Annotated in this window: 109 protein-coding genes, 10 tRNA genes and 2 other annotated features; of the genes, 100 read left to right on the forward strand and 19 right to left on the reverse strand. The window is 41.6% G+C overall.

Translation table 11 applies throughout. The features are described from left to right. Positions 1 to 49: 49 nt before the first annotated feature. From KBU52_RS00005 to KBU52_RS00065, 13 genes are all read left to right on the forward strand, one after another. Positions 50 to 123 (forward strand) — tRNA-Arg (locus KBU52_RS00005). A gap of 14 nt (positions 124 to 137) precedes the next feature. Further along, positions 138 to 211: transfer RNA gene (locus tag KBU52_RS00010), tRNA-Pro, on the forward strand. A gap of 5 nt (positions 212 to 216) precedes the next feature. Next, positions 217 to 290 (forward strand) — tRNA-Met (locus KBU52_RS00015). Between the two features lie 13 nt (positions 291 to 303). Then, positions 304 to 377, forward strand: a tRNA-Ile gene (locus KBU52_RS00020). A gap of 10 nt (positions 378 to 387) precedes the next feature. Continuing rightward, positions 388 to 477, forward strand: a tRNA-Ser gene (locus KBU52_RS00025). A 14-nt stretch (positions 478 to 491) separates the two neighbouring features. After that, positions 492 to 565, forward strand: a tRNA-Met gene (locus tag KBU52_RS00030). Positions 566 to 570: 5 nt separating this feature from the next. Continuing rightward, positions 571 to 643 (forward strand) — tRNA-Phe (locus KBU52_RS00035). A gap of 19 nt (positions 644 to 662) precedes the next feature. Then, positions 663 to 733: transfer RNA gene (locus tag KBU52_RS00040), tRNA-Gly, on the forward strand. A gap of 32 nt (positions 734 to 765) precedes the next feature. Further along, positions 766 to 839, forward strand: a tRNA-Ile gene (locus KBU52_RS00045). A gap of 6 nt (positions 840 to 845) precedes the next feature. Continuing rightward, positions 846 to 933 (forward strand) — tRNA-Ser (locus KBU52_RS00050). A 129-nt stretch (positions 934 to 1,062) separates the two neighbouring features. Further along, entirely contained in the window at positions 1,063 to 2,214 is a 1,152-nt protein-coding gene (locus KBU52_RS00055; protein WP_254723903.1) for a DUF4767 domain-containing protein, read from the forward strand. Positions 2,215 to 2,385: 171 nt separating this feature from the next. Next, positions 2,386 to 3,114, forward strand: a complete 729-nt coding sequence (locus tag KBU52_RS00060) for an ABC transporter ATP-binding protein (RefSeq protein WP_254723904.1) — start codon at positions 2,386 to 2,388, stop codon at positions 3,112 to 3,114. After that, complete coding sequence (locus KBU52_RS00065) at positions 3,107 to 4,627, forward strand: ABC transporter permease/substrate-binding protein (RefSeq protein ID WP_254723905.1); 1,521 nt, start codon at positions 3,107 to 3,109, stop codon at positions 4,625 to 4,627. Before KBU52_RS00060 ends, KBU52_RS00065 begins: the two co-directional genes overlap by 8 nt. A gap of 145 nt (positions 4,628 to 4,772) precedes the next feature. On the opposite strand, the gene KBU52_RS00070 is transcribed toward KBU52_RS00065, so the two are convergent. Next, positions 4,773 to 5,324, reverse strand: a complete 552-nt coding sequence (locus tag KBU52_RS00070; protein ID WP_254723906.1) for a TetR/AcrR family transcriptional regulator — start codon at positions 5,322 to 5,324, stop codon at positions 4,773 to 4,775. A gap of 133 nt (positions 5,325 to 5,457) precedes the next feature. Between KBU52_RS00070 and KBU52_RS00075 the strand changes: the two genes are divergently transcribed. Both KBU52_RS00075 and KBU52_RS00080 read left to right on the forward strand, forming a co-directional pair. Next, a complete protein-coding gene (locus KBU52_RS00075) occupies positions 5,458 to 6,354 on the forward strand; it encodes a cation diffusion facilitator family transporter (RefSeq protein ID WP_254723907.1) in 897 nt (298 codons plus the stop codon). 79 nt (positions 6,355 to 6,433) lie between these two features. After that, on the forward strand, positions 6,434 to 7,471 hold the full coding sequence (locus KBU52_RS00080) for a zinc-binding dehydrogenase (protein ID WP_254724598.1): 1,038 nt from the start codon (positions 6,434 to 6,436) through the stop codon (positions 7,469 to 7,471). A 66-nt stretch (positions 7,472 to 7,537) separates the two neighbouring features. Here KBU52_RS00080 and KBU52_RS00085 read toward each other — a convergent pair whose 3' ends face one another. Further along, positions 7,538 to 8,539, reverse strand: coding sequence for a LacI family DNA-binding transcriptional regulator (locus KBU52_RS00085; protein WP_254723908.1), 1,002 nt, complete (start codon positions 8,537 to 8,539; stop codon positions 7,538 to 7,540). 168 nt (positions 8,540 to 8,707) lie between these two features. Here KBU52_RS00085 and KBU52_RS00090 point away from each other — a divergent pair, with 168 nt between their 5' ends. From KBU52_RS00090 to KBU52_RS00100, 3 genes are all read left to right on the forward strand, one after another. Continuing rightward, complete coding sequence (locus KBU52_RS00090; RefSeq protein ID WP_254723909.1) at positions 8,708 to 9,886, forward strand: galactokinase; 1,179 nt, start codon at positions 8,708 to 8,710, stop codon at positions 9,884 to 9,886. A gap of 18 nt (positions 9,887 to 9,904) precedes the next feature. Next, positions 9,905 to 11,386 (forward strand): UDP-glucose--hexose-1-phosphate uridylyltransferase, encoded by a 1,482-nt coding sequence (locus KBU52_RS00095; RefSeq protein WP_254723910.1) that lies wholly within the window; start codon positions 9,905 to 9,907, stop codon positions 11,384 to 11,386. A 69-nt stretch (positions 11,387 to 11,455) separates the two neighbouring features. Continuing rightward, entirely contained in the window at positions 11,456 to 11,860 is a 405-nt protein-coding gene (locus KBU52_RS00100; RefSeq protein WP_006152721.1) for a PaaI family thioesterase, read from the forward strand. A gap of 57 nt (positions 11,861 to 11,917) precedes the next feature. Here KBU52_RS00100 and KBU52_RS00105 read toward each other — a convergent pair whose 3' ends face one another. Beyond that, positions 11,918 to 13,183, reverse strand: coding sequence for a DNA cytosine methyltransferase (locus KBU52_RS00105; RefSeq protein ID WP_254723911.1), 1,266 nt, complete (start codon positions 13,181 to 13,183; stop codon positions 11,918 to 11,920). 116 nt (positions 13,184 to 13,299) lie between these two features. On the opposite strand from KBU52_RS00105, the gene KBU52_RS00110 reads away from it, so the two are divergent. Continuing rightward, positions 13,300 to 14,790: a Sau3AI family type II restriction endonuclease gene (locus KBU52_RS00110; protein WP_254723912.1), complete on the forward strand. Its 1,491-nt coding sequence runs from the start codon at positions 13,300 to 13,302 to the stop codon at positions 14,788 to 14,790. A gap of 73 nt (positions 14,791 to 14,863) precedes the next feature. On the opposite strand, the gene KBU52_RS00115 is transcribed toward KBU52_RS00110, so the two are convergent. Continuing rightward, positions 14,864 to 15,250 carry a VOC family protein gene (locus KBU52_RS00115; protein WP_254723913.1) on the reverse strand — a complete coding sequence of 129 codons (387 nt, stop codon included), beginning with the start codon at positions 15,248 to 15,250 and terminating at the stop codon, positions 14,864 to 14,866. 11 nt (positions 15,251 to 15,261) lie between these two features. Further along, positions 15,262 to 16,089 (reverse strand): exodeoxyribonuclease III, encoded by an 828-nt coding sequence (locus KBU52_RS00120; protein WP_254723914.1) that lies wholly within the window; start codon positions 16,087 to 16,089, stop codon positions 15,262 to 15,264. A 262-nt stretch (positions 16,090 to 16,351) separates the two neighbouring features. On the opposite strand from KBU52_RS00120, the gene KBU52_RS00125 reads away from it, so the two are divergent. From KBU52_RS00125 to trpA, 12 genes are all read left to right on the forward strand, one after another. Continuing rightward, a complete protein-coding gene (locus KBU52_RS00125) occupies positions 16,352 to 18,097 on the forward strand; it encodes an ABC transporter ATP-binding protein (RefSeq protein ID WP_254723915.1) in 1,746 nt (581 codons plus the stop codon). Then, a complete protein-coding gene (locus KBU52_RS00130) occupies positions 18,087 to 19,829 on the forward strand; it encodes an ABC transporter ATP-binding protein (protein WP_254723916.1) in 1,743 nt (580 codons plus the stop codon). Before KBU52_RS00125 ends, KBU52_RS00130 begins: the two co-directional genes overlap by 11 nt. 105 nt (positions 19,830 to 19,934) lie before the next feature. Then, entirely contained in the window at positions 19,935 to 20,627 is a 693-nt protein-coding gene (locus KBU52_RS00135; protein WP_254723917.1) for a sugar transferase, read from the forward strand. Positions 20,628 to 20,666: 39 nt separating this feature from the next. Then, on the forward strand, positions 20,667 to 21,893 hold the full coding sequence (locus tag KBU52_RS00140; protein WP_254723918.1) for a DegT/DnrJ/EryC1/StrS aminotransferase family protein: 1,227 nt from the start codon (positions 20,667 to 20,669) through the stop codon (positions 21,891 to 21,893). A gap of 59 nt (positions 21,894 to 21,952) precedes the next feature. Beyond that, positions 21,953 to 22,184, forward strand: a binding site (T-box leader). A gap of 159 nt (positions 22,185 to 22,343) precedes the next feature. Beyond that, positions 22,344 to 23,522, forward strand: coding sequence for a tryptophan synthase subunit beta (gene trpB / locus KBU52_RS00145; RefSeq protein ID WP_254723919.1), 1,179 nt, complete (start codon positions 22,344 to 22,346; stop codon positions 23,520 to 23,522). Further along, positions 23,513 to 23,744 (forward strand) — a binding site (T-box leader). It overlaps the preceding gene by 10 nt. A 388-nt stretch (positions 23,745 to 24,132) precedes the next feature. After that, a complete protein-coding gene (gene trpE / locus KBU52_RS00150; protein ID WP_254723920.1) occupies positions 24,133 to 25,494 on the forward strand; it encodes an anthranilate synthase component I in 1,362 nt (453 codons plus the stop codon). Continuing rightward, positions 25,491 to 26,057 carry an aminodeoxychorismate/anthranilate synthase component II gene (locus KBU52_RS00155; RefSeq protein ID WP_254723921.1) on the forward strand — a complete coding sequence of 189 codons (567 nt, stop codon included), beginning with the start codon at positions 25,491 to 25,493 and terminating at the stop codon, positions 26,055 to 26,057. The genes trpE and KBU52_RS00155 overlap by 4 nt, the downstream gene beginning before the upstream one ends. A 10-nt stretch (positions 26,058 to 26,067) precedes the next feature. Further along, positions 26,068 to 27,072 (forward strand): anthranilate phosphoribosyltransferase, encoded by a 1,005-nt coding sequence (gene trpD, locus KBU52_RS00160; protein WP_254723922.1) that lies wholly within the window; start codon positions 26,068 to 26,070, stop codon positions 27,070 to 27,072. Further along, the gene (gene trpC, locus KBU52_RS00165; RefSeq protein WP_254723923.1) at positions 27,069 to 27,836 is read left to right on the forward strand and encodes an indole-3-glycerol phosphate synthase TrpC; all 768 of its coding nucleotides are present in this window, start codon (positions 27,069 to 27,071) and stop codon (positions 27,834 to 27,836) included. The genes trpD and trpC overlap by 4 nt, the downstream gene beginning before the upstream one ends. Then, positions 27,823 to 28,422 (forward strand): phosphoribosylanthranilate isomerase, encoded by a 600-nt coding sequence (locus KBU52_RS00170; protein WP_254723924.1) that lies wholly within the window; start codon positions 27,823 to 27,825, stop codon positions 28,420 to 28,422. Before trpC ends, KBU52_RS00170 begins: the two co-directional genes overlap by 14 nt. Continuing rightward, positions 28,400 to 29,623 (forward strand): tryptophan synthase subunit beta, encoded by a 1,224-nt coding sequence (gene trpB / locus KBU52_RS00175; protein ID WP_254723925.1) that lies wholly within the window; start codon positions 28,400 to 28,402, stop codon positions 29,621 to 29,623. Before KBU52_RS00170 ends, trpB (KBU52_RS00175) begins: the two co-directional genes overlap by 23 nt. Beyond that, a complete protein-coding gene (gene trpA / locus KBU52_RS00180) occupies positions 29,616 to 30,398 on the forward strand; it encodes a tryptophan synthase subunit alpha (RefSeq protein ID WP_254723926.1) in 783 nt (260 codons plus the stop codon). The genes trpB (KBU52_RS00175) and trpA overlap by 8 nt, the downstream gene beginning before the upstream one ends. Here trpA and KBU52_RS00185 read toward each other — a convergent pair. Then, positions 30,367 to 31,029, reverse strand: a complete 663-nt coding sequence (locus KBU52_RS00185; RefSeq protein WP_254723927.1) for an A24 family peptidase — start codon at positions 31,027 to 31,029, stop codon at positions 30,367 to 30,369. The genes trpA and KBU52_RS00185 overlap by 32 nt on opposite strands. 70 nt (positions 31,030 to 31,099) lie before the next feature. Between KBU52_RS00185 and KBU52_RS00190 the strand changes: the two genes are divergently transcribed. From KBU52_RS00190 to KBU52_RS00225, 8 genes are all read left to right on the forward strand, one after another. Then, positions 31,100 to 31,555 carry a GNAT family N-acetyltransferase gene (locus KBU52_RS00190; protein ID WP_006152739.1) on the forward strand — a complete coding sequence of 152 codons (456 nt, stop codon included), beginning with the start codon at positions 31,100 to 31,102 and terminating at the stop codon, positions 31,553 to 31,555. 85 nt (positions 31,556 to 31,640) lie between these two features. Then, positions 31,641 to 32,390 carry a tRNA pseudouridine(38-40) synthase TruA gene (truA, locus tag KBU52_RS00195; RefSeq protein ID WP_006148963.1) on the forward strand — a complete coding sequence of 250 codons (750 nt, stop codon included), beginning with the start codon at positions 31,641 to 31,643 and terminating at the stop codon, positions 32,388 to 32,390. Then, positions 32,380 to 33,153 (forward strand): bifunctional hydroxymethylpyrimidine kinase/phosphomethylpyrimidine kinase, encoded by a 774-nt coding sequence (locus KBU52_RS00200; protein WP_254723928.1) that lies wholly within the window; start codon positions 32,380 to 32,382, stop codon positions 33,151 to 33,153. The genes truA and KBU52_RS00200 overlap by 11 nt, the downstream gene beginning before the upstream one ends. Further along, positions 33,131 to 33,592, forward strand: a complete 462-nt coding sequence (locus KBU52_RS00205) for an ECF transporter S component (RefSeq protein ID WP_254723929.1) — start codon at positions 33,131 to 33,133, stop codon at positions 33,590 to 33,592. The genes KBU52_RS00200 and KBU52_RS00205 overlap by 23 nt, the downstream gene beginning before the upstream one ends. A 58-nt stretch (positions 33,593 to 33,650) precedes the next feature. After that, positions 33,651 to 33,875 (forward strand): YqgQ family protein, encoded by a 225-nt coding sequence (locus KBU52_RS00210; protein ID WP_024053574.1) that lies wholly within the window; start codon positions 33,651 to 33,653, stop codon positions 33,873 to 33,875. Positions 33,876 to 33,880: 5 nt separating this feature from the next. After that, complete coding sequence (locus KBU52_RS00215) at positions 33,881 to 34,261, forward strand: rhodanese-like domain-containing protein (protein WP_254723930.1); 381 nt, start codon at positions 33,881 to 33,883, stop codon at positions 34,259 to 34,261. A gap of 85 nt (positions 34,262 to 34,346) precedes the next feature. Continuing rightward, on the forward strand, positions 34,347 to 34,574 hold the full coding sequence (locus tag KBU52_RS00220; RefSeq protein WP_254723931.1) for a DUF4190 domain-containing protein: 228 nt from the start codon (positions 34,347 to 34,349) through the stop codon (positions 34,572 to 34,574). Between the two features lie 195 nt (positions 34,575 to 34,769). Continuing rightward, positions 34,770 to 35,015: a DUF4190 domain-containing protein gene (locus KBU52_RS00225; RefSeq protein ID WP_254723932.1), complete on the forward strand. Its 246-nt coding sequence runs from the start codon at positions 34,770 to 34,772 to the stop codon at positions 35,013 to 35,015. A gap of 29 nt (positions 35,016 to 35,044) precedes the next feature. Here KBU52_RS00225 and KBU52_RS00230 read toward each other — a convergent pair whose 3' ends face one another. Continuing rightward, on the reverse strand, positions 35,045 to 35,770 hold the full coding sequence (locus KBU52_RS00230; protein WP_254723933.1) for a 16S rRNA pseudouridine(516) synthase: 726 nt from the start codon (positions 35,768 to 35,770) through the stop codon (positions 35,045 to 35,047). A gap of 159 nt (positions 35,771 to 35,929) precedes the next feature. On the opposite strand from KBU52_RS00230, the gene typA reads away from it, so the two are divergent. Both typA and KBU52_RS00240 read left to right on the forward strand, forming a co-directional pair. After that, positions 35,930 to 37,771 carry a translational GTPase TypA gene (typA, locus tag KBU52_RS00235; protein ID WP_004251427.1) on the forward strand — a complete coding sequence of 614 codons (1,842 nt, stop codon included), beginning with the start codon at positions 35,930 to 35,932 and terminating at the stop codon, positions 37,769 to 37,771. Positions 37,772 to 37,790: 19 nt separating this feature from the next. Then, positions 37,791 to 38,045, forward strand: a complete 255-nt coding sequence (locus KBU52_RS00240; protein ID WP_004251425.1) for a DUF3165 family protein — start codon at positions 37,791 to 37,793, stop codon at positions 38,043 to 38,045. Positions 38,046 to 38,098: 53 nt separating this feature from the next. On the opposite strand, the gene KBU52_RS00245 is transcribed toward KBU52_RS00240, so the two are convergent. Then, complete coding sequence (locus KBU52_RS00245) at positions 38,099 to 39,067, reverse strand: aromatic acid exporter family protein (protein WP_254723934.1); 969 nt, start codon at positions 39,065 to 39,067, stop codon at positions 38,099 to 38,101. Between the two features lie 229 nt (positions 39,068 to 39,296). Here KBU52_RS00245 and KBU52_RS00250 point away from each other — a divergent pair, with 229 nt between their 5' ends. The 24 genes from KBU52_RS00250 to KBU52_RS00365 all read left to right on the forward strand — a co-directional run bounded on the left by KBU52_RS00250 (position 39,297) and on the right by KBU52_RS00365 (position 61,599). Beyond that, positions 39,297 to 39,863 carry a mechanosensitive ion channel family protein gene (locus KBU52_RS00250; protein WP_006152683.1) on the forward strand — a complete coding sequence of 189 codons (567 nt, stop codon included), beginning with the start codon at positions 39,297 to 39,299 and terminating at the stop codon, positions 39,861 to 39,863. 51 nt (positions 39,864 to 39,914) lie between these two features. Beyond that, a complete protein-coding gene (locus KBU52_RS00255) occupies positions 39,915 to 40,820 on the forward strand; it encodes a magnesium transporter CorA family protein (protein WP_004251417.1) in 906 nt (301 codons plus the stop codon). Between the two features lie 16 nt (positions 40,821 to 40,836). Then, positions 40,837 to 41,364 (forward strand): YqeG family HAD IIIA-type phosphatase, encoded by a 528-nt coding sequence (locus KBU52_RS00260; RefSeq protein ID WP_254723935.1) that lies wholly within the window; start codon positions 40,837 to 40,839, stop codon positions 41,362 to 41,364. Positions 41,365 to 41,366: 2 nt separating this feature from the next. Then, positions 41,367 to 42,473, forward strand: coding sequence for a ribosome biogenesis GTPase YqeH (gene yqeH / locus KBU52_RS00265; RefSeq protein WP_254723936.1), 1,107 nt, complete (start codon positions 41,367 to 41,369; stop codon positions 42,471 to 42,473). A gap of 208 nt (positions 42,474 to 42,681) precedes the next feature. After that, positions 42,682 to 42,993 carry a ribosome assembly RNA-binding protein YhbY gene (gene yhbY / locus KBU52_RS00270; protein WP_000060171.1) on the forward strand — a complete coding sequence of 104 codons (312 nt, stop codon included), beginning with the start codon at positions 42,682 to 42,684 and terminating at the stop codon, positions 42,991 to 42,993. A gap of 48 nt (positions 42,994 to 43,041) precedes the next feature. Next, a complete protein-coding gene (locus KBU52_RS00275; protein ID WP_248035257.1) occupies positions 43,042 to 43,671 on the forward strand; it encodes a nicotinate-nucleotide adenylyltransferase in 630 nt (209 codons plus the stop codon). Beyond that, positions 43,671 to 44,264, forward strand: a complete 594-nt coding sequence (yqeK, locus tag KBU52_RS00280; protein WP_254723937.1) for a bis(5'-nucleosyl)-tetraphosphatase (symmetrical) YqeK — start codon at positions 43,671 to 43,673, stop codon at positions 44,262 to 44,264. The genes KBU52_RS00275 and yqeK overlap by 1 nt, the downstream gene beginning before the upstream one ends. Further along, positions 44,265 to 44,618: a ribosome silencing factor gene (rsfS, locus tag KBU52_RS00285; RefSeq protein WP_254723938.1), complete on the forward strand. Its 354-nt coding sequence runs from the start codon at positions 44,265 to 44,267 to the stop codon at positions 44,616 to 44,618. Between the two features lie 287 nt (positions 44,619 to 44,905). After that, entirely contained in the window at positions 44,906 to 45,646 is a 741-nt protein-coding gene (locus KBU52_RS00290) for a class I SAM-dependent methyltransferase (RefSeq protein ID WP_254723939.1), read from the forward strand. Positions 45,647 to 45,655: 9 nt separating this feature from the next. Then, the gene (locus KBU52_RS00295; RefSeq protein WP_254723940.1) at positions 45,656 to 46,753 is read left to right on the forward strand and encodes a nucleotidyltransferase; all 1,098 of its coding nucleotides are present in this window, start codon (positions 45,656 to 45,658) and stop codon (positions 46,751 to 46,753) included. Between the two features lie 134 nt (positions 46,754 to 46,887). Next, positions 46,888 to 47,142, forward strand: coding sequence for a type II toxin-antitoxin system Phd/YefM family antitoxin (locus KBU52_RS00300; protein ID WP_254723941.1), 255 nt, complete (start codon positions 46,888 to 46,890; stop codon positions 47,140 to 47,142). Between the two features lie 3 nt (positions 47,143 to 47,145). Then, positions 47,146 to 47,400, forward strand: coding sequence for a Txe/YoeB family addiction module toxin (locus tag KBU52_RS00305; protein ID WP_250307520.1), 255 nt, complete (start codon positions 47,146 to 47,148; stop codon positions 47,398 to 47,400). Between the two features lie 215 nt (positions 47,401 to 47,615). Continuing rightward, the gene (locus KBU52_RS00310) at positions 47,616 to 49,229 is read left to right on the forward strand and encodes a ribonuclease Y (RefSeq protein ID WP_004251393.1); all 1,614 of its coding nucleotides are present in this window, start codon (positions 47,616 to 47,618) and stop codon (positions 49,227 to 49,229) included. A gap of 136 nt (positions 49,230 to 49,365) precedes the next feature. Further along, positions 49,366 to 49,992: a guanylate kinase gene (gene gmk / locus KBU52_RS00315; protein ID WP_000775049.1), complete on the forward strand. Its 627-nt coding sequence runs from the start codon at positions 49,366 to 49,368 to the stop codon at positions 49,990 to 49,992. Between the two features lie 24 nt (positions 49,993 to 50,016). After that, on the forward strand, positions 50,017 to 50,331 hold the full coding sequence (gene rpoZ / locus KBU52_RS00320; protein WP_004251389.1) for a DNA-directed RNA polymerase subunit omega: 315 nt from the start codon (positions 50,017 to 50,019) through the stop codon (positions 50,329 to 50,331). A gap of 84 nt (positions 50,332 to 50,415) precedes the next feature. Further along, positions 50,416 to 52,806, forward strand: a complete 2,391-nt coding sequence (locus tag KBU52_RS00325; RefSeq protein WP_254723942.1) for a primosomal protein N' — start codon at positions 50,416 to 50,418, stop codon at positions 52,804 to 52,806. Positions 52,807 to 52,817: 11 nt separating this feature from the next. Further along, positions 52,818 to 53,753 carry a methionyl-tRNA formyltransferase gene (gene fmt, locus KBU52_RS00330; RefSeq protein WP_254723943.1) on the forward strand — a complete coding sequence of 312 codons (936 nt, stop codon included), beginning with the start codon at positions 52,818 to 52,820 and terminating at the stop codon, positions 53,751 to 53,753. After that, positions 53,746 to 55,059 (forward strand): 16S rRNA (cytosine(967)-C(5))-methyltransferase RsmB, encoded by a 1,314-nt coding sequence (gene rsmB, locus KBU52_RS00335; RefSeq protein WP_036759345.1) that lies wholly within the window; start codon positions 53,746 to 53,748, stop codon positions 55,057 to 55,059. Before fmt ends, rsmB begins: the two co-directional genes overlap by 8 nt. 15 nt (positions 55,060 to 55,074) lie before the next feature. Then, entirely contained in the window at positions 55,075 to 55,812 is a 738-nt protein-coding gene (locus tag KBU52_RS00340; RefSeq protein WP_036759242.1) for a Stp1/IreP family PP2C-type Ser/Thr phosphatase, read from the forward strand. Continuing rightward, positions 55,809 to 57,695 carry a Stk1 family PASTA domain-containing Ser/Thr kinase gene (gene pknB / locus KBU52_RS00345; RefSeq protein ID WP_036759240.1) on the forward strand — a complete coding sequence of 629 codons (1,887 nt, stop codon included), beginning with the start codon at positions 55,809 to 55,811 and terminating at the stop codon, positions 57,693 to 57,695. The genes KBU52_RS00340 and pknB overlap by 4 nt, the downstream gene beginning before the upstream one ends. Before the next feature lie 85 nt (positions 57,696 to 57,780). Then, entirely contained in the window at positions 57,781 to 58,539 is a 759-nt protein-coding gene (locus tag KBU52_RS00350; RefSeq protein ID WP_036759238.1) for a threonine/serine exporter family protein, read from the forward strand. A gap of 1 nt (position 58,540) precedes the next feature. Next, positions 58,541 to 58,990 carry a threonine/serine exporter family protein gene (locus KBU52_RS00355; protein ID WP_254723944.1) on the forward strand — a complete coding sequence of 150 codons (450 nt, stop codon included), beginning with the start codon at positions 58,541 to 58,543 and terminating at the stop codon, positions 58,988 to 58,990. 162 nt (positions 58,991 to 59,152) lie between these two features. Beyond that, complete coding sequence (locus KBU52_RS00360; protein ID WP_254723945.1) at positions 59,153 to 60,325, forward strand: hydroxymethylglutaryl-CoA synthase; 1,173 nt, start codon at positions 59,153 to 59,155, stop codon at positions 60,323 to 60,325. After that, on the forward strand, positions 60,325 to 61,599 hold the full coding sequence (locus KBU52_RS00365) for a hydroxymethylglutaryl-CoA reductase, degradative (protein ID WP_254723946.1): 1,275 nt from the start codon (positions 60,325 to 60,327) through the stop codon (positions 61,597 to 61,599). The genes KBU52_RS00360 and KBU52_RS00365 overlap by 1 nt, the downstream gene beginning before the upstream one ends. A gap of 35 nt (positions 61,600 to 61,634) precedes the next feature. Here the strand turns inward: KBU52_RS00365 and KBU52_RS00370 are convergent, their stop codons facing one another. Together KBU52_RS00370 and KBU52_RS00375 are read right to left on the reverse strand one after the other, a co-directional pair. Then, a complete protein-coding gene (locus KBU52_RS00370; RefSeq protein ID WP_006153865.1) occupies positions 61,635 to 62,600 on the reverse strand; it encodes a LacI family DNA-binding transcriptional regulator in 966 nt (321 codons plus the stop codon). Then, positions 62,581 to 64,035 carry a sucrose-6-phosphate hydrolase gene (locus tag KBU52_RS00375; protein ID WP_254723947.1) on the reverse strand — a complete coding sequence of 485 codons (1,455 nt, stop codon included), beginning with the start codon at positions 64,033 to 64,035 and terminating at the stop codon, positions 62,581 to 62,583. The genes KBU52_RS00370 and KBU52_RS00375 overlap by 20 nt, the downstream gene beginning before the upstream one ends. 365 nt (positions 64,036 to 64,400) lie before the next feature. Between KBU52_RS00375 and KBU52_RS00380 the strand changes: the two genes are divergently transcribed. Beyond that, entirely contained in the window at positions 64,401 to 66,296 is a 1,896-nt protein-coding gene (locus tag KBU52_RS00380) for a sucrose-specific PTS transporter subunit IIBC (protein WP_254723948.1), read from the forward strand. A 140-nt stretch (positions 66,297 to 66,436) separates the two neighbouring features. Continuing rightward, positions 66,437 to 67,324, forward strand: coding sequence for a fructokinase ScrK (gene scrK, locus KBU52_RS00385; RefSeq protein WP_006148929.1), 888 nt, complete (start codon positions 66,437 to 66,439; stop codon positions 67,322 to 67,324). A gap of 43 nt (positions 67,325 to 67,367) precedes the next feature. Here scrK and KBU52_RS00390 read toward each other — a convergent pair whose 3' ends face one another. Then, the gene (locus KBU52_RS00390) at positions 67,368 to 68,558 is read right to left on the reverse strand and encodes a cation diffusion facilitator family transporter (RefSeq protein ID WP_045615335.1); all 1,191 of its coding nucleotides are present in this window, start codon (positions 68,556 to 68,558) and stop codon (positions 67,368 to 67,370) included. A gap of 269 nt (positions 68,559 to 68,827) precedes the next feature. On the opposite strand from KBU52_RS00390, the gene KBU52_RS00395 reads away from it, so the two are divergent. The 12 genes from KBU52_RS00395 (at position 68,828) to KBU52_RS00450 (ending at position 82,603) form a co-directional block, all read left to right on the forward strand. Beyond that, positions 68,828 to 71,512: a cation-translocating P-type ATPase gene (locus KBU52_RS00395; RefSeq protein ID WP_254723949.1), complete on the forward strand. Its 2,685-nt coding sequence runs from the start codon at positions 68,828 to 68,830 to the stop codon at positions 71,510 to 71,512. A 104-nt stretch (positions 71,513 to 71,616) separates the two neighbouring features. Next, a complete protein-coding gene (locus tag KBU52_RS00400; protein ID WP_016465522.1) occupies positions 71,617 to 72,027 on the forward strand; it encodes a peptide deformylase in 411 nt (136 codons plus the stop codon). A 119-nt stretch (positions 72,028 to 72,146) separates the two neighbouring features. Further along, on the forward strand, positions 72,147 to 72,311 hold the full coding sequence (locus tag KBU52_RS00405; protein WP_006155852.1) for a hypothetical protein: 165 nt from the start codon (positions 72,147 to 72,149) through the stop codon (positions 72,309 to 72,311). Positions 72,312 to 72,545: 234 nt separating this feature from the next. Beyond that, positions 72,546 to 73,268 (forward strand): peroxide stress protein YaaA, encoded by a 723-nt coding sequence (gene yaaA, locus KBU52_RS00410; protein ID WP_016465523.1) that lies wholly within the window; start codon positions 72,546 to 72,548, stop codon positions 73,266 to 73,268. A gap of 288 nt (positions 73,269 to 73,556) precedes the next feature. Continuing rightward, entirely contained in the window at positions 73,557 to 74,843 is a 1,287-nt protein-coding gene (locus KBU52_RS00415; protein ID WP_254723950.1) for a homoserine dehydrogenase, read from the forward strand. A 1-nt stretch (position 74,844) separates the two neighbouring features. Beyond that, a complete protein-coding gene (gene thrB / locus KBU52_RS00420) occupies positions 74,845 to 75,714 on the forward strand; it encodes a homoserine kinase (RefSeq protein WP_254723951.1) in 870 nt (289 codons plus the stop codon). A 122-nt stretch (positions 75,715 to 75,836) separates the two neighbouring features. Continuing rightward, a complete protein-coding gene (gene msrB, locus KBU52_RS00425) occupies positions 75,837 to 76,775 on the forward strand; it encodes a peptide-methionine (R)-S-oxide reductase MsrB (RefSeq protein WP_036753000.1) in 939 nt (312 codons plus the stop codon). Positions 76,776 to 77,107: 332 nt separating this feature from the next. Next, complete coding sequence (locus KBU52_RS00430) at positions 77,108 to 78,367, forward strand: TRZ/ATZ family protein (RefSeq protein ID WP_254723952.1); 1,260 nt, start codon at positions 77,108 to 77,110, stop codon at positions 78,365 to 78,367. A 179-nt stretch (positions 78,368 to 78,546) separates the two neighbouring features. Continuing rightward, a protein-coding gene (gene prfB, locus KBU52_RS00435) for a peptide chain release factor 2 (protein WP_115253954.1) occupies positions 78,547 to 79,642 on the forward strand; the annotation gives its coding sequence in 2 pieces (ribosomal slippage) (positions 78,547 to 78,618 and positions 78,620 to 79,642; 1,095 coding nt in all). 15 nt (positions 79,643 to 79,657) lie between these two features. Beyond that, complete coding sequence (ftsE, locus tag KBU52_RS00440; RefSeq protein WP_004251332.1) at positions 79,658 to 80,350, forward strand: cell division ATP-binding protein FtsE; 693 nt, start codon at positions 79,658 to 79,660, stop codon at positions 80,348 to 80,350. Then, the gene (ftsX, locus tag KBU52_RS00445) at positions 80,343 to 81,269 is read left to right on the forward strand and encodes a permease-like cell division protein FtsX (RefSeq protein ID WP_004251331.1); all 927 of its coding nucleotides are present in this window, start codon (positions 80,343 to 80,345) and stop codon (positions 81,267 to 81,269) included. Before ftsE ends, ftsX begins: the two co-directional genes overlap by 8 nt. A 179-nt stretch (positions 81,270 to 81,448) precedes the next feature. Continuing rightward, positions 81,449 to 82,603: an MFS transporter gene (locus tag KBU52_RS00450; RefSeq protein WP_254723953.1), complete on the forward strand. Its 1,155-nt coding sequence runs from the start codon at positions 81,449 to 81,451 to the stop codon at positions 82,601 to 82,603. 41 nt (positions 82,604 to 82,644) lie between these two features. Here the strand turns inward: KBU52_RS00450 and KBU52_RS00455 are convergent, their stop codons facing one another. Further along, on the reverse strand, positions 82,645 to 83,265 hold the full coding sequence (locus KBU52_RS00455; RefSeq protein ID WP_254723954.1) for a TVP38/TMEM64 family protein: 621 nt from the start codon (positions 83,263 to 83,265) through the stop codon (positions 82,645 to 82,647). Positions 83,266 to 83,401: 136 nt separating this feature from the next. On the opposite strand from KBU52_RS00455, the gene KBU52_RS00460 reads away from it, so the two are divergent. The 16 genes from KBU52_RS00460 (at position 83,402) to dtd (ending at position 102,031) form a co-directional block, all read left to right on the forward strand. Beyond that, positions 83,402 to 86,047, forward strand: coding sequence for a DEAD/DEAH box helicase family protein (locus KBU52_RS00460; protein ID WP_254723955.1), 2,646 nt, complete (start codon positions 83,402 to 83,404; stop codon positions 86,045 to 86,047). Between the two features lie 40 nt (positions 86,048 to 86,087). After that, positions 86,088 to 86,492 (forward strand): YbgA family protein, encoded by a 405-nt coding sequence (locus KBU52_RS00465; protein ID WP_254723956.1) that lies wholly within the window; start codon positions 86,088 to 86,090, stop codon positions 86,490 to 86,492. After that, on the forward strand, positions 86,476 to 86,841 hold the full coding sequence (locus KBU52_RS00470; protein WP_254723957.1) for a TIGR02328 family protein: 366 nt from the start codon (positions 86,476 to 86,478) through the stop codon (positions 86,839 to 86,841). Before KBU52_RS00465 ends, KBU52_RS00470 begins: the two co-directional genes overlap by 17 nt. Before the next feature lie 155 nt (positions 86,842 to 86,996). Then, complete coding sequence (locus tag KBU52_RS00475) at positions 86,997 to 87,362, forward strand: type II toxin-antitoxin system RelE/ParE family toxin (RefSeq protein ID WP_254723958.1); 366 nt, start codon at positions 86,997 to 86,999, stop codon at positions 87,360 to 87,362. Continuing rightward, positions 87,352 to 87,645, forward strand: coding sequence for a helix-turn-helix domain-containing protein (locus tag KBU52_RS00480; RefSeq protein ID WP_000797747.1), 294 nt, complete (start codon positions 87,352 to 87,354; stop codon positions 87,643 to 87,645). The genes KBU52_RS00475 and KBU52_RS00480 overlap by 11 nt, the downstream gene beginning before the upstream one ends. A gap of 352 nt (positions 87,646 to 87,997) precedes the next feature. After that, on the forward strand, positions 87,998 to 90,247 hold the full coding sequence (gene metE / locus KBU52_RS00485) for a 5-methyltetrahydropteroyltriglutamate--homocysteine S-methyltransferase (RefSeq protein ID WP_254723959.1): 2,250 nt from the start codon (positions 87,998 to 88,000) through the stop codon (positions 90,245 to 90,247). Positions 90,248 to 90,309: 62 nt separating this feature from the next. Then, entirely contained in the window at positions 90,310 to 91,170 is an 861-nt protein-coding gene (gene metF, locus KBU52_RS00490) for a methylenetetrahydrofolate reductase [NAD(P)H] (protein ID WP_247912957.1), read from the forward strand. Positions 91,171 to 91,665: 495 nt separating this feature from the next. Next, positions 91,666 to 93,888, forward strand: a complete 2,223-nt coding sequence (gene pnp, locus KBU52_RS00495) for a polyribonucleotide nucleotidyltransferase (protein ID WP_254723960.1) — start codon at positions 91,666 to 91,668, stop codon at positions 93,886 to 93,888. 14 nt (positions 93,889 to 93,902) lie between these two features. Then, positions 93,903 to 94,520, forward strand: coding sequence for a serine O-acetyltransferase (gene cysE, locus KBU52_RS00500; protein ID WP_004251281.1), 618 nt, complete (start codon positions 93,903 to 93,905; stop codon positions 94,518 to 94,520). Positions 94,521 to 94,554: 34 nt separating this feature from the next. Next, on the forward strand, positions 94,555 to 95,316 hold the full coding sequence (locus KBU52_RS00505; RefSeq protein WP_254723961.1) for a nucleoside phosphorylase: 762 nt from the start codon (positions 94,555 to 94,557) through the stop codon (positions 95,314 to 95,316). Positions 95,317 to 95,359: 43 nt separating this feature from the next. Then, positions 95,360 to 96,703: a cysteine--tRNA ligase gene (gene cysS, locus KBU52_RS00510; protein WP_254723962.1), complete on the forward strand. Its 1,344-nt coding sequence runs from the start codon at positions 95,360 to 95,362 to the stop codon at positions 96,701 to 96,703. Next, positions 96,696 to 97,082, forward strand: coding sequence for a Mini-ribonuclease 3 (locus KBU52_RS00515; protein WP_004251273.1), 387 nt, complete (start codon positions 96,696 to 96,698; stop codon positions 97,080 to 97,082). Before cysS ends, KBU52_RS00515 begins: the two co-directional genes overlap by 8 nt. Before the next feature lie 2 nt (positions 97,083 to 97,084). Then, positions 97,085 to 97,954, forward strand: coding sequence for a helix-turn-helix domain-containing protein (locus KBU52_RS00520; RefSeq protein ID WP_254723963.1), 870 nt, complete (start codon positions 97,085 to 97,087; stop codon positions 97,952 to 97,954). Between the two features lie 111 nt (positions 97,955 to 98,065). Beyond that, positions 98,066 to 99,196, forward strand: a complete 1,131-nt coding sequence (locus tag KBU52_RS00525; protein ID WP_004251267.1) for an ABC transporter ATP-binding protein — start codon at positions 98,066 to 98,068, stop codon at positions 99,194 to 99,196. Between the two features lie 144 nt (positions 99,197 to 99,340). Next, on the forward strand, positions 99,341 to 101,557 hold the full coding sequence (locus KBU52_RS00530; protein WP_004251252.1) for a bifunctional (p)ppGpp synthetase/guanosine-3',5'-bis(diphosphate) 3'-pyrophosphohydrolase: 2,217 nt from the start codon (positions 99,341 to 99,343) through the stop codon (positions 101,555 to 101,557). 30 nt (positions 101,558 to 101,587) lie between these two features. After that, positions 101,588 to 102,031 (forward strand): D-aminoacyl-tRNA deacylase, encoded by a 444-nt coding sequence (gene dtd / locus KBU52_RS00535; protein WP_254723964.1) that lies wholly within the window; start codon positions 101,588 to 101,590, stop codon positions 102,029 to 102,031. A 40-nt stretch (positions 102,032 to 102,071) separates the two neighbouring features. Here dtd and KBU52_RS00540 read toward each other — a convergent pair whose 3' ends face one another. The 5 genes from KBU52_RS00540 to KBU52_RS00560 form a co-directional block, all read right to left on the reverse strand. Next, complete coding sequence (locus KBU52_RS00540) at positions 102,072 to 102,722, reverse strand: metal-dependent transcriptional regulator (protein WP_254723965.1); 651 nt, start codon at positions 102,720 to 102,722, stop codon at positions 102,072 to 102,074. Between the two features lie 238 nt (positions 102,723 to 102,960). Next, on the reverse strand, positions 102,961 to 103,455 hold the full coding sequence (tpx, locus tag KBU52_RS00545) for a thiol peroxidase (protein WP_000206542.1): 495 nt from the start codon (positions 103,453 to 103,455) through the stop codon (positions 102,961 to 102,963). Positions 103,456 to 103,575: 120 nt separating this feature from the next. Next, a complete protein-coding gene (locus KBU52_RS00550) occupies positions 103,576 to 104,508 on the reverse strand; it encodes a metal ABC transporter substrate-binding protein (protein WP_036754875.1) in 933 nt (310 codons plus the stop codon). Positions 104,509 to 104,534: 26 nt separating this feature from the next. Beyond that, entirely contained in the window at positions 104,535 to 105,383 is an 849-nt protein-coding gene (locus tag KBU52_RS00555; RefSeq protein WP_004251242.1) for a metal ABC transporter permease, read from the reverse strand. After that, complete coding sequence (locus tag KBU52_RS00560) at positions 105,380 to 106,102, reverse strand: metal ABC transporter ATP-binding protein (protein WP_254723966.1); 723 nt, start codon at positions 106,100 to 106,102, stop codon at positions 105,380 to 105,382. Before KBU52_RS00560 ends, KBU52_RS00555 begins: the two co-directional genes overlap by 4 nt. Positions 106,103 to 106,281: 179 nt before the next feature. Between KBU52_RS00560 and KBU52_RS00565 the strand changes: the two genes are divergently transcribed. Then, the gene (locus KBU52_RS00565) at positions 106,282 to 108,174 is read left to right on the forward strand and encodes a M13 family metallopeptidase (protein WP_254723967.1); all 1,893 of its coding nucleotides are present in this window, start codon (positions 106,282 to 106,284) and stop codon (positions 108,172 to 108,174) included. A gap of 38 nt (positions 108,175 to 108,212) precedes the next feature. Here KBU52_RS00565 and KBU52_RS00570 read toward each other — a convergent pair whose 3' ends face one another. After that, a complete protein-coding gene (locus KBU52_RS00570; RefSeq protein WP_254723968.1) occupies positions 108,213 to 108,842 on the reverse strand; it encodes an MBL fold metallo-hydrolase in 630 nt (209 codons plus the stop codon). Positions 108,843 to 108,946: 104 nt separating this feature from the next. Beyond that, positions 108,947 to 110,023, reverse strand: a complete 1,077-nt coding sequence (locus KBU52_RS00575) for a DUF2974 domain-containing protein (RefSeq protein ID WP_223333176.1) — start codon at positions 110,021 to 110,023, stop codon at positions 108,947 to 108,949. Between the two features lie 95 nt (positions 110,024 to 110,118). Here KBU52_RS00575 and KBU52_RS00580 point away from each other — a divergent pair, with 95 nt between their 5' ends. From KBU52_RS00580 to KBU52_RS00595, 4 genes are all read left to right on the forward strand, one after another. Next, entirely contained in the window at positions 110,119 to 110,796 is a 678-nt protein-coding gene (locus KBU52_RS00580) for a response regulator transcription factor (protein WP_000548968.1), read from the forward strand. Continuing rightward, positions 110,789 to 111,763, forward strand: coding sequence for a sensor histidine kinase (locus tag KBU52_RS00585; RefSeq protein WP_254723969.1), 975 nt, complete (start codon positions 110,789 to 110,791; stop codon positions 111,761 to 111,763). The genes KBU52_RS00580 and KBU52_RS00585 overlap by 8 nt, the downstream gene beginning before the upstream one ends. A 433-nt stretch (positions 111,764 to 112,196) precedes the next feature. Then, positions 112,197 to 112,955, forward strand: coding sequence for an ABC transporter ATP-binding protein (locus KBU52_RS00590; RefSeq protein ID WP_006152604.1), 759 nt, complete (start codon positions 112,197 to 112,199; stop codon positions 112,953 to 112,955). Position 112,956: 1 nt separating this feature from the next. Then, the gene (locus KBU52_RS00595) at positions 112,957 to 114,948 is read left to right on the forward strand and encodes an ABC transporter permease (protein ID WP_004251233.1); all 1,992 of its coding nucleotides are present in this window, start codon (positions 112,957 to 112,959) and stop codon (positions 114,946 to 114,948) included. The last annotated feature ends 395 nt before the right edge of the window (positions 114,949 to 115,343 follow it).

Here is a 115,343-nt window from a genome sequence, read left to right on the forward strand (position 1 = left end):
TGGTAACGATCGTACCGGTTCGATTCCGGTCCTCGGCATATATTGAAGAGCACCCTTAGCTCAACTGGATAGAGTACCTGACTACGAATCAGGCGGTTAGAGGTTCGACTCCTCTAGGGTGCATTAACAATTTAATTCGGGAAGTAGCTCAGCTTGGTAGAGTACTTGGTTTGGGACCAAGGTGTCGCAGGTTCGAATCCTGTCTTCCCGATTGATGGCGGTGTAGCTCAGCTGGCTAGAGCGTCCGGTTCATACCCGGGAGGTCGGGGGTTCGATCCCCTTCGCCGCTATAATGATCTTGTTGGACCTTTAGCTCAGCTGGTTAGAGCTCTCGGCTCATAACCGAGTGGTCGTAGGTTCAAGTCCTACAAGGTCCATTGGAATGATGGAGGATTACCCAAGTCCGGCTGAAGGGAACGGTCTTGAAAACCGTCAGGCGTGTAAAAGCGTGCGTGGGTTCGAATCCCACATCCTCCTTTATTTATTATTAACGCGGGATGGAGCAGCTCGGTAGCTCGTCGGGCTCATAACCCGAAGGTCGTAGGTTCAAATCCTGCTCCCGCAATATTTGGCTCGGTAGCTCAGTTGGTAGAGCAATGGATTGAAGCTCCATGTGTCGGCGGTTCGATTCCGTCTCGCGCCATTTTTTAATATGATACTATGCGGGTGTAGTTTAGTGGTAAAACTACAGCCTTCCAAGCTGTTGTCGCGAGTTCGATTCTCGTCACCCGCTTTGAACTTTGTTCAAGTACCAAGTTTTTACTTGGGCGCGTAGCTCAGGTGGTTAGAGCGCACGCCTGATAAGCGTGAGGTCGGTGGTTCGAGTCCACTCGTGCCCATTAATAGGAGAATTACTCAAGAGGCTGAAGAGGACGGTTTGCTAAATCGTTAGGTCGGGTAACTGGCGCAAGGGTTCGAATCCCTTATTCTCCGTAATTAAAGAGCTTTATAGCTCTTTTTTTATTGCCTTAGTCTTATATTATTCTTTTTATAACTCTTAAACATTTGATATAATGTAAGTGAAAACACTACAATAATTAGATAACGATAAAGGAGTTTGTTATGGAAGAAAAAGGTATTTTAGGAGTCTTTCTAGTTCTATTCATGAGTATTTTTATGTTTGGCTGTAGTAATCATAGCTCTGAAAATTCTAATCAGGGGCTTAGTTTATCAACAACTGTTAGTCAATCAAATACTAATGAACAAACTTCCGTAGAGTCTAAGAAAAATGTTAAAGAATTCTACAAGCCAGTTTTTGATAATTATCAAAAAATACTTTCCACACCGAAGGACGTCAATGCAATCGGTGATCTCTATAAGAGTTTACAAGGCACTGAACGCCCTATCAATAGTTGGTCTCTTGAAAATGCGGTTTTTCAATCAGATAAGATACGTTTTGCCTATGCGGATCTTAATCAAGATGGTGTAGAGGAATTATTAATAGGCGTTGAGCAATCTAATGGTGATTATTTTATTTTGGGTCTTTATTATCTTGTAAATGAGAAACCGATACTTTTAGCAGAAGGCTTTGTAGCCGGCCATGGTGGTGCTAGAAATTCTATGAATATTTATAAGGGTGGTGATATCCTGGAATTAAGTTGGTCTTCTGGAACAGGAGAAGGTAGAGGAGTACTCTATCATCTGAATTTAAACCAGCAGGCTGCAAGTAAACTACAAGAACAGGATATTCGACTTCCTGGGAATAAAACTTTGCACTCTGACTTTGGTAAGACAGAAGCCGAATTAATGGACTTCAAGCAACTAGATTGGCAGAAATTTGAAAGCTCTACTAGTAGCAAGACTATTTCGAGTGAAGAACAAAAAGCTCCTTGGAATGCTAGCAAGTCTGCTAAATTAGAAGCCTTCATAAAAGGGTGGGGAGAACGACTGGGACAACCCAATTACCAAAAGGGAATCGCAGGAGGTGATGTGGGGGCTGACCACCTCTATACACTTAGGGATGATGGACCAAGTGAGAAAATGAATGCTGAGTATACGGATACAGGTCTAGGAAATGCCCAGTACCGAATTGTAGAGCGTTATAGTAATTGGGATAAATACCCAGATGTGCATAGTTACTTCTTTGCGATAACTAATACAGGAGAAACGATTGTTTTTCATTCACCAACGACAAATGGTGGAATCATGTACTTAAAACCGACAGAAAATACAGAGATCCAAGCAGAGTTTAAACGTTTGGTAGAAGAAGAATAATCAATCATAATGGAGAGTTTGGCCTTAGCCAAACTCTTTTTCTTATATATGATTTCAAGTCAAAATTGTTGACAGATGTAATTTCTAGCATTACAATATTATATTAATGATTACACTCTTATAAAAAGTGAGATAAGGATCTTAGCTTTTAAGGAGATGGTGAGGAAGAATATGATTGAATACAAACATGTAGCCTTGCGCTACACGGATAAGGACATTTTAAAAGATGTCAATCTCCGCATTGAAAATGGAGAATTCATGGTGCTAGTGGGTCCTTCAGGATCTGGAAAGACCACCATGATCAAGATGGTGAACCGTCTCTTGGAGCCTACTGATGGCAATATCTACATGGATGGAAAACGGATCAAGGACTATGATGAACGGGAGTTACGTCTTTCTACTGGTTATGTTTTGCAGGCCATTGCTCTCTTTCCAAATCTAACTGTCGCTGAGAATATTGCACTGATTCCTGAGATGAAGGGCTGGAGTAAGGAACAAATAGCCTCTAAAACAGAAGAACTCTTAGACAAGGTAGGTCTGCCCGCTACAGATTATGCTCATCGTTTACCAAGCGAGTTATCTGGTGGGGAGCAACAACGGATTGGGATTGTACGAGCCATCATTGGGGAACCAAAAATCTTGCTGATGGATGAGCCTTTTTCAGCCTTGGATGCCATCTCTCGCAAGCAGTTGCAGGCTCTTACAAAAGAATTGCACAAGGAGTTCGGTATGACGACCATCTTCGTAACACATGATACGGACGAGGCCTTAAAATTAGGGGATCGAATTGCAGTTTTGCAGGATGGAGAAATTCGCCAGGTGGCAGACCCTGAAACCATTTTACAAGCGCCTGCGACAGACTTTGTAGCAAACTTGTTTGGAGGTAGCCTTCATGTCTAATTTGATTTCAACATTTCAAGAGCGTTTTGGGGAATGGGTAACAGCTCTAGGACAACACTTACAATTGTCTCTTTTGACCTTATTGGTTGCTATTTTTCTGACCATCCCACTTGCGGTTTATCTAAATAGCCATAAAAAAGCGGCGAACTGGGTGCTACAAGTTGCGGGTATCTTCCAGACCATTCCCTCAATGGCTTTGTTGGGGCTCTTTATTCCTTTCATGGGAATTGGAACCTTACCAGCCCTCACAGCCCTTGTCATTTACGCTATTTTCCCGATTTTGGAAAATACGATTACAGCCTTGAACGGCATTGATCCTAGTCTTGAGGAGGCAGGGATTGCTTTTGGAATGACCAAGTGGGAGCGACTCAAGAAGTTTGAAATTCCACTGGCCATGCCAGTCATTGTATCGGGGGTTCGTACAGCAACTGTTATGATCATTGGGACAGCGACTTTAGCCGCTCTTGTTGGAGCTGGAGGATTGGGCTCCTTTATCCTTTTGGGAATTGATCGTCGGAATGCTAGTCTGATTTTAATCGGTGCAATCTCATCAGCCATTTTGGCCATTCTCTTTAATGTTGTTCTCAAATGGTTGGAAAAGGCAAAGTTGCGTACAATTGTTGCAGCCTTTGCTGTCATGGTCCTTGGTTTGGGAGTTAGTTATGTTCCAAGCATCATTCCACATAATGAGAAAGACAATCTCGTCATTGCTGGGAAGTTAGGACCTGAACCTGAGATTCTCATGAATATGTATAAACTTCTCATCGAAGAAAATACGGATATGACGGTGACGGTTAAACCCAATTTTGGGAAGACAGACTTTCTTTACCAAGCGCTGAAAAAAGGGGACATTGATATCTATCCAGAATTTTCTGGAACAGTGACAGAGAGTCTCCTCCAATCATCTCCAAAAATTGGGCATGACCCGGAAAAGGTTTACGAGGTGGCTCGTGACGGCATTGCCAAACAGGATCAACTAGCCTTCCTTAAACCCATGGCTTATCAAAATACTTATGCTATAGCAGTTCCTAAAAAAATTGCGCAAGAATATGGGCTTAAGACGATTTCAGACTTGAAAAAAGTGGAAGGACAACTCAAGGCAGGATTCACTCTGGAGTTTAATGACCGTGAGGATGGAAACAAGGGCTTGCAGTCTGTTTATGGATTGAATCTCAATGTGGCAACCATGGAGCCAGCTCTTCGCTACCAAGCTATCCAATCAGGAGATATTCAAATTACAGATGCTTACTCAACAGATGCTGAAATTGCTCGCTATGATTTAGTGGTTTTGGAGGATGATAAACAACTCTTCCCTCCATACCAGGGCGCTCCACTCATGAAAGCTAAATTACTCGAAAAACATCCTGAGTTGGAAGCAGTCCTCAATAAACTAGCTGGTAAAATCACTGAGAGCCAGATGAGTCAGATGAACTATCAGGTTGGTGTGGAAGGCCAATCAGCTGAAGAAGTGGCGCGTGATTTTCTAGTCCAGGAAGGATTGCTGAAGAAGTAAAGTCTAGTTAGCTTTAGCTACGAACTTGTTCAAATAAATTTGAATGATAAACCCATCTTGCTTTTGTGCAGGATGGGTTTTTGTGTAAGTTTAAGTCAAGAAATAAATACAATTAGCTAATCTAATAGAATTAAAAGTGTAAGAACTAGAGTAGTTTTTTTTCAGACTTCATTTCGATGACATCTAAGTAAAATCTCACTACTTGATCTTCCTTATAAGATTTCCCCTTTTTCAGCCACCAAGTCAATGTTTCGATAAAGTTAGTTACAACAAAGTGCTTGAGGTAGGAAGCAGGAATACTAGGATAGGAAACTTGCAAGTCTTTTGCGACCATGGGATAAACATGGTGTTCTAATTCTTTCTGCAATTGACGGAGGAAGTAGTCATTTTTAGAGAAAAGGAGGCTGGTGACGTGGTCCTGGTTTTTCTTGAAATGTGAAAAGATATGGGACAAATAAGCTTCTGTAGTTATATTTTCCTCGCGCTCAAAAAGATGATGAAAGAGATAGCGGCAAAGCTCATCTAGGAGTAATTCTTTACTTTCATAATGGCTATAAAAGGTGGAACGACCAACATCTGCTAGGTCTATTATCTCCTGAACGGTGATTGTTTCAAAGTTTTTTTGATTTAGTAATTGCAAAAAAGCAGCATAGATGGCTTTTCGAGTCTTGGTAATGCGACGATCTTGAGTACTCATATGAACAATTCGAACAAACTGTTCACTAACGTACAGAGTAAACAGTTTGCCCCTATCCTTTCTTTTTGGAGTGAGAGATAATACTAGTAAAGATAATAATTATACTACTATTATACCAAAGGAGAATAAAAAAATGACAACAAATCGTGCTGTTTGGCTGGCTTTTTTCTTAAATCTAAGCTTTGCCATTGTTGAATTTATCGCAGGTGGAGTATTTGGTTCGAGTGCTGTTCTTGCTGACTCTGTTCATGACTTGGGAGATGCAATCGCAATTGGGCTATCAGCCTTTCTAGAAACAATCTCCAATCGTGAAGAGGATAGTCATTACACCTTGGGCTACAAACGATTTAGCCTCCTAGGAGCTTTGATAACGGCTGTGATTCTTATGACAGGATCTGTACTTGTCATTTTGGAAAATATCACAAAAATGTTTCATCCACAACCTGTTAATGATAAGGGCATCCTCTGGCTTGGAATCATTGCGGTTACTATAAATGTGTTAGCAAGTTTAGTGGTTCGTAAAGGAAAAACAAAGAATGAATCTATTCTTAGCCTGCATTTTCTAGAAGATACTCTGGGCTGGCTGGCTGTTATCCTGATGGCAATTATTCTCCGATTTACAGACTGGTATATTTTAGATCCGCTCTTATCTCTTGTCATTTCTTTCTTTATTCTATCAAAAGCCATTCCACGTTTTTGGTCTACTCTCAAGATTTTCTTGGATGCTGTGCCAGAAGGAGTAGATATCAAGCAGGTCAAGAGTCGCTTAGAGCAATTGGACTATGTTGCTAGTGTCAATCAGCTCAATCTCTGGACTATGGATGGTTTGGAGAAAAATGCCATTATCCATGTTTGTCTCGAGGATGTCAAACATATGGACGTTTGTAAAGAATCCATTCGAGACTTACTCAAAGACTGTGGTTTTCAAAATATTAGCATTGAGGTAGATGCAGACTTAGCAAGTCACCAAACCCATAAGCGCAATATGGCAGACCTAAAAGAAAGCCATGATCACGATCATCATCATTGATGAGGCGTAGTATAAGTGAGCGAAAGCTTCATAAAAAGTGTATACTTGAAATAAGTTAGATACAGAGAGGTAAATGTTTATGAAATCAGCAGTCTATAAAAAAGCAGGTCAGGTTGGTATTGAAGAGGTTACACGTCCAAGCATTCAAGAAGCGGATGATGTGATTATCCGTGTGGTTCGTGCTTGCGTATGTGGTTCAGACCTATGGAGTTACCGAAATCCAGATATTAAAGCGGGACATAAAAATAGTGGACACGAAGCGATCGGAATCGTTGAAGAAACTGGAGAAGCTATTACAACGGTCAAGCCTGGTGATTTTGTGATTGTGCCATTTACTCATGGTTGTGGGGAGTGTGATGCCTGTCGTGCTGGATTTGATGGTTCCTGTGACAATCATATCGGAAATAACCTAGGAGGGAATTTCCAAGCTGAATATCTCCGCTTCCACTATGCCAATTGGGCACTTGTTAAAATCCCTGGACAACCGTCCGATTATACAGAAGGGATGCTTAAATCCCTCTTGACTCTGGCTGATGTCATGCCGACTGGCTATCATGCAGCGCGTGTGGCAGATGTGAAACCAGGTGATAAAGTTGTCGTTATTGGTGATGGAGCTGTTGGCCAATGTGCTGTCATAGCAGCTAAGATGCGTGGAGCTTCACAAATTATTCTTATGAGTCGTCACGAAGATCGACAACAAATGGCCTTGGAGTCAGGAGCAACAGCTGTTGTGGCCGAACGTGGTGAAGAAGGAATTGCCAAGGTGCGTGAAATTCTTGGCGGTGGAGCAGATGCAGCACTTGAGTGTGTTGGTACTGAGGCGGCTGTTGAGCAAGCACTGGGTGTTCTTCATAATGGCGGTCGCATGGGATTTGTAGGAGTTCCACATTATAAGAATCGTGCTCTTGGTTCAACCTTTATGCAAAATATATCTGTTGCAGGTGGAGCAGCTTCTGCAACAACATACGATAAGCAATTCTTGCTCAAAGCTGTTCTTGATGGTGATATCAATCCAGGTCGTGTCTTTACTTCAAGCTATAAACTGAAAGATATCGACCAAGCTTATAAGGCTATGGATGAACGCAAGACTATTAAGTCTATGATTGTGATGGATTAAAAAAAAAGAAAAACCTAATAGGATTTGAGAATCTCTATTAGGTTTTTTTATGTTCAACTGGTGTGCTTAATGCAAGGTGCTTTCTCTTAACGTCAGTTTGGTTCCAAGCATAGTGAGACTTGGAATTTTACGCCCATGAAGGACCTCTCTGTTAAGAATATCCATTCCTGTACGTCCCATTTCCTCGGTGTAGACTGAGATACTGGAAAGGGGTGGGAACACTTGCTTGGTTAGAATAGTATCATTAAAGGAAATAATGCTGACGCGCTCTGGGATGCTGATGCTGGCTTCTTGAAGGGCGCGAAGAGCACCGATTGCCAAACTATCACTAGCTGCAAAAAAGGCTTGTGGAAGTTTATCTCCTAATTTTTCGATAGCCTCTTTCATCAAGTCGTATCCAGATTGGGCAGTAAATAGTCCTTGGAAAATGAATTTCTCGTTATAGATTCCCTTTTCTTGCGTATAGGATTTAAAGTAACCTAAGCGTTTATCTGCGATGACTTCTTCTTGGTCAGTAGTAGTTTCAAGACCGGATAGGATACCAACCTTTTTAAGCCCATGATCTGTAAAGTAATCAACCACCTGTCTAACCGCATTATAGAAATCCGTAATGACACAGGTATGACCAAGGGCAATCGTATCACTGTCAAGGAAAACTAGAGGTTTGTGATATTCTTCAAACGAGGCAATCTGTGCTTGGCTAAATTTCCCGATACAAAGAATCCCAATGACTTCTTCGCTAAGCGTAAAAGGCTGGTCATTAAAATAGCGCAAGATGTCGTAATCTAATTCTTGAGCTCTATTTTCAATTCCTAGGCGAATCTGGTAGTAGTAGAGATCTTCTAACTCTCCCTGTTCACTGACCCACTGGATGATAGCGATTTTCTGTTTGAGTTTATGTGATTCACCTGTTTTGAGATGTTTGGTGTAGCCTAGTTCTTCGGCAACGGTTAAAATACGATGTCTGGTTTCTTCTGTCACAGATAGACTCTGATCTCGATTGAGGACACGGGATACAGTTGCGATCGAGACAGAGGCTAGCTGAGCAATATCTTTGAGTGTAGCCATAATTCCCCTCCTTTTTAGGTTATTATAGCATATTTTTCTTACTTTTTACTCATAGTTTAGTAAAATATCGGTAAAAATGTTGACCTAAGCAAAACCCTTGGGTACAATAGAAGAAAACGATTACAGGATAAACTTTTTTACCTAATATTTCGTAAAAGGAGAATTCATATGACACAACATCTTACTGCTGATGCACTTCGCAAGGACTTTCTTGCTGTTTTTGGTCAAGAAGCAGATCAAACTTTCTTCTCACCAGGCCGTATCAACTTGATTGGGGAACATACTGACTATAATGGTGGCCATGTTTTCCCAGCTGCTATTTCACTAGGAACTTATGGAGCTGCACGCAAGCGTGAAGACCAAGTTTTGCGTTTCTACTCAGCAAACTTTGAGGACAAAGGCATTATCGAAGTTCCTCTGGCTGACCTTAAGTTTGAGAAAGAGCACAACTGGACCAACTATCCAAAAGGTGTTCTTCATTTCTTGAAAGAAGCTGGGCATGTGATTGATAAAGGTTTTGATTTCTATGTCTATGGGAATATCCCAAATGGTGCTGGTTTGTCTTCATCTGCATCCTTAGAGCTTTTGACTGGTGTCGTGGCAGAATACCTCTTTGACCTAAAATTGGACCGTCTAGATTTAGTAAAAATCGGGAAATTGACAGAGAATAACTTTATTGGGGTTAATTCTGGTATCATGGATCAATTTGCTATCGGTATGGGGGCAGACCAACGTGCCATTTATCTGGATACAAATAGTTTAGAATACGACTTGGTTCCCCTTGATCTGAAGGACAATGTTGTTGTTATCATGAATACCAACAAACGCCGTGAACTAGCAGATTCTAAGTACAATGAACGCCGCGCTGAGTGTGAAAAAGCAGTAGAAGAACTCCAAGTGGCCTTAAATATTCAAACCTTGGGTGAATTGGATGAGTGGGCTTTTGATGAATATAGCTACCTGATCAAAGACGAAAATCGCTTGAAACGTGCGCGTCATGCAGTTCTTGAAAACCAACGGACCCTTAAAGCGCAAGCGGCTCTTCAAGCAGGAGATTTAGACAAGTTTGGTCGTTTGATGAATGCTTCTCATGTTTCACTTGAGCACGATTACGAAGTAACTGGCTTGGAATTAGATACCCTTGTTCATACGGCTTGGGCTCAAGAAGGTGTTCTCGGTGCTCGTATGACAGGAGCTGGCTTTGGTGGTTGTGCGATCGCCTTGGTTCAAAAGGATGCTGTTGAGTCCTTTAAAGAAGCTGTAGGCAAGTACTATGAAGAAATCGTTGGTTACGCTCCAAGCTTCTATATCGCTGAAGTGGCAGGTGGAACTCGCATCCTTGAATAGTCAGAAGGAGGTTATCTAGTGACCTTAGTAGAAAATTTTGTGACCAAAGTCATTGCTGAAAGTAGCTTTGAAGAGTTGGATCGAATCTATCTTACCAATCGTGTTTTAGCGCTGGTGGGAGATGGAGTTCTTGAAGTTGAGACTGACCAAGATGATTTGATTGAACTAAAAGATCAGCTTGTCGAGGAAGCCGTTCGATTGGAAACAATTGAAGATAGTCAGACTGCGCGTGAGATTCTCGGTGCTGACCTCATGGACTTGGTAACGCCTTGTCCAAGTCAGGTTAATCGTGACTTTTGGGATACCTATGCCCAGTCGCCAGAGCAGGCAATTGCGGATTTCTACCAACTCAGTCAGAAGAATGACTACATCAAACTGAAGGCTATCGCAAAGAACATTGCTTATCGTGTACCATCTGACTACGGTGAACTAGAGATTACCATCAATCTCTCTAAGCCTGAAAAGGATCCAAAAGAGATTGCGGCAGCTAAGTTGGTCAAGTCGAGTAACTATCCTCAATGTCAGCTCTGTATGGAAAATGAAGGCTACCATGGTCGTGTCAATCATCCAGCTAGAAGCAATCACCGGATTATACGTTTTGATATTTCTGGTCAGGAGTGGGGCTTCCAGTATTCGCCTTACGCTTACTTTAATGAGCACTGTATTTTCCTAGATAGCAAGCATCGTCCTATGGCCATTAGTCGCCAAAGTTTTGAACGTTTGTTAGCAATTGTGAAGCAGTTTCCAGGCTACTTTGCTGGTTCAAATGCTGATTTACCAATCGTGGGTGGTTCCATCCTGACCCATGATCATTATCAAGGTGGGCGTCATGTTTTCCCAATGGAAGTGGCTCCTATTCAGAAAAGCGTTACCTTTGAAGGTTTTGAATCTGTCAAAGCAGGGATTGTTCAGTGGGCTATGTCCGTCATTCGACTAACTTCAGATTCTAAAGAGGATTTGACAGAACTAGCGGATAAAATCTTACTAGCTTGGCGTCAATACTCAGATCCAAGTGTACAGGTCTTGGCAGAAAGTAATGGAACACCGCATCACACTATCACACCGATTGCGCGTAAAAGAGATGGGCAGTTTGAGTTGGATTTGGTTTTGCGGGACAATCAAACATCTCCAGAGCATCCAGATGGTATCTATCATCCCCACAAGGATGTTCAACATATCAAGAAGGAAAATATCGGCTTGATAGAGGTCATGGGTTTGGCAATCTTGCCACCACGCTTGAAGGAAGAAGTGGAGCAGGTAGCAGCTTACCTAGTAGGAAAGGATGTTTCAGTAGCAGATTATCACCAAGCATGGGCGGATGAATTGAAAGACTCCCATCCTGACTTGACTGACAAAGACCAAGCTCTTGAAATCGTCCAAGAATCTGTAGGTAAAATCTTCGCTCGAGTTTTGGAAGATGCAGGAGTTTACAAGCAAACAGAAGAAGGACAAGCTGCCTTTATGCGCTTTGTGGAGAAGGTTGGTATTTTACCCGAATAAGTACTTGTCTCTTGCGTAGAGTCTTGAAAAGTAGTATCATAGTGTCGTTTGAAATATCAGGAGGAAAGTATGAAAGATTTTCACTTTGACGCTATATCTGCCTTTGAAAATTACGAAATTGAAAAAATGAGAGACGGTCACGTGGTGGTGACAACAAAAGTAGTGGACTCCTCACTCAACTACTATGGGAATGCTCATGGAGGCTATCTATTTACCCTATGTGACCAAATCAGTGGTCTTGTGGTGATTTCGCTAGGATTAGACGGGGTGACACTCCAGTCTTCCATCAACTATCTGAAAGCTGGAAATCTGGGGGATGTTCTCACTATCAAAGGAGAATGTGTCCACCAAGGACGTACCACTTGTGTCGTCGATGTTGACATCATCAACCAAGATGGCCGAAATGTCTGCAAGGCAACCTTCACCATGTTTGTCACAGGACAACGGTCTGAAGATAGACAGGTGAGGATATAGGAAACAAAAAAGAGGCACATGCCTCTTTTTTATGTTGTTTAATGTAAGCAACTTGTTTTAATCAATTTTCTTTATAAAATCACCGATTTTTCTTACAATCTCAGTAACAAGAGCATTTCCCATAAAGAACATTCTCATTTTATCAGAAACATCTACAATAGACCCATCAGCTAATTTCTTTTTAGCTGTCCAATTATCTGGGAAATCTTGAAGACGTTCTGCTTCAACTGGAGTTATAAGACGGTATTTACCATTAACTTTAAGAAAATGGGTTGAACGATTAACGGTACCTTCAGAAGTCAACATTGTACGACCGGGTAAGTTTAAATCGTCATAGGGAGCCATACCACCTTCAGAATAGATGTAAGTATGACCGTCTGCAGAAGTACGTTCAATTCGTTTTGGTCCCCTTAGAAATTGGAATTTTTCCAATTTTGCTGGATCTGTAATGAAATATTTATCAGGAACATCCTTTTCATCCTGAAGAATTTCACCTAATGTAATTGGTCTTCCATTAAAGTTAGGCTCTGTATCGATAGAGTAGTATTTTCCATATCTCATAATACCTGTGTTCCAAACGGTACCTGTAAAATTATCAGATACCTCTACGATATCATCTCCAAGTTCATGAAAAACATGTCTATTTTTAACTGGTATATTTTTTATTGGAAATTGAGTTGCAAATAAACCTGTTTGAAATAAATACTCATCATATTTATGTTCTTCAGCTACTGCTTCATTGTTTTCATATTGTTCATCAATTGATTTTGCAAAATTAGTATCATTACGATAAACGAAGAAGAAAACACGACGACGTCTTTGGCTTCGTCCGTAATCAGCCGCATTGATGACTCTCCATTCAACTGAATATCCCAAATTATTGAAAGCTGTTAGCATGATTGCGAAGTCTCTTCCTCGTTGTTTAGAAGGGGCTTTTAGCAATCTGTCAACGTTTTCGAGGATAAGATATTTAGGTTTAATATTTTCGGTAGCACGAATGATTTCCCAAAAGAGGACTCCTTTTTTTCCTTCGATGCCTTTTTCATTTTTTTTACTTCTAGCGACAGAATAGTCTTGACAAGGAAAACCTCCTACAATCATATCTGCATCCATTTTCGAAAATTCTTCGTCTGTAATATCAGAGATACTAATATTGATATTCTCGCTGTCGGGGAAATGATAATCATATACCTCAAATGCATCTTGAGATTTACGAGACGGTTCCCACTGGTTAGCCCACTTTGTTTCAAAGAACTGGTTATCAGATTTTTCTAATCCTATTCGGAATCCTCCGACCCCAGCAAATAGTTCGAGAACTTTCATCTTTTCTCCTTACAATTTTTCAGTTTAATCCATTATATACTATTTTCAACGATTGATCAAGTATTAATGCTTGCTTTGTATTTAATCTGATATAATATAGGGAGTAGGAGAAAAGAATGAAACAAAATTTATTTAATTATAACGATGAAGATATTGATAGTGTTGTAAATTACTCTCATAAACTTTTGAATAGAAAATTTGCTGAGGTTATGGAAGAATATAATCGTTCTCTCTATAAAACATACGAGGATTATCAAAATCAAGAAGCTAATGAATATGAGAAAAAAGAAATTAAACCATCGTCAAAGGGACAGTATGGGAATTATATAGAACGTTATTATTATGGGTATCAGCCTAACAGTAATGCTGCAGCCGATTTTGAAAAAATTGGAGTAGAGCTTAAGGTGACTCCATTTAAAGTTAATAAGAATGGAACCATTTCTGCAAAAGAACGACTAGTCTTGACGATTATTAATTATTGTGAAGAGAACTTGGACGATTTTTATCAAACTCATCTATGGCAAAAATGTTCTAAAATACTTTTATTATTTTACAACGGTTTGATTCCTGAAAATACAGTTTTGGATTACATGATTGAAAAAGTGTTTCTGTATGAATGGTTTGAGGAAGATATGAATGTCATTTTAGATGATTACGCTCGAATTACTCAGAAAATTAAGGAGGGACGTGCGCACGAATTGTCCGAGTCCGATGGAAACTATTTATCAACTTGTACTAAAGGAGCCGGTAAAGACAAAGATTGGAAAAAACAACCTTTTAGTGATGTTTTGGCAAAACAACGTGCCTGGGAATTAAAGTCTAGTTACATGACGTATTTGATTAATCATAAAATCTTTGCTAGTCATGAACAGGAGAGTGTATTAGCTACTGCAAAAGGAACGAAAAAAACATTTACCCAGCTTATTGAAGAAAAAATTTTGAAGTATGAAGGATGGAGAGCGGAAGACTTATATGATGCGTTCGGTATTCCTCGTCGCTCAAAATCTAGAAATAATTTACTGATTCGTAAAATGATTGGTATTACTGGTGATATAGAAAATACTCAGGAATTTCAAAAAGCCAATATGAATCTTAGAGTTATTAGTGTGAATAAAAAGGAGCTACCTACTGAAGACTCACCGTTTAAAGTTTATGATTTTATAGAATTGGCAAAAAATGATAACTGGGAAGAATCTCATGTTTTTCAAGAAATTTGTGACAAACGCTATATGTTTGTTGTATTTAAGGAAGAGGAACCTGGAGAATATGTTTTAAGTCAAGTGAAGTTTTGGGGATTTCCTGAACGTTTAGTCGATGAAGCAAAACGTGTCTGGAATGAAACACGTACCATTATTAATGAAGGGGTACAGTTAACTCAGACAAAAAAAGGTGTTTCGACAAACTTTCCTCAAAGCAAAGTGAATAAGTTCTTGTTTACCAAAATTCATGCATCAAACTCTTATTATGAGATTGAAAAAAATGTTTTTGTAGGAAAAGGAAAACTATCAGATACGAACCCCCTTCCTGATGGGCGAAGAATTACCAAGCATTCTTTCTGGATTCCTAAAAAGTTCCTTAAAGATATTTTGGATGGTAAGTGGGATTAAGTGATTTTCAACAATAAAAAAAGAGGCAAACGCCTCTTTTTTTATTACTTTCCCACTCTAATGATTTATCATTCTATTCGCTAAATCTTAAAAAATAGCCATCTGGGTCTAGAACTGCAAATTCATGAGGGTAGATATATTGTTCACCAACTCGAAATTCTCTTTTAGTCAAAGGACGATAGATGGGATAGTTGGCTTCCAGCAGTTTTTGGTGGAGCTGAGGGACATCCTTGATACCAAAGGAAATATTGACACCACGCCCGAAAGGATAAGTCAGTTGGGATAATTCTTCTGCGTTGCCTTCTTCTAGCATAAGTTGGCAGTCTTCAAGCGAAAGGAAGAGAAATTTTTCCTCTGGACGCTCGTATTCGACAGAGAATCCCAATAAGTCGCAGTAGAAGGAACGAGACTGTTCTAGATTCGAGACTATAAACTCGGGAATAACTGCATTGTAGTCCATAAAGAAACTCCTTACAATTCAATCTCCAAGACAATCGGTGTATGGTCTTGGCGTGCTCCTGAATCAATCATGTCTGATTTGGTAACCTTGTCTGCTACACGGTTACTTGTGAGCCAGTAGTCGATTCTCCAGCCTGTGTTGTTGATTTTTGAAGTCTTGCTGCGTTGTGCCCACCAAGTATAGCGTTCTGGCACATCGCCATGGATATGGCGGAAGGTATCTGTAAATCCTTTGGCTAAAAGGTTTGTAAATCCTTCACGTTCTTCGTCTGTAAATCCTGGTGAACGGCGGTTGCTGGCAGGATTTGCAAGGTCGATTTCCTTGTGAGCTACGTTGTAGTCTCCAGTCGCAAGGACTGGTTTTTCTTTGTCTAGTTGCGCCAAATACTCAGCATATTTGACATCCCAGACTTGGCGTTCTTCCAAGCGTTTGAGCCCATCACCAGCGTTTGGAGTGTAAACTTGCGTTACGAAAAATGCATCAAATTCCAAGGTGATGATGCGGCCTTCCAAGTCCATGGTAGAAGGAGCACCGATTTCTGGGAAGCTGATCGTTGGTGTGAGTTCTTTTTTATAGAGGAACATGGTTCCAGCATAGCCTTTACGAGCAGGTTCTTGAGAGGAACGCCAAGTATTTTCATATCCAGGGAAGAGTTCTTCTAACACCTCAAGATGTTTTTTAGTAGGCCCTGTAGCTGAAAGCTTGGTTTCTTGGATGGCGATGATGTCAGCGTTTTCAGCAACCAATGTTTGAAGGACGTCTTGTGATAATTTCGCACGCGCAGAATCGCTCGTGAGTGCAGCGTTTAGGGAATCAATATTCCATGAGATCAGTTTCATAATGTTTACCTTTTCATTCAGATTATAGACAATATTATACCAGAAAAAGAAGTATTTCCCCAGCGTATAGTTTGAAAAATCCAGGTCATTCCTTTATAATAAAGAATGATTTATGTAAAAGATTGAAAATAAATGAAATGTTACTCCTTTGAATATCTTTATCGCTGAATATGACAAAGTTTAAGTTAGTGTCATCACCTATGAATAGGAAAAACCTGAGGTAGTCGCCTCAGGTTTCCATTTGTCATTAGAAAGGAATTTTATGTCCATCATCCAAAAACTCTGGTGGTTTTTTAAATTAGAAAAACGTCGTTACCTAGTTGGAATTGTAGCTTTGGTTTTGGTTTCTGTACTAAACCTCATCCCACCTATGGTCATGGGGCGCGTGATCGATGCCATCACTTCGGGACGATTAACACAAGATGAGCTCCTGCTTCATCTCTTTTATCTCCTGCTGGCAGCTTTCGGGATGTACTACCTGCGTTATGTTTGGCGCATGTATATCCTAGGGACCTCCTACCGACTTGGACAAATCATGCGTTCAAGACTATTCGAGCACTTTACAAAAATGTCGCCTGCTTTTTATCAGAATTATCGAACTGGGGATTTGATGGCTCATGCAACCAATGATATCAACGCTCTGACTCGTTTAGCAGGTGGTGGTGTCATGTCGGCGGTGGATGCCTCTATCACGGCCTTGGTGACTCTCTTGACCATGCTCTTTAGCATTTCTTGGCAGATGACCTTGGTTGCCATTCTGCCCTTGCCATTTATGGCCTATGCGACTAGTCGTCTGGGGAGAAAGACCCATAAGGCTTTTGGCGAATCGCAAGCAGCCTTTTCTGAACTCAACAATAAGGTTCAAGAATCTGTATCAGGTATCAAGGTAACCAAGTCCTTTGGCTATCAGTCTGATGAATTGGCATCTTTCCAGGAAGTCAATGATTTGACCTTCCAAAAGAATCTGCAAACTATGAAATATGATAGTCTCTTTGACCCCATGGTTCTACTCTTTGTTGGTTCTTCCTATGCCTTAACTCTCTTAGTCGGTGCCTTTATGGTGCAAGCAGGACAAGTAACCGTTGGGAATCTTGTCACCTTTATCTCTTACTTGGATATGTTGGTATGGCCCTTGATGGCGATTGGTTTCCTCTTTAATATTACTCAAAGAGGGAAGGTTTCTTATCAACGAATTGAGAGTCTTTTGTCCCAAGAGTCACCTGTAAAAGATCCAGAATCTCCAATTAACGGGATTGAAAATGGGCGCTTAGACTATGCCATTGATCGTTTTGCCTTTGAAGACGAAGAGACGCTGAGAGATATACATTTTAGCCTCGAAAAAGGGCAAACCTTGGGCTTGGTTGGACAGACTGGTTCAGGGAAAACTGCTTTGATTAAGTTGCTCTTGCGTGAGTATGACGTTGACCAAGGAGCTATTTATCTAAATGGTCATGACATTCGTGACTATCGACTAGCTGACTTACGAAGTTTGATGGGATACGTTCCACAGGACCAATTTCTCTTTGCTAGCTCTATCTTAGACAATATTTGTTTTGGAAATTCTGACCTACCTTTCTCAGCAGTGGAAGAAGCGACAAAGTTGGCTCAAGTCTATCAAGACATTCAAGCCATGCCTGAGGGATTTGATACGATTATCGGTGAAAAGGGAGTTAGTTTGTCTGGTGGTCAAAAGCAACGTCTTGCCATGGCCCGTGCTATGATTTTAAATCCTGATATCTTGATTTTAGATGATTCCTTGTCAGCTGTGGATGCTAAGACAGAGTTCGCAATCATCGATAATCTCAAGGAAACTCGCAAAGATAAAACGACTATCATCACTGCCCATCGTCTCAGTGCAGTTGTTCATGCAGATTTGATTTTGGTCATGCAGGATGGTCGCATCATTGAACGAGGTAGGCATGAAGACTTACTAGCCTTGAATGGTTGGTATGCCCAGACCTACCAGTCTCAACAGTTAGAAATGAAAGGAGAAGAAGATGCGGAATAAACAAGAACAATGGTCTGTATTGAAGCGTTTGTTGTCTTATCTTAAGCCTTATGGGCTCCTCACCTTTTTAGCACTTGCTTTTCTCCTTGCGACAACTGTTATTAAGAGTATTATCCCCCTGGTAGCTTCTCACTTTATCGACCAGTATCTACATAATCTCAACCAACTTGCTGTTACAGTTTTGCTAGTTTACTATGGTCTCTACATTCTTCAAACCATTGTCCAATATGTAGGTAATCTCCTCTTTGCGCGCGTGTCCTACAGCATCGTTAGAGATATCCGACGTGATGCCTTTGCCAATATGGAGAAGCTAGGCATGTCTTACTTTGATAAAACGCCTGCAGGCTCAATTGTCTCTCGTTTGACAAATGACACCGAGACTATCAGTGATATGTTTTCGGGAATCTTATCTAGCTTTATCTCGGCAGTCTTTATATTCGTGACGACCCTTTATACCATGTTAGTTCTGGACTATCGTCTGACTGCTTTAGTATTGCTCTTTCTTCCTTTGATTTTCCTTTTGGTTAATCTCTACCGTAAAAAATCGGTCAAGGTCATTGAAAAAACCAGAAGTCTACTGTCAGACATTAACAGTAAGCTGGCAGAAAATATCGAAGGCATTCGTATTATTCAAGCCTTTAACCAAGAAAAACGCCTGCAAGAAGAGTTTGATGAGATAAACCAGGAACACCTAGTCTACGCTAACCGTTCAGTAGCCTTGGATTCTCTCTTTTTACGTCCAGCTATGAGTTTGTTGAAACTGTTGGGCTATGCGGTTTTGATGGCTTACTTTGGCTATCGCGGTCTTTATCTAGGAATAACGGCAGGAACTATGTATGCCTTTATCCAGTATATCAATCGTCTCTTTGATCCCCTGATCGAGGTAACGCAAAACTTTTCTACTCTTCAGACATCCATGGTGTCAGCAGGTCGTGTCTTTGCACTTATTGATGAGACCAACTATGAACCGGCCCAAGAAAATGGTCAATCCAAGATTCAAGAAGGAAATATCCGCTTTGAGCATGTGTCCTTCTCTTATGATGGGAAACACCAAATTCTAGATGATATTTCCTTTACTGTCAATAAAGGTGAAACCATTGCCTTTGTCGGACATACAGGATCTGGAAAATCTTCGATCATCAATGTTCTCATGCGCTTTTATGAATTCCAGTCAGGTCGGGTACTACTAGATGGTGTGGATATTCGAGAGTATAGTCAAGAGGAGCTGAGAAAAAACATCGGTTTGGTTCTACAGGAACCCTTCCTCTATCATGGGACCATAAAGTCCAATATCGCCATGTACCAAGATATCAGTGATGACCAAGTCAAGGCTGCAGCAGAATTTGTCGATGCAAATTCTTTCATTCAGGACCTTCCTCTGGGCTATGATGCTCCTGTGTCTGAGCGTGGTTCGAGTTTTTCAACTGGTCAACGTCAGCTTCTTGCCTTTGCTAGAACTGTTGCCAGTCAACCTAAAATTCTGATTTTGGATGAAGCAACAGCCAATATCGACTCTGAAACAGAGGCCTTGGTTCAAAATTCCCTAGCCAAGATGAGACAAGGTCGGACAACCATCGCCATCGCCCATCGCCTTTCTACCATTCAAGATGCTAATTGTATCTATGTTCTTGATAAGGGACGTATCATCGAAAGTGGAACCCACGAGGAACTCCTAGCATTAGGTGGAACCTATCACAAGATGTATAGTTTGCAGGCAGGGGCTCTTTCCTAGGGAAGAATTCCTTTAAAACACAGATTTCTTGCACTGCCTCTTTCATTTTGTGGTATAATGTAGAATGTTAATAAAGATTATATATAAAAACAGAGGAGAATGTGCATGCTGAAATGGGATGAACTACCTCAAGAAATGCAATTGAGCGAGGTAAAACCATACTACCAGCTTGTGTCTAGAAGAAAAGGCTCACTGATTTTCAAGCGTTGTCTAGATTTGTTTCTAGCCGTAGTCTTGTTAATCTCGACCTCCCCCTTATTTCTGATTCTAAGCATCTGGATCAAGCTAGATAGCAAAGGTCCAGTTATTTACAAGCAAGTGCGGGTAACCCAGTACAACCGTCATTTCAAGATTTGGAAATTCCGGACCATGGTGACGGATGCTGATAAAAAAGGAAGTCTAGTAACTTCTGCAAATGACAGTCGCATCACTAAAGTTGGAAATTTCATTCGACGTGTTCGTTTGGATGAATTGCCGCAATTGGTCAATGTCCTCAAAGGAGAGATGTCTTTTGTAGGAACACGCCCAGAAGTACCACGCTACACAGAGCAGTATAGCCCTGAAATGATGGCTACCTTGCTCTTACCAGCAGGGATTACTTCCCTTGCCAGCATTAACTATAAGGATGAGGATGCCATCATCAGTCAAATGACTGCAAAAGGTATGACGGTTGACCAGGCTTATGTGGAAAGAGTCCTTCCAGAGAAAATGCACTTTAACCTAGCCTACCTACGTGATTTTAATTTCTTCGGAGATATCAAGATCATGTTCCAGACTGTAGTTGAAGTTTTAAAATAAAGTAGTCACAAGAGTGAATACAGTAAAAGGAGTAAATCAATGACAAAGTATAATATTCCATTTTCACCACCCGATATTACCGAAGCTGAAATTGCTGAAGTAGCCGATACCCTTCGTTCTGGTTGGATCACAACAGGTCCGAAGACAAAAGAACTAGAGCGTCGTCTGTCCGTCTATACTAAAACGCCTAAGACAGTCTGCCTCAACTCTGCAACAGCAGCTCTTGAATTGATCTTGCGAGTGCTTGAAGTAGGGCCTGGTGACGAAGTCATCGTTCCAGCTATGACTTATACAGCATCATGTAGTGTCATTACTCACGTAGGTGCGACACCAGTGATGGTTGATATCCAAGATGATACCTTTGAAATGGACTATGATAAGCTTGAGCAAGCAATTACTGAGAAGACTAAGGTTATCATCCCAGTTGAACTTGCAGGAATTATCTGTGACTATGACCGTTTGTTCCAAGTTGTAGAAAAGAAACGCGACCTCTTTACAGCTGCTAGCAAGTGGCAAAAGGCCTTTAACCGTATTGTGATTGTCTCTGATAGTGCCCATGCTTTAGGTTCAACCTACAAGGGACAACCAGCCGGTTCAATTGCAGACTTCACATCATTTTCTTTCCACGCAGTCAAGAATTTTACAACTGCAGAAGGAGGAAGTGCCACTTGGAAAGCAAATCCAGCGATTGATGATGAAGAAATGTACAAGGAATTCCAAATCCTATCTCTTCATGGTCAAACAAAAGATGCTCTTGCTAAGATGCAACTAGGTTCATGGGAATACGATATCGTAACACCAGCCTACAAGTGCAACATGACAGATATCATGGCTTCACTAGGTCTAGTTCAGCTAGATCGTTATCCTAGCTTACTACAACGTCGTAAGGATATCGTGGATCGCTATGACCGTGGATTTACAGGAACTCGTATTCACCCATTGGCTCATGAGACAGAAACTGTTGAATCTTGTCGTCACCTCTACATCACCCATGTAGAAGGAGCAAGTCTCGAACAACGCAATCAAATCATTCAAGAATTGGCCAAGGCAGGAATCGCAAGTAACGTCCACTACAAACCGCTTCCGCTTTTGACAGCTTATAAGAATCTTGGTTTTAATATGGCAGATTATCCACGAGCTTATGCCTTCTTTGAAAATGAAATTACATTACCGCTTCACACAAAATTAACGGATGAAGAAGTAGACTATATCATTGAGACTTTTGTCAGAGTTTCTGAAGAAGTTCTTGCTTCTTCAAAAAACTAATAAAAAAATTAGTAAAAAATGAATGAAAACGATTGACAAAGAAAAAACAATAACATATAATTAACTCAACAAATCAGAAAAGTAGTTATTTTTGATCTTCAGGGAGCCTGTGGTTACTGTGAACAGGTGTTTGAAAATAGTGAAATTGGGCTGATTTGAAAAAATGAATTTGAAACAATGAAAATTCGGTAGGCACACCTTACAGTGCAACTTGTTGTTAGACAAGGCAGAGATGTAAAGGGGATATTCTCTTTACAATTGAGGTGGTACCGCGTTACGAACGCCCTCACATGGAAATATATTCCGTGTGTGGGCTTTTTCTATCCGTCATTTTGTATATCTTTTATTAGGGCGTTAAGTCGCTTTGATGAACTTGAGTTCTATCTACAGCTTCTTGCCTACTACTAAAAGCAAACAAAAGCCGGATTCATACAGAAGGAGGAAGAATTTATGACAACTAAAGGATATTTCGGACAATTTGGTGGTAGTTTTGTACCAGAACCAATTCAGGTTTTACTAGATGAATTAGAAGTGACTTTTGAAAAATACAAGGATGATCCAGAGTTTTTAGCTGAGTTTCGCCATTACTTGAAGGACTATTCGGGTCGTGAAACACCGCTTTACTATGCAGAGAGCTTGACAGAGCACTTAGGTGGCGCTAGGATTTATCTCAAGCGCGAAGATCTGAATCACCTTGGTTCTCACAAGCTCAACAACGTTTTAGGACAAATCCTTCTAGCAAAACGCATGGGTAAAAAGCGTGTCATTGCTGAGACAGGAGCTGGCCAGCACGGTGTTGCGACAGCTGCAGCTGCAGCTAAGTTTGGTATGGCATGTGATGTCTACATGGGGGCAGAAGATGTGGAGCGTCAACGTCTCAATGTCTTCCGCATGGAGATGATGGGAGCAACTGTTCACGCAGTTGAAACTGGTACTCGTACCCTCAAAGATGCGGTTGACGCAGCCTTTGGAGCATGGATGAATGACCTTGAAGCCTTCTACGTTTTAGGCTCTGCTGTGGGACCTCACCCTTATCCAACGATTGTTCATGAATTCCAAAAAGTCATCAGTGAAGAATCTCGTCGTCAAATCTTGGAAAAAGAAGGACGACTGCCAGACTACGTTATTGCCTGTGTAGGTGGTGGTTCTAATGCCATCGGTGCCTTTTCACAGTATGTAGCTGATGAAGAAGTAAAATTGGTTGGGGTAGAAGCTGCTGGTCACGGTTTAGATACCGACAAACACGCAGCAACAATGACCAAGGGTAGTGTAGGAATTGTCGATGGAATGAAAACCTATGCAGTCTTTGGCGAAGATGGAAATGTTGCGCCAGTTTACTCTATCTCAGCAGGTTTGGACTATCCAGGGGTTGGTCCAGAACATGCCTTCTTTAAAGACTCTGGTCGAGTAGAATATGTAGCAGCGACAGACGAAGAAGCTGTTCAAGCCTTACTTTTATTAAGTAAAACAGAAGGAATTATCCCGGCGATTGAAAGCTCACATGCTATCGCTGAAGCAGTCAAACGCGCACCAAAACTAAGTAAAGATGAGATTATTATCATCAATGTCTCTGGTCGTGGAGACAAGGACGTAGCTGCCATTGCAGACTACCTTGAAGCTAAAAAATAAAAGATGGAAAAGATACAGAGATTTCTCTCACAGAGAGCTTGTGGTTGCTGAAAACAAGCAGAGAAAGCTGTAAGGTTGGGTCCATCTGAAATGAGAGAAGAAAACATAATTCTCAAGGGAGTGCCCTTTATCGCACAACCTGTTACAGGAGCTATCTGAGACAGGAATGAGAGATAGGAGAAATCCTATAATTGAGGTGGCACCGCGAATTTCGTCCTCACGCAAGTTATTTTGCGTGGGGATTTTTCTATATTTATCGTAGATATGGCTATCAGTTTTAAATTATGTTTCATCAATAGGTAGATTTCCATAAAATATTTGCGAACGAAGTGAGCATTGAACCGCTATTTCCCGCCATGGTGGTATCCTAGAGAAGCAAAGATGCTTCTCTAGGACGGAATTTTTGAGAGTAAAATAGTTCGGGGAACTATTTTAGCCTGAGCCTAGAAATGAATGAGCGAGGAGCTCAAAAATTAGGTCTTTCATTTCATGGTTTTCTAAAATCATCCACTGGATAATTTTACCTCCCGTCCGCACTATTTAAGGGAAATAGAAAAAGATAAATTAAAACTAAAATTCTATAAAGATACGAATCGAAAGGGAAATTACAATGGAAAGAATCATTCATGGAGATGTTTTATCACCAATCTTGGCTTATATGCGTTTGAACGGACAACACAAGGTCATACTTGAAAGTATCCCAAGAGAAAAAGAAAATGCTCGATTTTCTATCTTAGCCTATAACCCAGTTTTTGAAATTAAGTTCGAAAATGGAGTTCTTTATCAAAATGGCCAGGTGATTGATCGTGATCCTTTGGACTTCCTTTATGAGGTGACTCATGAGAGTCAGCACCATTCAGACCTACCTTTTGGTGGTGGAGCTATTGGCTTTGTTGGCTACGATATGATTTCTCTCTATGAAGAGATTGGCCAGCTCCCTGAGGATACGATTGGGACGCCAGATATGCATTTCTTCGTCTATGAGAGTTATATAGTTTTTGACCATAAGAAAGAAAAAATTCATATCATAGAGGATGCTCTCTACAGTGAACGTAGTAATGAAGAACTAGAAGTGGCTTTAGATCAGGTTTTAGAAGAGTTGAAAATCCCTGCTCCAAATGAATTTGAAGATTTGGACGTTTCTCCACTTCAGTTTAGACCACATATTGCAACTCAGAAATTTGAAGAAATGGTAGAAACAGCGCGCGACTTGATTCGCAACGGTGATATGTTCCAATGTGTACTCAGTCAGCGCTTCTCCGCAGAGGTAACTGGAAATCCTTTTGACTTTTACAGAAATCTTCGAGTGACCAATCCATCAAATTACCTCTACTTTTATGATTTTGGAGATTATCAAATCATCGGTGCCAGTCCTGAGAGCTTGGTTTCCGTCAAGAATGGTATCGTGACAACCAATCCAATTGCAGGTACGCGACCTAGAGGCACTAATGACGAGGAAGATGCAGCACTTGCAAGTGATTTACTTTCTGATGAAAAGGAAACGGCAGAACACCGAATGTTGGTGGATTTGGGACGAAATGATATCGGTAGAATTGCTGAAACAGCAAGTGTCCAAGTAACCAAGTATATGGAAGTCGAACTTTTCCGCTATGTCATGCATTTGACCAGCGTGGTTAAAGGACGTTTACTACCAGAATTAACTGCCATGGATGCCTTGAAGGCGACACTTCCGGCAGGAACAGTATCGGGGGCACCAAAGATTCGGGCCATGAAACGCATCTATGAACTAGAAACAGAGAAGCGAGGCGTATACGCAGGAGCTATCGGTTACTTATCAGCAACTGGAGATATGGATTTTGCCATTGCTATTCGAACCATGATTCTTAAAAATAAAATAGCCTACGTACAGGCTGGTGCAGGAATTGTTTATGATTCCATCGCTCAGAACGAATACCAAGAAACGATTAACAAAGCTAAATCTATGACTAGAATGGGAGAACTAAGACCATGATCTTATTGATTGACAATTATGATTCATTTACCTATAACCTGGCTCAATACATCGGGAATTTCGCAGAAGTTCAGGTTTTAAGAAATGATGACCCAGATCTTTATGAACATGCTGAAAAGGCAGATGGATTAGTTTTCTCTCCTGGCCCAGGTTGGCCAGCTGATGCTGGGAAAATGGAAGAAATGATTCGTGATTTTGCAGGTAAGAAACCTATTCTAGGGATTTGTTTGGGGCACCAAGCCATTGCAGAAGTCTTTGGTGGTAAGTTGGGCTTGGCTCCTAAAGTTATGCACGGTAAACAAAGCCAGATTCGATTTGAGACTCCATCAGTTCTCTATCAAGGAATTGAGGACAATCGTCCAGTCATGCGTTACCATAGTATTTTAATTGAAGAGATGCCAGAAGAGTTTGAAGTGACAGCTCGTTCGACAGATGATCAAGCCATTATGGGGATTCAACACAAAACCTTGCCGATTTATGGCTTGCAGTATCATCCAGAAAGTATTGGAACGCCAGATGGCCTATCTTCTATTCAGAATTTTATCGAGAAAGTTGTAAAGTGAGGAACACAAAATGAAAGAAATTATTGAAAAATTAGCCAACTTTGAAGATTTATCAAGTGTTGAAATGACAGATGTGATCGAACGCATCGTAACAGGGCGAGTGACAGAAGCACAAATTGCTTCACTACTTTTAGCCCTTAAGATGAAGGGAGAAACACCTGAAGAAAGAACAGCCCTCGCTCAAGTTATGAGAGGACATGCTCAACACATTCCAACAAATATTCAAGATGCTATGGATAACTGCGGTACAGGTGGAGATAAGTCATTTAGCTTCAACATTTCTACAACTGCAGCCTTTGTTTTGGCAGGTGGAGGAATCCACATGGCCAAACATGGAAATCGCTCTATTTCTTCTAAATCTGGGTCAGCAGATGTCTTGCAAGCTTTGGGAATCAATATTGATCTCAAACCATCACAATTGGGTAAGGTTTTTGACCGAACAGGAATCGTCTTTCTCTTTGCCAAAAACATGCACCCAGCCATGAAATACATTATGCCAGCTCGCTTGGAGTTGGGAATTCCAACTATCATGAATTTGACAGGACCGCTCATCCATCCAATGGTTTTGGAAACACAGCTTCTAGGAATCAGTCGTCCTGAACTTCTGGAAAGTACTGCTCAGGTCTTGAAAAACATGGGTCGCAAACGTGCCATTGTAGTAGCTGGTCCAGAAGGATTGGATGAGGCTGGTTTGAATGGAACTACCAGCATTGCCCTTCTTGAAAATGGTGAAATTACTTTATCAACCTTTACTCCAGAAGATTTGGGAATGGAACGCATTGCTATTGAAGACATTCGTGGGGGAAATGCTCATGAGAATGCAGCCATCCTTGTCAGTGTTCTTAATAACGAACCAAGTCCATTCTTGGAAACAACAGTCTTAAATGCAGGTCTCGGTTTCTATGCCAATGGTAAAGCAGACAGTATCAAGGACGGAGTTGAATTGGCACGTCAAGTGATTGCCAGTGGTAAGGCCCTTGAAAAACTCAGACTATTACAGGAGTATCAAAGATGAGTCAGGAATTTTTATCACGTATCCTAGAGCAAAAGGCGCGCGAAGTTGAAAAGATGGAGCGAGAGGAAGTTCAGCCCTTGCGCCAGACCTATCGTTTGGCAGAATTTTTGAAGAATCACCAAGACCGCTTGCAAATCATTGCGGAGGTCAAGAAGGCAAGCCCAAGTCTAGGGGATATTAATCTCGATGTAGATATTGTTCAACAGGCCCAGACTTATGAGGCTAACGGAGCAGTTATGATTTCTGTTCTGACAGATGAGGTTTTCTTTAAAGGTCATTTGGATTATCTGCGTGAGATTTCCAGTCAGGTAAACATTCCTACGCTCAACAAGGATTTTATTTTCGATGAAAAGCAAATCATCCGTGCTCGCAATGCAGGTGCGACAGTTATCTTACTCATCGTCGCAGCCTTGTCAGAAGAACGACTCAAGGAGCTTTACGACTATGCGACAGAGCTTAGTTTAGAAGTGTTGGTTGAGACCCACAATTTAGCTGAACTAGAAGTGGCCCACCGTCTTGGAGCTCAAATTATTGGTGTCAACAATCGCAATTTAACAACCTTTGAAGTCGACTTGCAGACAAGCGTAGACTTGGCCAAACACTTTAAGGATGATTGCTTCTACATTTCCGAATCTGCTATTTTTACAGAGGAGGATGCAAAACGTGTTGCACCATACTTTAACGGAATTTTAGTAGGAACAGCCCTCATGCAAGCAGAAGATGTAGCCCAGAGAATCAAGGAGCTGCAGATTGACAAAGGTTAAGATTTGTGGACTATCGACCAAAGAAGCCGTAAAAACAGCTGTGTCGGCTGGAGCAGACTACATTGGTTTTGTCTTTGCTCCTAGCAAAAGACAGGTGACCTTGGAACAAGCAGCAGAGCTGGCAAAGCTCATTCCTGTCAACGTTAAAAAAGTTGGAGTATTTGTTTCACCCAGTCGGGCAGAACTGTTAGAAGCGGTAGACAAAGTTGGTTTGGACTTTGTACAAGTTCACGGTCAGGTGGCGGATGATTTGTTTGAGGATTTGCCTTGTGCAAGTATTCAGGCTGTTCAAGTAGACGGGGATGGTCATGTACCCAATTCTCAGGCAGATTATCTACTCTTTGATGCTCCTGTGGCAGGGAGTGGCCAAACCTTTGACTGGGGCCGACTGGATACGACTGGACTAGCCCAGCCTTTCTTCATCGCAGGCGGGCTAAATGAGGACAATGTAGCAGGAGCGATTCAGCATTTCTCTCCCTTTGCAGTAGATGTATCAAGCGGAGTAGAAACAGACGGACAAAAAGATCATGAAAAGATTAGAAGATTTATAGAGAGGGTAAAGAATGGCATATCAAGAACCAAATAAAGATGGATTTTACGGGAAATTCGGTGGACGTTTTGTCCCAGAAACATTGATGACAGCAGTATTGGAATTGGAAGAGGCTTATCGTGAAAGTCAGGCGGATCCAAGTTTTCAAGAGGAGTTAAACCAACTTTTGCGCCAGTATGTAGGTCGTGAAACTCCTCTTTACTACGCAAAAAACTTGACCCAGCATATCGGCGGAGCCAAGATTTACCTTAAACGTGAAGACCTCAACCATACAGGCGCCCACAAGATTAACAATGCCTTAGGACAAGTTTTACTGGCTAAACGCATGGGCAAGAAGAAAATTATCGCTGAAACAGGTGCTGGTCAGCATGGTGTAGCAACTGCAACAGCTGCGGCTCTCTTTAACATGGAATGTACCATTTACATGGGTGAGGAAGATGTCAAGCGCCAAGCCCTCAATGTTTTCCGCATGGAGCTTTTAGGAGCTAAGGTAGAGGCTGTGACAGATGGTTCACGCGTGCTCAAGGATGCGGTCAATGCAGCCCTTCGTTCTTGGGTGGCAAATATCGATGATACCCACTATATTCTTGGTTCTGCCTTGGGACCTCATCCTTTCCCAGAAATTGTTCGTGACTTCCAAAGTGTTATCGGACGCGAAGCCAAACAACAGTACCGTGAATTGACAGGTGAAAATTTACCAGATGCCCTAGTAGCCTGTGTTGGTGGTGGCTCTAATGCCATCGGACTTTTCCATCCATTTGTGGAAAATGAGTCAGTAGCTATGTATGGTGTTGAAGCAGCAGGACTCGGTGTTGATACAGAGCACCACGCAGCTACCTTGACCAAGGGTCGTCCGGGTGTCCTTCACGGTTCTCTCATGGATGTGCTCCAAGATGCCCATGGTCAAATTCTTGAAGCCTTCTCTATCTCAGCAGGTTTGGACTATCCTGGTATCGGTCCAGAACATTCTCACTACCACGATATCAAACGTGCCAGCTATGTTCCTGTGACAGACGAGGAAGCCTTGGAAGGATTCCAACTCTTGTCTCGTGTGGAAGGGATTATCCCAGCCTTGGAATCTAGCCACGCTATTGCTTTTGCGGGGAAATTGGCCAAAGAACTCGGTCCAGACAAATCCATGATAGTCTGTCTATCAGGTCGTGGGGACAAGGATGTGGTTCAAGTCAAAGACCGCTTGGAAGCAAATGTAGCAAAGAAGGGAGAAGCTCATGCCTAAGACACTAACAGAAAAATTAAATGCTATTAAAGCAGCTGGAAAAGGAATTTTCGTTCCCTATATCATGGCTGGAGACCATGAAAAAGGTTTGGATGGTCTCGCTGAAACAATCCACTTTTTAGAAGATTTGGGAGTGTCTGCTATTGAAGTGGGAGTTCCTTTCTCAGACCCAGTTGCAGATGGTCCAGTTATCGAAGAAGCAGGCTTGCGCAGTCTAGCTAGTGGTACTTCTACACAGGCTCTAGTTGAAATTTTGAAGACTATTGAAACAGAAGTTCCACTTGTTATCATGACCTACTTTAACCCTCTCTTTCAGTACGGTGTGGAGAAATTGGTCAAAGACCTTTCTACTACAGCGGTCAAGGGATTGATTATCCCAGACCTCCCTCATGAACATGCTAATTTTGTAGAGCCCTTCTTGGCAGATACAGACATTGCTTTGATTCCACTTGTAAGCTTAACGACAGGAATGGAGCGTCAAAAAGAACTCATTGAGGGAGCTGAAGGTTTTGTCTATGCTGTTGCTATTAATGGAGTGACAGGAAAATCAGGAAACTACCGAGATGATTTGGACAAGCACTTGGCTCAACTTCATCAAGTGGCACATATTCCAGTATTGACAGGTTTTGGTGTATCCACACAGGCTGATGTAGAACGTTTCAATGAGGTATCGGATGGCGTTATCGTCGGTTCCAAGATTGTTAAGGCTCTGCATGAAGGACAAGTAGCAGAAATCGCTGACTTTATCCGAGAAGCACTAGCTTACCAAAAATAATCATACAAGCGGCCAGCAAGAGGAAAGGCACAAAAGGAAGTCTTTCCTTTTTCTTTAGTAGGAGAAAGGCTAGGATACCAGTCGTGGAGGCAAATTGAATTAAAATCAGCATTTCAGTTAGGCTAAAAATAAGTGCACAAGAAGCCAGAAAGAGAAAATCTCCAGCACCTATGCGGATATCGATAAAGTGAGCCAAAATTCCAAGGACAAGGAAGAAGACCATGACCAGATTCCAGCCAGAGGAAGCCATGAGGATTAGGTGGAAAGTCATCCAGACCAGTAGGGGATACTCCTGATGACGAAAGTCGTAGATGCCCAAAGTCAAGCCGGCAGTTATCAAGATGACTTGCCCCAAAGTTAAAAATCCCACAGACTCAGCTAGAAAGAGCAGTCCCAAAGACAACTCAAAGAAGGCATACCAGACAGGATAGCTTGACTTGCAATAGCGACAGCGAAAGCGATTGAATACCTGTGAGAGAAATGGAATCAAATCCAGTGGTCTTAAACGAGTCTGACAAGAATCACAGTGACTAGCAGGGAAGATAATAGACTGCTCAGGAAAGCGGTCAATGACTAAGCCTAGAAAGGAAGCAAGAATAGCTCCAACAAGAAAAAAGTAAAGGTGAATCATACTTATTAATTCGGAAAAAATAAGAGAAAGAGTATAATAGTTGGATAAAGGAGAAATTTTAGGAGCAAATATGAAAATTCACTTTGAAAAAGGACTTCAGATAGAAAATGCCCAACTCATTTGTCGCTGGTCTAATGCTTTGGGAGAGAGTTTTCAGAAGCAATGGATGGGACCCAAAATTTCTTATCCCTTGATTGTCCAATCCTTACAAAAGCTGGAAGGAATTTTTTCAATATTTGAAGGACAAGAGTTTGTGGGGCTTATCCAGAAAATCAGGCTAGAAGACAGGAATCTTCATATCGGGAGATTTTTTATCAATCCTCAGAAACAGGGGCAGGGATTAGGTAGCCAGGCTTTAAGGAAATTTGTTAGTTTGGCCTTTGAAAATGAAGACATAGATACTATTTCTCTAAATGTCTACGAGGCAAATCAAACAGCTTACAATCTTTACCAAAAAGAAGGATTTGAAATCGTTCAAATGGTTGAAGTACCTGTACGAAAATATATAATGAGAAAATCGAGGTAAGGACTAGTTGATATCTAAAACTGCACCCGTACAATTTTTGGTTTTCAAACTTGTTGCAGAGAAATTTTCTTGATAAAATAGATACATGACTAGATATAAAGCAATCATTTCCTATGATGGCTACGCCTTTGCTGGCTTTCAACGGCAACCACACGCGCGTAGTGTCCAAGAGGAAATTGAAAAAACTTTAACCAAATTAAATAAAGGGCAGGCCATTACCATCCATGGTGCAGGGCGAACGGATAGTGGTGTTCATGCGCTAGGGCAGGTTATCCACTTTGATCTTCCCTATCAGATGGATGAGGAAAAGCTTCGCTTTGCTCTCGATACTCAAAGTCCTGAAGATATAGATGTCATTTCGATTGAGGTAGTGGCTGATGATTTTCATTGCCGTTATGCCAAGCATAGCAAGACCTACGAGTTTATCGTGGATAGAGGGCGTCCTAAAAATCCTATGAGACGTCATTATGCCACCCACTATCCCTATCCACTAGATGTGGAACGCATGCAAAAAGCTGTGAAGAAATTAGAAGGAACCCATGATTTTACCGGTTTTACTGCTGCCGGAACAAGTGTGGAGGACAAGGTAAGAACAATCACGGAAGCCAGTCTTAGGGTTGACGAGACCGGTCAATTTTTGACCTTTACTTTCTCTGGCAATGGCTTCCTCTATAAGCAGATTCGAAATATGGTTGGGACCTTGCTGAAAATTGGTAATAACAGAATGCCGATAGAGCAGATTGACCTGATTTTGGAGAAAAAAGACAGACAGTTGGCAGGTCCAACTGCAGCACCCAATGGTTTGTATTTGAAGGAGATTCGTTATGAAGAATAATCGTATTTTAGCACTTTCAGGAAATGATATTTTTAGTGGTGGTGGACTAGCTGCTGACCTTGCGACCTATACTTTAAATGGTTTACATGGTTTTGTAGCTATGACTTGCTTAACTGCTTTGACAGAAAATGGATTTGAGGTCTTCCCGACAGATGAGACTATTTTCCAACAACAGTTGGATAGCCTAAAGAGCGTAGACTTTGGAGGAATTAAGATTGGTCTCTTACCGACTGTTGGTGTTGCTGAGAAAGCTCTTAACTTTATCAAGGAACGCACAGGAGTTCCAGTGGTATTGGATCCAGTTCTCGTTTGTAAGGAAACGCACGACGTTGCAGTCAGCGAACTCTGTCAAGAGTTGATTCGCTTTTTCCCTTATGTGACTGTCATTACACCCAATCTTCCTGAGGCAGAATTGCTAGCAGGCCAAAAGATTGAAACCTTGGACGATATGAAGGATGCAGCGCAGAAATTACATGACTTGGGTGCGCCAGCAGTGATTATTAAGGGTGGAAATCGTCTCAGTCAGGATAAGGCTGTGGATGTCTTTTATGATGGAGAGAATTTTACCATTTTTGAAAATCCAGTCATCCAAGGGCAAAATGCTGGTGCAGGATGTACCTTTGCATCAAGCATTGCCAGCCAGTTAGTCAAGGGAGAGGAGCTCTTACCAGTAATTGAAAGTTCCAAAGCCTTTGTTTACCGTGCCATTGCACAAGCAGATCAATATGGAGTAAGACAGTATGAAGCAAACCAAAACAAGTAAAATCGCCCTAGTATCCATCTTAGCAGCCCTATCCGTAGTTTTGGGCTATTTCGTAAAAATCCCAACACCAACAGGATTTCTAACACTTTTGGATGCAGGAATATTCTTTACGGCCTTTTACTTTGGGAGTCGCGAAGGAGCTGTTGTCGGAGGATTAGCGGGATTTCTAATTGACCTGATTTCAGGTTATCCCCAGTGGATGTTCTTCAGCTTGATTTTTCATGGTTCGCAGGGATATTTGGCAGGTGTTAAAGGGAAATGGCAGTGGCTAGGATTAGTCTTGGCAACCATCATCATGGTGGCAGGTTACGCTTTTGCATCGGCTTGGATGAATGGTTGGGGAGCAGCCCTACCAGAAATCGTCCCAAATCTTGTGCAAAATATCGTTGGTATGACAGTAGGCTTTCTTCTTTGTCATAGTGTGAAGAAAGCTAGATAATAGTAAAAAGAGCAATCCTCCAAGGGAACTATTGAAAAAACTCTGATTTTTTGCTAAAATGAAAGCTATGAAAACACTCTACGATGTGCAGCAATTTCTCAAACAGTTCGGTATTCTTGTCTATATGGGCAAACGTCTTTATGACATTGAATTAATGAAGATTGAACTATCTCGAATCTATGATGCTGGTTTGATGGATAAGCTGGATTATCTAGAAGCGGAGGCTGTCCTTCGCAGAGAGCACAAACTAGAATTAGACTATTTAGAAAAAAATGGAGATTAGATATTATGGTAATTTGGGTATTATGGGGACTTGTAGTGGCGATGTTGGCATGGATGGGATACAACTATCTTCGTATTCGCCGTGCAGCAAAAATTGTAGACAATGCAGAATTTGAATCTTTGATTCGTACAGGTCAGTTAATTGACCTGCGTGAGCCAGCTGACTTCCACAGAAAACATATCCTCGGAGCTCGTAATATTCCTTCAAATCAATTGAAGACAAGTCTTGCAGCTCTTCGCAAGGATAAACCTGTCCTTCTATATGAAAACCAACGTGCGCAACGTGTAACCAATGCAGCACTTTTCTTGAAAAAACAAGGTTTCTCAGAAATTTATATCCTTTCTTACGGATTGGATTCTTGGACAGGCAAGGTTAAGACCAGCTAACATTTTGTAAAAAGTTATTGAATTGTAGATAAATCTAGCTTTTTATGATATAATTAATTTGTATTAAATTTAAGGAGTTTTTATTATGCAAGAAAAGAAAAAAGCATCACTTGTTTTAGGTATCCTATCTATCGTCCTTGGTTTGTTATCTCCAATCGTAGGTCTTGTTTTGGGTATCATTGGTCTTGTCTTGGCTAATTCGCACGAAAAACAATCTGGACTAGTGTATAAAACAGAAAAAATTCTCAATATCGTAGGGCTTGTCATTTCTGTACTTAACTGGATTGCAGGACTTATCTTAATGATGCATTAATCAGGGTTCTAACAAAAAAAGCTTTAGTTTTAAAGCTTTTTTTGTTTGATCCAATCTTCTCGAAATAGGTATGAATCATTCTAATGCTTCTTGACTCAGGGGCAAGTTTACATACAGCAAAATTGGTTACACCGTAGATAAAATCTCTTTATATGGTATAATGAATCTGTGATAAATTTAAGGAGTTTTTATAATATGGATACACAAGAAAAGAAAAAAACTTCATTTGTTTTAGGTATCCTATCTATCGTCCTTGGATTGCCATCTCCAATAGTAGGACTGATTCTAGGTATCGTTGGACTAGTCATAGCTAATTCAAGTCAAAAAGAATCTGGTCTAGACTTTAAAAGAGAAAGAATCCTAAGTATCGTGGGGATCGTAGTTTCTGTCCTTAGCTGGATTTTGGACATCGCTTTATTTTATAGCTTAGCAAGAATCTAAAAAAGCTTTAGTTTTAAAGCTTTTTTGTTTTATCCACTTTTCTCTAAGTAGTTTTTAATAATTTTCAACTCCTCTTTATTCAAGGGTCGGTATTGACCTTCTGCTAGATCAGGATCTAATAGAAAATCTCCGAACTGAACTCGTTTGAGGGCAGTGACCTTGACACCAACTGAGAGGAACATTTTCTTGACCTGATGAAATTTCCCTTCAGAGATGGTGATGGTGCCTCGGCTGAGACTAGGGCTTGAAGATAGAATCTCAAGCTGAGCAGGTTTACAAATAGTTCCATCAAGAAAGACAATCCCGTTTTTGAACTGCTGGATGTGATCTGGTGTGAGCAAGCCGTTCACCTCAACTTGATAAGTTTTATCGACATGATATTGAGGGTGGAGAAGTTGAAAACCTAGAGGGCCATTGTCCGTTAAGAGGAGGAGCCCTGTCGTATCTCGATCTAGCCGACCGATAGCATAGTGTTGGTCTGATTGGAGGTGTTGAGGTAGTAAGTCCATAACCGTTGGGAGCTTCTTGTCCTTGCTTGCTGTCACGACACCACTTGGTTTGTGAAGCATGAGATAGGTGTGCTCATATCCTTGGATTTTTCTACCCTGAAAAAACAACTCTTGTAATCCCGTATCAACATTCTGTGCAAGGGAAGTAGCAGGGACTCTATCTACTAAGATTTCTTTTTTTAGGAGAGCCTGTTTCATAGCTTTTCGACTGATTTTTTCCTGGGCTAATAAATTATCTAAACGCATACCAGCCTATCTTATCACAAGTCGGCATTTTTGAAAAGAAAAGATAAATCATGAATTTTCTTTTGAAAACATTTACACTTACTTGAGTTAAGTCATTTGCTTAAAATTGTGGTATAATTGCTCAGTTAGAAAATAAATTTGAAATAAATAGAGGAAATCATGACAAAATTAAGAGAAGATATCCGTAATATCGCGATTATCGCCCACGTCGACCACGGTAAAACAACCCTTGTTGACGAATTATTAAAACAATCTGAAACTCTTGATGCGCGTACAGAATTAGCTGAACGTGCAATGGATTCAAACGATATTGAAAAAGAGCGTGGAATTACCATCCTTGCGAAGAATACAGCAGTTGCCTACAACGGAACTCGTATCAATATCATGGACACACCAGGACACGCGGACTTCGGTGGAGAAGTTGAACGTATCATGAAAATGGTTGACGGTGTAGTCTTGGTAGTGGATTCTTACGAAGGTACTATGCCTCAAACTCGTTTCGTATTGAAAAAAGCTTTGGAACAAGACCTTGTCCCAATCGTTGTTATCAATAAAATTGACAAACCATCAGCTCGTCCAGCAGAAGTAGTGGATGAAGTTTTGGAACTCTTCATCGAGCTTGGTGCAGATGATGATCAGCTTGACTTCCCAGTAGTCTATGCTTCAGCAATCAACGGAACATCTTCATTGTCAGATGATCCAGCAGACCAAGAAAAGACTATGGCGCCAATCTTTGATACCATTATTGACCACATTCCAGCTCCAATCGATAACTCAGATGAGCCACTTCAATTCCAAGTGTCACTCTTGGACTACAATGATTTCGTTGGTCGTATCGGTATCGGACGTGTCTTCCGTGGTACTGTTAAGGTCGGAGACCAAGTTACTCTTTCTAAACTTGATGGTACAACCAAGAACTTCCGTGTTACAAAACTCTTTGGTTTCTTTGGTTTGGAACGTCGTGAAATCCAAGAAGCTAAGGCTGGTGACTTGATTGCCGTATCAGGTATGGAAGACATCTTCGTTGGGGAAACAATCACTCCAACAGATGCAGTTGAAGCTCTTCCAGTTCTTCACATCGACGAACCTACTCTTCAAATGACCTTCTTGGTTAACAACTCACCATTTGCTGGTCGTGAAGGTAAATGGGTCACTTCTCGTAAGGTTGAAGAGCGTCTTCAAGCAGAATTGCAAACAGACGTATCTCTTCGTGTAGATCCAACAGACTCACCAGATAAATGGACAGTTTCAGGACGTGGGGAATTGCACTTGTCAATCCTCATCGAGACTATGCGTCGTGAAGGTTATGAGCTTCAAGTATCTCGTCCAGAAGTTATCGTCAAAGAAATCGATGGTGTGAAGTGTGAGCCATTTGAGCGCGTGCAAATCGATACTCCAGAAGAATACCAAGGATCTGTTATCCAAAGCCTTTCTGAACGTAAGGGTGAAATGTTGGATATGATTTCAACTGGTAATGGTCAAACTCGTTTGGTCTTCCTAGTTCCTGCGCGTGGTTTGATTGGATATTCAACTGAGTTCTTGTCAATGACTCGTGGTTACGGGATCATGAACCATACCTTCGACCAATACTTGCCATTGATTCCAGGGGAAATTGGCGGACGTCACCGTGGTGCCCTTGTTTCGATCGATGCTGGTAAGGCTACAACCTACTCTATCATGTCTATCGAAGAACGTGGTACTATCTTTGTCAACCCAGGTACTGAGGTTTACGAAGGAATGATCATCGGTGAAAACTCTCGTGAGAATGACTTGACTGTTAATATCACGAAGGCAAAACAAATGACTAACGTTCGTTCTGCTACTAAGGACCAAACAGCGGTTATCAAAACTCCTCGTATCTTGACACTTGAAGAATCACTTGAGTTCTTGAACGATGATGAATACATGGAAGTAACACCTGAATCTATCCGTTTGCGTAAGCAAATCCTCAACAAGGCAGAGCGTGAGAAAGCAAACAAAAAGAAAAAATCAGCTGAATAAGAGCTAGAAAGAGATAAAGATGGTCTATTTAATCATAGGGATACTCTTATTACTACTCTATGTATTTGCGACACCTCAAAGTATCAAGGGGACGGTCAATGTTGTAATATTAGTCTTTGGACTTGTCGCCCTCGTAATCTTGTTGCTCTTGTCTGCCCTACAGATTTTCCAACTTCCAGCAGAAATCTTTATTACATTGGGAATGCTGGCTCTTACTTACTTTAGTTTGAGAGATATCAGTCTCATGTCGATTCGAAAGAAGCGCGAAAATTAAATCTATTCATAACAAAAAACTTCTATCAGCAACTCAGTTGCCGATAGAAGTTTTTATTTGTTACTGTTTTTGTCAGAATAACGGTTGTAGAAATCTACTTTTATCTGGATAAAATGTTCTAATTCACGAAAGAGTTGTAATAGGGTTGCCCGTGTCTCAAACTCTTCTCTAGTTTTAGGGAGAGAGCGATTGCGAAACACCTCTAGGTAGCTCTCAATATCATTCAATAAGTTGTAGGCTGGATTTGTTTGACTCAGTTGGCTAGCTGTTTTTGAAAAGAGCTGAGCGACAATCAAACTCTCACTAGCGGCTAGTTGGCATGTGTTAATCTGTTGAGCCATATTTCTTAAGATACGCGTTTGTCTTTGCCGCATCTCAAAGTAGTGGATATGATAATCTGTCTGGTGAAAGAGATGGTCAGAGTGATCGAGGTAAACTAGCTTAAGAGCATCCTCAAGCAGTTGATCAAGTTCATTTACAAGTTGAGCCTGATTACGGCCATCTCCTCTTTTCAGATAGTAAGAAAGCCGTAGAAGAACATCTCTGAGTTTTTCTTCAACAAGCGTATGATAATGTTGAATTTCTTTTTCACGTGAAGGCATGTAGAGATTGACCAGAAGTGCAAATCCAGTACCGATTAGGAAGAGTAAGAGCTCATTCAGTAAAAGTGCTGGTGTTGTTGATTGTTGGATTAAGAGATGGCTGACCAGAACGCTACTAGGAGTGATTCCAATTTCCCAACCCAGTTTATAGGCTAGAGGAACATAGATTGCTAAGTAGAGTCCAAAGCTCCAGATATGATAACCAGTTAGTTTAAAGGCAATAACACCAACTAAGAGAGCTAGAAGAGTTGAAAAAAGACGATTGCGGGCTAGCTTGATCGTGCTTCTTCGAGTATCAGAAAGACTCAAGATAGCAATGATACCAGCTGAAACAGCTGATGACAAATCAAAAAAGTAGGCTAGTAAACAAGCAAAACAAGTTGCTAGGACTAGTTTAAGAGTGCGTTGTGTGATAGACATAGAATACTTCCTTGGGATAGGTGATTGAAAGTTTCAGTGGTAGGTAGGAGACGATGAGTTATTTCAATAGACTCATTGAGTAACTAATTGCTTCTTTTTGTAGTGGTTTGATTATAGTATAAATATGCTTTGAAATCAAGTCTATGTATGTTTGATAGGCCTGGAATAAATACTTATGAAGCCAGACACAACTTCGTTTTGTGGTATAATAATTAGAAAGGAGTTTTACATGCAAGAATTTTTTAAAAGTTATTTTAATAAGCTAGATTTAACAACGGTATTTGAGAATCTTTTAACGAAAGTGATTTCTCTTTTAATTTTATTTGTGCTATTTTACATAGCTAAACAGCTTCTCCATGCAGCTGTCAAGAAAATTGTCAAACCTTCACTTAAGTATTCAAATCGTGATGCAGGACGACAAAAGACAATCTCGCGTTTATTAGAAAATATTTTTAATTACACCCTTTATTTCTTTTTAGTTTACTGCATTTTGTCTATCCTAGGACTTCCTGTATCCAGTTTACTAGCTGGTGCTGGGATTGCCGGAGTTGCAATTGGTATGGGGGCGCAGGGCTTCTTATCAGATGTTATCAATGGCTTCTTTATCCTCTTTGAACGCCAGTTGGATGTAGGAGATGAAGTTGTTTTGACAAATGGTCCCATTACTGTATCGGGAAAAGTAGTTAGTGTCGGCATTCGAACCACTCAACTAAGAGGTGAAGACCAGGCTCTCCACTTTGTTCCCAACCGTAATATTACCGTGGTTAGCAATTTTTCAAGAGACGAGTTGAACTGAAATTTTACTTGATTTATGGTACAATAGAGGGAGTTTGACAGAGGAGAAACGATGTTTTTAGATGAGCAATTAGGAAATGGTTGTGTTTGGATCAATCTAGATGTAGAAAAAATTAAAAATCTTGAAGATTTATCTGAAATCTACGGATTGGATAAGGAAACCATCGAATATGCGCTGGATAAAAATGAACGTGCCCATATGGATTACAACCGTGAGAATGGGACTGTGACCTTTATCTACAATGTTCTGGACTTAGAAAAGGACAAGGATTACTATGAAGCGATTCCCATGACCTTTATCGTTGAAAACAAACGAATGATTACCATCAGCAACCATAAGAATGCTTATGTCATTGATCAGATGTTAGCTTATCTGGATAGCCATGAGTTGCTTTCTATTTACAAATTTCTTTTTGCTAGTCTAGAAATCATTAGTAACGCCTATTATCCAATCATTGAAAAGATGGATAAGAGTAAAGATGAAGTCAACAGCTTACTTCGTCAGAGAACAACAAAGAAAAATCTCTTCGCCCTCTCTGACTTGGAGACTGGTATGGTTTACTTAACAGCAGCGGCAAAACAAAATCGACTCCTCTTAGAACATATCCAGGGCCATGCTCTTTATCGGAGATTTAATGAAGTCGAACGAGAGCAGTTTGATGATGCGATGATTGAAGCCCATCAGTTGGTGTCTATGACAGACTTGATTTCTCAAGTCTTGCAACAACTCTCATCTTCTTACAACAACATCCTAAACAATAACCTGAATGATAGTTTGACAGTTTTGACTATTATCTCCGTCTTACTAGCAGTACTTGCGGTTATTACAGGTTTCTTCGGAATGAATGTTCCTCTACCATTTACAGAAGAGCCAAATGCTTGGATTTATATCTTAATGGCTAGCTTGATTTTATGGGCAGCCTTATCTCAATGGCTGAAGAAAATTACTAGAAAATAAAAGAGAAGGAGCCAGAATGGCGATTGAAAATTACATGCCAGATTTTGCTGTGGAAGCAGTTTATGATTTGACAATCCAAAGCCTGAAAAACCAAGGGATCAAAGCTGTTTTGGTGGATTTGGACAACACTCTGATTGCTTGGAATAATCCTGATGGGACTCCAGAAATGAAACAGTGGTTACATGACCTTCGTGATGCAGGTATTCGTATCATCGTGGTGTCCAATAACTCTAAAAAAAGGGTTCAACGTGCAGTTGAAAAATTTGGGATTGACTATGTTTATTGGGCTTTGAAGCCCTTTACTTTCGGGATTGACCGCGCCATGAAGGAATTCCACTATGAGAAAAACGAAGTGGTCATGGTTGGGGATCAACTCATGACGGATATTCGAGCTGCTCACCGAGCAGGGATTCGTTCGATTTTGGTCAAGCCCTTGGTGCAGCACGACTCTATCAAAACGAAGATTAACCGCGCTCGTGAGCGCCGTGTCATGAAAAAAATCACTGAAAAGTACGGTCCTATCACATATAAAAAAGGAATCTAACTATGGAAGAAATTCTCTGTATTGGCTGTGGAGCAACCATTCAGACGACAGATAAGACTGGTCTTGGTTTTACACCTCAGTCAGCACTCGAAAAAGGTTTGGAAACTGGTGAAGTTTATTGCCAACGTTGTTTCCGTCTTCGTCATTACAATGAAATCACAGATGTCCAGTTGACGGATGATGATTTCCTAAAACTCTTGCACGAGGTAGGAGACAGTGATGCCTTGGTGGTCAATGTGATTGATATCTTTGACTTTAATGGTTCTGTTATCCCAGGATTGCCTCGCTTTGTATCAGGCAACGATGTTCTCTTGGTTGGAAATAAAAAAGACATCCTTCCTAAGTCTGTTAAGGCTGGTAAGATTAGTCAATGGCTCATGGAACGTGCCCATGAAGAAGGTCTACGTCCTGTTGACGTCGTTCTGACTTCAGCCCAAAACAAGCATGCTATCAAGGAAGTCATTGATAAAATTGAGCACTATCGTAAGGGTCGTGACGTCTATGTAGTTGGGGTTACCAATGTTGGGAAATCAACTCTTATCAATGCCATTATCCAGGAAATTACGGGTGACCAGAATGTCATCACAACATCACGTTTCCCAGGGACAACCTTAGATAAGATTGAGATCCCACTTGATGATGGTTCTTATATCTATGATACACCGGGAATTATCCATCGTCATCAGATGGCCCACTACTTGACAGCCAAAAACCTCAAGTATGTCAGTCCTAAAAAGGAAATTAAACCTAAAACCTACCAGCTCAATCCTGAGCAAACTCTCTTTTTAGGAGGTTTGGGACGCTTTGATTTCATTGCAGGAGAAAAGCAAGGTTTCACAGCTTTCTTTGATAATGAACTCAAACTTCATCGTACCAAGCTAGAAGGGGCTAGTGCCTTTTACGACAAGCACCTGGGAACCCTTCTAACACCACCAAATAGCAAAGAAAAAGAAGTTTTTCCAAAACTAGTCCAACATGTCTTTACTATCAAGGATAAGACAGACCTCGTTATCTCAGGACTAGGCTGGATCCGTGTAACAGGAATTGCCAAAGTAGCCGTCTGGGCACCAGAAGGCGTCGCAGTCGTCTCACGAAAAGCAATTATTTAAAATAAAATCACTGAGCGAACAAAGTGAGCTCATGTAGAGATAGTTATTGCCGTGGTGTGATTGCCAATCTATAGATTGGCAAGGGGCGCAATTGAGACCTAGGCTCAATTGTGAGGTCAGGAAATCCATTTTTCAAAGATGAAATCTTTGGGAAATTAGTTCCGACCGTCCCCCACCACCTAAAATAACTATCAAAAAGGAAGAAAATATGTCATTAACATCAAAACAACGTGCCTTCCTCAACAGCCAGGCACACACCCTCAAACCCATCATCCAAATTGGAAAAAATGGACTCAACGACCAAATCAAAACCAGCGTTCGTCAGGCACTTGATGCCCGTGAATTGATTAAGGTTACACTCTTACAAAATACAGATGAAAACATCCACGAAGTAGCTGAAATCTTGGAAGAAGAAATCGGTGTGGATACAGTACAAAAAATTGGACGTATCTTGATTTTGTATAAACAATCAAGCAAGAAAGAAAATCGTAAGATTTCTAAAAAAGTTAAAGAAATTTAAAAAAATACTCCCAAACTGTTTTTACAGAAGACTAAAGGAGATTAGCCTATGGCAATCGAATTATTAACTCCCTTTACAAAAGTGGAGTTAGAGCCAGAAATCAAGGATAAAAAGCGGAAACAAGTCGGTATTTTGGGTGGAAATTTTAACCCTGTTCACAATGCCCATCTGATTGTTGCAGATCAAGTGCGCCAACAGTTGGGATTGGATCAGGTTCTGCTCATGCCCGAATATCAACCACCTCACGTAGATAAAAAGGAAACCATTCCTGAACACCATCGCCTCAAGATGTTAGAATTGGCGATTGATGGGGTTGAGGGTCTAGCTATTGAGACCATCGAGCTAGAGCGTAAGGGGATTTCTTACACCTACGACACCATGAAGCTTCTAACAGAGAAGAATCCAGATACAGATTACTATTTCATTATCGGAGCCGACATGGTGGACTATCTACCTAAGTGGTATAGAATTGATGAACTGGTCGACCTCGTTCAGTTTGTAGGAGTTCAGCGACCACGATACAAGGCTGGGACTTCTTATCCAGTGATTTGGGTGGATGTGCCTCTTATGGATATTTCATCCAGTATGGTACGTGATTTCATCGCCCAAGGACGAACACCTAACTTTCTCCTACCCAAACCAGTGCTAGACTATATCGAGAAAGAAGGGCTTTACTGATGGCATACCAAGACTATATCAACTGTTCGCGTGAAGAATTGTTGGAAAAAATGGCAGAGCTCCTACCTGAAAAACGTTTAACCCATTGTCTGGGTGTAGAGCGTGCAGCCATAGAATTGGCTCAGCGCTTTGGTGTGGATGTTGAGAAAGCTGGTTTGGCAGGTCTCCTTCATGACTATGCTAAAAAGCTATCAGATCAAGAATTTTTAGACTTGATAGATCGTTATCAACTTGACTCTGATCTTAAAAACTGGGGCAATAATGTCTGGCATGGCATGGTCGGTATATACAAGATTCAGGAAGATTTGGATTTACAAGATTCTGAAATCCTACGAGCTATTGAAATTCATACAGTTGGAGCTGGTCAGATGACGGACCTTGATAAGGTTATCTACGTCGCAGACTACATCGAGCACAATCGTGCTTTTCCGGGAGTGGACCAGGCGCGTGAGATTGCTGAGCAATCGCTCAATAGGGCTGTGGCCTACGAAACAGCTCGTACTGTGGAGCATTTAGCTCACCAGGGATTTCCTATCTATCCCCAAACCCTTGAAACCTATAACGCCTTTGTGCACTATTTGAAAGAGGACTAAATGAACGAAAAAGAATTATTAGAACTAGTCGTGAAAGCGGCTGATGAGAAACGTGCGGAGGATATCCTCGCACTTAACGTACAAGAATTGACCAGTGTGACAGACTACTTTGTTATCACTAGCTCTATGAATAGCCGTCAGTTGGATGCTATCGCTGAAAATATCCGTGAAAAAGTAGCCCAAGCGGGCTTTAAAGGCAGCCATGTAGAAGGCGATGCAGCTGGAGGTTGGGTTTTGTTAGATCTCGGTGGAGTTGTTGTGCATATTTTTTCAGAAGAAATGCGTGCTCACTATAATCTGGAAAAACTATGGCATGAGGCAAATTCTGTAGACATTTCAGAAGCCTTAGCATAGAAGATGAACTCAGTTGCAGTCAACTGAGTTTCTTTACTTAATTTAAAAGAGAATTGTTAGAAAGGTAAGAGTGTGGTGTTTTGTTCATTTCAGAACTGAACACGAGCTAAAAGCTTTGAGAAAAAAGTTTCCTATTTTTTCTTAGCTTTTAACGCTCTTTGTATCTTAGAAAGGATTAGAACCCGTCCTGTAATCGTCGGAAAATAGATAGCCTTCCTTGGAGCTCGGCTCCATCGTCAAGCTCCTAATTTTCATTCCGATTACGGGCGGACTTGGTATCATGTTTTATGGCGACTTATGAAACCTTTGCGGCTGTTTATGATGCTGTGATGGACGATACTTTATACGATAAATGGACGGATTTTTCCCTGCGTCATTTGCCAAAGACTAAGGAGAGAAAGAAACTATTGGAGCTGGCTTGTGGGACAGGCATCCAGTCTGTTCGCTTTTCTCAGGCTGGTTTTGATGTGACTGGACTGGATTTGAGTGCGGATATGTTGAAGATTGCTGAGAAGAGAGCTACTTCAGCCAAGCAAAAGATTGATTTTGTTGAAGGCAATATGCTGGATTTGTCCAAGGCAGGAACTTATGACTTTGTCACTTGCTATTCGGACTCTATCTGTTACATGCAGGATGAGGTGGAAGTAGGGGACGTTTTTAAAGAAGTCTATGATGCCCTCAATGAAGATGGTGTTTTTATCTTTGATGTGCATTCGACCTACCAGACTGACGAAGTTTTTCCAGGCTATTCTTACCATGAAAATGCAGAAGACTTTGCTATGCTTTGGGATACCTATGAGGACGAAGCCCCTCACTCTATCGTGCATGAACTGACTTTCTTTATCAAGGAAGCAGACGGTTCCTTTAGTCGTCACGATGAGGTGCATGAAGAACGTACATACGAAGTCTTGACCTATGATATTTTGCTGGAACAGGCTGGTTTCAAGTCCTTCAAACTCTATGCGGACTTTGAGGACAAGGATCCAACAGAAACCAGCACACGTTGGTTTTTTGTGGCACAGAAGTAGGAGAAATCTATGACCATCACAGGTATTATCGCGGAGTTTAATCCCTTTCATAATGGCCACAAATATCTGGTAAAACAGGCAAAAGGGCTGAAAATTGTTGCTATGTCTGGGAATTTTATGCAACGAGGAGAGCCTGCTATCGTGGACAAGTGGACTCGGGCTCGGATGGCACTGGAGAATGGGGCAGACTTGGTAGTAGAATTGCCCTTCTTAGTCAGTGTTCAAGCAGCGGATTTCTTTGGACAAGGAGCAGTAGATATCTTGGCACAGTTAGGAATTGATAGCCTAGCTTTTGGGACAGAGGAAGTTCTGGATTATCAGAAAATCGCTGATTTATATGCAGAGCGTGGTGCTGAGATGGAGAAATTTGTGCAAAATCTGCCTGATTCTCTCTCTTATCCCCAGAAAACCCAAGCTATGTGGAAGGATTTTGCAGGTCTTGATTTTTCGGGTGATACGCCCAATCATGTCTTAGCTCTTGCCTACGCCAAGGCAGTTGCTGGAAGAGATATCAAACTTCATCCAATCAAGCGTCAGGGGGCAGGCTATCATTCTGTGGACAAGGATGTGGATTTTGCTTCGGCGACAGCTATCCGACAGCATCAATCAGATCAAGATTTTTTAGAACGCTTTATGCCTTCTGTTAATCTCTTTGAAAATGCTAGTAAGGTGAGCTGGGGAAATTATTTTCCACTTTTATGCTATCAAATCTTGTCAAATCCAGATTTAAGTACTATTTATCAGGTCAATCAAGAAATGGCGGTGCGTATCAAGGATGCTATAAAGACAGCACAGTCTGTGGAAGAATTAGTCGAGATAGTGGCTACCAAACGATACACCAAGGCGCGTGTGCGACGCCTCTTGACCTATATCTTGGTGCAAGTCAGTGAAAGTGACTTACCAGAAGGTATTCACGTCCTTGGTTTTACCGAAAAAGGCAGACAACACCTTAAAACTCTCAAGGAGCAGGTCAATCTCGTCAGCCGAATCGGTAAAGAACCCTGGGATGCCATAACACAAAAGTCAGATCAAATTTATCAACTGGGACACCCTAGTATAGCAGAACAGAATTTCGGCCGAGTGCCAATCAGAATCGAAACAAACTAAGTCTACTGAAAGGTAGGCTTTTTTAGATCTATCTCGAATAAATAGATAGAAAAGAAAAAAATCTTGTACAAGTTCCTGACAATTTCATTCTTTTCATGTATAATAATGGAAAAGAGGTAAAACGAGGTATGGTTATGGAAGCAGTTCTTTACTCAACATTCCGAAATCATTTAAAAGACTACATGAAGAAGGTAAACGATGAGTTTGAGCCTTTGACAGTTGTCAACAAAAATCCTGACGAGGACATTGTAGTCCTTTCAAAGAGCGAGTGGGATAGTATTCAAGAAACCTTGAGAATTGCTCAGAATAAGGAGCTTTCTGACAAGGTCTTGCGAGGAATATCCCAAGTTCGAGCAGGGCAGGCCCAAGTTCATAAGATTGAGGAGTAATGGATGCTACTCAAGTTTACAGAAGATGCCTGGGCAGATTATTGCTATTGGCAAAACCAAGATAAGAAAACATTAAAAAGAATCAATAAATTAATCAAGGATATTCAACGTGATCCATTTACAGGAATTGGTAAACCAGAACCACTCAAATATGATTACCAAGGAGCTTGGTCGCGTCGCATTGATGCAGAAAATCGCATCATCTATATGATGGATGGTGATAGCGTCGCTTTCTTATCCTTTAAGGATCATTACTAAGTCTACTTTGAGGTAGGCTTTTTTAGTTTTTTTGAAAAAAATTCTTTAAAAAAATAGTTAGGTTTAAGAAGCTTATTTTACTAAGGAAAATGAAGATATTGCTCCTAAAAATAACTATAATAACTTCCATTTAAGGTTTGTTAAAAATATTTTTTTGTGGTAAAATGTATAAGAATGCATGTCATTCGGATAAACAAATAAATTGAGGTAAAAACATGGAAATTATGACAATTGTTATAGTTGTTTTTGCCGTCATCATTGGTTTAGTCATTGGATATGTCAGCATCTCAGTCAAGATGAAATCATCACAAGAGGCTGCAGAGTTGATGCTTTTAAATGCTGAACAAGAAGCAACTAATTTACGAGGACAAGCTGAGCGCGAAGCGGATTTATTACTAAATGAAGCCAAGAGCGAAAGCAAATCCCTTAAAAAAGAAGCACTATTGGAGGCTAAAGAGGAAGCCAGAAAATACCGCGAAGAAGTGGACGCTGAATTTAAGTCGGAGCGTCAAGAACTCAAGCAAATCGAAAGTCGTTTGACGGAGAGAGCTACGAGCCTTGACCGTAAAGACGATAATTTGACGAACAAAGAAAAAACACTTGAACAAAAAGAACAAAGTATTTCTGATAGAGCAAAAAACCTTGATGCACGTGAAGAGCAACTAGAGGAAATTGAAAAGCAAAAGCAAGCAGAACTTGAGCGTGTCGGAAGTCTGACTCAGTCAGAGGCAAAAGATATTATCTTAGCCCAAACAGAAGAAGACTTGACCAAGGAAATTGCTAGCCGCATTCGTGAGGCGGAGCAAGAAGTCAAGGAACGTTCAGATAAGCTTGCTAAGGATATCCTGTCCCAAGCGATGCAGAGAATTGCTGGTGAGTATGTAGCTGAGTCTACCAACTCTACAGTTCATCTGCCTGATGATACCATGAAAGGTCGTATCATTGGTCGTGAAGGGCGAAATATCCGTACCTTTGAAAGTTTGACAGGGGTCGATGTCATCATTGATGATACGCCAGAAGTGGTAACCTTGTCAGGTTTCGATCCTATCCGCCGTGAGATTGCCCGTATGACGATGGAAACCTTGCTTAAGGATGGACGAATTCACCCAGCTCGTATCGAAGAGTTGGTTGAGAAAAACCGTCAAGAAATTGATAACAGAATTCGTGAATATGGTGAAGCTGCAGCCTATGAAATCGGTGCACCAAACCTTCACCCAGACTTGATGAAAATCATGGGTCGCTTGCAGTTCCGTACTTCATACGGACAAAATGTCTTGCGTCACTCAATCGAAGTGGCTAAGTTGGCTGGTATTATGGCTAGCGAACTTGGTGAAAATGCAGCTCTTGCCCGCCGTGCAGGATTCCTTCACGATATTGGTAAAGCCATTGACCGAGAAGTAGAAGGTAGCCACGTTGAGATTGGTACTGAATTAGCTCGCAAGTACAAAGAGCATCCAGTTGTGATTAACACGATTGCTAGTCACCACGGAGATGTAGAGCCTGAAAGTGTGATTGCAGTTCTCGTTGCTGCGGCGGACGCCTTAAGCGCAGCTCGTCCAGGAGCTCGTAGCGAATCACTTGAAAGCTACATCAAACGTCTCCATGATTTAGAGGAAATCGCTAATAGCTTTGAAGGTGTTCAAAACAGCTTTGCCCTTCAAGCAGGTCGTGAAATCCGAATCATGGTAAATCCAGGTCAAATCAAGGACGACAAGGTCACAATCTTAGCTCACAAAGTTCGTGAGAAAATCGAAAGCAACCTCGATTACCCAGGAAATATCAAGGTAACCGTGATTCGTGAACTTCGTGCAGTTGATTATGCAAAATAAATAAGAAAGAGCAGTTGAAAAATTACTGCTTTTTTGTTACACTAGATAGAAAGATTGTAGTAAGCAGAAATGCCTTCACAAAGAGAATTCTGAATGAATTTCCAAAGCATTTCACAAACTATCCAAAGGAGACATCATGGCAGACCGTGGCTTACTAATCGTTTTTTCAGGTCCTTCAGGAGTTGGAAAAGGAACGGTTAGACGAGAAATTTTTGAGAGTTCTGAAAACCAATTCCAATATTCTGTATCTATGACAACGCGGGCGCAACGTCCAGGTGAAGTAGACGGAGTTGACTATTTCTTCCGTACGCGTGAAGAATTTGAAGAATTGATCCGTCAAGGACAGATGTTAGAGTATGCAGAGTATGTGGGTAACTACTATGGAACTCCTCTGACTTATGTTAATGAAACCCTTGATAAAGGAATCGATGTCTTTCTTGAAATTGAAGTGCAGGGAGCTCTTCAGGTTAAGAAAAAAGTTCCAGATGCTGTCTTTATCTTTTTGACACCACCAGATTTAGAAGAATTGCAAGACCGTCTCGTTGGTCGTGGTACAGATAGCGCAGAAGTGATTGCACAGCGTATTGAAAAAGCCAAAGAAGAAATTGCTTTGATGCGTGAGTATGACTATGCTATTGTCAATGACCATGTTCCTCTTGCTGCAGAACGTGTTAAACGTGTGATTGAAGCAGAACATTTCCGCGTCGATCGTGTCATCGGTCACTACCAGGATATGCTACCAAAGTCTCCAACTATTCGATAAACTATAGAAAACAGGTACAAACAAATGATGCTTAAACCCTCTATTGATACCTTGCTTGACAAGGTACCATCAAAATATTCACTCGTAATCTTGGAAGCAAAACGTGCTCACGAATTAGAAGCTGGAGCAACTCCAACACAAGAATTCAAATCTGAAAAATCTACACTTCGTGCCTTGGAAGAAATTGAATCAGGGAATGTAACCATCCACCCAGATCCAGAAGGGAAACGCGAAGCTGTTCGTCGTCGTATCGAAGAAGAAAGACGATTGAGAGAAGAAGAAGAAAAGAAAATCAAAGAGCAAATCGCGAAAGAAAAAGAAGAAGGTGAAAAAATTTAAGGTTGGGGGGACTCAATCTTATTTTTTCTATTGCAAGAATACTCAATCAATTGAAACGATTTAAGTAGAGAAGGAGGTGAGGATATGGCTATTGCAAAAATTATTGTGGATGTTCCCTTGATGCAGACTGACCAACCCTATAGTTACAAGATTCCTGAAGAATTTAAAGACATGCTGGAAGTTGGTATGCGGGTTCATGTGCCTTTTGGGAAGGCCAATCGCTTGATTCAGGGAATTGTTCTTGGAATGGAACAAGAATCGGAAATGGCAGATGAAGACTTGAAAGAAATTGCTGAAGTGCTGGATTTTTCTCCTGTCTTAACGAAGGAGCAACTCTGGCTGGCCGAAGAACTACGTAAGTCAGTTTTTTCATACAAGATTTCTATTCTAAAAGCTATGCTTCCGGGATTTTTGAATTCTAGCTATGATAAAATCCTCTATCCTCTGGAAGGTTTGAGTCAGAAAGACAGAGACCGTTTATTCGCTTCGCAAGAGTCCTTAGCATTTTCATCACTTGATTTGAAAAAGCAGGCCGAGATGATGCGATTGACTCGAAAAGGACTTTTGAAGTTAGAGTATCAGGCTATAGACCAGAAGAAGGTTAAAACACAGTCTTGGATTCAAGTGAATCTTGACAAATTAGAAAAGCTAGAAATCTCAAACCGTGCCAAGAAGAAATTGGAACTGCGAGATTATTTATTAGCACATCCAGAAAGTACTCCTTTGGCTGCTTTGTTAGAACATTACTCTCGGCAACAAATCAATTTCTTTGTGGAACAGGGTGCTTTGACGATCCTTCAAAAAGAAGTACAACGTTCAGCTGCCTACTTTGAAGGAATCGAGTCAAATCAAGCCTTAGAGTTAAACCCAGAGCAAAAACTAGCCTGTGAGGCGGTTGTTGGAGCGATTGGGAAGAAACACCCTCCATTTCTCCTTCAAGGAATCACAGGAAGTGGGAAAACCGAGGTTTACCTACAGATTATCCAAGGTGCCTTGGATATGGGAAAAACAGCGATTGTTCTAGTTCCGGAAATCTCTCTGACACCTCAAATGACAGAGCGCTTTATTGCTCGTTTTGGTGAGCAAGTTGCCATCCTCCACTCAGGCTTGTCCAATGGTGAAAAGTATGATGAGTGGCGCAAGGTGGAGCGTGGAGATGCTCAGGTAGTTGTTGGGGCCAGGTCTGCTATTTTTGCACCTTTGAAAAATTTAGGTGTTATCATTATTGATGAAGAGCATGAGGCTAGTTATAAGCAAGATAGCAATCCTCGCTACCATGCTAGAGATGTGGCTCTTTTACGTGCCCAGTACAATCAAGCTGCCCTAGTCCTTGGTTCTGCAACACCGAGTCTAGAAAGCCGTGCGCGTGCTGGTAAGGGTGTTTATCAACATCTACGTCTGACTCAACGGGCAAATCCTTTGGCAAGTATTCCTGAGGTTCAACTGATTGATTTCCGTGATTACATCGGGCAGAATGAAACATCAAACTTTACACCACCACTGATTGAGGCCATTCAAGATCGGCTGGATAAAAAAGAGCAGGTTGTTCTCATGCTCAATCGTCGTGGTTATTCTAGCTTTGTCATGTGCCGGGAATGTGGGACCGTGGATACCTGTCCCAACTGCGATATTTCCTTGACGCTGCATATGGATACTAAGACTATGAACTGCCATTATTGTGGTTTTACGAAGGAAATTCCACATGTCTGTCCAAACTGTCAGAGTCGTAGCATTCGCTATTATGGAACGGGGACACAGAAGGCTTATGATGAGCTAGCGGAACTCTTTCCAGAGGCACGCATTCTACGCATGGATGTGGATACAACTCGTAAAAAGGGCAGTCACCAAGCTTTACTTGAACAATTTGGCAATGGTGAAGCGGACATATTGCTAGGAACCCAGATGATTGCCAAGGGCTTGGATTTTCCCAATGTGACCTTGGTTGGTGTTCTCAATGCGGACACAGCCTTGAACCTGCCTGATTTCCGTTCTTCTGAGAGAACCTTCCAACTCTTGACCCAGGTGGCAGGTCGCGCCGGTCGTGCTGAAAAGGCTGGACAGGTTTTGATTCAGTCCTATAATCCTCAGCATTATGCCATTCGGTTCGCCAAGGATCAGGACTACGAAGGTTTCTATGCCTATGAAATGGGCATCAGACGTCAGTTGGGTTATCCACCTTATTATTTTACTATTGGAATCACCTTATCTCATAAAAAAGAAGAAGAGGTTCTTAGACGTGCTTATCAAGTCATGGAGATTTTGCGGTCAGGTTTATCGGATGCTAGTGTAATTCTAGGTCCGACGCCAAAACCTATCGCTCGTACTCATAACCTCTACCACTACCAAATTTTGATTAAATACCGTTTAGAAGATGAGTTGGCTTCGACCCTTAATCAGGTCTTAGCCCTAACTCAAGAACGTGAAAATAGCGAACTTCGTCTCAGTATTGACCACGAACCGCAACAATTTTTATAGAAGGAGAAAAGATGACAAAACTAATCTTTATGGGAACTCCCAATTTTTCAGCAACTGTTTTAAAGGGGCTTTTGTCAGATGACCGCTACGAGATTGTAGCGGTTGTGACTCAGCCAGACCGGGCTGTCGGCCGTAAAAAAGTTATTCAGGAAACCCCAGTTAAAGAAGCTGCCAAAGAGGCAGACCTACCTATCTACCAACCAGAAAAATTATCAGGTAGTCCAGAAATGGAAGCTATCATGAATTTGGGAGCTGACGGGATTGTGACTGCAGCTTTTGGACAGTTTCTCCCAAGTAAACTCCTTGATAGCATGGATTTTGCAGTCAACGTTCACGCCTCCCTCCTTCCCAAACACCGTGGTGGAGCTCCTATCCATTATGCCTTGATTCAAGGTGATGAAGAAGCAGGAGTAACCATTATGGAAATGGTCAAGGAAATGGATGCAGGAGACATGATTTCTCGTCGCAGTATTCCCATTACTGATGAGGACAATGTTGGAACTTTGTTTGAAAAATTGGCCATTGTTGGGCGTGATTTGCTTTTGGATACTCTACCTGCTTATATAGCTGGTGAAATTCAGCCTCAACCACAAGACCCAAGCCAAGTAACTTTCTCACCAAATATTAAACCAGAGGAGGAAAAACTGGACTGGAACAAGACCAACCGTCAACTTTTCAACCAAATCCGTGGGATGAATCCATGGCCAGTTGCTCATACCTTCCTCAAGGGAGAACGCTTCAAAATCTATGAGGCTTTGCCTGTAGAAGGTCAGGGGAATCCGGGTGAGATACTCTCCATCGGTAAGAAAGAATTGATTGTCGCAACAGCAGAAGGAGCTCTATCTCTCAAACAGGTTCAACCAGCAGGAAAACCTAAAATGGACATTGCTTCCTTCCTCAACGGTGTTGGACGAAGTTTGGCTGTAGGAGAACGATTTGGTGACTAAAGTAGAAACGGCTAGAAACTCAGCCTTAAAGGTGCTAGAGGATGTCTTTGTCAATCAAGCCTACTCCAATATCGCCTTAAATAAACACCTCAAGGGAAGTCAACTGTCAGCAACTGACAAAGGTTTGGTGACAGAGCTTGTTTATGGAACCGTAGCTCGTAAACTAACTTTGGAATGGTATTTGTCTCACTTTATTGAGGATAGAGACAAGCTAGACAGCTGGCTCTATGTTTTGCTTCTCATGAGCGTCTATCAACTCCAATACTTGGATAAGCTTCCTGATCATGCAGTGGTCAATGAAGCGGTAGAAATTGCAAAACTTCGTAAAAAAGGTAGCGAAAAACTAGTCAATGCTGTTTTGCGCCGTATCTTGCGAGAAGGTTTGCCAGATATTGCCGTTATCAAACGTAAGAACAAGCGTGATTCTATCGCCTACTCTTTGCCAGTTTGGTTGATTTCTAAGCTTAAGGAAGAGTATGGCGAAGAGCGAGCGCAAGCGATTTTTGAAAGTCTTTTACAACGTAACAAAGCTAGTATTCGAGTGACGGACTTGAGCCGAAAAGAGGAAATTAAAGCTTTGCTTGATGCAAGTGATTCTGCTTTATCAGCTTCTGGTCTGGTCAAGGAGCAGGGGCATTTTGCGGGTCATGACTTATTTTCGGAAGGACTTATTACTATCCAGGACGAGTCTAGTCAACTGGTTGCACCAACACTAGAGCTACAAGGAGAGGAGCAGGTTTTGGATGCCTGTGCAGCTCCAGGTGGGAAAACAGCCCATATGGCATCTTATCTCACGACAGGTCAGATAACAGCTCTGGATCTCTATGACCATAAACTCACGTTGATTCAAGAAAATGCCCAGCGTTTAGGCGTAGCAGACCGTGTTCAAACACAAAAATTGGATGCCCGAAAGGTTCATGAGTTTTTTGGTAAGGATCAATTTGATAAGATTCTTGTTGATGCTCCTTGCTCAGGGATTGGTCTATTGCGTCGGAAACCAGATATCAAATACAACAAAGACACTGCTGATTTCGCGTCATTACAGGAAATTCAGTTGGAAATATTAGGTAGTGTTTGTCAAACGCTACGTAAAGGTGGTATAATAACTTATAGTACCTGCACTATTGTCTCTGAGGAGAACTTTCAAGTGGTTCAAGCATTTTTAGAAAGTCATCCAGAGTTCGAGCAGGTTAAACTAGAACACGAATGCAAGGATATCCTAAAAGATGGCTGTATCCTCATTACTCCAGAATTGTACGGAAGTGATGGATTCTTTATTAGCCAATTTCGTAAGATATCCAATTAGGAAGGAACTGACACAATGGAGATTTCATTATTAACAGATGTGGGTCAGAAACGTACAAATAATCAAGACTATGTCAATCTTTTTGTCAACCGTGCCGGTCGTACGATGATTATCTTGGCTGACGGGATGGGAGGACACCGAGCAGGTAATATTGCCAGTGAGATGGCAGTTACGGACTTAGGTGTTGCCTGGGTAGATACTCAGATCGATACCGTTAATGAAGTTCGTGAATGGTTTGCAGAACACCTAGAAATTGAAAATCAAAAGATTTATCAATTGGGGCGTGATGAAGCATATAAAGGAATGGGTACAACTCTAGAAGCTCTTGCAATTATTGATAACCAAGCCATCTATGCTCATATTGGCGATTCTCGTATCGGATTAGTTCGTGGTGAAGAATACCATCAATTAACGAGTGACCATTCTTTGGTGAATGAATTGCTCAAGGCAGGTCAATTAACACCTGAAGAAGCTGAAGCGCATCCACAAAAAAATATCATCACCCAGTCTATTGGACAAAAAGATGAGATTCAACCTGATTTAGGGATTGTAAGCTTGGAACCTGGTGACTATATCGTTATGAACAGTGATGGTCTCACGAATATGATTTCAGGAAGTGAAATCTATGACATCGTGACAAGTGATATTTCACTTGAAGACAAGGCGGCAACCTTAGTACGTTTTGCAAACAATGCCGGAGGGCTTGATAACATTACTGTTGCCTTGATTGCGATTGAGGAGGAATCAAAATGATCCAGATCGGCAAGATATTTGCCGGACGATATCGGATTATCAAACAAATTGGCCGTGGTGGGATGGCAGATGTCTACCTGGCCAAAGATTTGATTCTGGATGGGGAAGAGGTAGCGGTGAAGGTCCTGAGGACCAACTACCAAACGGATCCAATCGCTGTTGCACGTTTTCAGCGTGAAGCACGTGCGATGGCGGACCTAGATCATCCTCATATCGTTCGAATTACGGATATCGGTGAAGAAGACGGTCAACAATATCTAGCTATGGAATATGTAGCTGGGCTTGACCTCAAACGTTATATTAAAGAACACCACCCTCTATCAAACGAGGAAGCTGTTCGTATCATGGGGCAAATTCTCTTGGCTATGCGTTTGGCGCATGCAAAGGGGATTATTCACCGTGATTTAAAACCTCAAAATATACTCTTGACTCCTGATGGAACTGCAAAAGTTACTGACTTTGGGATTGCAGTGGCCTTTGCAGAAACCAGTTTGACACAGACCAACTCCATGTTGGGTTCTGTTCACTATCTATCACCTGAGCAGGCGCGTGGTTCTAAGGCGACCATACAGAGTGATATTTATGCAATGGGAATTATCTTTTTCGAAATGTTGACAGGTCATATTCCATATGATGGAGATAGTGCTGTTACGATTGCACTTCAGCATTTCCAAAAACCACTTCCTTCGGTCATTGCAGAAAACCCATCAGTGCCACAATCCTTGGAAAACGTAGTTATAAAAGCGACAGCTAAAAAGTTGACAGACCGTTATCAAACTGTCTCAGAGATGTATGTTGACTTATTGAGCAGTCTTTCTTATAACCGTCGAAATGAACCAAAGCTGGTATTTGAAGATACAAGTAAAGTTGACACAAAAACCTTACCGAAAATTTCACAATCTACTTTAACAGCGATTCCTAAAGTGCAACCAAAGGAAGAAAGTCCTCAGAACCAAAAGCCGACTCAAAAGGCAACTAGTAAAGAAACTGTTGCAAAACCAGTCAAGAAACGTCGTTTTAAAGCGAGGTATTTGGTGCTTTTGGCTAGCTTTATACTTGTTTTGGCTTCTCTCTTTTGGATAGTATCCAAAACACCAGCAACTGTTGAAATTCCAAATGTTGCTGGACAAACTGTAGCAGAAGCTAAGGAAAAACTTAAAAAAGCTAATTTTGAAATTGGCGAGGAAAAGTCTGAAGCTAGTGATACGGTAGAAGAAGGCCGAGTGATTCGAACGGATCCAGATGCTGGTTCGTCTCGTAAAGAAGGTATTAAAGTCAATCTCATTATCTCTTCAGGTCAGCAATCATTTAAGATTGGAAATTATATTGGACGCAATTCTACAGACGTCATTGCAGAGTTGAAAGGGAAAAAAGTTCCTGAAAATCTCATCAAGGTTGTAGAAGAAGAATCAAGTGAAACAGAGGCAGGACTTGTTATGAGACAGAGTCTACCAGAAGGAACCACTTATGATCTTAGTAAGGCGACAGAGATTACCTTGACAGTAGCCAAGAAGGTAACTAGCGTTCCTATGCCAAGTTATATTGGATCAAGCCTTGAATTTACCAAGAACAACTTGATTCAGATAGTCGGTGTTAAAGAGGCGAATATTGAAGTGGTAGAGGTCTCTACAGCACCAGAAGGGACTATTGAGGATACTGTGGTTAGTCAGAGTCCAAAACCAGGTGAAGGTGTAGATTTGAATACAACTCGTATCAAAATTTCTATCTACAAACCGAAAACTACAACAACGACAACAAATCCTTCACAAGGAAATCCATATCGTGGAGAGACATCACCACAGATTAGAGAACCTCAAACTACGACAGCACCGTCATCTCCGTCATCGAATAATCAGTCGGAGAACCATAATGGTGATAACTAATCAATCTTTGTCACAGTTTTTGTGACAAAGTTTTTTTTCCTTAAAATTTATGATAAAATAAAAGGAGTTTAAAAAGGAGGGGAAGATGGACGAATCAAAAAAACTGAATGCAGTCATTGATGTCATTATGTTAGCAGGAACAATTCTGCTTCGAAATGGATCTGAAATCTATCGTGTCGAAGACACCATGATTCGAATTGCTCATTCACAAGGCATCATGGATTGTAATGTTTTGGCCATGCCTGCAGCTATTTTTTTCTCCATTGAAAATACAAATATCTCTCGAATGAAACGAGTAACCTCCTCTGCTTATAATATTGAGAAGGTGTGTGATGTCAACCAGATTTCACGGCAGCTTGTATCAGGGCAGCTTGATTTGGAGACAGCCTTTATTCAACTTAAGCAATTAAATGCTAAGCCCTCACCATATACCAATGTTCAGCTAACTGCTGCAGCGACCCTTAGTGCTCCCTTCTTCTCTATCATGTTCGGGGGGAATGTCTACGATGCCATTGGTGCAGGAGTGGCAACCATATTTGCTTTCACCTGTTCTCTTTACGTAGAAAAATTTATCCGTATTCCCTTTATGACAGCTTTTGCAGGTGCTCTTGTTTTTGGTTTGATTGCACAATTTTGGGCGCGCTATTCTGGCTTTCCTTCTACAGCTGATTTGGTCATTGCAGGTGCGGTCATGCCTTTTGTACCGGGAATTGCCCTGACCAATGCTGTTCGAGATATTATGACCAATCACATTAACTCTGGTATGAGCAAGATGTTTGAATCCTTGCTGGTTACCCTTGCCTTAGGGGCAGGCACCTCTGTCGCCCTCTTACTCATGAACTAATATGACTCTAACAACATTTTTATTGCAGGCTTTAGCTAGTCTGCTAGCTATTATCACTTTTTTAATCGTTTTAAACGTCCAACGTTCCATGCTCATTCCTGGTGGTGTTTTGGGAATGTCTATCTGGCTGCTCTATCTGCTACTCAAAGAACCAACCAATGTTATTTTGGCAACCTTTATTGCCGCGGTAATTGGTTCTTGTGTCAGCCAGATTATGAGTATCCTCTATAAGACACCAGCAGTTGTTTTTGCTCTGGCTATATTGGCACCACTAGTACCAGGTTATCTGTCCTATCGAACGACTTCATTTTTTGTGACAGGCGACTATAAAAACGCCATTGCCAGTGCCATGTTGGTCATGATGTTGGCTCTCGTTATCTCAATTGGAATGGCAAGTGGAACAGTTGTGTTGAAATTGTATTATTATCTCAAAAAGAATCGAGCTAGCTAAGTCTCGATTTTTTCGTGGGTAGAGTGGCTGAAAAAATAGGAGTACGACGATAGAAATGAACTTGATTTGGGGAATCAAGTCTTTTTTCGCTCATTTGACCTCAATTGTGATAAAATAGAGGTGAACGAATTTTTACAATGAATGATAAAAATAGAGGTAAATATGACAATCGGTATTGATAAGATTGGTTTTGCGACCAGTCAATACGTTTTGAAATTACAAGATTTAGCAGAAGCTCGAGGAACTGATCCTGAAAAATTGAGTAAAGGACTCCTTTTAAAAGAATTGAGTATTGCTCCTTTAACAGAGGATATTGTTACCTTGGCTGCCAGTGCAGGAAATTCTATCTTGACTGAAGAAGAGAAGCAAGAGATTGATATGGTTATCGTAGCGACAGAATCTGGAGTCGATCAAAGTAAGGCGGCTGCGGTTTTTGTACACGGTTTGCTTGGAATTCAATCTTTTGCTCGTAGTTTTGAAATCAAAGAAGCTTGCTATGGTGCGACTGCGGCCCTTCACTATGCTAAGTTACACGTAGAAAATTCTCCTAAATCAAAAGTCTTGGTACTAGCTAGTGATATTGCAAAATATGGTGTCGAAACTCCTGGGGAACCAACTCAAGGAGCAGGTTGTGTTGCCATGTTGATTAGTCAAAATCCACGTGTTATGGTCTTCAACAACGATAACGTTGCGCAGACTCGTGATATCATGGACTTTTGGCGTCCAAATTATTCAACGACACCATTTGTAAATGGAGTCTACTCAACACAGCAGTATTTGGATAGCTTAAAAACGACTTGGGAAGAGTACCAAAAGCGTTATGATTGCGACTTGAATGATTTTGAAGCTATTTGTTTCCATTTGCCTTATCCAAAGCTAGCTCTCAAGGGATTGAAAAAAATCCTTGATAAATCTCTACCTCAAGAGAAAAAAGATTTACTTCAAAAACACTTTGATGAGTCCATTATTTACAGCCAAAAGGTTGGGAATATCTATACGGGTTCACTCTTTTTAGGACTCTTGTCTCTTCTTGAAAATTCTGATAGTCTAAAAGCAGGGGACAAGCTTGCTCTCTATAGCTACGGAAGTGGTGCTGTATCTGAGTTCTTCAGTGTGGAATTGGTTGAAGGCTATGAACAGCAATTGCAGAAAAATCGCTTAGAATTGCTAGACCAGCGTCAAGCATTGAGCGTAGCTGATTATGAACGAATCTTCTTTGAGGAAGCAAACTTGGATGAGTCAGGTTCTGCAACCATGTCAGGATATGAGGGACAAGACTATGCTCTGGTTGAGATTGTAGAACACCAGCGTCGCTACAGCAAGGTTGAAAAATAATGAAAAAAAATTGGAATGGATTTGATAAAAAATCAATTCAAGAGCGCCTAGAGCTTGTTAAGTCTCAGGCGCTTACTTCTATGGAAGCCAAAGAAAGTCTTGAGCAAAATGAAAAGCTTAGTATAGCAGTTGCGGACCAACTGAGTGAAAATGTAGTGGGGACCTTCTCACTACCCTACTCAGTAGTTCCAGAAATGTTGGTAAATGGTCAAGAGTACACCGTTCCTTATGTAACAGAAGAACCATCTGTCGTTGCTGCGGCTAGTTTTGCTAGTAAGATTATCAAACGTGCGGGTGGCTTTACTGCTCAGGTTCATCAACGCCAAATGATTGGTCAAGTAGCTCTTTATCAGGTTCCAGATAGGGATAAAGCATGTCAGGTTATTTTGAGTCAGAAGGCAGAGCTACTCGAACAAGCAAACCAAGCCTATCCATCTATTGTCAAACGTGGTGGTGGAGCCAGAGAGCTAACAGTTGAGAAAATTTCTGGTGAGGCTGACTTTTTAGTGGTTTATCTCCATGTGGATACTCAGGAAGCCATGGGAGCTAATATGCTCAATACCATGCTTGAGGCTTTAAAACCTAGCTTAGAGGCTCTAAGTCAAGGGCAAAGTTTAATGGGAATTCTATCCAACTATGCAACAGATTCTCTAGTAACTGCAACTTGTCGGATTGCCTTTCGTTATTTGAGTCGCCAGAAGGATGAAGCGCGTGAACTAGCAGAAAAAATGGTTTTAGCCAGCCAGTTTGCTCAAGCAGATCCTTATCGAGCAGCTACTCACAACAAGGGAATCTTTAATGGAATCGATGCTCTCTTGATTGCTACTGGAAATGATTGGCGTGCCATCGAAGCGGGAGCGCATGCCTATGCCAGTCATGATGGTGCTTATCGAGGTCTCAGTCGTTGGACGATGGATTTGGCAACAGAAGAGCTAATAGGAGAGCTGACTATGCCGATGCCAGTTGCTACCAAGGGTGGATCAATTGGTCTTAATCCTCGTGTAGTTCTCAGCCGTGAGTTGCTAGGTCATCCATCAGCTAAGGATTTGGCTCAAATTATCGTGTCAATTGGTCTTGCACAAAACTTTGCAGCTCTTAAAGCTCTTGTCAGCACAGGAATTCAGCATGGACACATGAAACTTCAAGCGAAGTCACTAGCCCTCCTTGCAGGAGCCACAGAGGCTGAAGTGCCTAAGTTGGTAGAAAGCTTGATTGCTGAAAAAACTTTTAATTTAGAAAAAGCCCAAACACTCTTGAAAAAATTAAGATTATAAGAAAAACTCAGACTGATTCAGTCCGAGTTTTTTGTTTAAATACTTTTACCTGGTAAGAGACTAACTGGTAAGAAATAACCAGTCGTGGCAACTTCTTTTCCCTCGATTTTTTGAAGGAGTAAATCAACTGTCAGGCGAGCAATTTCTTCCAAGGGTTGTTTAATGGTAGTAAGGTGAGGATAAAAATTCTCGATAAAATAAGTTCCGTCGTAGCCAATAACCTTAAGTTGTTCTGGAACAGAAATACCAAGTTCCTGAGCGATCTTCATCACCAAGATGGCTGTCAAATCATCCGATGCGAAAATTGCATCTGGTTTTTGTTTGGTCAGGATATTTTTAATTTCCATTTCCTTACGAAGGGGAGAAAAGTCACTGGAAACATTGATAATAGGAGCCTTTGGTAAGATAGAAGCAAAACCAGCATGACGAAGTCCAGTTGGTGAATTGGAATTGTCATTTCCTGTAATCATGATAATAGATTTGGCTCCAGTTTTAGCCAAGGTCTGAGCGGCTAGGACACCACCAGCATAGTTGTCAGAAGAAACGACAGGTATGTCTGGTGATAGGTTACGGTCAAATGAAATGATCGGAGCGGTTACGCGATTGTAATCCTCAATCCCAAGGTTATGACTTCCAGAAATAATACCGTCCACTTGATTGGCTTCCAACATTTCGATGTATTCACGTTCTTTTTCCGAATCGTGTTCACTATTACAAATGATGGTCTTGTAACCTTTTTTGAAGAGTTCGTGTTCCAATTTGTCAATCAATTCAGCATAGAACACATGGCTGATTTTAGGGAAAATCAAACCGATTAACTTGGCTGATTTTCCTTGAAGACTTCGAGCTAAGTTATTGGGTTTATAGCCCAGCTCACGCATAGCATCATTAACCTTTTGAATGGTTTTTTCTGAAAGATACCCCTTTTTGTTGATGACACGTGAAACAGTAGTAGGGCTGACGCCAGCCAATTTTGCGACATCAGTTAGTTTTGCGACCATATTCTAATTTGTAGTAAGTTCCAGTTGGGTTTCCAGATTTAATCACGATTCCATTTTGGTTCTCATGTGGGAAGACACGACCAGAAAATACTTTTTCTCCTTTATTAATGAAAATTTCAAAGACTGAATTATCGATGAAGATATTTACAGTAGCGGCTTGGTTATCAATTGGACATGAGCGAGTAGTTCCAAATTCTTGAGCATATTGCTCACCTGCTTGACTGCGGTCAACGGTTACTTGGCCATTGACAAGATCGAAATTGATAGAGAGCCCCTTGCAGTCTTTATCAGCAAGAAGGATGATTTCACTTTGGCTATTAGCCTCTAAGTTTAGTTCAAGTTCGTAGGTGTTCTTAGTTTCAGAACGATTTGAAAATTCCTCTTTTGAAGCACGGAGGTCCTTGATGGCTGCTACAGGATACTGATAGAGTTTTCCATCTTTAATAGTTAATTCTTTGACCAATGAGAAAGTTCCTTGGTGATCAAAGCGATCAGATGGATAAGAAACATCTGGTAAACCAAGCCAACTTACTGCTAAGGCACGTCCATCAGGAGCGTTAAAGGCTTGAGTGGCATAGGCTTCGAAACCATAGTCTATATTGTGTAGTTCAGACACATCTACCAAACGAGCATTTTCAGGGTCGAAGGAAGCACCAATTTTATACATATTTGGATAGATATTGTCATAGTCAAGAACTTTTTTATCCAAACCTTGTGGACAGTAGAGAAGGACAGGTTGTTCTCCGACAAAGACAAGATTTGGGCACTCCATCATATAGGCAGTACGGTCATTGTTGAAGTCCAAATCACCAACTTCTTGCCAGTTTGTATAATCGTTATCGACTGCTTTGTAGAGACGGACAAATCCTTTTTTCTCCAAGTCCTGACCGCCGACGATAGCATAGTATTGTCCTTTAAAGTTAAAAATTTGTGGATCACGGAAGTGGTCAGTAGCATCAGCTGGTTGATCAATTAAGATTTTATCAATCTTTTCGATTTTTCCATCCTTATCCATTAAGGCACCGATTTGATAAGGGTGACGTACCCAGTTTTCGTCACGAACATTTCCTGTATAAAATAGGAACAAGTTATCGCCAAACTGCATAGCAGATCCAGAGTAAGCACCGTGGCTATCCAGAGGAGTATCAGGTAATATTTTTACACCTGTTTCAGTAAAGTGAACCAAGTCGTCGCTTTCAAGCTGAACCCAAGATTTCAAACCGTGAGCTGCACCAAAGGGGAAATTTTGGTAAAAAACAACCCATTTGCCATCAAAATAAGAAAAGCCATTTGGATCATTAAGGAGTCCTTCTTTTGGCTCAATGTGATAGCTGGCGTGCCATGGGGATTGTGCCATCTTTTCTTGGATTTCTTTTCTTTCTTCTTGTGTCCAATCTTCATAGCGTCTATAACGACGCTCGGTAGTCCATTCCATTTATATTCCCTCCATAAATTCTACTATCTTTATAGTAAACGTTTCCTTTTAAAAAAGCAAGTCTTTTATCATAAAATTAAGAAAAAAATGTCAAACGATTGATAGATAATTAGAAACCTGTTTTTATGAAAATCAATGAAAATATGAAAGTTTTTGAAAAGATACAAACAAAAACACATAATAATAAGCAATTTTAAGAGAAATTTATCAAGAAAGTAGCAAAAACTATCAAAAACTTTAGCAATCAAAAACTTTTTTCTGCAAAACGCTTGACATATTTTTGAAAGATGATAAAATAATAATCGTAGGGCGAATAAATCGCTTTCAAACAAGAACAAATTTTTTTTATAAGGAGATTTTTGCAAATGACGAATACAGAAATTGCAAAAAAAGTCATCGAAGCCTTAGGTGGACGTGAGAACGTTAATAGTGTAGCTCACTGTGCGACTCGTCTTCGCGTTATGGTTAAAGATGAAGCGAAAATTAACAAAGATGCTATCGAGAACTTGGAAAAAGTTCAAGGTGCTTTCTTTAACTCAGGTCAATACCAAATCATCTTTGGTACTGGTACAGTAAACAAGATGTACGATGAAGTCGTAGCTCTTGGTTTGCCAACTTCTTCTAAAGAAGATATGAAAGCAGAAGCTGCTAAACAAGGGAATTGGTTCCAACGTGCTATCCGTACTTTCGGTGACGTATTCGTACCAATCATTCCAGTTATCGTAGCAACTGGTCTCTTCATGGGTGTTCGTGGTCTCTTGACTGCTCTTGGGATGACACTTCCAGAAGATGTGACAACTTACACTCAAATCTTGACTGATACAGCCTTTATTATCTTGCCAGGATTGGTTGTTTGGTCAACATTCCGTGTATTCGGTGGTAATCCAGCCGTTGGTATCGTTCTTGGTATGATGCTCGTATCTGACTCACTTCCAAATGCCTGGGCTGTTGCTTCTGGTGGTGAAGTAACTGCAATGCAGTTCTTCGGATTTATTCCAGTTGTAGGTTTGCAAGGTTCTGTTCTTCCAGCCTTCATCATCGGGGTTGTCGGAGCTAAATTTGAAAAAGCTGTTCGTAAGGTTGTTCCAGATGTTCTTGACCTCTTGGTAACACCATTCGTAACACTTTTGGTCATGTCAATTCTTGGTTTGTTTATTATCGGACCAGTCTTCCACGTTGTTGAAAACTACATCCTTCTTGGAACAAAAGCACTCCTTAACTTGCCGTTCGGTCTTGGTGGTTTCTTAATCGGTGGAGTTCACCAATTGATCGTCGTATCAGGTGTTCACCACATCTTCAACTTGCTTGAAGTTCAATTGCTTGCTGCTGACCACGCTAACCCATTCAACGCTATCATTACTGCAGCTATGACTGCTCAAGGTGCTGCGACAGTAGCCGTTGGTGTGAAAACTAAAAATCCTAAACTTAAAACACTTGCTTTCCCAGCTGCTCTTTCTGCCTTCCTAGGTATTACTGAGCCTGCTATCTTCGGGGTTAACTTGCGTTTCCGTAAGCCTTTCTTCCTTTCATTGATTGCTGGTGCAGTCGGTGGTGGACTTGCTTCAATCCTTGGACTTGCTGGTACTGGTAATGGTATCACAGTCATCCCTGGTACAATGCTTTACATTGGGAATGGACAACTTCTACAATACCTTCTTATGGTAGCTGTATCCTTTGCACTTGGTTTTGCTCTTACTTACATGTTTGGTTACGAAGATGAAGTAGAAGAGGTTGCAGGAGCAATTTCTGAAGCTGAAACTGACCGTTTAACAGAAGAAGCAGTAACTGGTAATCTTGTTTCACTTAGCGAAGGTGTCATCCAAACACCAATCGTTGGTGACGTTGTTGCTCTTTCAAATGTGAATGACCCAGTATTCTCAAGCGGAGCTATGGGACAAGGAATCGCCGTGAAACCTAGTCAAGATGTTGTCTATGCACCAGCTGATGCTGAAGTGACAATCGTCTTCCCAACTGGCCATGCTTATGGATTGAGAACAGCTAACGGTGCTGAAATCTTAATTCACGTTGGTATCGATACTGTTTCAATGAACGGTGAAGGCTTCAACCATAAAGTTGCTCAAGGTGACAAGGTTAAAGCTGGAGATGTTCTTGGAACATTTGACTCAGCTAAGATTGCTGCTGCAGGACTTGATAACACTACTATGGTTATCGTAACAAACACTGCAGACTTTGCTTCAGTAAATCCAGTTGCTTCTGGATCAGTTGCTAAGGGTGACGCAATCATCGAAGTTAAAGCTTAATAAATCAAAAAAACGAACAAATGTCATGTTTGTTCGTTTTTGCTTGAATGGTAAAATTTACAGAGAAAAAACTAAAATATAGAGTAATTTTCCTTATGGGAATATGCTATAATAGAGAAAATAAATACAAGAGGTTTATCATGACAAAACTATACGGAAGTTTGGAAGCAGGCGGTACAAAATTTGTCTGTGCTGTCGGAGATGAAAACTATAATGTTGTAGAAAAGGTACAATTTCCTACAACAACACCTATTGAAACAATCGATAAAACCATCGAGTTCTTCTCAAAATTCGACAATCTTGCAGGACTTGCCATTGGTTCATTTGGTCCAATCGATATCGATAAAAACTCAAAAACTTACGGATTTATCACAACAACTCCAAAACCTAACTGGGCAAATGTAGACTTGCTTGGTGCTCTTCGTCGCGCTCTAAACGTGCCTATGTATTTTACGACAGACGTAAACAGTTCTGCCTACGGTGAGGTGGTTGCTCGTAATAATGCCGGCGGTCGTATCGAAAACTTAGTTTATTACACTATCGGTACAGGTATCGGTGCAGGTGTTATCCAACGTGGCGAGTTTATTGGCGGTGTTGGTCACCCTGAGATGGGTCATTATTATGTGGCTAGACACCCAATGGATATTGAAAAAGAATTTAAAGGTGTTTGTCCTTTCCATAATGGATGTTTGGAAGGTTATGCAGCTGGTCCAAGTTTGGAAGCTCGTACAGGTGTTCGTGGGGAAAACATTGAACTCAACAACTCTGTCTGGGATGTTCAAGCCTACTATATTGCTCAAGCTGCAGTGAATGCGACTGTAACTTTCCGTCCAGATGTTATCGTCTTTGGTGGTGGGGTTATGGCTCAACAACATATGCTTGACCGTGTACGTGAGAAATTCACAGCCCTACTCAATGGCTACCTACCAGTTCCAGATGTACGTGACTATATCGTGACTCCAGCTGTTGCTGGCAATGGTTCAGCTACACTAGGAAACTTCGTTCTTGCTAAGAGCGTTGCAAAATAAGAATATAGAAAAACTCCCAACTGAGAAAGTTGGGAGTTTTGCTTTAGTCTTTTTCTATTTTTGTTTCCTGATGGAAAATATTTTGCCAAGTTTCGTGGCGGCGCCAGATGCTGGTATGAATGGTATCACCGACTTGGTAGCGGATGAGTTTAGTCTTTTGACTGATAGAAGTCAAATGAAGCTCTTTAATGGCAGAGGTCAATTCTTTTTCAGCCGTATAGGCTCCCTTATCCAGTTCTTGTCCGTCCTGGCGAATATAAATGAAGTCTTCTGCAAGTAATTCCTCCAGTTGATTTCCTTGGTCAATCAGTTGCTCTCTCATGAGCAATTTTTTATAGACATTATCTAGAATTTCATCCTCAGGGATTGGTGCTGGTTCAATATGAATGTCTGTATCAAAGACACCAAAGCGTTCTGATAACATGGATTCGACCTGATCCGCAATTTCGTGACTTTCAAAAACAGAGAGATCTGGGTTCATTTCCAGAGTAATGTCCAGATAAATGTTGCTTCCGTAAGTACGACCTCGTTGTGATTTGACCTTGCTAATCTTAGGAATTTCCATGATAGCCTTTTGGTAATCTTCTAGCAAGTGTTCATCAAAACCATCAGAAAGGCTGAAGGATGACTCGATAAAGATATCATAAGCAGTTTTAAGAATAAAGAAGGTAATGATAATCGCAACCAACTTATCCACTATTGGATAGTTGAAGCTACTAGCCAGGATAGCAATAGAAGTTCCAAGAGATGTCACGGCATCTGACAGATTGTCCTTAGCTGCAGCCTTGAGGGCCTTGGACTTAGACTGCTTACTCAGATGGGTATTGTAGAGATAAACGGCAAACATGATGATAGCAGAGATGACTCCTAGAGTCGCCCCAAGTGGGTCAATGACCGTTTGCTCTCGGCTGAGTATCTTTTGAATGGTGTCACGTAGAACATCAAAGCCAACGTAAAACATGATGATGGAAGTGATGAGACTTGCCAAATCCTCTATTTTCCAGTGACCGAAGCGATGATCTCTATCTGCCGGTTGGCGAGCCAAACGAATCCCGATGAGGAGGGCCACGTTTCCAACGATATCTGAAACGTTGTTAAAACCATCGGCTACCAAGCTGGATGAATGGAGGAGGTGTCCGGTCGCTAGCTTAGCTGCAGACAAGAATAGATAGGTCAAGATGCTGATAATGGCACCGCGCTCAGCCAATTTTAAGTTTGAAACCGATTGATTCATCTAACTCCCCTTCTAGCATTTTAGTATTCTTTCATTATACTGGTTTTCCAAGGAAAATTCAAATGTGGGAAGTAAGTTAAATACACTTCAAAACTTGAAAACTTTTGAAATTCTGATATAATAGAACTACTCAAGGGAGTAGCTGGCGGGAAACCGCGATAGTGTCGTCATTACGAATTATTTCCGGCACTATATTAAACAGCGAGACTTGTTTTTTTAAAAACAGGTCTCTTTTTTTGTAAAAAGAGGCCAAAAAGGAGGAGACTGTTTTGTCAAAAGAACAAAATAAAGACTTGTTTTACACACAGACCTCAGAAGAAGTCCTAAAGAACTTGGACTCATCTATCGAAGGTTTGTCAACTGCTCAAGCTCAAGAACGACTAGCGACTTATGGTCGTAATGAGTTGGAAGAGGGAGAGAAACGTAGCCTACTAGCTAAATTCCTTGATCAATTTAAGGATTTGATGATTATCATCTTGCTTGCGGCAGCGGCACTTTCTGTGATTACAGAAGGAATGGACGGTCTAACGGATGCCATTATCATCTTGGCCGTTGTTGTCTTGAATGCTGCCTTTGGGGTTTACCAAGAAGGGCAAGCAGAAGCAGCCATTGAAGCTCTGAAAAATATGTCTAGCCCGATGGCACGTGTTCGTCGTGATGGTCATGTTATTGAGATTGACTCAAAAGAATTGGTACCCGGAGATATCGTCTTGCTTGAAGCGGGAGATGTAGTGCCTGCCGACATGCGTTTGCTTGAAGCGGCGTCTCTTAAAATCGAAGAAGCAGCTCTTACAGGGGAGTCTGTCCCAGTTGAAAAAGATGTGACAGGACTTGTTGAAGCAGATGCTGGTATCGGGGATCGTGTTAACATGGGTTACCAAAACTCAAATGTAACTTACGGTCGTGGTATCGGTGTCGTAACCAATACTGGTATGTATACTGAAGTTGGTAAGATTGCGGATATGTTAGCCAACGCAGACGAAACTGAAACACCATTGAAGCAAAGCTTGGAACAATTATCTAAGGTCTTGACTTACTTGATTATTGTGATTGCAGTGATTACCTTCTTGGTTGGTGTATTCGTTCGTGGTGAACATCCATTAGAAGGCTTGATGGTGGCGGTTGCTCTTGCGGTTGCGGCTATTCCAGAAGGACTTCCTGCCATTGTAACCATCGTTCTATCATTGGGAACTACAACCCTTGCCAAACGGAATTCAATCGTCCGTAAATTGCCAGCGGTTGAGACTCTCGGTTCAACAGAAATCATTGCATCTGATAAAACAGGTACTTTGACCATGAACCAAATGACGGTTGAAAAAGTTTATACCAACGGTCAATTGCAAAGTGCTGCAACTGAGATTGCTGCTGACAACAATACCCTACGTATCATGAACTTTGCCAATGACACCAAGGTGGACCCATCTGGCAAGCTGATCGGGGATCCAACGGAGACAGCTCTTGTACAGTTTGGTTTGGACCACAACTTTGATGTTCGTGAAGTCTTGAAGGATGAGCCACGTGTAGCTGAATTGCCATTTGACTCAGACCGTAAACTCATGTCTACCATTCATAAGGAAGCAGACGGTTCTTACTTTATCGCTGTCAAGGGTGCGCCTGACCAACTGCTCAAGCGCGTGACTCGTATTGAAGTCAATGGGGAAGTTCGCCCAATCACAGAAGAAGATAAACAAGCTATCCTTGCTACCAACAAAGACTTGGCTAAACAAGCCCTTCGTGTCTTGATGATGGCTTATAAGACAAGCAACGAAATCCCAACCTTGGAATCTGAAATTGTTGAGTCTGACCTCATCTTCTCTGGTTTGATCGGAATGATTGACCCTGAGCGCCCAGAAGCTGCAGAAGCTGTTCGTGTCGCTAAAGAAGCAGGTATCCGTCCAATCATGATCACAGGTGACCACCAAGATACGGCTGAAGCTATTGCTAAACGTCTCGGTATCATCGATCCAAATGATACAGAAGACCATGTCTTCACTGGTGCTGAATTGAATGAACTCACTGATGAAGAATTCCAAAAAGTCTTCAAGCAATACTCTGTCTACGCGCGTGTATCTCCTGAGCACAAGGTTCGTATCGTGAAAGCATGGCAAAATGAAGGTAAAGTTGTTGCCATGACAGGTGATGGAGTTAACGATGCGCCTTCACTTAAGACAGCTGACATCGGTATCGGTATGGGGATTACTGGTACAGAAGTCTCTAAAGGAGCTTCTGATATGGTCCTTGCTGATGATAACTTTGCAACCATTATCGTAGCGGTAGAAGAAGGACGTAAGGTCTTCTCAAATATCCAAAAATCCATCCAATACCTCTTGTCTGCTAATATGGCTGAAGTTTTCACCATCTTCTTTGCAACATTGTTAGGTTGGGATGTGCTTCAACCAGTGCATCTTCTCTGGATTAACCTGGTAACAGATACGCTACCAGCCATCGCCCTTGGTGTGGAACCAGCTGAGCCAGGCGTTATGACCCACAAACCTCGTGGGCGTAAGTCTAACTTCTTTGATGGTGGTGTCTTCGGAGCAATCATTTATCAAGGGATCTTCCAAACGATGCTAGTTTTGGGTGTTTATGGTTGGGCTCTTCTCTTCCCAGAGCACCAAGGTCATACTGAAATCCATGCGGATGCCCTTACCATGGCTTTTGCAACTCTCGGTTTGATCCAATTGCTCCATGCCTTTAACGTTAAGTCAGTTTACCAATCAATCTTTAAAGTGGGACTCTTTACCAACAAGACCTTTAACTGGTCTATCCCAGTTGCCTTCGTCCTCTTTGTGGTGACAATTTTGGTTCCTGGATTTAATAATCTCTTCCACGTTTCAAACTTGAGCTTGACTCAATGGATGGTGGTCGCTGTAGGAGCACTTATGATTGTAGTCCTTGTTGAAATTGTCAAAGCAGTTCAACGAGCACTTGGAAAAGATAAAAACGCTATTTAAACATTGAAAAGTCATCTTTGGATGGCTTTTTTGCTTTTATATATGGTAAACAGAGATAGATTTTATGCTATAATCAAGTTGAGAAAAAGATGGAGGAATAGTAGTTGGAAAAGAAAATTGTCAAAGATATCTTGTTTTTGTCGCAGGTATCCCAGCCTGCTAGTCAGGAAGATTTACCCCTAGTAAAGGATTTGCAGGATACCCTACAGGCTAACCGAGAAACCTGTGTTGGACTAGCGGCCAATATGATTGGGGTACAAAAACGCGTCATTATTTTTAATATCGGAATGATTCCCATGGTTATGTTTAATCCAGTTCTCCAATCTTTTGAAGGATCATACGAGACAGAGGAAGGTTGTTTGTCTTTGACGGGTGTAAGACCGACAACTAGGTATGAGAAAATTACAGTAAGCTACAGAGATATCCATTGGCAAGAGCAGACCATTACCCTGACAGGTTTTCCGGCTCAGATTTGTCAACACGAATTGGATCATTTGGAAGGGATTATCATATAGGCCTTGTATCCCAGATCAGGGTACATCCTTTAAGCTTAAGGAAACAACCTCGTTTTTCTTGCACTCTTGTTTGAAATTTGTGATAATAAATGAAAGAATAATAAATGGAGGACAGTCAAATGGGGTTTTATCTGATGATTGGTTCGATGTTGCTTGGTCTTTTCGCTTTGAAGATAGGATTTTCTCATCTAAAGGAGAAAAAGTTTAATCTGTCATCTATCTTGGCAAGCTGCCTTGGGACAGCACTAGTTCTCTTTGCAATCTGGTTAGGATTGCCAAAATAAGGAAAGAAGAGGCTGGGACAAAAGTCCTAGCCTCTCAATTGTCTTTGGATTGTCGAGCAAGACGCAGTGGTTGAGTGGGTTATATTACGCTGATTTCATCAGCTTTTATAGCCCTACTCAACTGTGCGGAGGTGGGACAACGAAATCGAATTCTAACGAATTACCGATTTCTGTCCCACTCTCTTTTAAGCTCAAATCCTTGGTAGTCCTAAAAAAATATGCTACACTAACACTATGAAAATTCTAATCCCAACCGCAAAAGAAATGAACACCGAAATCCCTAGTTTAGAGGCTAAACCCTTGTGTCCTGAAAGTCAGGCAGTGCTGGATGAATTGGCGACATACTCTGCCCAAGAGCTGGAGAGTTTTTACAAAATATCTGCCGGAAAAGCGCAAGAGGAGTATGACCATATCCAGGCCTTGAAAAATGAAACTGCGACAAACTATCCAGCCTTGCACCTCTTTGATGGACTCATGTATCGCAACATCAAACGAAACGATCTCACCAAGGAGGAGCAAACCTTTCTGGAGAAACACCTCATGATAACGTCAGCTCTCTATGGTGTGATTCCAGCCTTTGAACCGATTGCGCCTCACAGACTGGACTTTTTGATGAAGCTTAAAGTTGCTGGGAAAAGCCTAAAAAATCACTGGCAGGTGGCCTATGAGGAGTCAATGAAGGGTGAAGAACTAATCTTTTCTCTCTTGTCTTCAGAGTTTGAAACTGTCTTTCCTAAAAAAATCCGTGAGAAAATGGTGACCTTCAAGTTTATGGAAGAAAGAGATGGAAAACTAAAAATCCACTCAACCATTTCTAAAAAAGCCCGAGGAGCCTTTTTGACAGCCTTGATGGAAGGTCAGGTAACTTCGGTTGAAGAGATTAAAAAGCTCAACTTTGCGGGTTTCAATTATCGAGAAGACTTGTCTAGTGACAAGGAATTGGCTTTTGTGAAATAGATTGAAAATAGAGAGAGTGGGACAGAAATCGGTAATTCGTTAGAATTTGATTTCGTCGTCCCACCTCCGCACAGTTGAGTAGGGCTGTAAAAGCTGATGAAATCAGCGTAGTTAGAGCCCACTCAACCACTGCGTCTTGCTCGACAATCCAAAGGCAATTGAGAGGCTAGGACTTTTGTCCCAGCCCTCTTTTTGTGATTTGGTGCTCCTATTTTTAGTTTAGAATGGTAGGAATTTTCACACAATTTTGGTATAATAGGACTATTAGAAAATTTCGAGGAGACAAACATGTCAGTTAAGATTGCTTTACTTGGATTTGGTACAGTAGCCAGTGGTGTGCCATTCTTGCTAAAGGAAAATAAAGAAAAAATTGTTCAAGCAGCTCAGTCAGAAATTGAAGTAGCTAAAGTTTTGGTCAAAGACGATCAAGAGAAAGCCCGCTTGCTTGAAGCAGGAAATGATTTTAATTTTGTAACAAATATCGATGAAATTTTGTCAGACAAAGACATCACGATCGTTGTTGAGTTGATGGGGCGTATCGAACCTGCTAAAACATTTATCACTCGTGCTTTAGAAGCAGGGAAACACGTCGTGACAGCTAACAAGGATCTTTTGGCAGTCCATGGTGCAGAATTGCTTGAGGTAGCCAAAGCTCACAATGTTGCCTTATACTATGAAGCAGCAGTTGCAGGAGGAATCCCAATTCTTCGTACTTTGGTTAACTCATTAGCATCAGACAAAATCACACGTGTTCTTGGTGTTGTCAACGGAACATCTAACTTTATGATGACCAAAATGGTAACAGAAGGTTGGTCTTATGAAGATGCTTTGGCAGAAGCCCAACGACTTGGCTTTGCTGAAAGCGACCCTACCAATGACGTTGATGGGATTGATGCGGCTTACAAGATGGTCATCCTCAGTCAGTTCGCCTTTGGAATGAATGTCAAGTTTGAAGATGTGGGTCACCAAGGAATTCGCAACATCACTCCAGAAGATGTAGCAGTAGCTCAAGAGCTTGGTTATGTTGTAAAACTAGTTGGTTCTATCGAAGAAACAGCTTCTGGGATTGCTGCTGAGGTTACGCCAACCTTCCTTCCTAAAGAACACCCACTTGCAAGTGTTAATGGTGTTATGAATGCGGTATTTGTGGAGTCTATCGGTATCGGCGAGTCTATGTACTATGGACCAGGTGCTGGTCAAAAACCAACTGCAACAAGTGTTGTGGCTGATATTGCCCGTATCGTTCGTCGTCTGAATGATGGAACAATTGGAAAAGCCTTTAATGAATACAGCCGTCCAGTAGTCTTGGCTAAGCCAGAAGATGTCAAAGCTAACTACTATTTCTCAACCTTGGCTCCAGACTCAAAAGGACAAGTCTTGAAATTGGCTGAGCTCTTTAACGCAGAAGATATTTCCTTCAAGCAAATCCTTCAAGATGGTAAGCAAGAAGGCAAGGCTCGTGTTGTCATCATCACTCATAAAATCAACAAGGCGCAACTTGAAAATATTACAGCAGCTTTGAAGGGTGTAGCCGAGTTTGAACTTCTCAACACCTTCAAGGTTTTAGGAGACTAAGATGAAGATTATTGTACCTGCTACAAGTGCCAATGTGGGTCCTGGCTTTGACTCGGTTGGTGTAGCTGTAACTAAGTATCTAGAAATTCAGGTTTGTGAGGAACGTGAAGAATGGATGATTGAGCACCAATTAGGCAAATGGATTCCACGTGATGAACGTAATCTTTTGCTGAAGATTGCTCTACAAATTGTTCCAGACCTCCAACCTAGACGTCTGAAGATGGTCAGTGATATCCCGCTTGCGCGTGGACTAGGTTCTTCTAGTTCAGTCATCGTTGCTGGGATTGAACTGGCAAATCAACTCGGAAACTTGAAACTAAGCAAACATGAAAAATTACAATTGGCGACCAAGATTGAAGGGCATCCTGATAATGTTGCACCAGCTATCTATGGAAATCTCGTCATTGCTAGTTCGGTAGAAGGTCAAGTTTCAGCTGTTGTGGCGCCTTTCCCAGAGTGTGCCTTTCTAGCTTACATTCCAAACTATGAATTGCGAACTCGCGATAGTCGTGGTGTCTTGCCTAAGAAACTTTCTTATAAAGAAGCTGTTGCGGCAAGTTCTATCGCCAATGTGGCTATCGCATCCCTACTGACTGGAGATATGGTCAAAGCAGGCCAGGCTATCGAGAGTGACCTTTTCCATGAGCGTTACCGTCAAGAACTGGTGAGAGAATTTGCGACGATCAAGAAAGTTGCCAAGAGAAATGGTGCTTATGCGACCTATCTGTCTGGTGCTGGTCCGACTGTTATGGTCTTGGCTGATCCTGACAAGATGCCTAAGATTAAGGCTGAGCTTGAAAAGCAACCTTTCAAAGGCAAGCTTCATGATTTGCAAGTAGATACACAAGGCGTTCGCGTCGAAGCAAAATAAACAGAACAATAGGATTGGGAAACTCTCTATTAGAGGGCTTCCTGTCCTTTTTTTGAAAATGAAAGAAGGGAAGTAAACTCTTTCCAGAATTTGACGACCGTTCTTGGTCGAGGAGGTGTGAGATGGCAGAAATATATCTAGCAGGTGGTTGTTTTTGGGGCTTAGAGGAATACTTTTCCCGTATTTCTGGAGTACTTGAAACAACCGTTGGTTATGCCAATGGTCAAGTTGAAACTACCAATTATCAATTAATCAAAGAAACAGATCATGCTGAGACTGTGCAAGTCGTCTACGACGAAAAGGTGGTCTCGCTCCGTGAGATTTTACTCTATTATTTCCGAGTCATTGATCCTCTATCTGTCAACCAACAAGGGAATGACCGTGGTCGTCAATATCGCACAGGGATTTATTACCTAGAAGAAGCTGATCTACCAACGATCAATACAGTAGTTCGCGAACAAGAACTCCTCATCGGTCGTAAAATAGCAGTGGAAGTGGAGAAGCTTCGCCACTATATCTTAGCTGAAGACTATCACCAAGACTATCTCAAAAAAAATCCTGGTGGCTATTGCCACATTGATGTGAGAGATGCGGAGAAACCACTGATAGATGCCGCCAACTATGAAAAACCGAGTCAGGCAGTTTTACGAGAAAGTTTATCAGAAGAGTCCTACCGAGTTACCCAAGAGGCTGCGACGGAAGCTCCTTTTAGCAATGCTTATGACCAAACTTTTGAGGAAGGAATTTATGTCGATATCACGACTGGTGAGCCCCTCTTCTTTGCCAAGGATAAGTTTGCCTCAGGCTGTGGTTGGCCAAGTTTTAGCCGTCCTATTTCCAAGGAACTCATTCATTACTACCAAGACTTGAGTCACGGTATGGAGCGAATCGAAGTCCGTTCACGTTCAGGGAATGCTCACTTGGGACATGTCTTTACAGACGGACCTCAGGAACTAGGTGGTTTACGCTATTGTATCAATTCTGCCTCTTTACGATTCATTGCTAAGGATGAAATGGAAGAGGCTGGTTATGGATACCTGCTTCCATATTTGAACAAGTAAAAAGAGAGAGTGGGACAGAAATCGTTAATCCGATAGAATTCGATTTCGTCGTCCCACCTCCGCACAGTTGAGTAGGGCTGTAAAAGCTGATGAAATCAGCGTAGTAGAGCCCACTCAACCACTGCGTCTTTCTCGACAATCCAAAGACAATTGAGAGGCTAGGGCTTTTGTCACACTCTCTTCATGTTGAAATAGAAGGGACTCATGAAACAATTACTTTCTTACTTTAAACCCCATAAACAACAAGAAAAGTTGCCTTCGGGTGACTTTTTTGTTACAATAGCTAGAAAAATTATCCCGTATGAATACTTATATAGAAAAGGAGCCTAGGGATGAAAGTCTTTCAGCATGTAAATATCGTGACTTGTGACCAAGATTTCCACGTCTATCTAGATGGGATTTTAGCTGTCAAAGAATCCCAAATCGTCTATGTCGGTCAGGAAAATCAAGAGATTCTTAAACAAGCAGATCAAATCATAGACTATCAGGGTGCCTGGATTATGCCTGGCTTGGTCAACTGCCATACCCATTCTGCCATGACAGGCTTGAGAGGGATTCGTGATGATAGCAATCTCCACGAATGGCTGGAGGACTATATCTGGCCAGCAGAAGCAGAATTCACACCAAAGATGACTACAAAGGCTGTCAAAGAGGCGCTAACAGAGATGCTCCAGTCAGGAACGACAACTTTCAATGATATGTACAATCCTAATGGAGTGGATATAGCTGAAATTTATGAGGCAGTCAAGGCATCCAAGATGCGTTGCTATTTTTCTCCAACCCTCTTTTCTTCAGATTTAGAGACGACGGCTGAAACTATAGCCAGAACTCGAGCTCTTATCGAGACAATCAAAGGATATCAAGACCCAAATTTCAAGGTGATGGTGGCTCCTCATTCGCCCTACAGTTGTAGTCGAGATTTGTTGGAGGCAAGTCTTGAGCTAGCAAAAGAAGAAAACATTCCTCTTCATATCCATGTTGCAGAAACACAGGAAGAGTCAGGGATTATCCTGAAACGCTATGGCAAACGCCCATTAGCCTTTCTAGATGAGCTTGGCTATTTAGACCATAAAGCTGTCTTTGCCCATGGTGTGGAGTTAAATGAAGCAGAGATTGCCCGCTTGGCAGATTCGCAAGTTGCTATCGCCCACAATCCTATCAGCAACCTCAAATTAGCCTCAGGGATTGCACCAGTCGTCCAACTTCAACAGGCAGGAGTACCGGTCGGTATTGCGACGGACTCAGTTGCTTCTAACAATAACCTGGATATGTTTGAGGAAGGGCGGACTGCAGCACTCTTACAGAAGATGAAGAGTGGCGATGCCAGCCAATTTCCAATCGAAACTGCCCTCAAGGCATTGACAATCGAGGGTGCTAAGGTGTTAGGAATGGAAGATGAGATTGGTAGTCTAGAAGTCGGCAAACAGGCTGATTTTCTCGTCATCCAACCCCAAGGCAAAATCCACCTTCAACCTCAAGAAAATATGCTTTCTCATCTCGTTTATGCCGTCAAATCCAGTGATGTTGATGATGTCTATATCGCTGGTGAGCAAGTCGTAAAAGACGGTCAAGTGCTGACTGTTAACTTGTAAAAAGTAGTATAAATTTACGAAATCTCATAAGAAATTTCTTGTGAGGTTTTTAAAATTTTGCTAGAAATCAGGCGAGTAGATGTCTTGCAGAAATATATTGATACTAAATTAGCAAAACACCTATTAGATAAAAAAAAAAAATTGTGGTATAATAATAAGATGCAAAAAAAGGAGTATGTATGGACATTTCAGAAATTCGTCAAAAAATTGACGCAAATCGTGAAAAATTAGCTTCTTTCAGGGGGTCTCTTTGACCTCGAAGGCTTAGAGGAAGAGATTGCCATTTTGGAAAACAAAATGACAGAACCTGATTTTTGGAACGATAATATTGCGGCCCAAAAAACGTCGCAAGAATTAAACGAACTCAAAAATACCTATAATACCTTCCACAAGATGGATGAGTTGCAGGATGAAGTTGAGATTTTACTAGACTTTTTGGCAGAGGATGAATCCGTTAAGGATGAGTTGGTTGAAAAACTCTCTGAGTTAGATCAGATGATGACTAGCTACGAAATGACCCTTCTCTTGTCAGAGCCCTACGATCACAACAATGCCATCCTTGAAATCCATCCAGGTTCTGGGGGGACAGAGGCTCAAGACTGGGGCGATATGCTCCTTCGTATGTATACTCGCTATGGAAATGCCAAAGGCTTCAAGGTTGAGGTCTTAGACTACCAAGCAGGTGATGAGGCAGGAATCAAGTCAGTAACCTTGTCTTTTGAAGGACCAAATGCTTATGGTCTTCTCAAGTCAGAGATGGGAGTTCACCGTTTGGTCCGTATCTCACCATTTGACTCTGCTAAACGTCGCCACACCTCATTTACTTCTGTAGAAGTTATGCCAGAGTTGGATGATACCATCGAAGTTGACATCCGTGAGGATGATATCAAGATGGATACCTTCCGTTCAGGTGGAGCAGGTGGACAAAACGTCAACAAGGTTTCAACAGGTGTCCGCTTGACTCACATTCCGACAGGGATCGTCGTAGCATCAACCGTCGATCGTACTCAGTACGGAAACCGCGACCGTGCTATGAAGATGCTTCAGGCAAAACTCTACCAGATGGAGCAGGAAAAGAAAGCTGCTGAGGTAGACTCGCTCAAGGGTGAGAAAAAGGAAATTACATGGGGAAGCCAAATCCGCTCCTATGTATTTACGCCTTATACAATGGTAAAAGACCATCGTACCAACTTTGAAGTAGCGCAAGTAGATAAGGTAATGGATGGAGACCTAGATGGTTTCATCGACGCTTATCTGAAATGGCGTATTAGTTAAAAGAAAGGAAGTCACATGTCAATCATTGAAATGAGAGATGTTGTCAAAAAATACGACAACGGGACAACAGCCCTACGTGGCATCACTGTAAATATCGATGCAGGAGAATTTGCCTACATCGTAGGACCTTCAGGTGCTGGTAAATCAACTTTTATCCGTGCCTTGTATCGTGAGGTCAAAATCGACAAAGGAAGCTTGCAAGTTGCAGGTTATAACCTGGTTAAGATTAAAAAGAAAGATATTCCGTTCTTGCGTAGAAACGTTGGAGTAGTCTTTCAGGATTACAAACTTTTGCCAAAGAAAACCGTTTATGAGAACATTGCTTACGCCATGGAGGTTGTTGGTGAAAGTCGTCGTAACATCAAAAAACGTGTTATGGAAGTCTTGGACCTTGTCGGTTTGAAGCACAAGGTTCGTTCATTCCCAAATGAACTTTCAGGTGGTGAGCAACAACGTATCGCCATTGCGCGTGCTATCGTAAACAATCCTAAGGTTTTGATTGCCGACGAACCAACAGGAAACTTGGACCCAGATAACTCATGGGAAATCATGAACCTCTTGGAACGTATCAATCTTCAAGGGACAACTGTTTTGATGGCGACCCACAACAGCCAAATCGTAAATACCTTGCGCCACCGCGTTATTGCCATCGAGAATGGTCGCGTGGTACGTGATGAAGCGAAAGGAGAGTACGGATACGATGATTAGTAGATTTTTCCGCCATCTGTTCGAAGCTTTAAAAAGTTTAAAGCGTAATGGATGGATGACCATTGCTGCTGTCAGTTCAGTAATGATTACCTTGACCTTGGTTGCTATCTTTGCTTCAGTTATCTTCAATACTGCGAAATTAGCAACTGATATTGAGAACAACGTCCGCGTCATGGTTTATGTTCGTAAAGATGTTGAAGACAACAGTGAAACCATTGTAAAAGAAGGCCAAACAGTCACGAACAATGACTACCACAAGGTCTATAACGCCCTTAAAGCTCTGCCAGCCGTTAAAAATGTAACCTTCTCAAGTAAAGAAGAGCAGTACCAAAAGCTGACTGAAACTATGGGTGACGAGTGGAAGGTATTTGAAGGAGATGCAAACCCTCTTCATGATGCCTACATCGTAGATACCAATTCACCAAGTGATGTAAAACCTGTAGCTGAAGAAGCTAAGAAGATTGAAGGTGTCTCTGAAGTTCAAGACGGTGGTGCCAATACCGAACGTCTCTTCAAGTTGGCTTCCTTCATCCGTGTATGGGGATTGGTCATCGCAGGACTCTTGATCTTTATCGCAGTCTTCTTGATTTCAAATACCATCCGTATTACTATTATTTCACGTAGTCGTGAAATCCAAATCATGCGTTTGGTTGGTGCCAAGAACGGTTATATCCGTGGCCCATTCTTGCTAGAAGGTGCCTTTATCGGATTGTTGGGAGCAGCTCTCCCATCAGCATTGGTTTACTTTATCTATAACCGAGTGTTCCAATCTGTCAACCCATCCTTGGTTGGTCAAAACCTATCTTTGATTACACCGAATACCTTTATTCCATTGATGATCGGTCTCTTGTTCCTCATCGGAATCTGTATCGGTTCACTAGGTTCAGGAATCTCAATGCGTCGATTCTTGAAAATCTAAGTCACATAACTGGATAAAACACATAAAAAAGTGGGATGTCATCAAGACTTCACAGCTCTTGATGCCCCGCTTTTTCTTTTGGTCTTGGTGCTCAGTCGCTTGCCAATTTTGGCTAAAGAGTGTATGATAGGAAAGGACCTTTTTACTAATATGAAAAATGAACAATGAATGAGGAAAAGATGAAACAATTTTTGGAAAAAGTGAGCATACTCTCCCTATCGTTAGTATTGATCACATCGTTTTCAATTTCGAGTGCCCTACCTGCCATGTTTGACTATTATCAGGGCTATTCAACTGGTCAGGTCGAACTCTTGGTCAGCCTCCCATCCTTTGGGATTATGGCCATGCTTTTATTGAACGGAGTTTTAGAGCGTATTTTTCCTGAACGCCTCCAGTTGACCTTGGGACTCTTGATTTTATCCATCAGCGGAACAGCACCTTTCTGGTATCAGGGGTATTACTTTGTCTTTGCGACACGCTTGCTATTTGGACTTGGAGTTGGGATGCTCAATGCCAAGGCCATCTCAATCATCAGTGAACGTTACCACGGCAAAACTCGTATCCAGATGCTTGGTTTTCGTGGATCTGCCGAAGTCGTAGGAGCCTCTATCTTGACGCTGGCAGTCGGTCAGCTCTTAGCCTTTGGCTGGACAGCAACCTTCCTAGCCTATGCCGCTGGTCTAGTAGTTCTCGTACTCTTCCTTCTCTTTGTCCCTTACAACAAGGAAGAAATTCACGAATCCAAGCAACAGACAGAAGAAGCAGCGAAACTGACTCGTTCCATGCTCCAATTGATTTTCTTCCTTGCTATTGCAGCCGCAGTGATTGTATGTACCAATACGGCCATCACCTTCCGTATCCCTAGTCTCATGATTGAGGCAGGATTTGGAGATGCTCAGTTGTCCAGTTTGGTACTTAGTGCCATGCAGTTGATTGGGATTCTAGCTGGAATCAGTTTTTCTTTCCTGATTTCGACCTTCAAGGAAAGACTTCTATTGGTCGCTGGTGTCACTTTTGGTATCGGGCAAATCATCATTGCTCTTTCCCCTTCACTCTGGGTGGTGGTTGCAGGTTCTATTCTGGGAGGCTTTGCCTACAGCATCGCTCTGACGACAGTCTTTCAGTTGATATCTGAACGAATTCCTGCAAAACTCCTCAACAAAGCAACTTCCTATGCTGTTTTGGGATGTTCTTTTGGAGCATCATTAACACCCTTCGTTCTTTCAGGGATTAGCTTGGTGACTACAGATGGTCGAATGACCTTCATCATTCTAGGAGCATGGATGATTGCTACATCAGTCATTGTTTCCCTCTTATTGAAAAAAGAAGCCTAACAAAGAAAAACTCAAGGATGAATCCTTGAGTTTTTTGTCTATTAGCCAAACATCTGCCAAAAGTAATCGATGATGTAGGTCAAGCCATAAGTGTAAACGACCAGGGTAAAGGGTTTGGTCAGGATGATAATGGTCATATACCGCTTGAAGCTCATCTTGGTCAGAGCTGCCAACATACAGAGAAAATCAGCTGGACTAACTGGCCAAATCATCATAAAGATAAAGAATCGATCAAAGCGATTGCCCTCATCCAGCCAACCGATATACTTGTCATAGGTGCGCTTGCTGACCATGGACTGGACAAAGGGCGCTCCGTAGAGACGCACCAAGTAAAAGATAATGGCACAACCAATGACAATACCGATATAGTTGTAGATGGTCCCGATGATGTGACCATAGATAAAGACACCTGCAACGGAGGTAAGAGCACCTGGAATGATAGGAACAACCGTCTGCAAAATCTGTAAAAAGATAAAGAGCGGTGGCCCCCAGATACCCGCCTGTTGGATAAAGGCAGATAGGGTTTCCTTGGAGTGCAAGATACCAGCCTGATAGGCCCAGATGCAGAATATTACAGTACCAACTCCACCGACGATGGAGGAAATATGAATGGCTTGCTGTAGAAGGGGAGAAACAGCTTTCATTTTTTTCTCGTGTGACATGTAAACTCCTCTTGTGTAGTATGATTCTACTATACCATATTTTAGGGAGAAAGACTACATGGGATACTTCGTGTGACTTTGTCTCAAGTATGGTAAAATGGGAATAAGAAAATGACAGCTTAGAATGAGGAAAATCATGTTAGGATTGAAGTTTAATGGCACTTGGCGCAATTACCAAAAACAGGTCTTGGACAATTTCCAAGAATACCAAGCAGATGGTCATGTCCACTTGGTTGCAGCGCCTGGTTCAGGGAAAACAACCATTGGTATCGAGTTGATTGCACGCTTTGATAAGCCTGCCCTCGTTTTGGTACCGACGGTTACTATCCGGGAACAATGGGTGGATAGGATTCGCCAGGCCTTTTTAGAGGATGAGAACCAGGTCACAAGTCTCGTGTCTCAAAATCTCAAGGACATGAAGCAAATCACCATCGCCACATATCAAGCCTTTCACAGCGCTATGCAACAGGTACAATCTCAAGAAGATAACGGCGAGGTTGAGGATTTTGTAGGCTTTGACCTGCTTTCTAGACTCAAGGAGAGGGGTGTCGAAACCTTCTGTCTGGACGAATGCCATCACTTGAGAAATGAATGGTGGAAAAGCTTAGAAGACTTCCGTAAAAACTACCAGCAACTGCAAGTCATCTCTCTCACTGCGACACCGCCTTATGACAGTGAACCAGAACTCTGGGATCGCTATCTCCAGATGTGTGGCGAGATTGACCAAGAAATCACAGTGCCAGAACTGGTCAAGGAAGACACTCTTTGCCCTCATCAGGACTTTGTCTATATCTGTTTTCCGACTAAGGAAGAGGACAAGCGCTTGGAAGAGTTTGAAGACACCAAGTGGCAATATATCAGCCAACTAGTCGTTGATCCTGACTTCCAAGAGTTGATTCGGAGTTCCAAGGTTCTCAAAGGGGAAATTTCTGCGGATATGCTCCTTGAGGATCCCAAGTATCTCTCAGCGCTCCTCATTTATCTACAGGCTCAAAAGCTGGAAATTCCCAAGCATCTACAAGATTTACTAGGAGCTGAAGGCTTGCCTGCTCTTAATTACTACTGGCTAGAAGTTCTCTTGCAAGGCCTTCTCTATCAGACTCCTGACTGGTATGAGGATACGCAGGAGACAAGGAAAAAGATAGAAGCAGAACTGAAATCAAGAGGACTGATTGAAAAACGTCAGGTTTTCTTGGTCAGATCCAAGGCCAATGACCAAATCCTCAACCAATCTCTAGGAAAACTAGCTGGGATTGCATCTATCTTTGAAACCGAGTATGCCAGTCTAGGTCAGGATCTGAGACAGTTGGTCTTGGCGGACTATATCCGTAAGGATTTTGCCAGTTATCTGGGAGATGACCAAGCACCAATCACGCAATTAGGTGTCCTCCCTTACTTTGAAACCATTCGCAGAAGTGCACAAAAACAAGGCTTGTCTGTCCCTATAGCAGTCCTTTCTGGTAGTGTCGTGATCATACCTGCCAGTGTCAAGGAAGAACTTCAAGCACTCATCCCAAACACTAGCTTGACCTTCTCTGCCATCGGAAAACTCGATCAAGGTGCCTATCTCCAAGTAGGCTTTCCATCCAGCTTTAAGGGGATGGTCGCAGCAGTGACCGAGCTCTTCCAACGTGGTTCTATCCAGGTCTTGGTCGGAACCAAGTCTCTCTTGGGAGAAGGATGGGATGCGCCTTGCGTCAACTCTCTCATCCTCGGAAGTTTTGTCGGAAGCTTTATGCTTAGTAATCAGATGCGGGGCCGTGCCATCCGTATCTGGCCAGGACATCCAGATAAGACCAGTAATATCTGGCATCTAGTAGCTATCAAACCGTACAAAAATCCAGCCTTTTCTAATGAGAATCAAGAAGAACAAGACCTCAATCCTTATCAGGACCTACAAACTCTTGCTCGCCGTATGGACCATTTCCTTGGCTTGTCCTATAAGGAAGATACCATTGAAACGGGTCTAGATCGCTTGAACTTTCCTGAGTTCCCATTTAAGAAAAAGAAACTCGAAGACTATAACGAGCAAATCATGGAACTATCCAAAGATCGTGCCTCCCTTCGTAAAAAATGGCAGAAATCTCTCATTGTTGCTGACAAGATTGAGATTGTCAATGAAGTTGCGACCGACAGCAAACGAATCCCTCTACTCGCCCTAGCGGATGCTGAAAAGTGGCTTCGCTACGCTTTAATGATATTTGCCATTAGTCTCCTATCTTATGTCGTTCGGCTAACCTTATTTGCCTTGCCATGGTTGACAGCTCTTTGTGTCCTCTTCCTAGCTATCACAGCCTTTCGCTATTACAGCTACAAGAGCCCTTATAAACGCTTGCGCCAGATCGGTGAAGCTATTCGCAAAGCCATGGTGACTGCCGGGCATTTGTCTGATGACCAGTCGCGCGTGCAAGTCGATGAGGACAAGGAAAGCTTTAATGTCTTTGCCTATCTAAAAGGTGGAAGCATGCGAGACAAGGAACTCTTTTCCAAGGCCTTAGGAGAATTCTTTGCCCCAGTGGACAATCAACGCTACCTCTTAGTCGCTCAAAAAGCACCAGCAGGTCAGTCCAAGTATTTCGTTGTGCCTAGCCTCTTTGAAAAACGTAAGGAAGATGCCCAGCTCTTCCAAAATGCCGTCGCACCACACATAGGCAACTACCAACTCGTCTACACCCGCAACGAAGCAGGCCGAAAAATCCTGCTCGAAGCCAGACTCAAATCCCTAGCCAACAAAAACGACCGCATCATCACCAAGAAAAAGGTTAAAAGTGCTTTGAAATAGAAAAGGTATTTTTTGCCTCAATCATGGTATAATGTTACATATGAATAATAACAACCAACGTGCCCTTTGTCAGCAACTCTGGGCGGAAAATAAATACCTTGTTTTGAGCCATTCCAGCAATATTTACAAGGACATTCGCCAGTATCTCAAGCAAGAAGTGGTGGAAGTGAGTCAGGTTCAAGAGATGATTGACCGTGCCTGCCAGATTCCAGAGCACAGGGGTCAGGTTTGCAACGCATTCCAGCATATTTGGGGCTATTTTAAAAAGAAAGCGACTGATGCTGAGCGTAAGGACTATATGTTTTTGCTGGAGCGTTATCACTCTGGTCATGCCACCAAAGAAGACTTGATTGCTCAGACGAGAGATTTGCTTGAACGATACCCAAATGCATATCTGCAACATTCTACCTTGCTGAAAGGAGACTCCCATGAGACTTTGGCATGAGGCTTTGATTTCACAACTTCCCCGTCCTCAGCTCTTGGGGCAACATCGAGAGTGTTGCGCCCTGCGTGGCAATGGCTGGGGCAGAAAGCATGCGACGGTTGACTATGTCTTTACCCACTCGCCTTATCGTCTTTATGCCTATCATCGCTTGATCATGGAGGAGATGGCTCGTCGTGGATACAAGGTCAGTCCAGAGTGGCTGGACAAGAACTACCGTGGGAAGACCTGTCCTCCTTATCAAGACTTAGCAGAGGAAAAACTAAAAAGTCCTATCTATAGTGAGCATGACAATGCCTACTATGAGGAGTGTCTGGCAAATCTCCGTGACAAGGGGATAGAGCTGGAGTAAGAATAAGGATTAGTTCCAATTTATAATTCTTTTCGTAATTTTCTCGAATAATAAAAATGAGACCTTTAGAATGATTCTGAGGTCTTCTTTTTATAAATATTTGGATTTACTTTTAATAACTTTTAAGTTATAATTAAATTGAAAGAGGTTGCTTGGTGCACACGATTTACTTCTATAAGGACAAAAATGGAAATGAGCCAGTCTTGGATTATATGAAAGAATTGGCCTGTCGTAAAAGTAAAGATAGCCGCATTAAACTGAATAAACTAAACGACTATATTGAGTTGCTTAGTCAGCATGGGACTAGAGCTGGTGAACCCTATATGAAACATTTAGAAGATGAGATATGGGAACTAAGACCTCTTCGAGATAGGATTTTATTTGTAGCTTGGCTTGATGGGAGTTTTGTTCTTTTACATCATTTTGTCAAAAAGACTCAGAAAACTCCTAAGAGAGAAATTGAAAAAGCCAAGCGTGAACTGAAGGACTTAAAAGAAAGAGGGTTAAGTAATGAAAAATAGTGCCATTGGGAGTAACTGGAAGGATGTTCGGTCTCAACTCTTTACCAAGGAGGAAATCCTTGAAAGTGATATGCGAGTAGCTATCATGAGTGAGTTAATTGAAGCTAGACATGAGCAAGGTATCAGTCAGAAAAAACTAGAAGAACTCAGTGGAGTGAGCCAGCCTGTCATAGCTAGAATGGAAACAGGTAAGACTAGCCCTCAGTTAGATACCGTCTTAAAAGTTTTAGCCAGTTTAGGAAAGACACTAGCAGTCGTCCCACTTGAACAGGAAAAAGGTTGATAGGGATGAAATGACTTGGTTTGCTAAAATCATCCACTGGATAATTTTACCTCCCGTCCACACTTTTTCAGGGAAATATCAGAATTACAAAAGAAAAATCAACCTATAGTCTTTTCTAATAACAAGCCATAGGTAGTTGTCAGTTCACAATTATTTTGCGCAGAACAAAGCAACCTTAAAAGGCTATCAATCTATATTTACCAAAGGATTTGGGGAATCTTCTCCAAATCTTTTTTTGTCTTTTAAATCGAGATATAGTTTCAAACTATATCAAAGCCTAATTTTTTACAATTATACAGACGCTTTCTTTTCTGTTAAGATAGTTTCAACAACAATTTTTGGAGGACAAAACATGTCAACTACAATTATCGGTTTCCCTCGTTTGGGTGAATTCCGCGAATTAAAATTTACAACTGAAAAATACTTTAGAAAAGAAATCTCAGAAGAAGAACTCTTGGCTGCTGCGAAAGAATTGCGTGCAAAACACTGGAACATCGTTAAAGAAAAAGGCATCACTGAAATCCCATCAAATGACTTTTCTCACTATGACAACTTCCTTGATGCTGCTTTCCTTTTCAACGTAGTTCCTGCATCTGTTCAAAACTTGGACTTATCAGATCTTGAACGCTACTTTGCTTTGGGGCGTGGTTACCAAGGAGAAAAAGGGGATGTCCGTGCCCTTCCAATGAAGAAATGGTTCAACACCAACTACCACTACATCGTTCCAAAATTTGAAAAAGACACTCAAGTAAAATTGGCTGGTCACAAGATCTTTGATGAGTTCCAAGAAGCTAAAGAACTTGGCCTTAACACTCGTCCTGTGCTTGTAGGTCCATTCACGTTCCTTCAATTGTCAGACTTTGAAGAAGGTGTTAAAGCAGAAGACTTCGTAGATAGCTTTGTAGCTGCTTACCAAGAAGTTTTTGCAAAATTGGCTGAACTTGGTGCGACTCGTATCCAACTCGATGAAGCTGCTCTTGTCAAAGACTTGACAGAAGAAGAAAAAGCCCTCTTCTTGAACATCTACAACAAGCTCTTGGCTGATAAAAAAGGTCTTGAAGTCTTGCTTCAAACTTACTTCGGTGACGTTCGTGACGTCTACGCTGACCTTGTGAAATTGCCAGTAGATGCCATCGGTCTTGACTTTGTTGAAGGTAAGAAAACTCTTGAACTCGTTAAAGGTGGCTTCCCAGCTGACAAGACTCTCTATGCAGGTATTGTCAATGGTAAGAACATCTGGCGTAACAACTACGAAAAGAGCTTGGCTGTTCTTGAGCAAATCCCAGCTGAAAACATCGTTTTGACTAGCTCATGCTCACTTCTTCATGTGCCATTTACAACTGCTAACGAAGAATTTGAACCAGCTATCTTGAACCACTTTGCATTTGCAGTTGAAAAATTGGATGAAATCCGTGACTTGGATGCTATCCGCAACGGTCAAGGTGCAGAAGCTCTTGCAGCAAACAAAGAACTCTTTGCGACTGAACGTGTTGGTGAAAATGCGGAACTTCGTGCTCGTATCGCAGGATTGACAGATGCAGACTACACTCGTTTGCCAGCCTTTGCTGAACGTGAAGCTATCCAAGAAGATGCCTTCAAACTTCCAGCTCTTCCAACAACAACCATCGGTTCATTCCCTCAAACTAAGGAAGTTCGTGCGAAGCGTTTGGCCTTCCGTAAGGGTGAATTGTCACAAGAAGAATACGATGCCTTCCTTGCTGAAACCATCGACGAATGGATCAAGTGGCAAGAAGAAGTAGGATTTGACGTACTTGTACACGGTGAATTCGAGCGTAATGACATGGTTGAGTACTTCGGTCAAAACTTGTCAGGTTACCTCTTCTCTAAGAATGGTTGGGTACAATCATACGGTATGCGTGGGGTTAAACCACCAATCATCTGGGGTGATGTGACTCGTCTCAACCCAATCACTGTCAAATGGTCTAGCTACGCACAAAGCCGTACTGACAAACCTGTTAAAGGTATGTTGACTGGACCTGTTACTATCCTTAACTGGTCATTCCCACGTGAAGACATCTCTATCAAGGATTCTACTCTTCAAATCGCTCTTGCAATCAAGGATGAAGTTCTTGACCTTGAAGCTGCAGGTGTGAAAATCATCCAAATCGACGAGGCTGCTCTTCGTGAGAAATTGCCACTCCGTCGTAGCGACTGGTACGAAGACTACCTTGACTGGGCTATTCCAGCCTTCCGCTTGGTACACTCAACAGTAGCACCAGATACACAAATCCACACTCACATGTGTTACTCAGAATTTACAGATATCATCCCAGCTATCGACAACATGGATGCGGACGTTATCTCATTTGAAGCTAGCCGTTCAAATCTTGAAATCTTGGACGAACTCAAAGCTCAAAACTTCCAGACAGAAGTGGGTCCTGGAGTTTACGATATCCACTCTCCTCGTGTGCCTAACGAAGGCGAAATCGACCACACAATCGAAGCTATCCTTGCTAAAGTACCAAGCAAGAAAGTATGGATCAACCCTGACTGTGGTTTAAAAACACGTGGTATCCCAGAAACGAAAGAAAGCTTGATCCGCCTTGTAGACGCTGCGAAAGCTGCGCGTGAGAAATTGTAAGAAAAGACATTTCTCCCTACACGGTTGATCAGTAAGAAATCAACTAGAAAAGGTTCATATATATGTCACGTCAAACACCGTCCCTCTCATTTGAAGTTTTCCCTCCAAACCCAGAAGTAGGCAATGACAAAATTATTGCAGCCCTGAAAGACATGCAGGGCTTGGCACCACACTTCATCAGTGTGACTGCTAGTAATAATAAATTTAATATCAAAGAGACGACGGTTCGTTTGGCAGACTATATCCAAAATGACTTGGAGATCCCAACCATTGCTCACTTGCCAGCTATCTATTTGACTAAGGACAAGGTGGCTGAGACCATTGCGGATTTGGATAAAGTTGGTGTTCAGAAAATCTTGGCTTTGCGTGGGGATATCATTCCAGGTGTTGAGCCACAGAAGGATTTCCGTTATGCCACAGACTTGATTGAGTTTATCACTGAGCAGGCGCCACACTTTGATATTATTGGAGCTTGTTATCCAGAAGGGCACCCGGATTCGCCAAACCAAATTTCAGATATTCAAAATCTCAAGAGAAAAGTGGATGCAGGCTGTTCAAGTCTTGTCACTCAGCTATTCTTTGACAATGAGCGTTTCTACGATTTCCAAGACAAATGTACCTTGGCAGGGATTGATGTTCCCATTCATGCAGGTATCATGCCAATCCTCAATCGTAACCAAGCGCTTCGTCTTTTGAAGACTTGTGAGAATATCCATCTTCCACGTAAATTTAAGGCTATCTTGGACAAGTATGAGAATGACCCTGAGTCACTCAGAGCAGCAGGACTTGCCTATGCCGTAGACCAAATCGTGGACTTGGTAACGCAAGACGTAGCAGGCGTGCATCTCTACACGATGAACAACGCAGACACTGCTCAGTACATCCACCAAGCAACCCATGCCTTGTTCAATCACCAACCTTAAAATAATCAAAAGCAAACCATTCTTCTTTTCATAGCAGAATGGTTCCTTTTTTATAGAAAAGACCGTACTTTTTAAGAAAAATATGATAAAATAGACTCTGTACGTACTTGATACAAAGATGAGGGTATTTAGGTTTTAACGATTTTTAATAGTCGATTAATTTTTAAGCAAAATCTGAAAATTGGTGTCTATAAAAAATACGAACGAAGTGAGTGTTAAAAGATATTTCACGCTATAGTGAAATTACTTGGATTTCTAAAATCATCCACTGGATAATTTTACCTCCCGTCCGCACTGTTTCAGTGAAATATCAAAAAGATTCATAATTGAATTTTGACCTCATTTCTTAGGAAAAAAGATAAGTTTCCTAGCACTCATCGAGTGCGACGTCACCTTCCTATTTTTCTACAGAAATGTTCGGCAAGCCGAACCGTCCAAAATATCTTGATCTTTGTAGGCAAGGCGTATAATTTTATCAATCCAAAGGGGATTAAAATGACAAAACATGTGTTTCAAACGACTTTTGCGGGTCGTGAGTTGATTGTAGAGACTGGTCAGGTTGCTAAGCAAGCAAATGGCTCTGTTGTGGTGCGTTATGGCGAGTCAACTGTCTTGACTGCGGCCGTTATGTCTAAGAAGATGGCAACTGGGGATTTCTTCCCACTCCAAGTTAACTACGAAGAAAAAATGTACGCAGCTGGGAAGTTTCCTGGTGGCTTTATGAAGCGTGAAGGACGCCCTTCAACAGATGCGACTTTAACAGCACGTTTGATTGACCGTCCGATCCGTCCAATGTTTGCGGAAGGTTTCCGTAATGAAGTTCAAGTTATCAATACTGTCCTTTCTTACGATGAAAATGCATCTGCACCAATGGCAGCCATGTTTGGTTCATCATTGGCCTTGTCTATCTCAGATATTCCATTTGACGGCCCAATCGCTGGGGTACAAGTAGGTTATGTAGATGGTGAGATCATCATCAACCCAACTCAAGAACAAGCAGAGCAATCGCTTCTTGAATTGACAGTAGCTGGTACCAAGCACGCTATCAACATGGTAGAGTCTGGTGCCAAAGAATTGTCAGAAGAAATCATGTTGGAAGCTCTTCTTAAAGGACACGAAGCTGTTAAAGAATTGATTGCCTTCCAAGAAGAAATCGTTGCAGCAGTCGGTAAAGAAAAAGCAGAAGTAGAATTGCTTCATGTAGATGCTGAATTGCAAGCTGAAATCATCGCAGCCTACAACAGCGACCTTCAAAAAGCTGTCCAAGTAGAAGAAAAATTGGCGCGTGAAGCTGCAACTCAAGCAGTCAAAGACCAAGTTACAGCAGTTTACGAAGAAAAATATGCAGACCACGAAGAATTTGACCGTATCATGCGTGATGTAGCTGAAATCTTGGAACAAATGGAACACGCAGAAGTGCGCCGTTTGATCACAGAAGACAAGGTTCGTCCTGATGGTCGTAAGGTCGATGAAATCCGTCCTTTGGATGCGGTTGTTGACTTCGTTCCCCGTGTGCACGGTTCAGGTCTCTTTACTCGTGGACAAACTCAGGCTCTTTCTATCTTGACTTTGGCGCCAATGGGTGAAACGCAAATCATCGATGGTTTGGATCCAGAGTACAAGAAACGCTTTATGCACCACTATAACTTCCCACAATACTCTGTAGGGGAAACAGGTCGTTACGGTGCGCCTGGTCGTCGTGAAATTGGTCACGGTGCTCTCGGTGAGCGTGCCCTTGCTCAAGTATTGCCTAGCTTGGAAGAATTCCCATACGCTATCCGCCTAGTAGCAGAGGTCTTGGAATCAAACGGTTCTTCATCTCAAGCCTCTATCTGTGCCGGCACCCTTGCCCTTATGGCTGGTGGTGTGCCAATCAAGGCGCCAGTAGCAGGGATTGCTATGGGTCTCATCTCAGATGGTAACAACTATACAGTATTGACAGATATCCAAGGTTTGGAAGACCACTTTGGAGATATGGACTTCAAGGTTGCAGGTACTCGTGATGGTATTACAGCCCTTCAGATGGATATCAAAATCCAAGGGATTACTGCAGAAATCTTGACGGAAGCTCTTGCTCAAGCCAAGAAAGCTCGTTTTGAAATCCTTGATGTGATCGAAGCTACTATTCCAGAAGTGCGTCCAGAATTAGCGCCAACTGCACCGAAAATTGATACTATCAAGATTGATGTGGACAAGATTAAGATTGTCATCGGTAAAGGTGGAGAAACCATCGATAAGATCATCGCTGAAACAGGCGTTAAGATTGACATCGACGAAGAAGGTAACGTATCTATCTACTCTAGCGACCAAGATGCCATCAACCGTGCTAAAGAAATCATTGCTGGTTTGGTTCGTGAAGCGAAAGTGGACGAAGTCTACCATGCCAAAGTTGTTCGTATCGAGAAATTTGGTGCCTTTGTCAACCTCTTTGACAAGACAGATGCCCTCGTACACATTTCTGAAATGGCTTGGACTCGTACTAATAATGTAGAAGATTTAGTTCAAATTGGTGATTTTGTAGATGTGAAGGTTATTAAGATCGATGAAAAAGGTCGTGTAGATGCTTCTATGAAGGCACTCTTGCCACGTCCGCCAAAACCTGAACGTTCAGAAGAAAAAGGGGAAAAAGGTCATCGTCATGGCGATCGTCCTCGTCACCACCACAAGGACCACAAACCTAAGAAAGAAACTACAGAAACACCAAAAGACTCAGAATAAGAAAGGAGAAATGTATGGGATGGTGGCGTGAAACCATTGATATCGTAAAAGAAAATGATCCAGCGGCTCGCACTACCTTGGAAGTCTTGCTGACTTATCCTGGTGTCAAGGCCTTGGCTGCTCACCGTCTCTCTCATTTTCTCTGGAAACATGGCTTTAAGCTTTTAGCTCGTATGCACAGCCAGTTTTGGCGTTTTTGGACGCAGATAGAGATTCACCCTGGTGCTCAGATCGAATCAGGTGTCTTTATTGACCATGGAGCAGGACTTGTGATTGGGGAGACAGCTATCGTTGAAAAAGGTGTTCTTCTCTACCATGGGGTTACTCTTGGTGGGACAGGTAAGGATAGTGGCAAACGCCATCCGACTGTTCGTAAAGGAGCGCTCATTTCTGCTCATGCCCAAGTCATCGGACCTGTAGAAATCGGTGAAAATGCCAAAGTCGGTGCCGCTGCGGTCGTTGTGGCAGATGTTCCTAGTGATGTGACGGTTGTCGGCATTCCTGCTAAGATTGTTCGTGTTCACGGGCAAAAGGATGAACCAACCATTCACGAAGTCGAAGAAAAACGTGAATATTACGTCAATAAACTTGAGCATGCTAGAGAAGCCAGTCACAGGTCGTCTGGTTTGTAATGAGAAGTGACTCTTTAATTAGGAAGTTAGGCCGATGCTATTAGAAGAATTTGAAAATGTACCTGCTGTTATCGAGCCAACTGATCGAAGTATTCGTGGTGGCGGAGAAATCTGTGATACGATTATTTTATCTTTTAATGGAGAAATCGTTGAACGAGTAAAGCAGTTTGAAGATGTTTACGAAGGTGGCTATCTAACCAATCTAAATGGTAGATTTCCATGGTATATTTATGAAAAAGATGGGAGTAAGGTAGCAGTTGCTATAGCTACGATTGGAGCCCCGATGGTTGTTGGACTCTTAGAAGAACTCAAAGCAAGAGGATTTAAGAACTTTATTGTTTTGGGTTCTTGCGGAGTTTTAGATCAGTCTATTCAGGCAGATAAGATTATCCTACCAAGTTCAGCTCTACGTGATGAAGGTACAAGTTACCATTACGCTCCTGCAAGTGATGAGATAGCTTATGATGAAACTCTACTCCTAACCATAGAAGAAGCTTTAAACAAATCTGATATTGAGCACATTCGAACAAAGGCTTGGACCACAGATGCTTTCTATCGTGAAACAGCTGATAAGGTCAAACGTAGACTAGCAGCAGGTGCGACTGTTGTAGATATGGAAGCCTCAGCAATCATGGCTTGGGCACAATTTCGACAAGCAAAAGTTTATCAATTTTTTTATACAGCTGATTATGTTGACCATCATAATCATGAGTGGGATGCAAGATACGAAGAAAGAAAAGCAGATGCTATGACTTTCTTTGAGATAGCATTAGTAATTGCTAGAGAGTTGGATTGAAACAACTCTTTACGATAAACAAGACACAGAAAGGAGTCAGTGAGTGATTAAAATCTATGACACCATGTCTCGTGATTTGCGAGATTTTGTCCCAATTGAGGACGGCAAGGTCAAGATGTATGTCTGTGGGCCAACTGTATACAACTACATTCACGTGGGGAATGCCCGTTCGACAGTAGCCTTCGATACCATTCGTCGCTACTTTGAATACCGTGGCTATGAGGTTGCCTATATTTCTAACTTTACGGATGTGGATGATAAGATTATCAACCGTGCTAAGGAAGAAGGCGTCACACCTCAAGAAGTAGCGGATAAGTACATCGCTGCCTTTCGTGAAGACGTGACGACTCTTGGTGTTAAGCCTGCGACTCGTCATCCTCGTGTAGTCGAGTTTATGGCTGATATCATCCGCTTTGTCTCTGACTTGATTGAAAAAGGCTATGCTTATGAGAGTCAAGGGGATGTTTACTTCCGTGTGGAAAAATCCCACAACTATGCTAAGTTAGCCAATAAAACCTTAGAAGACTTGGAGTTAGGAGCTTCAGGTCGTACCGATGAAGAAACGGGTCGTAAGGAAAATCCTGTGGACTTTGCCCTTTGGAAAGCAGCCAAACCAGGTGAGATTTCTTGGGACAGCCCTTGGGGTCCTGGTCGTCCAGGCTGGCATATCGAATGTTCGGTTATGTCAACGGAGATTTTGGGTGATACTATCGATATTCACGGTGGTGGAGCTGACCTTGAGTTTCCACACCACACCAACGAAATTGCCCAGTCAGAAGCCAAGACAGGTAAGACCTTTGCTAACTACTGGATGCACAATGGTTTTGTCAATATTGACAATGTCAAAATGTCCAAGTCTTTGGGGAACTTCATTACGGTACACGATGCCCTCGAAACGATCGATGGTCAAGTATTGCGTTTCTTCTTTGCGACTCAACACTACCGCAAACCTATCAACTTTACGGAAAAGGCTGTGCGTGATGCTGAGACCAATCTCAAGTATCTGAAGAACACTTATGAGCAACCATTTACTGGAACTGTAGATGCGGGGGAATTGCAAGCTTTTAAAGATAAGTTTGTAGCTGCTATGGATGAGGATTTCAATACAGCAAATGGTATCACAGTCGTCTTTGAAATGGCCAAGTGGGTCAACTCAGGCAACTATGATGCAGCGGTTAAGGAAGCTCTTGCGGCTATGTTAGAGGTCTTTGGTATTGTTTTTGTCGAGGAAGTTTTGGATGAAGAGATTGAAGACTTGATCCAAAAACGTCAAGAAGCGCGTGCCAATCGTGATTTTGCGACAGCTGACCAAATCCGTGACCAATTGGCTGCTCAAGGGATTAAGCTACTGGATACCAAGGATGGAGTGAGGTGGACACGTGATTGATGTCAATCTCATTAACGGGATTGCTCTAGCCTTTGAAGGAGATGCGGTGTATTCAATGTATATTCGCCGTCACCTCATCCTAAAAGGTATGACCAAGCCCAATAAACTCCACCAAGAGGCAACCAAGTATGTATCAGCCAAGGCTCAGGCACGCTTGATTTCCCTTATGTTAGAAGAAGAAGTCCTAACGGAAAAAGAAGAAGAAATCTATAAACGGGGCCGTAACACCAATAGCCATACCAAGGCAAAGAACGCAGATGTAGTGACCTACCGTATGTCTACAGGTTTTGAAGCGGTCATGGGTTATCTTCATATGACCGAAAATGTGGAGCGCCTAGAAACCTTAATTTCTTGGTGTATCCAAAAAGTGGAGGGCTAGGAATGATTGCAAAAGAATTACTAGATTGGTTTCCACAAGCTCAAATCGTAGATCAGCCAATTGATAAGGAAGGTTTTCTTACGCTACCAGTTTCCTCGCAACAGTGGATTTTACTGGAGGAAGTTGGACTAAGCGAACGTGAGAAACAGTTGGTAGCTCTCTTAACCCAGCAGGAGCAAACGATCTCGCTCAATCCTTGGTATAGTTATTTGATTGAGGGCAAGGGACAAGCACCGCAAAGTTTTAAAAAGCTACAAGTTGTCTATTGTCACCTTTCTTATTACCAACAGGAAAACCTAACTTCTTGGTTGGATATGATGAGAACTCTCTTTCCTAATTGCGAGACAGTGCTTCAGGTGGGAGCTCAGGATTACCTTTTTGTTCTCCAACAGGACAAATACACTTCTGTTCGGTCTATCTTAACAGATACCTTGGAAGCAGTAGAGTATGACTTTGGGGTTCGCTTATCCATCATGCTGGGGCAGGTCTGGTCGCAAACAGGAAATCAGAGTTTGACAGATCTCATCAAAGCAGAACGTGACTTGTTTAAAAACTGGTGGCGTCAAGGTCATCAAGGATTCCATACTTTTTCTCAGCTCTACCTTTGGAGTATGGGGGAAAAAATGGTGGATCTCGAAATGATAAAAGATTATCTACACCAGATGATTTTGGATCAGGATCAAATTCAGGAAATCATTCTCTCCTTATGGGAAAATAGTGCAGTCCTAACTAAAACAGCACAACAACTGTATTTGCACCGCAATTCTCTCCAATACAAGATTGATAAATGGGAAGAATTGACAGGGCTTCAGTTGAAAGAATTGACAGATTTGACCTTGTGTTATCAGTTGATTTTACCAGATATTATTTAAAGTTTTGTGCAAGTTGCACAGAACTTTTTTATTTTTTTGGTCACCTTGCCATAGAAATGTAAAGCGTTTTCATTTATAATAAAACTATCAAATTTAAAGGAGTTCACCGAAATGGTAGAATTAAATCTTAAAAACATTTACAAAAAATATCCAAACAGCGAACACTATTCAGTTGAAGACTTCAACTTGGACATCAAAGACAAAGAATTTATCGTTTTCGTAGGACCTTCAGGATGTGGTAAATCAACTACTCTCCGTATGATTGCAGGTCTTGAAGACATCACAGAAGGTACTGCATCTATCGATGGCGTTGTTGTCAATGACGTAGCTCCAAAAGACCGTGACATCGCCATGGTATTCCAAAACTACGCTCTTTACCCACACATGACTGTATACGATAACATGGCTTTCGGTTTGAAATTGCGTAAATACAGCAAAGAAGACATCGACAAACGTGTACAAGAAGCAGCAGAAATTCTTGGATTGAAAGAATTCTTGGATCGTAAACCAGCTGACCTTTCAGGTGGTCAACGTCAACGTGTTGCCATGGGTCGTGCGATCGTCCGTGATGCAAAAGTATTCTTGATGGACGAACCTTTGTCAAACTTGGATGCAAAACTTCGTGTATCTATGCGTGCTGAAATCGCTAAAATCCACCGTCGTATCGGAGCTACAACTATCTACGTAACTCACGACCAAACAGAAGCGATGACACTTGCAGACCGTATCGTTATCATGTCAGCTACTAAAAACCCTGCTGGTACTGGTACTATCGGACGTGTTGAACAAATCGGTACTCCTCAAGAAGTTTACAAAAACCCAGTTAACAAATTCGTAGCAGGATTCATCGGAAGCCCAGCTATGAACTTCATCAATGTTAAATTGATCGGTGACCACATCGTTGGTGACGCCTTTAACTTGAAAGTTCCAGAAGGTGCTTTGAAAGTTCTTCGCGATAAAGGTTACGAAGGTAAAGAATTGATCTTCGGTATCCGTCCAGAAGACGTGAACGCAGAACCTGCTTTCCTTGAAACATTCCCAGAATCAGTTGTGAAAGCAACTATCTCTGTATCAGAATTGCTTGGTTCAGAATCTCACCTATACTGCCAAGTTGGTAAAGATGAATTCGTTGCTAAGGTTGACGCACGTGACTACTTGCAAGCAGGTGCAACAGTTGAACTTGGATTTGATTTGAACAAAGCTCACTTCTTTGACGTAGAAACTGAAAAGACAGTTTACTAAGATAGATTTGAATAAAACAACACTACTAGAGTTTTTCTAGTAGTGTTTTTTTATAAAGTTCAGAAACTCGAATAGAAGGAGACTTTACTAGTTTTCTTATTGACTAAAAAGTGTTAAAATGGTAGGAAGAACTGGAGAGTATGCATGCCAAAAGAAGTAATTTATTCTGGCGATGAAGTCGTCGCTTTAACGCAAAAATATTTATCGAAAGAAGATGTGGCTTTTGTCCATAAGGCCTTGGTTTATGCTGTAGAGTGCCACAGTGGCCAATATCGTAAATCAGGCGAGCCTTACATTATCCACCCTATCCAGGTAGCAGGTATCTTGGCTAAGCTCAAGCTGGACGCTGTCACAGTGGCTTGTGGTTTTTTGCATGACGTGGTAGAAGACACAGATGCTACTTTGGATGATTTAGAGCGCGAGTTTGGTCATGATGTTCGAGTGATTGTAGACGGTGTTACCAAGCTTGGTAAGGTCGAATACAAGTCTATCGAAGAGCAGTTGGCTGAGAACCACCGCAAGATGCTTATGGCCATGTCAGAGGATATTCGCGTTATCTTGGTAAAACTCTCTGACCGCCTGCACAATATGCGTACCCTTACGCATCTTCGTAAGGACAAGCAAGAGCGTATTTCCCGAGAAACCATGGAAATCTATGCACCACTTGCTCACCGTCTGGGGATTTCAAGTGTTAAGTGGGAACTAGAGGATCTTTCCTTCCGTTACCTCAATCCGACAGAATTTTACAAGATAACTCATATGATGAAGGAGAAGCGTCAAGAACGTGAAGCCTTGGTCGATGAAGTTGTGACAAAACTTGAGGAGTATTCATCTGAGCGCAATCTTACAGGAAAAATCTATGGTCGTCCTAAGCATATCTACTCTATTTACCGTAAAATGCAGGACAAGAAAAAACGATTTGAGGAAATCTATGACCTGATTGCCATTCGCTGTATTTTAGACACTCAAAGCGATGTCTATGCCATGTTGGGTTACGTTCATGAGCTATGGAAACCAATGCCAGGCCGTTTCAAGGATTATATTGCCAATCGTAAGGCCAATGGTTACCAGTCTATCCATACCACTGTTTATGGACCAAAAGGACCGATCGAGTTCCAGATTCGTACCAAGGAAATGCACGAGGTTGCTGAGTACGGGGTTGCGGCTCACTGGGCCTACAAAAAAGGAATGAAAGGCCAAGTTAATAGTAAAGAATCTGCCATTGGGATGAACTGGATCAAGGAGATGATGGAGCTCCAAGACCAGGCGGATGATGCCAAGGAATTTGTAGATACGGTCAAAGAAAACTATCTTGCTGAGGAGATTTATGTCTTTACTCCAGATGGGGCGGTTCGTTCTCTTCCAAAGGATTCTGGACCGATTGACTTTGCCTATGAGATTCATACCAAGATCGGGGAAAAAGCGACTGGTGCCAAGGTCAATGGTCGTATGGTTCCTTTGACAACCAAGCTGAAAACAGGGGACCAGGTTGAAATCATCACCAATCCAAACTCATTTGGACCAAGCCGTGACTGGCTCAATATGGTTAAGACCAGCAAGGCCCGTAACAAAATTCGTCAATTCTTTAAAAACCAAGACAAAGAATTGTCCATCAATAAAGGCCGTGAAATGCTGATTAGTCAGCTCCAAGAAAACGGCTATGTGGCCAATAAATTTATGGACAAGCGCCACATGGATGAAGTCCTTCAAAAAACCAGCTACAAGACAGAAGAAGCCCTTTTTGCAGCCATTGGTTTTGGAGAAATCGGAGCCATTACCGTCTTCAACCGTTTGACGGAAAAAGAACGTCGTGAAGAAGAGCGTGCCAAGGCTAAGGCAGAAGCAGAAGAACTGGTCAAGGGGGGCGAAGTCAAAGTAGAGAACAAGGACACGCTTAAGGTGAAGCATGAGGGTGGAGTTGTCATCCAAGGTGCTTCTGGACTCTTGGTCCGGATTGCCAAATGTTGTAACCCTGTTCCAGGTGATGATATCGTTGGTTATATTACCAAGGGTCGCGGAGTTGCCATCCACCGTGTGGACTGTATGAACCTTCGTTCGCAGGAAAATTACGAGCAACGTCTGCTAGATGTTGAATGGGAAGACCAATTCTCAACCAAGGAATATATGGCTCATATCGATATCTATGGACTCAACCGTTCTGGCCTTTTGAATGATATCTTGCAAGTCCTATCAAACACAACTAAGAATATCTCTTCGGTTAATGCCCAACCGACCAAGGATATGAAATTTGCTAATATCCATGTATCCTTTGGAATTTCTAACCTTTCAATGTTGACAACGGTGGTTGATAAGATTAAGAGTGTACCAGAAGTCTACTCAGTCAAACGGACCAATGGTTAAGTATGATCGATACAGTCAGAAAGGATTTCTATGAAAATCATCGTTCAGCGAGTCAAGCAAGCTCAGGTTTCTATTGAGGGGCAGATTCATGGTCAAATCAAACAAGGACTCTTGCTCTTAGTGGGTGTTGGACCTGAGGATCGGCAAGAGGATTTGGAGTATGCAGTCAGAAAACTGGTCAATATGCGGATTTTCTCAGATGCTGAGGGCAAGATGAACCTATCTGTTAAGGATATCCAAGGAGAAATCCTCTCCATCTCTCAATTTACTCTTTTTGCAGATACCAAAAAAGGCAATCGTCCAGCCTTTACAGGCGCCGCTAAACCTGATATGGCTGAAGCTTTTTACCGAGACTTAAATCGAGAACTAGCCAAAGAGGTTCCTGTTGAAACAGGTGTCTTTGGAGCAGATATGCAGGTAGAACTGGTCAATGATGGGCCGGTAACTATCGTCCTTGATACAAAAAATAGATAAGAAAAACCAAGCTTGTTAGCTTGGTTTTTTTGTGACGTATTTAGTTCATCTTTTCAACATAGAGCTGTTTGGCGATTTCTAGACTTACCAAGAGTTCTTCATTGTTGTGAAATAAAGTAAAGGTATTAGAGAAATCATCAAACTGTTGAACTTGGAGTTTGTCTCCGATATTGATGGCATGTTTTTCCAGATATTTTAGGAGATCAAAACTATCGTGAACCCGAGTCAGGAGATAGGTTCCAGCTTCTTTGGTTTCTGATAGTGGTAGGTTGTTGATTTCAACCAAAAGCTCTCCTTTAGCAGGAATGGTACCACCGTGAGGGCAAGTTTTTGGGAAACCTAGCATACTTTCTAATCTCTCTACAAAAAAGTCTGAAACGGTATGTTCTAATACTTCAGCTTCCTCATGAATTTGGTCACTAGTATAGTCTAGATGGTGGACCAGAAAAACCTCAATCAGACGATGTTTACGATAAAGTTCTGATACAAGTGTTAGCCCAATATCGGTTAGCAAGTATCCTTTCTTCTTATCTTTTAAGATGAGATTTTCAGACTGCATGCGTTTAATCATTTCAGTTACAGCTGGAGGAGATACCTGCATTCGAGCAGCAATTTCCTTATTGGTAATCTTAGGAACATCCATGCCAATCTCATAAATACATTTTAAGTAGTCTTCTTTATTTGGTGTCATTCGCATTTCCTTGTTTATTATCTTCATCTAGTATACCAAAAAAGAGGCTGGGACAAAAGTCTTAGCCTCTCAATTATCTTTGGATTGTCGAGCAAAACGCAGTGGTTGAGTGGACTCTACTACGCTGATTTCATCAGCTTTTACAGCCCTACTCAACTGTGCGGAGGTGGGACAACGAAATCGAATTCTAACGAATTACCGATTTCTGTCCCACTCTCTATTGATACAAGAGCTTGACTTAGTTGAGTTCTTTTGCAGCTGCAATAGCGGCTTCAAAGTCTGGTTCGCTGTTGATATTGTCTACGTATTCAACGTAGCGGATGGTATTATCGGTATCGAGAACAAAAACTGCGCGTGCAAGCAGATGCCATTCATTGATTAAGAGGGCGTAATCTCGTCCAAAGGAGTGGTCGAAGTAGTCTGAAAGCATGATGGCGTTCTCAATTCCTTCAGCCCCACACCAGCGTTTTTGAGCAAAGGGGAGGTCCATAGATACCGTTAGGACAACAGTGTTGTCTAAGCTAGCCAATTCTTGGTTAAAGCGACGAGTCTGAAGCGAGCAGATGCCTGTATCGATAGAAGGGATGACACTCAAAATCTTTTTCTTGCCTTCAAAGTCAGCCAGTGTTTTTTTAGAGAGGTCAGTCGTTGTGAGAGAGAAATCAAGTGCTTTGTCTCCTACTTGTAGTTGTTTTCCTGTAAACGTAACAGGGTTTCCGAGGAATGTAGTCATAAGCTACTCCAATCTTTTTTCTTTCATTTTACATTAAACGTTCAGACTTTTCCAATAGTTTGACCGAAAATTGATTAGACAAAAAACGCCAATACAAGGAGAATGACGTTTTTTAAATGTTTATTTTGCCAATCCTTCAGCAATCTTTTCAAGGTTGTATTTCATCATGTTGTAGTAGCTGTCGCCTTCTTTACCTTCTTCAGCGATTGAGTCCGTAAAGATTTGAGCATAGATTGGGATGTTTGTGTCTTGTGAAACAGTCTTCATTGGACGATCATCGACACTGGATTCAACAAATAGTGATGGAACTTTCATTTGGCGAAGTTTTTCAACCAAAGTCTTGATTTGGTCAGGTGTTCCTTCTTCTTCAGTATTGATTTCCCAGATGTAAGCACTTGGGACACCGTAAGCTTTAGAGAAGTATTTGAAGCATCCTTCGCTGGTTACGATGAGTTTCTTGTCCGCATCAATAGCGTTAAATTTCTCTTTGGCTTCCTTGTCAAGCTTGTCTAGTTTTTCAGTGTATTCTTTGAGATTCTTTTCGTAGAATTCCTTGTTGCTAGGGTCTTTGGCGATGAGTTGCTTAGCAATATTTTGAGCATAGATGATCCCATTTTCAAGATTGAGCCAAGCGTGTGGGTCTTCTTTCCCTTTTTCATTTTCCCCTTCTAGGTAGATGACATCAACGCCTTCACTAACTGCAAAGTAGTCTTTGTTTTCAGTTTTCTTAGCATTCTCAACTAATTTTGTAAACCAGGCATTTCCACCTGTTTCAAGGTTGATACCATTGTAGAAAATTAAGTCGGCTTGCGAAGTTTTCTTGACGTCTTCTGGTAGTGGCTCGTACTCGTGTGGATCTTGTCCTACAGGCACGATACTATGAAGATCAATCTTGTCTCCTGCGATATTTTTAGTAATATCAGCGATGATAGAGTTAGTTGCTACAACCTTTAGTTTTTGGTTTGTAGATGCTGTGTCTTTTTTTCCGCTAGCACAGGCAGCTAATCCAATGATAGCAAGAAAAAGAACAAGCAATGTACCTAATTTTTTCATTATATTCCTCCAGAGGGGCTCCCTCATTATTGTTTGATTTTTTTATTTTTCAGCTTCAGATAACGTTGTTTTGGTGCGATAAAGAAACTGATGAGAAAGAAACTTGCAGATGTCAGCACGATACTTGAACCTGCAGCCAGGTTAAAGCTATAACCGATAAAAAGTCCCAAGACAGAAGCTAGAGCTCCCAAGCCTGATGAAAGAAAAATCATGGTCTTTAGACTATTGGCGTAAAGATAAGCTGTCGCGGCTGGAGTAATCAGCATGGCTACGATAAGGATGGTTCCGACACTTTGCATAGCAGTCACTGACACCAAAGTCAAGAGTATCATGAGTAGATAGTGGTAGAAATTAACTGGCATGCCCATAGCTTTGGCTAGGAGTTCATCAAAGGATGTAATCAAGAGTTGCTTGAAGAAAATCCCGATAATCAATAGAATGAGAGCTCCCATACCGATGGTAATATACATGTCTATGTCTTGCACAGCTAAGATATTCCCAAAGAGAATATGGAAGAGGTCAGTCGAGCTTTTAGCCACACTAATCAAGATAATGCCCAGAGCCAATAAAGATGAAAAGGTAATCCCAATGGCAGTGTCACTCTTGATAATAGAGTTCCCCTTGATGTAGGTGATGATGACAGAGGCAAGCAGTCCAAAGATGATAGCACCAATAAAGAAGTCAATTCCTAAAATAAAAGAAAGAGCTACACCAGGTAAGACAGCGTGCGAGATAGCATCTCCCATAAGGGACATACCACGGAGAATGATAAAGCATCCGACCGCTCCAGCAACAATACCAATCACAACAGCTGTAATCAAGGCATTTTGGAGAAAGTGGAAGTTCTGCAATCCATCTATAAATTCTGCAATCATAGGTCACCTCCATTGAAAAAGAGTCGGTCACCATAAGCTTGTTTGAGATTGGCTTGGGTGAAGGTCTCCTTTGTTGGACCAAAGGCAATTAGCTCCTTGTTGAGAAGGAGTACCTGGTCAAAATAATGGGCAACCTTGCCGAGGTCATGGTGAACGATAAGGACAGTCTTGCCAGCTTTTTTAAGTTCTCTCAGCGTGTTCATGATGATCTCTTCACTGACAGAGTCAATCCCCACAAAGGGCTCGTCTAAGAGAATATAATCAGCCTCTTGAACTAGACAACGGGCAATCAAGACACGCTGGAATTGGCCACCAGAGAGTTGACTAATCTGACGATCTGCGTAGTCAGAAAGTCCAACAATTTCTAGTGCTTCAGCCACCTTTTGCCAGTGGTTTGCTTTTAAAGTGTGAAAGAGTGGAATGGATGGATAGAGTCCCAGAGAGACACATTCTTTTACCTTGATAGGGAAGTTGTAGTCGATATGAATTTTTTGCTCGACATAGGCAACTTTCTTAAGAGATTTTTTCATTTCTTTATCTTCGATAAAAGCATGTCCTTCATGTGGGATAATGCCCAGCATACCTTTTAATAATGTTGATTTCCCGGCGCCGTTTGGACCAATAATTCCGGTAATCGTTGGTCCTTGGAGCACTAGTGAAATATCCTTAAGTGCCAACGTTTCTTTGTAGGAGACACTGAGGTTTTCGATACGTATCATACAGTTGTATTCCTCCTGGATTTTAATATACCTTAATTTTATTTTTAAGTCAAGTTAATTTTGGTAAAAATTTAAAATATTAATGATGAAATCGATCAGTAAGAGACGGCATTTTTAATTGCATTCCCCAGGGATTTTTGCTAAGCTAAGAATAAGTGAAAAATGAAAGCGAGAACAAGATGACACGATATCAAGATGATTTTTATGATGCTATAAATGGTGAGTGGGAAAAGACTGCTGTTATTCCAGCAGATAAATCGAGAACAGGTGGTTTTATCGACCTTGACGAAGAAATTGAAGAGTTGATGCTAACGACGACGGACAAATGGTTGGCAGGAGAAGATGTGCCAGAAGATGCCATCTTAGCAAACTTTGTCAAGTACCACAGCATGGTGAGAGATTTCGACAAGCGAGAAGCAGATGGAATTGAGCCAGTCCTTCCTTTATTGAAGGAATACCAGAATTTAGAAAGTTTTGCGGATTTTGCAAGTAAACTAGCAGCTTTTGAATTAGCTGGTAAACCAAACCTCCTTCCATTTGGAGTATCACCAGAATTTATGGATGCTAGAACCAATGTTCTCTGGGCTAGTGCACCAGGAACTATTTTACCTGATACAACCTACTATGCGGAAGACCATCCTCAGCGTGAGGAATTATTGAACCTTTGGAAAGAAAGTACTTCTAATCTCCTCAAAGCCTATAACTTCTCAGATGAAGAAATCGAAGATCTTTTAGAGAAACGATTGGAGTTGGACCGCCGTATCGCAGGAGTCGTACTTTCAAACGAAGAGAGTTCAGAATATGCTAAACTTTACCATCCATACTCTTATGAAGATTTCAAAAAGTTTGCTCCTGCACTTCCTTTAGATGATTTTTTCCAAGCGGTGATTGGACAAACACCAGACAAGATTATCGTAGATGAAGAACGTTTCTGGCAAGCAGCAGAGCAATTCTATAGTGAAGAAGCTTGGCCTTTGCTCAAAGCAAGCTTGATCTTGAGTGTGGTCAATCTTTCAACTAGTTATCTAACAGACGAAATCCGTATTTTGTCAGGTGCTTATGGCCGTGCCCTTTCAGGAGTTCCAGAAGCCCAAGACAAGCGCAAGGCTGCTTACCACTTAGCTCAAGGACCATTCAAACAAGCGCTCGGTCTTTGGTATGCACATGAAAAATTCTCTCCAGAAGCCAAGGCGGATGTAGAGAAAAAAGTGGCAACCATGATTGATGTTTATAAGGAACGTTTGGCTAAGAATGACTGGCTGACACCTGAAACACGAGAAAAAGCTATCGTCAAACTCAATGTTATCAAACCTTATATTGGTTACCCAGAAGAACTGCCAGACCGCTATAAGGACAAGGTAGTGGATGAATCTGCTAGCCTCTTTGAGAATGCCCTAGCCTTTGCGCGTGTAGAAATCAAGCACAGTTGGAGCAAGTGGAATCAGCCGGTTGACTACAAGGAGTGGGGAATGCCTGCTCATATGGTCAATGCCTACTACAATCCACAAAAGAACTTGATTGTCTTCCCAGCTGCTATCTTACAGGCTCCATTCTATGACTTGCATCAGTCATCTTCTGCCAACTATGGTGGTATCGGAGCGGTTATTGCCCATGAAATTTCTCACGCATTTGATACTAATGGAGCTTCCTTTGATGAAAATGGAAGTCTCAAGGATTGGTGGACAGAGAGCGACTACGTAGCCTTTAAAGAAAAAACACAGAAGGTTATCGACCAGTTTGATGGCCAAGAATCTTACGGTGCAAAAATCAATGGGAAATTAACTGTATCCGAAAATGTTGCCGACCTTGGAGGAATCGCTGCAGCGCTTGAAGCTGCTAAGAGAGAACCAGATTTCTCAGCTGAAGAGTTCTTCCATAACTTTGCTCGTATCTGGCGTATGAAAGGCCGCCCAGAGTTGATGAAACTCATGGCTAGTGTTGACGTACACGCACCAGCTAAACTTCGTGTCAATGTCCAAGTGCCAAACTTCGATGACTTCTTTACAACCTATGATGTCAAAGAAGGCGACGGAATGTGGCGTTCACCAGAAGACCGTGTGATTATTTGGTAATCAAAAAACCAAGGATGATTGTCCTTGGTTTTTATGTTTTAGAAAAATGGATTGAAAGTTTTTTCGTGAGCGATGGTAGTAGCAGGTCCGTGCCCTGGATAGACATCGTAGTTTGGAAGGGTGAAGAGCTGGGTTTGGACACTATGAAGGAGTTGTTCCATACTACCAGTTGGCAAATCTGTCCGACCAATGGTTTCTCGGAAAAGGGCATCTCCCGTTAAGACCAAGTGTCCATCTGGGAAAACCAATGAAACTCCACCGATAGAGTGGCCTGGCGTTGGTAAGACTGTAAAGCGGAATTCTTCAATCTGGTATTCTTCATGAAAGACATAAGTGTCTTCAGCTGGTTTGCAGATGACATCTGCCATATCGTCATGTCGAGGGAGACCTGAAAGGTTGTCAACAGGAGTATAGAGCCAAGAAGCTTCACTTTCTGCCACATAGACTGGAGGATTTCCATAAGTATCTCTGACCAAGTCAAGACTCATAATATGGTCGTAGTGAGTGTGGGTCAGAAGAATGGCACAGACCGGTTTGTTGATGGTTTCGATAGTCTTGCGAATGGCCTCCCAATGGCTACCAGGATCGACTACAATCAGGTGTTGCTCCCCTTCAAGATAATAAGTATTTTCATAGGCGACAGGATTCACAGTTTTATGGATTTTCATAGGATTTCCTCTTTCATAGATTTACAGTTTCTAGTATAACACAGAAGAATAAAATAAGGAATCAACAAGAAAGTCCCTCCATAAAGGAAGGGACTTTTAACTTTTTAAAAATGATTTTTCCAGGCTTGGAAACGTGCATCCAGTAGGAGTTGTGTCAGATTTTTTAAGATTTCAACTTGCTCGGGCTCCAGTGTCTGGGCTTGAGAAACAAGTTGTCGAACATGGTCGATAGCATTTCTAGAAGATAAATCATTGATGGAAGTGATTCCAGATTCTAGGATGGTTCCGAAAAAGAGATCAAAGTAGAGCTCTAGTTCTTCATCGGGCACACTGTCCACCCATTCTTTAAGAGTGTCTTTGATTTGGAGACTTTCGCTACTAATTTCCTCTAGTTGGACAAAGTGTTTGTCTTCAACCTGCCAACTAAAGGTGTCATGCTGGGCAAGACCGCCTAAAGCAGTGCTTCGAACGACGATTTTCTTATCAGGGATTTCCAGCATCATCCCGATGATAGAACCTTGTGGGACAAATACTTTTGTTCTTTCCATCATGTTTTGATAGCCAGCTGTTTCGGTCAGTTCCTTGTGAAGTCCAGGCGCATCAAAAGTATAGACGGCGACAATGTTTTTTTGTAAAAGTGGGTCGAGTTGACTGGCAGCATAGACAGCTAAATTGCCCCCTTTTGAGTGTCCTGCTAGGACCACCTTTTGGTTAGGATGTTGAGCAAAAAAGTCCTGTAAATACTGGAGAGCATGTTTTTGAGCTGGAATTTCCTTCATATAGGTCATATGGAAATCTTCTTTCCAACCAATAATACTGTCGTCTGTGCCACGAAAGACAATCAGATAGGTATCTAGGTTCAGACGATAGGTCATAGCAGCGAATTGCTTTTGGAGTTCTTCATCAATATCGTTGACAAAGTTAGAGAGCTTGCTATTTTTAAAACGCTTGTGTGTGGAGAGTTGATCTAAGAGTTGCAGACGTTCTTTATTAGTCAACACGTTAATGTCACGAGGAACACGTGTTGCGACATCTAGTAAGCGATTATCTGATTCGTCTAGTAAGTTATCAAAAGACAGATAAGTCAGCTCAGTCAGAGCAAGTACATCCAGTTCATTTAATGGGATATCATAAAAAGAATCGTATTGAACATCAGTTAGATAGTCAAAAATATTGGCCATGAGAATTCCTTTCTTAACTTTTATCATATCAGATTTACATCAATTTTGCTAGTAGTCAGGAGAATTTTGCTATAATATTAAAAAAGGAGGAGCAGATGCATAAGATTTTACTAGTAGAAGATGATCCAGTAATCCGTCAGCAAGTTGGGAAAATGCTCTCCGAATGGGGTTTTGAAGTAGTCATGGTAGAAGACTTTATGGAAGTTCTGACGCTATTTGTTCAGTCTGAGCCTCATCTGGTTCTCATGGATATCGGCTTGCCTCTCTTTAATGGTTATCATTGGTGTCAGGAAATTCGCAAGATTTCCAAAGTTCCTATTATGTTTCTGTCTTCAAGAGACCAGGCTATGGACATCGTGATGGCTATTAATATGGGAGCTGACGATTTTGTGACCAAGCCTTTTGACCAGCAGGTCCTTTTAGCTAAGGTACAAGGATTATTGCGCCGCTCTTATGAATTTGGACGAGATGAGAGTCTCCTAGAGTATGCAGGAGTTATCCTCAATACCAAGTCTATGGATGTTCATGTCAATGGCAAAGCTATCAGCCTAACCAAGAATGAATTTCAGATTTTACGAGTTTTATTTGAACATGCAGGAAATATCGTAGCGCGTGATGATTTGATGCGGGAACTCTGGAACAGTGACTTTTTTATCGATGACAATACCTTATCTGTTAATGTCGCTCGCTTGCGCAAGAAACTGGAGGAAGAAGGTTTGATTGGTTTTATCGAAACCAAGAAAGGGATAGGGTATGGATTGAAACATGCTTGAACTTAAAAGTTTTTTTCTAGCTTATATCCGTTCGCGTAGCCGTTTTTTTGCTTTTATTCTATCGCTTACAGGTTTGCTTTTTCTCTTTGAAATCTTGTTTGATAAGCAAGGGCCATACTTTAACTATTTCTTCTTTCTATCTACATTTTTGACACTTTTGTTTTTAGTATTTGATTTCTTGATAGAATTGCAACGTTATCGTAAGGAATTGCTCTATGGCGAAAGAAAAGCTAAGTCACCAATGGAAGTCCTTCTAACTGAAAAATTAGAGAAAAGCGAATCTGAACTCTATCAAAAGAAATCAGATGCTGAAAACCGCTATAATGATTTGGTGGACTACTATACACTCTGGGTTCATCAGATAAAAACACCAATTGCAGCTAGTAAACTCCTTGTAAGCGAGGTGGCAGATCGCCAACTGAAACAACAGTTGGAGCAGGAAATTTTTAAGATTGATTCCTATACCAATCTCGTACTCCAATATCTACGCTTAGAAAGCTTCCATGACGATTTGGTGTTGAAGAAAGAAAATATAGAAGATCTGGTCAAGGAAGTCATTCGCAAATATGCTATTTTCTTTATCCAGAAAGATCTAAGTATTAATCTGCATGACTTGGACAGAAGGATTGTGACGGATAAAAAATGGCTGTTGGTAGTCATTGAACAAATCCTGTCAAATAGCCTCAAGTACACAAATGAAGGTGGGGTTGAAATCTACATGGATGGTTCAGACCTTTGTATCAAAGATACTGGGATTGGTATCAAAAACAGTGATCGGTTGCGAGTCTTTGAACGTGGATTTTCAGGATATAATGGTCGAATGACCCAGCAGTCATCTGGACTTGGGCTCTATCTAACCCAGAAAATCAGCCAAGAATTAGGACATCAGATTCAAATAGAATCCGAGCTTGGGCAAGGAACAACGGTGAGGATTAAGTTCTCTGAAGTGAATTTACTGATTGAATGAAAAGAATTGTGAAGAGCTTGGAAGAAACCTTTCAAGCTCTTCTTTAGACCTTGATATGGTGAGAAAAAGGCTCCAATTAGATAATACTCTTCGAAAATCAAATTCAAACCACGTCAGCTTCGCCTTGCCGTACTCAAGTACAGCCTGCGGCTAGCTTCCTAGTTTGCTCTTTGATTTTCATTGAGTATAAAATAGTTTAATCTTACAAAAATGTAAGATTAAAGGCCTCTTTTGTAAGGTTATGTTATGGCAAGTCCTCTTTTTTTGGAGTAAACTTAGAGCATAAAGAAAAAGGAGAGGAACCATGAAAACAATTTTACAAAAGAAACATACAAGTAAGCCGAGTCCAAAGGATATCGAGCGAGTTCAAATCGGCATCGAAATGATGCAAGCTCAGTTTCAATTAATGGGATATTAAAAAGGAGAAGTTAAAATGACACTATTAGATGTAAAACACGTTCAAAAGATTTATAAAACTCGCTTTCAAGGCAACCAAGTAGAAGCCCTGAAAGATATTCACTTTACCGTTGAAAAAGGCGACTACGTTGCTATTATGGGTGAGTCTGGATCTGGTAAATCTACTCTACTCAATATTCTTGCTATGCTTGACAAGCCAACGCGTGGCCAGGTCTTCCTAAATGGAACTGACACAGCTACCATTAAAAATTCTGAAGCATCAAGCTTCCGTCGTGAAAAGTTAGGCTTTGTCTTCCAAGACTTCAATTTGTTAGATACGCTTTCTGTTAAAGACAATATCTTACTCCCTTTGGTATTGTCTAGAAAGCCTATTACAGAAATGATGAAAAAATTGGTCGTAACGGCTGAAAATCTTGGCATCAATCAATTGCAGGAGAAGTACCCTTATGAAATCTCTGGAGGGCAAAAACAAAGGGTAGCAGTTGCACGGGCTATCATCACAGAACCAGAAATTCTTCTTGCGGACGAGCCAACAGGTGCTCTAGATTCTAAATCGTCTGCAGCCCTCCTTGATATCTTTGATCAAATCAATGAACAAGGACAAACCATTCTCATGGTAACCCACTCGACAGCTGCGGCTAGCCGTGCAAAACGTGTTCTTTTCATCAAGGACGGTATTCTCTATAATCAAATCTACCGTGGTGAAAAGACGGATCGTCAGATGTTCCAAGAAATCTCTGACACCTTGACTGTTATGGCAAGTGAGGTGAACTAGTATGTTTCGATTAACCAATAAGTTGGCCATTTCCAACTTAATCAAAAACCGCAAACTCTATTATCCTTTTGCACTAGCAGTTCTCCTTGCAGTTACTATCAGCTACCTATTTTATTCATTAACTTTTAATCCTAAAATGGTAGAAATGCGGGGTGGATCTTCTATTCAATTTACCCTACAACTAGGTCTCATCGTAGTAACACTTGCATCTGCCATTATCGTCCTTTATGCCAACAGTTTTGTCATGAAAAATCGTTCCAAAGAACTGGGTATATATGGTATGTTGGGCTTGGAGAAGCGTCATCTGATTAGTATGACCTTTAAGGAACTCTTGATATTTGGGTTAGTAACAGTCACTGCTGGTATTGGAATTGGTGCCCTCTTTGATAATCTGATTTTCGCTTTACTACTTAAACTTTCAAAGATGAAGGTGGAGCTAGTCGCAACCTTCCAATGGTCCGTAGTCCTTTCCATCCTTCTGGTATTTGGTTTTATCTTTTTAGTCATTGTCTTCCTAAATGCTATCCGCATTATCCGTATGGATGCTCTCCAACTATCTCGTGAGAAAGCAAAAGGTGAGAAGAAGGGCCGTTTCCTAGTGTTTCAGACAATCTTGGGACTACTCTCTTTAGGTAGTGGCTATTATCTAGCTCAAAGCGTAACAAATGCTCTATTAGCTATTTCTACCTTCTTTTTAGCTGTAATACTGGTCATTTTAGGAACCTATCTCTTGTTCAATGCTGGGATTACAGTTTTCTTGAAAATGCTCAAGAAAAACAAGAAATATTACTACAAACCTAACAATCTCATCTCTGTTTCTAACCTCATTTTCCGTATGAAGAAAAATGCGGTTGGTTTAGCGACTATCGCCATCCTTTCCACCATGGTTTTGGTCACCATGTCGGCAGCAACCAGTATCTACAATGGTTCTGAAAATATTAAAAAACTCCTGTATCCTCACGATATGTCAATTTCAGGACAAAATGTAGAAGTTGAGGATTTAGACCAACTTTTAACTCAGTATGCCAAGGAAAAGAACCTAACAATCAGCACTAAGGATGTTCTTAGCTATGCAAGTTTCGGCCTTTCTAGTCAAGACGGGACAAAATTAACCGCCTTTGAAAAAGGGCAAAACAATGTCATGCCTAAGACAGTCTTCCTGGTTTTTGATCAAAAAGATTATGAAAAAATGACTGGACAAAAGCTGAACCTTACGAATAATGAGGTGGGACTATTCGCTAAGAACGATGGCCTTAAAGGTCAAAAAGCATTCAGTCTTAACAATCAGAACTATACTATCAAGGAAGCAATCCAGCAAGATTTCCTCAGAGACCATGTTGCTAACCAGTATGTACTTTTGATCTCAGATTATAACTACCTTGTTGTCTCAAATTTGCAGGACTTTTTAGATAAATACCAGGATTCTGCTATATACACTCAGCTATATGGTGGAATGGATGTGACAGCAAGTAAAGAGGAACAGTTAAAGCTATCTGATGATTTCGATGCGTATGTGAATAATTTCAGTCACAATCTCAAGAACGAGAATGGTATGGTTTACGGTGCAAACATTGCGAGTGAGTCAACTGTCGAAATGAACGCTCTCTTTGGTGGAGTCCTCTTTATCGGTATTTTTCTCTCTATCATCTTTATGGTAGGTACTGTACTCGTTATCTACTATAAACAAATTTCAGAAGGTTATGAAGACCGTGAACGCTTTGTCATTCTGCAAAAGGTTGGTTTGGATCAAAAACAAATCAAGCAAACCATTAACAAGCAGGTCTTGACTGTTTTCTTCCTACCTCTGGCCTTTGCCTTCCTTCATCTGGCTTTTGCTTATCACATGTTGAGCCTGATTCTCAAGGTCGTTGGTGTTGTTGATTCAGCCATGATGTTAAGCGTAACTCTTTCCATTTGTGGTATCTTTGCTTTAGTCTATGTCCTAATCTTTATGATTACTTCAAGAAGCTATCGCAAAATTGTTCAAATGTAAAAACAGAAACATCAAAAAAGAGAGTGGGACAGAAATCGTTAATTCGTTAGAATTCGATTTCGTCGTCCCACCTCCGCACAGTTGAGTAGGGCTGTAAAAGCTGATGAAATCAGCGTAGTAGAGCCCACTCAACCACTGCGTCTTGCTCGACAATCCAAAGACAATTGAGAGGCTAGGACTTTTGTCCCAGCCTCTTTTCTAGAGCTGGGATTTTGTATAAGGTTTTATCTCTTATTTCACAACACGTGATTTGTTGGCGATATCAGCTAGGATTGCTGCTACAAACTCATCATGTTTAAACATTAAAACGGTATCTACTTTCAGAGGAGATATCGTTTTTCTTCTTCAACGGATAAGGATACAAAAATTTCTTCCTTTCTTTATCTTTTAAATTA

It is taken from the genome of Streptococcus sp. 9.1(2021), assembly GCF_030466425.1.
GTDB classification, from domain to species: Bacteria; Bacillota; Bacilli; order Lactobacillales; family Streptococcaceae; genus Streptococcus; species Streptococcus wuxiensis.

What these genes read in the sequence shown, in the direction of transcription:
- KBU52_RS00470 (WP_254723957.1), top strand. Translation starts at nt 86,476, where the DNA reads ATGAGACTTTGGCATGAGGCTTTGATTTCACAACTTCCCCGTCCTCAG.
- KBU52_RS00215 (WP_254723930.1), top strand. Translation starts at nt 33,881, where the DNA reads ATGGTAATTTGGGTATTATGGGGACTTGTAGTGGCGATGTTGGCATGG.
- KBU52_RS00060 (WP_254723904.1), top strand. Translation starts at nt 2,386, where the DNA reads ATGATTGAATACAAACATGTAGCCTTGCGCTACACGGATAAGGACATT.
- KBU52_RS00380 (WP_254723948.1), top strand. Translation starts at nt 64,401, where the DNA reads ATGACGAATACAGAAATTGCAAAAAAAGTCATCGAAGCCTTAGGTGGA.
- KBU52_RS00185 (WP_254723927.1), bottom strand. Translation starts at nt 31,029, where the DNA reads ATGATTCACCTTTACTTTTTTCTTGTTGGAGCTATTCTTGCTTCCTTT.
- KBU52_RS00310 (WP_004251393.1), top strand. Translation starts at nt 47,616, where the DNA reads ATGGAAATTATGACAATTGTTATAGTTGTTTTTGCCGTCATCATTGGT.
- KBU52_RS00135 (WP_254723917.1), top strand. Translation starts at nt 19,935, where the DNA reads ATGCTGAAATGGGATGAACTACCTCAAGAAATGCAATTGAGCGAGGTA.
- KBU52_RS00480 (WP_000797747.1), top strand. Translation starts at nt 87,352, where the DNA reads ATGAAAAATAGTGCCATTGGGAGTAACTGGAAGGATGTTCGGTCTCAA.
- KBU52_RS00155 (WP_254723921.1), top strand. Translation starts at nt 25,491, where the DNA reads ATGATCTTATTGATTGACAATTATGATTCATTTACCTATAACCTGGCT.
- dtd (WP_254723964.1), top strand. Translation starts at nt 101,588, where the DNA reads ATGAAAATCATCGTTCAGCGAGTCAAGCAAGCTCAGGTTTCTATTGAG.
- KBU52_RS00075 (WP_254723907.1), top strand. Translation starts at nt 5,458, where the DNA reads ATGACAACAAATCGTGCTGTTTGGCTGGCTTTTTTCTTAAATCTAAGC.
- KBU52_RS00065 (WP_254723905.1), top strand. Translation starts at nt 3,107, where the DNA reads ATGTCTAATTTGATTTCAACATTTCAAGAGCGTTTTGGGGAATGGGTA.
- trpD (WP_254723922.1), top strand. Translation starts at nt 26,068, where the DNA reads ATGAAAGAAATTATTGAAAAATTAGCCAACTTTGAAGATTTATCAAGT.
- KBU52_RS00130 (WP_254723916.1), top strand. Translation starts at nt 18,087, where the DNA reads ATGCGGAATAAACAAGAACAATGGTCTGTATTGAAGCGTTTGTTGTCT.
- metE (WP_254723959.1), top strand. Translation starts at nt 87,998, where the DNA reads ATGTCAACTACAATTATCGGTTTCCCTCGTTTGGGTGAATTCCGCGAA.
- KBU52_RS00325 (WP_254723942.1), top strand. Translation starts at nt 50,416, where the DNA reads ATGGCTATTGCAAAAATTATTGTGGATGTTCCCTTGATGCAGACTGAC.
- yaaA (WP_016465523.1), top strand. Translation starts at nt 72,546, where the DNA reads ATGAAAATTCTAATCCCAACCGCAAAAGAAATGAACACCGAAATCCCT.
- tpx (WP_000206542.1), bottom strand. Translation starts at nt 103,455, where the DNA reads ATGACTACATTCCTCGGAAACCCTGTTACGTTTACAGGAAAACAACTA.
- KBU52_RS00225 (WP_254723932.1), top strand. Translation starts at nt 34,770, where the DNA reads ATGGATACACAAGAAAAGAAAAAAACTTCATTTGTTTTAGGTATCCTA.
- KBU52_RS00565 (WP_254723967.1), top strand. Translation starts at nt 106,282, where the DNA reads ATGACACGATATCAAGATGATTTTTATGATGCTATAAATGGTGAGTGG.
- KBU52_RS00455 (WP_254723954.1), bottom strand. Translation starts at nt 83,265, where the DNA reads ATGTCACACGAGAAAAAAATGAAAGCTGTTTCTCCCCTTCTACAGCAA.
- KBU52_RS00205 (WP_254723929.1), top strand. Translation starts at nt 33,131, where the DNA reads ATGAAGCAAACCAAAACAAGTAAAATCGCCCTAGTATCCATCTTAGCA.
- KBU52_RS00355 (WP_254723944.1), top strand. Translation starts at nt 58,541, where the DNA reads ATGACTCTAACAACATTTTTATTGCAGGCTTTAGCTAGTCTGCTAGCT.
- trpC (WP_254723923.1), top strand. Translation starts at nt 27,069, where the DNA reads ATGAGTCAGGAATTTTTATCACGTATCCTAGAGCAAAAGGCGCGCGAA.
- KBU52_RS00340 (WP_036759242.1), top strand. Translation starts at nt 55,075, where the DNA reads ATGGAGATTTCATTATTAACAGATGTGGGTCAGAAACGTACAAATAAT.
- KBU52_RS00250 (WP_006152683.1), top strand. Translation starts at nt 39,297, where the DNA reads ATGCAAGAATTTTTTAAAAGTTATTTTAATAAGCTAGATTTAACAACG.
- yqeH (WP_254723936.1), top strand. Translation starts at nt 41,367, where the DNA reads ATGGAAGAAATTCTCTGTATTGGCTGTGGAGCAACCATTCAGACGACA.
- KBU52_RS00305 (WP_250307520.1), top strand. Translation starts at nt 47,146, where the DNA reads ATGCTACTCAAGTTTACAGAAGATGCCTGGGCAGATTATTGCTATTGG.
- KBU52_RS00365 (WP_254723946.1), top strand. Translation starts at nt 60,325, where the DNA reads ATGAAAAAAAATTGGAATGGATTTGATAAAAAATCAATTCAAGAGCGC.
- scrK (WP_006148929.1), top strand. Translation starts at nt 66,437, where the DNA reads ATGACAAAACTATACGGAAGTTTGGAAGCAGGCGGTACAAAATTTGTC.
- rpoZ (WP_004251389.1), top strand. Translation starts at nt 50,017, where the DNA reads ATGATGCTTAAACCCTCTATTGATACCTTGCTTGACAAGGTACCATCA.
- KBU52_RS00080 (WP_254724598.1), top strand. Translation starts at nt 6,434, where the DNA reads ATGAAATCAGCAGTCTATAAAAAAGCAGGTCAGGTTGGTATTGAAGAG.
- KBU52_RS00540 (WP_254723965.1), bottom strand. Translation starts at nt 102,722, where the DNA reads ATGACACCAAATAAAGAAGACTACTTAAAATGTATTTATGAGATTGGC.
- KBU52_RS00125 (WP_254723915.1), top strand. Translation starts at nt 16,352, where the DNA reads ATGTCCATCATCCAAAAACTCTGGTGGTTTTTTAAATTAGAAAAACGT.
- KBU52_RS00560 (WP_254723966.1), bottom strand. Translation starts at nt 106,102, where the DNA reads ATGATACGTATCGAAAACCTCAGTGTCTCCTACAAAGAAACGTTGGCA.
- msrB (WP_036753000.1), top strand. Translation starts at nt 75,837, where the DNA reads ATGGCAGAAATATATCTAGCAGGTGGTTGTTTTTGGGGCTTAGAGGAA.
- KBU52_RS00370 (WP_006153865.1), bottom strand. Translation starts at nt 62,600, where the DNA reads ATGGTCGCAAAACTAACTGATGTCGCAAAATTGGCTGGCGTCAGCCCT.
- ftsX (WP_004251331.1), top strand. Translation starts at nt 80,343, where the DNA reads ATGATTAGTAGATTTTTCCGCCATCTGTTCGAAGCTTTAAAAAGTTTA.
- KBU52_RS00240 (WP_004251425.1), top strand. Translation starts at nt 37,791, where the DNA reads ATGGTCTATTTAATCATAGGGATACTCTTATTACTACTCTATGTATTT.
- KBU52_RS00190 (WP_006152739.1), top strand. Translation starts at nt 31,100, where the DNA reads ATGAAAATTCACTTTGAAAAAGGACTTCAGATAGAAAATGCCCAACTC.
- yqeK (WP_254723937.1), top strand. Translation starts at nt 43,671, where the DNA reads ATGGCATACCAAGACTATATCAACTGTTCGCGTGAAGAATTGTTGGAA.
- gmk (WP_000775049.1), top strand. Translation starts at nt 49,366, where the DNA reads ATGGCAGACCGTGGCTTACTAATCGTTTTTTCAGGTCCTTCAGGAGTT.
- KBU52_RS00520 (WP_254723963.1), top strand. Translation starts at nt 97,085, where the DNA reads ATGATTGCAAAAGAATTACTAGATTGGTTTCCACAAGCTCAAATCGTA.
- KBU52_RS00290 (WP_254723939.1), top strand. Translation starts at nt 44,906, where the DNA reads ATGGCGACTTATGAAACCTTTGCGGCTGTTTATGATGCTGTGATGGAC.
- pknB (WP_036759240.1), top strand. Translation starts at nt 55,809, where the DNA reads ATGATCCAGATCGGCAAGATATTTGCCGGACGATATCGGATTATCAAA.
- KBU52_RS00585 (WP_254723969.1), top strand. Translation starts at nt 110,789, where the DNA reads ATGCTTGAACTTAAAAGTTTTTTTCTAGCTTATATCCGTTCGCGTAGC.
- KBU52_RS00070 (WP_254723906.1), bottom strand. Translation starts at nt 5,324, where the DNA reads ATGAGTACTCAAGATCGTCGCATTACCAAGACTCGAAAAGCCATCTAT.
- ftsE (WP_004251332.1), top strand. Translation starts at nt 79,658, where the DNA reads ATGTCAATCATTGAAATGAGAGATGTTGTCAAAAAATACGACAACGGG.
- cysE (WP_004251281.1), top strand. Translation starts at nt 93,903, where the DNA reads ATGGGATGGTGGCGTGAAACCATTGATATCGTAAAAGAAAATGATCCA.
- KBU52_RS00465 (WP_254723956.1), top strand. Translation starts at nt 86,088, where the DNA reads ATGAATAATAACAACCAACGTGCCCTTTGTCAGCAACTCTGGGCGGAA.
- KBU52_RS00575 (WP_223333176.1), bottom strand. Translation starts at nt 110,023, where the DNA reads ATGGCCAATATTTTTGACTATCTAACTGATGTTCAATACGATTCTTTT.
- KBU52_RS00460 (WP_254723955.1), top strand. Translation starts at nt 83,402, where the DNA reads ATGTTAGGATTGAAGTTTAATGGCACTTGGCGCAATTACCAAAAACAG.
- KBU52_RS00220 (WP_254723931.1), top strand. Translation starts at nt 34,347, where the DNA reads ATGCAAGAAAAGAAAAAAGCATCACTTGTTTTAGGTATCCTATCTATC.
- trpB (WP_254723925.1), top strand. Translation starts at nt 28,400, where the DNA reads ATGGCATATCAAGAACCAAATAAAGATGGATTTTACGGGAAATTCGGT.
- KBU52_RS00200 (WP_254723928.1), top strand. Translation starts at nt 32,380, where the DNA reads ATGAAGAATAATCGTATTTTAGCACTTTCAGGAAATGATATTTTTAGT.
- typA (WP_004251427.1), top strand. Translation starts at nt 35,930, where the DNA reads ATGACAAAATTAAGAGAAGATATCCGTAATATCGCGATTATCGCCCAC.
- KBU52_RS00210 (WP_024053574.1), top strand. Translation starts at nt 33,651, where the DNA reads ATGAAAGCTATGAAAACACTCTACGATGTGCAGCAATTTCTCAAACAG.
- KBU52_RS00430 (WP_254723952.1), top strand. Translation starts at nt 77,108, where the DNA reads ATGAAAGTCTTTCAGCATGTAAATATCGTGACTTGTGACCAAGATTTC.
- rsfS (WP_254723938.1), top strand. Translation starts at nt 44,265, where the DNA reads ATGAACGAAAAAGAATTATTAGAACTAGTCGTGAAAGCGGCTGATGAG.
- trpE (WP_254723920.1), top strand. Translation starts at nt 24,133, where the DNA reads ATGGAAAGAATCATTCATGGAGATGTTTTATCACCAATCTTGGCTTAT.
- KBU52_RS00055 (WP_254723903.1), top strand. Translation starts at nt 1,063, where the DNA reads ATGGAAGAAAAAGGTATTTTAGGAGTCTTTCTAGTTCTATTCATGAGT.
- KBU52_RS00590 (WP_006152604.1), top strand. Translation starts at nt 112,197, where the DNA reads ATGACACTATTAGATGTAAAACACGTTCAAAAGATTTATAAAACTCGC.
- fmt (WP_254723943.1), top strand. Translation starts at nt 52,818, where the DNA reads ATGACAAAACTAATCTTTATGGGAACTCCCAATTTTTCAGCAACTGTT.
- KBU52_RS00100 (WP_006152721.1), top strand. Translation starts at nt 11,456, where the DNA reads ATGAAAGATTTTCACTTTGACGCTATATCTGCCTTTGAAAATTACGAA.
- KBU52_RS00110 (WP_254723912.1), top strand. Translation starts at nt 13,300, where the DNA reads ATGAAACAAAATTTATTTAATTATAACGATGAAGATATTGATAGTGTT.
- KBU52_RS00275 (WP_248035257.1), top strand. Translation starts at nt 43,042, where the DNA reads ATGGCAATCGAATTATTAACTCCCTTTACAAAAGTGGAGTTAGAGCCA.
- KBU52_RS00245 (WP_254723934.1), bottom strand. Translation starts at nt 39,067, where the DNA reads ATGTCTATCACACAACGCACTCTTAAACTAGTCCTAGCAACTTGTTTT.
- KBU52_RS00360 (WP_254723945.1), top strand. Translation starts at nt 59,153, where the DNA reads ATGACAATCGGTATTGATAAGATTGGTTTTGCGACCAGTCAATACGTT.
- pnp (WP_254723960.1), top strand. Translation starts at nt 91,666, where the DNA reads ATGACAAAACATGTGTTTCAAACGACTTTTGCGGGTCGTGAGTTGATT.
- yhbY (WP_000060171.1), top strand. Translation starts at nt 42,682, where the DNA reads ATGTCATTAACATCAAAACAACGTGCCTTCCTCAACAGCCAGGCACAC.
- KBU52_RS00295 (WP_254723940.1), top strand. Translation starts at nt 45,656, where the DNA reads ATGACCATCACAGGTATTATCGCGGAGTTTAATCCCTTTCATAATGGC.
- KBU52_RS00090 (WP_254723909.1), top strand. Translation starts at nt 8,708, where the DNA reads ATGACACAACATCTTACTGCTGATGCACTTCGCAAGGACTTTCTTGCT.
- KBU52_RS00255 (WP_004251417.1), top strand. Translation starts at nt 39,915, where the DNA reads ATGTTTTTAGATGAGCAATTAGGAAATGGTTGTGTTTGGATCAATCTA.
- KBU52_RS00405 (WP_006155852.1), top strand. Translation starts at nt 72,147, where the DNA reads ATGGGGTTTTATCTGATGATTGGTTCGATGTTGCTTGGTCTTTTCGCT.
- KBU52_RS00530 (WP_004251252.1), top strand. Translation starts at nt 99,341, where the DNA reads ATGCCAAAAGAAGTAATTTATTCTGGCGATGAAGTCGTCGCTTTAACG.
- KBU52_RS00260 (WP_254723935.1), top strand. Translation starts at nt 40,837, where the DNA reads ATGGCGATTGAAAATTACATGCCAGATTTTGCTGTGGAAGCAGTTTAT.
- KBU52_RS00230 (WP_254723933.1), bottom strand. Translation starts at nt 35,770, where the DNA reads ATGCGTTTAGATAATTTATTAGCCCAGGAAAAAATCAGTCGAAAAGCT.
- thrB (WP_254723951.1), top strand. Translation starts at nt 74,845, where the DNA reads ATGAAGATTATTGTACCTGCTACAAGTGCCAATGTGGGTCCTGGCTTT.
- KBU52_RS00550 (WP_036754875.1), bottom strand. Translation starts at nt 104,508, where the DNA reads ATGAAAAAATTAGGTACATTGCTTGTTCTTTTTCTTGCTATCATTGGA.
- KBU52_RS00085 (WP_254723908.1), bottom strand. Translation starts at nt 8,539, where the DNA reads ATGGCTACACTCAAAGATATTGCTCAGCTAGCCTCTGTCTCGATCGCA.
- KBU52_RS00580 (WP_000548968.1), top strand. Translation starts at nt 110,119, where the DNA reads ATGCATAAGATTTTACTAGTAGAAGATGATCCAGTAATCCGTCAGCAA.
- KBU52_RS00120 (WP_254723914.1), bottom strand. Translation starts at nt 16,089, where the DNA reads ATGAAACTGATCTCATGGAATATTGATTCCCTAAACGCTGCACTCACG.
- KBU52_RS00350 (WP_036759238.1), top strand. Translation starts at nt 57,781, where the DNA reads ATGGACGAATCAAAAAAACTGAATGCAGTCATTGATGTCATTATGTTA.
- KBU52_RS00300 (WP_254723941.1), top strand. Translation starts at nt 46,888, where the DNA reads ATGGAAGCAGTTCTTTACTCAACATTCCGAAATCATTTAAAAGACTAC.
- KBU52_RS00375 (WP_254723947.1), bottom strand. Translation starts at nt 64,035, where the DNA reads ATGGAATGGACTACCGAGCGTCGTTATAGACGCTATGAAGATTGGACA.
- trpB (WP_254723919.1), top strand. Translation starts at nt 22,344, where the DNA reads ATGACAACTAAAGGATATTTCGGACAATTTGGTGGTAGTTTTGTACCA.
- KBU52_RS00140 (WP_254723918.1), top strand. Translation starts at nt 20,667, where the DNA reads ATGACAAAGTATAATATTCCATTTTCACCACCCGATATTACCGAAGCT.
- metF (WP_247912957.1), top strand. Translation starts at nt 90,310, where the DNA reads ATGTCACGTCAAACACCGTCCCTCTCATTTGAAGTTTTCCCTCCAAAC.
- KBU52_RS00390 (WP_045615335.1), bottom strand. Translation starts at nt 68,558, where the DNA reads ATGAATCAATCGGTTTCAAACTTAAAATTGGCTGAGCGCGGTGCCATT.
- KBU52_RS00595 (WP_004251233.1), top strand. Translation starts at nt 112,957, where the DNA reads ATGTTTCGATTAACCAATAAGTTGGCCATTTCCAACTTAATCAAAAAC.
- KBU52_RS00505 (WP_254723961.1), top strand. Translation starts at nt 94,555, where the DNA reads ATGCTATTAGAAGAATTTGAAAATGTACCTGCTGTTATCGAGCCAACT.
- KBU52_RS00570 (WP_254723968.1), bottom strand. Translation starts at nt 108,842, where the DNA reads ATGAAAATCCATAAAACTGTGAATCCTGTCGCCTATGAAAATACTTAT.
- KBU52_RS00555 (WP_004251242.1), bottom strand. Translation starts at nt 105,383, where the DNA reads ATGATTGCAGAATTTATAGATGGATTGCAGAACTTCCACTTTCTCCAA.
- trpA (WP_254723926.1), top strand. Translation starts at nt 29,616, where the DNA reads ATGCCTAAGACACTAACAGAAAAATTAAATGCTATTAAAGCAGCTGGA.
- KBU52_RS00105 (WP_254723911.1), bottom strand. Translation starts at nt 13,183, where the DNA reads ATGAAAGTTCTCGAACTATTTGCTGGGGTCGGAGGATTCCGAATAGGA.
- KBU52_RS00450 (WP_254723953.1), top strand. Translation starts at nt 81,449, where the DNA reads ATGAAACAATTTTTGGAAAAAGTGAGCATACTCTCCCTATCGTTAGTA.
- KBU52_RS00415 (WP_254723950.1), top strand. Translation starts at nt 73,557, where the DNA reads ATGTCAGTTAAGATTGCTTTACTTGGATTTGGTACAGTAGCCAGTGGT.
- KBU52_RS00525 (WP_004251267.1), top strand. Translation starts at nt 98,066, where the DNA reads ATGGTAGAATTAAATCTTAAAAACATTTACAAAAAATATCCAAACAGC.
- truA (WP_006148963.1), top strand. Translation starts at nt 31,641, where the DNA reads ATGACTAGATATAAAGCAATCATTTCCTATGATGGCTACGCCTTTGCT.
- KBU52_RS00115 (WP_254723913.1), bottom strand. Translation starts at nt 15,250, where the DNA reads ATGGACTACAATGCAGTTATTCCCGAGTTTATAGTCTCGAATCTAGAA.